The organism is Nonomuraea sp. NPDC023979, from assembly GCF_040639085.1.
Lineage (GTDB): Bacteria > Actinomycetota > Actinomycetes > Streptosporangiales > Streptosporangiaceae > Nonomuraea > Nonomuraea ceibae.
This window is the reverse complement of sequence record NZ_JBEZZG010000016.1, coordinates 1-107,297: the sequence shown is the minus strand read 5'-3', so window position 1 is coordinate 107,297 and position 107,297 is coordinate 1. Positions and strand designations below refer to the sequence as shown.

Genomic DNA, 107,297 nt, shown 5'->3' with positions numbered 1-107,297 from the left:
CTGCGCTGCACCGCCTGCGCCGCGCTGGTGAGCGGCCGCGTCTTCCAGCCACGCACCTTCTCCAGCCGGTCGTAGAACTTCCCGGCGGCCACGCGGGCGTTGGTAGCGGTCGCCCGCGTTCCCCACCCGCTGACGGGCCGCTGCTGGAAGATCCCGAACGCGGTACCGTTGTCGCCGACGGCTCCGGTGCGCAGCCGGGACTCCTGCAGCGTGGTGGCAATCCCGATCACGGCTGCACGGCGGGGGAGCCCACGCCCGGCGGCCACCTCGATCACCGCGCGGGCGTTCGCGGCCTGGTGGGAGTCGAGGCCGAGCTTGCCTGACGGCCTGCTGTCGGGCGCGTAGTCACACATGGAGACGACCTGGCCGGCCGAGCCGCCCGCGTTCGGCGGCGCGCACCCCTTCGCAGCTGGGGCCACGACCATGGCCAGGCCGGCCGCGTACGCCACGTACTTGACGCCGGCGTTCATGCTGCGGACTCCGTGGCCGGGCCGGACAGCAGCGCGTCCAGTTCGTTGCGGAGGTTCTGCTGGAACATGTCCAGCACGGCCTCGTCGGTGGCGGGCTTGTCGTCGGGGTCGATCCGGTCAACGACGAGCAGCCGCAGGTTGGCGTCGTCAAGGTCATCAACGGCCGCACACAGGTCCTCGAAGGAGTCGAGGACCCAGGCGAGCCAGCGGGCGGTGCGCTCGTCGGGGATGCCGGAGCGGGCATGCTCACCGAGGATGGTGCCGGTGTGGGGGAGGGTCGCCAGCGCCAGCGCGAGCACCTCGCTGGGACGGACGTCGCCGGCGAGGTTGGCGCGGGCGGCCAGCTCGATCCACATCCGGCGGTAGAGGAGGAGGCCGTCAGCCGCCATGCGGTCGGCTGGGTTCTCAGAGGAAGGGGCAGGCGTGTACGCCAGGACGGACATGGGGGAATCTCCTGTCTGCCCGGGTTCGCAGCCGGGCTATCCATCGAACGTAACGGTGCTTACGTATACCGTCAAGGGGCATCTGCGGAACAGGTCAGCCACAGCTGCGGACCAGGTACGGTGCGAGACAAGCACGGCCACCGTGCCATTTCATGCTGGCGAGGCAGGCCGACGCACCACTCGGCGGTCATAGCGTCCGCGCTGGCTAACTTCACCGGCTCGGCCTGCCTCGCGTGGAGCTAGCGGGCTGCTCCCGCCGTCCCGGTCGCTGAACAGCAACCAATCGGTCAGTGGCGGTAGCGGTCTACTCCTCGGCCAGGCCCGAACGGGTGCCGCGGGGAGCGCCGCGTGAGCGGCGTCCTCGGCGCTCCAGGCGGTGCGCACCTGGGCCAGCAGCGCGCCGTTGCGGTCAAACCCCGCCTCCGCCAGCCCCGCCATCTCACGGCGCAAGGCGCGGCCGACACGGTCGTAGATGGCACTAGCCTCATCACAAGCTTGACGGGTACTGGCGATCCGGGCCGGATCGCCAGCGCCTGTTGCGGCGGCCAGCTCGGATTCCGCCTGCTCGTACTGCTCGTGTAGCATCTGGTGCTCGTCGACGAGGTCGGCTACCCGGGCGCGGGAGACGATGCTCTCTCGGCTTGGTTGATGGTCACGATCTCGTTCACCGCTTGATGCGCAGCGTCAGCCCGGTCGAGGAGCGCGTCAACGTCGGGTTGCCCGGTCCGGCGCCGTTCTGGATCCGGCATCGCTGACTTGCTCCCAATGATCCATTGAGTTCGCCCCAGCCCAGCATCCCGCATCTGGCGGCATCCTTCGCTGAACCTCGCGCTTTTCTGCCACTGGACAATTCGGCTTATCCACTGAGCTGCCGCCGTGGTCCGCTACCGCTTATGGCCGATTGGTTGCCGCTCCGAAGTCATCGCGCAGAAGTATGAACAGGTCATCGCCGCTCAGACGGCGGGCGGCCTCTGGTGGTCGGGGGAGTCCGGCACGTCGGCGTACGGGACGGCCAGCTTGTACGCCGGGTGGCTGTCGTCGAGGTCGCCGAGCAGCGCCTCCAGCGATCCGAGCTCTGCGGCGGCCTGACCGAGCGCGTACGACACCAGGTCGCCACCATCGGCGCTTCCCTGGTGCCCCATTGTGGTCAGCAGCTTAGAGAGCTCGCGCGCGAGGTCCTCCCGGCGCGGCGGCCGGCCGCCGGTGCCGGCGAGTTCCTGAACGCAGGCGGCTTCCCACGAGCCGGGGCGGCCGGCGGTGAGCTGCCACGGCTTGGGCATCTTGGAGGCGACGGCGTGCAGGCAGTAGCCGACCAGGTTGGCGACGTCCTCGTCGTCGCGCCGGGCGGCCACGATCACCCCGGCCATGCCATCAGCCAGCCGACGCAGCGCGGTCTGCTGCTGGCGCAGGTGTGTGACCCGTGCCAGGTCGATGCTTAGCTCGCGCACATGCGCCTCGGACAACTGCACCTCGAATGCCTCGCCATCGGGATCGCGCAGCACCAGCATGTACGACCCGTTGGGCGGGCCGTCGAGGATGGTGCGGCACCAGCGCTCCAGCTCGTACTCGAAGCGGGCGCCCAGCCCGTGCGGGGGAAGTCTCGTCATGAAATCAGTGTGGCGTGCCGCTTGCGGATCTGCTGCACGAGCTTCTCCGTGAGCCCGTACGGGATGACCTTCACCTACTACTCACCCCAGGCGCGCACCACGCTCACCGCAGCGGCTCGCCGTACGTGGCGACGCCACTCCGCAGCCGCTGACGCAGGTCGGCGATGACGTCCTCGTGCACGATCGGCCCCGCCCCGGGCAAGGGCTGCTTGTGGGGGCGGGGCCGATCCATCATGAATGCTCAATGGGTCAGACGGATGTGCTTGGCTCGGTCTGCAGGGGGATCACCGTGCGCGTCTTGGTGACGACCGTGTTGATCTCCAGGCTCAGCGCGATTCCGTGGGCCTGGGCAGCCATCGCCGCGCTGCTGCGCAGCAGCGCGGCGAAATCCGCTGCGATCTGCTCGACGTCCTCTTCACTGAGGTGGTCGGAGCGCACGGTGACGTGGGCGGTGATGGCGCAGGGGGCGGGCGTGGGCTCGGAGTGTGCCTGGCGCGACCACCTAGTGTCGCGGGCTGACCGGCTCATCGGCTGCTCGGCTGGGCATACAGGTACGCCTGGGTGTCGTGCTCGGCGTCGGCAAGGCGGGCCAGGCGGGGGAAGCGGCGCCGCAGCTCTGCCTTGATGTCGGTGATGCACTGGCTCGGAGCGGCCCCGAGCATGTGGCCGCTGCCGGGGATGAAGCCGCCGCGCGTCATCGGGGCCGGGTCCTGGCCGCAGTGCGGGCAGGAGGCGGGAACAGGCGGCAGGGGATTGTCGAGGTGGGTACGTCGCCACTCCACCGTCTCCTGATCGTCGCTGGCGTACAACTCGACCCGGATCTGACCGCCGTCGGCGATGCCAATAATGGTCTGCTTGCAGCCGGTGCACCGGTCCCAGTAGCCGAGCCGGATCTCACCCACGACGGCAGCGCTGCGGCTGGCCCAGGTGATGGTGGGGGGAGGAGCGGTATCCATGGCACGGACATAGGCGGGGCTGGTGCCGGGCACGGTGCGCACCGCCGTGGCGGTCCACCGGTCGCTCCCGTAGTACGGCTGCGACTTGTAGCCGACGTAGACGACGCCCTCGCCGCCGGTCTTGAGCAGCCGGACCGCCTCCTGCCATGCGGGCCGGTCGAGCGACTGGCGGTCGTTGCGCATCGAGGTCAGAGCGCAGTACTGGTTGTCCCGGCATCCCCAGGGCAGGACGGTCAGGTCGCCCGGCACCACGGCAATCAGCCAGTCCCCCGGGAGCATCGCCCGATACTCACGGACGCCGACGTCGGGATGGTGAACGCGCAGAACCGACCCAGGGGGCAGCAGCGCCGCGACAACCTCGGTGCCGGTCGGGTGCGCCTCGAATATGGCCATGCATCTCTCCTGTCGGGCCCTGGGGGTCGCATCCCAGGTGGTGAGTGATGGGAGGAGTGTAGGGGCGTGAACGTCAGATGATGTGTCCGGCGCGCAGTCGCCGCTTCAGCTGGACGGCCTCGTCGTAGGAGATGTTCCGGTCGCTCATCAGCCAGCGCAGCGTGGAACGGCAGCGACCGCAGGTGGTGCGGCCGGTGTCGGCGGTGGTGCTCAGATCGCTGCCTTTAGACATGCACACGGGTGGCGTGCCGTAGTGGATGGTCTCGCTCACGGCGCTTTGGTCCTCCTGCCGGTGTGGGGGCCGCGTCCCAACACACCTAGCGTAAGCACACCTACATTCGAGCGCAAGGGCCGGACACTTCCGTATCGGTCACTGGCGGCGCCCCGCGAGCCCAGCGCCTACCGTGCGGTTCCCCCGCAGCGTGTGTTGCACTCGACCAACCTGCTGGCCAGCTGTCCGGGCGATCGCAGGCTAACAACCGAGCACCCTTAAGCGCTCGGCCTGCGTCCCTGGCGAAGCGCAGGCGCGGATACAGAACAGAAAGACCCTTCTGTCCTGTATCCGCCTTAACGTACGGATTCGGTGCGGTGGCACAGCGCTCCGCCACCGCCCCCCGCCGGGAGGAATGCCGTACCGTGGAAACGCAGCAAGACGCGACCCTTGCCCACACGACAGAACAGGAGCGGGCATGCGCAAACCCAACGTCGCCACCGGCGGGCTCACCCCCATCCAGGCCGGCCAGATCCTCCCGGCCGACCCCGACGCCAAGCCGACGGTCCTTGAGACGGAGACCGAGGAACAGGACCGCAACACCGGCCCCGTCACCGTCCAGAACATCAGGAGCGGCAACGCCTACGTCGGCCTCCAGGCCGACACCATCCAGGGGGAGATCCGCATCCCATGAGGACCTACACGCACCCCGACGTGCTCGCCGCCGCCCAGCGCGGAGAGAGCTGGGCCGACCCCATCACCGACCCAACCCAGATCGACTGGAAGCCGCGCCAGGCCGCCGCCGCCATCCCCTTTGAGGTGGTCGACGGCCGCCCCCTCAACCCGGCAGCGCCGACCGGCATCAGATATGGCCGCAACGAGCTCGGCCACTGGGGAGAGCAGTTGTGCGGCGACGCGGCCGTCACCGTCACCGACGAGAACGGCAAGCTCTGGCTGGCCGTGATCGAGCGGGGCGACGGCCACGGCTGGGCCCTTCCCGGCGGCACAGCAGAACCCGGCGAGAGCGGGGAGGACACGGCGATCCGCGAGTTCGCCGAGGAGACAACGGCCCGGGTGCCGAGCGACGCTCCGCGCACGGTGTGGCCCGCCCGGGTCGTGCCGGATCCACGCGCGAGCGACGAGGCGTGGATGACCACCGTGCTCGTCCACGTCTATCTGGGCACCATGCGCCGCGCCGACTTCCCGAGTCTGGAGGGCGCCGACGACGCTCGCCGCGCCCAGTGGGTCCTGGCCGACAACTACTCGGTCTTGACCTCCTACCTGGCCGACGCGTACCACGGCAAGGTGTTCCCAGCCCACGAGGGCGTGCTGGCCGAGCTCCTCGGATAGGAAGAACAGGCATGCACATTGACTACCTGGGCATGCTGCCGGCCTCCCCCGTGTGCGAGCACAACGGGGCAGATTGGGTGGCCACGCCGGCCGAGGACCTCTCGGCCATACCCGACAACACCCGGACGGTCGAGGTGTCCGAGGGGACGCCCCACGCACGGTCCATCGCCGTCACGGTGACGTGCAAAAGCTGCCCCGCCAGAGCGGAGAAGACCTTCTACTACGTGCGGACCAGCGACAGCTGACACAAAGAGACGACCGGGGCACCTTAGGCCGGGGCGCCCCGGCCGTGGATCGCGCCGCGCTCCACCACACCTGACACCACAACCATGAGAGACAGAAACCAGCGCCATGACCACGCACAACAGCCAGACAGACAAGAAGGCAGAGTGGAATGAGGGCATCGCCGAGTTCGCGGCGAACCTCAAAGACCTCTACGCCAAGTGGCCCCCCGATCACCGGTTCCACGAACTCATCCCCGGCGTGATCATTCCTGTCATCCTGTTGGAAGCTGCCAAGCCTCCAACCGACGACGAGATCCGCCAGGTCATCATCGCTGCCTACGCCAAGGCCGACATGCCTGACCACCGGCACGTCGCGACGGTCTGCGAAGCGACGATCGACTTCAAGGATCTCGTCGAGTACTGAACATCTCGTCTCATCGCCCTCTACCGGATCGACCTGGTTTGGGTGCCACCAGAGATGGCCGCTCCAAGTCTCCTGGGCGCGGCCATCTTTCGTTTGCGTCGCCCACCGCAGCGGGCGCTCGAGGGACTACGGAATCTTCTCGCGGAAAGCGATGAGGCCATGTCTACTGGCAAGCGAAGCCAAGGAGTAAGAAGAGGTCGATCATGAAGGGTGCTCTGAGCCACGAAATGCTTCCGGCCCGTCGCATCGGTGGCATTTATGCCGACCGGCCCGCATGCCTCTATGTCCTGCATCATGTCCAACTGGGCGCGGTCAAGGTAGGGATCGCAGGCGCGGGGTCGTCACGAATAGAAACCTTCCAGCGATCCGGATGGAGGCTCGTAGGGGCGCTACCTATCTCGTCCGGCGGCCAAGCCTGGGAGCTTGAGCAAGCGGTTCTCCGACATCTAAGGAGACGGCTTCGTCTGGTGCCCTTCCTTGCACGTGCTCAGGTGCCAAGCGGCCGGACGGAGACGTTCGATGCTGACCAGATGTCGCCCATGCGCCTTTGGAAGCTCGTGCAAGAAGCACCAACGTGGCTCGAAGACAAGGCCGCGAGGGAAGCTGAACGGCGTCAGCTCGCTCTGGCCGCGCTGGACGAGCTGGTTGACGTCGCCGCGGGCGAGGCGCATGCGGCACCGCCACCAGCCGTAGGGGAGGACCTGACTCGCGGGCAGATGTTCGCGCTGTTTGGTCGCGCGGGGGTGACGTGGTGGCGTGCTGGCGTAACTGCTCGCTTCGCCAACGGCGACGTACGACTCCGCAACGGCCCCATCATGCTCGGTGCCATCGCTGTGGACCCGGCCTCCTCGACCGTCACGGGGCCGTTCCGGGTGTTTCTGTGGCGGAACCCGCTCGGCGATGCGTACGTAGAGATCCCGCTTGCCCGCGGAGTGCTCCCCGTCGACCCGATCCAGGAACGTCGTCGCCGTCTTCCTGCTCGCGGGCCACGGGCTGTGCATTAGCTGGCCTGGCCCACATCCCGGCCATTCTCGATGGGATTCGGAATTGACACAGGATTGGTTTCCGGCAAGTCAACCAAGCGGCCCAGAGTTGTAGCAGCCGCGATGACACCGGGGATCCACACGACGGCCAAAGCTGCACCGGCCTGTGCTGGCAGAGGCTCTAGCCGATTCCGGCCTGGTTGGTTACCACGGCTCCAAGCACCTCGATGAAGAGGTCTTTCCCCGCCGTGCCGAGGAAGGCCGCCGTCTGCCTCAGCTTCCCCTTCTTCTCCGGGTCCGGCTCGGCCTCGGCCGCCGCCTGCAGCCGGGCGATGAGGTCCTCGGCCATCTGCTCGGGTGAAGGCCACTGCCCGGCCGCACGCCGGCCCGCCGGATAGATCTTCTCAACCATCGCGTGGGGAAGGCCGCCGCCAGTGAGGCTGGTCTTGATGTACTCGCCGTTCAGCCTCAGCAGGGCCTTGCCGACCTCCTCAGCGTCCAGGCCGAGCTGCTCGGCGAGGTCGTACGCCTGCGGGAGGTATTGGTAGTTGCGTTCCTCGATGTACCTGATCGCGGCGGCCAGGACCGGCCGGTCGTAGCGGTCCCAGGTCGACTCGACAGTCGGCTCCATAGCCGGGACTCTATGAGATGCCCGGGTATCGTGGGCGGTAACGCGAGACGCGAACCTCGCACCGGCAACAGGAGACCCCTTGCAAACTGTCCAGCCCGTGGAACAGCAGCTCCTCGACATCGAGCGTTCCGCCCTCCAGGCCGAGCACGCACGACTCCGCCAGGCGGACCACCTGCTCAGCCAAGTGGATGCCGGCCTGGCCCGCATGCAGGCCATCCTCGACGAGATGGGCGGCCGGTGAGCCACTCCAGCTACATCGAGGAGCTCATCAAGGGCGGGTTCGTCGTCGAGGCCATCGTCTTCCCGGACGGGATCATCATCGACCCACCCCGGCGGATCAATCCAGCAGTAGAGTCGAAACCATCGCGGGATGCGAGCCCCCGCGCCGACGAGAGGAAGAACCGCATGAAGGTCAACAACTTCGGTCCGATCGGACGCCAGGTCAACATCGGCGTGAAGCTGGAGGATGTCGTCACGTACGACGTTGAGCGGGTGGACCCCGACAGCGAGGACACGGACACGCGGGAACTGACAAAGGACTGATTCCCGGCAAGACGCTCAAGCGGCCCGGCACTGTAGCGCCGGGCCGCTTGCGTTTCGGGCCGCGCAGTAGACTCGGCTCCATCGCGGGAAGCGAACCCCGCACCGACACGAGGAGACACATGGCTCTCAACCTGACCGGCATCGTCCTCAGCAAGGGCACCCACGCGACGCGCGAACAGGGCGTCTCGGTCATGGAGGCCGCCGCCTGGCTCGCTGGCGAGCAGCACACCCACGAGCCCGAATCGGTCTGCCCGGTCCTGGTCTGGTATTGCCTGCGGCTCAACGACGCGCTGCCCGACGACAAGCGGCAGCGGCTCATCCCCCTCCTGCCGCGCCTGATCCGTACCGCAGGCGACCGCAAGAAACTGGCCCGCCAGTACCTCGCCGTGGACTGGCTGATCCGCGTCCACACCCCTGCCTGGCTGGACGCGGTCAACCTCAAGAAGGAGGCGAAGGCGCTCCGGGAGCTGCGGCAGATCGTCAACCCGGGCACCCTCCAGGCCGCCATGCCCGCCGCAAAGGCGGCCCAGGACGCGGCCTGGGCCAACGGGCAGGCCAACAGGAACCTCTCCAACCGCGCCGTCGAGCAGGCCGCTAGGGAGGTGGAGGAACAGACGATGGTGAACGCCGTCTGGAACGCCGCGTTCCGGACCAATGACGACGTCGACCGGATGCCCCCTATGGGTCTCCCGGACGGGGACACCCGCGCCTCGTCTGAGGCCGCGTCCAAGGCCCGGTCTGCGGGCTGGGCGGCAATCCTGATCGCCATGAACGGCCCCGCCATGCGGCCGACGGTCAACCGGCTGCAGGACGCGGGCGTCGACCTGTACCAGAGGATGATCAGCCTGTAGCAAGACGCGCAAACGGCCCGGTGCTACAACACCGGGCCGTTTGCGTTGCATCCCTGCCCAGAGACACCCAATAGTCACAAAGATGCCCAGAGTGGACGGCGGGCGGCAAGGGGAACAGACGGGTCCGAACGACGCTGAACGGACGTGAACGCCGCCCGGTCATCCGATGAGAGGATCATCCTTGGAATCGGGCAAAACACCCCCGAATCTAACTTCACGGAAGGCCACTTCCCGGAAGCTATCGGCGCTATGATGGTGCCTCACCCCCTCGCGGGACGCGAACCTCGCAGACGGAACGGAGCACTATGAACACACACGACCAGGACGAGACCGTCACAACATTCCTCTACAACGACACCTGGTACGACATCGACCATCTCGGCATCTGCAGCCCCAACCAGGCCGGAACCTACGCGCTTTACTGCAATGACATCCAGATCGCCGAATTCGACCACGAACCGTACCCCGAGGACGCAGACCTCACCTTCGACACCAACCTGGTCGCGGCAGCCGTCCGCGCACTGAACGAGGCGTAACCGTGAGCAAGCCGACACGGGCCCTCACTCCCGATATCGGGGACACGTTCACCCGCGACGGTCGCAGCTACCGAGTGACCGGATGGCTCAAGCGGTCGGAGCGCACCGGCGCGCTCGCGCGCAGGCTCGGCCCCGACAGTTGCCCGCTGCAGTTCTGTGCACGCGATGAGGCTCAGTACGTATCGGGCTACGGCATCTGCGGCGTGATCGTCCGCGTAGGCGACGTCGTCGTCACCGGCCGCGTGCCCTGGACAGAGGACGCCCTGGCATCCGACCGCGCGCTGGCCGCCCGGCTGGCCGGCCAGCGCGTGTACTGAGGAGTCACCCACTGATGGACCACGCATATTCCGAGCCGTTCGGGCCACTGTACGAGCGGCCCGCGAATCCCGTCTGCCCGAACTGTGACTGCTGCACGGCGGTGCTCTGCGAGCAGGGCCGCACCAGCGTATGGGGATGTCTCATCGCCCATGACACCGATCCCGAGCTAAGGAAGCGCCTCGGTGAGTGCCCTTGCTCCAACGGGCCCGCCAGCTTCAACGGCGAATGGCAGCCACTAGCCAGCGCCTATAGCCGAGGAGAGATCACCGAGGACGTCTACAAGGAGCGGACCGATGCGCTGCTCGCCAAGTACAAGCGCGAGACACAAACCTCGATGACAGCGGGAGACGGCTCATGAAGTTCGTGCACAGATTCTTGGCGCGCCGGCACCGCCCAGCTGCAGAGGCCGGCAACCGTGACGAGGCGTTCAATCTTGCCCTGGAGCTGGAGAAGGCTGGTCAGCCCGAGCAAGCAGAAGCGTGGTATCGCCGTGCGGCCGAGGCGGGCGATTCCGACGCGGCAAACAACCTCGCGCTGCTCTTGGAGGGCACGGGGCGCCGCGACCAGGCCCTGCCCTTCTATATCCAGGCAGCCGCAGCTGGGGACGGCGAAGCGGCGTGGAACGCGGGCGTCCTCTGCGAAGAGCAGGGAGACGAGGCATCCGCGCTGGGGTGGTACCGAACAGCGGCCAGGCTCGGAGACAAGGACGCGCAACGTGAACTTGCGCGCCGAAGCGAGCGTGGGTCATGAGCCGTTCGGCGGAGGCTCTGCTGGAGAAGTACGGCACCGCGATAGACCTGGAATTCGTACGTGCAGCGTCGACCGGCAAGGTACACATCCTCCCCCCAGTCGACCCCGGACGAGAACGCAAGGAGGTCGCCCCTCTCCCCTGGGCTGACCTTGGGGAGGTTTTCGCGTCGCGGCACCGCATGCTCTGCGGTACGCGCCTACACCTGGAGCAGAGAGGTGGACGCTCCACCCGCGTGGAAGGAGGACGTCGTGATCACTCGAAATGGGGCGCTGACCGCGCCCATCGTCGCGCTCGACAAGCACCTGCGTGACGGGCGCCACCTGGTGCTCACGCTCGTCTCCCGGGGCCGCCAGGAGCTCTGGGGGTTCTGGATGCAGGCGACCCTGAGCGGCGAGGTCGTCGCTGACCGGTTCGAGTCGCCCGTACGGCGCAACGCCTCCCCCGTCGCCGGCCTCCCACACACCATCGACGTCCCGATCGAGCGCGGGTTCAAACCCGTCGGGCTGACGAACGCCGAGGCCGACCAGCTCGACGCCGCCACCCGCGAATGGCGGCAGCGGCCAATCCGGCTCGCTCGGGAAGCCGCGCCGGACGCTCGAACGTGGAAGGTACGGGACCTGCCCGCCGCCGCGCCGCTCGGCACCATCATGCTGCTCGGCGGCGGGCCCGTCGTGGTGCTCAACCACGCCTACCGCGATATCGAGGTCGACGGGCTCAGCTACGGCCTGAGCGACGAGAGCGGGACGCTCGTCACCGTCACCGTGCGCGGCCTCACCAACGAGGAGCTGCAGGAGTGGCGGCAGCTGCGAGAGCAGCAGGCGAACGTCGGCGCCGCCTACAGCGCGCTGTTCCCCCCACGCGGCGAGGCCGCCGGCCTGTTCGGCTGGCCCCGGCACGGGGAACCGATGCCCGCCGACGCCGCCACCTGCGAGCGGTCCGAGGTGCCGGCCAACGGGCGGACCGTGCACGTCATGGGCACGCCGTGGGCGCTCACGCTCGGGGACGGGGTCCTCTACTGCCAGGCCATCACCGGAGAGGCGTACGCGGGCACGATCCGGCATCCGGCCACGCCCGACCGGCTGGCCGTGTTCGAGACGCTCTACCAGGAGACCGGCGGGGCGGGCTTCCTGCACACCGTCGTCTGACCTCACCGGCGCGCACCTATATATAGGTGCGCGCCACAACCCTGCAGCGGGAGAGACCATGCAAGACAATGACGGGCGGGCACGACTCGCCTCCCTGATCGAAGCACTGCGGGATCGGTCGTGAGCCGCCGCATGAAGACGAGAAACGCCGGGGAACTGCCGGAGCCTGCGACTCCCGTCACCGAAGCTCGTGACGCGCTGCTACGTCGACACCCCGATCTCCCCCGGACTGATCCCACCGATACCGATGCTGTTGAGCGGCGCGCCATCTCCGCGATCGCAACGTCTGACAGCGTGGAGGCATGGCGGGACGTGGCGATCCGCTGGGAGGACCCTGCCGCCGAGGAGGACATCACCGACGCGCTCCTGCTGTGCGGCGCCTATCGCAAGCGGCTGGACGCGGACGAGCGGCTGCTCATCGACATGACCCGCCGCCGGGGCATTTCCTGGGCCGAGATCGCGCTACGGCTGGGACTACGGGACGGGAGGGCTGCCGAGGAGCGGCACCACCAGCTCATCGCCGAGCGCGTCGGCGAGTTTCGGATGAGGCTGCTCGATCCCGAGCGAACGGAATCGGCGCCGTGACAGCCGAACTAGCGCCCGTGGTTGTCGAGCGGCTGCCCGCCGTTCCGGCCGCCCCCGTACGGAACCCGTATGACGTCTACCTGGAGTCGCTGACGAGCGACGAGTCCCGGCGGACGATGCGCGGCTGCCTCAACCAGATCGCCCGCCTGGCCGCCGAGGTCGACGATCGGGCGTGGGCGGCGATGCCCGCTCGGGAGCGGCGCGCGTTCGGTGCGCATCTGCGCTGGGAGGACCTCACGTACGCGCACACGAGCCGGATCCGGGCCACGCTGATCGAGCGGGGCTGGTCAGCCGCGCACGTGAACAAGCACCTGGCCGCGCTGCGGCGGGTGCTGAAGGAGGCGTGGCGGCTCGGACTGATGGACGCGGAAGCGTACGCGCGGGCCGTCGACCTGGAGCCGGTGAAGGGGACGCGGGTGCCGGCGGGTACGGACGTCCCTGGCGAGAGCATCGCGGCCGTGCTGGCCGTGTGCGACGCCGACGCCGACAGCGGAGACGACATCGTGGCGGCCATCGGCGCCCGGGACGGCGCCATCCTGGCCGTCATGTACTCCACCGGCTGCCGACGCGCCGAGGTCGTCGCCTTCACACTGGCCGACTACAACCCGGGCGACAGGTCGCTGCGCGTGCACGGCAAGGGCAACAAGGAGCGGTACGTCTACCTCATTCCGGACGCGGTCGCGCGCGTCGAGCGGTGGCTGGCCGTGCGCGGCCGCGCGCCCGGCGCCCTGTTCCCCGGCATGCGGCGCGGCAGTCACCTCCGCACGGACCGCGCCGGCCACCCCGCCCACATGACGCCCCGGGCGCTGGGTGGCATCCTCGACACGCGGTTCACGGCCGCGCGGACTGCCCGCCGGACACCGCACGACTTCCGCCGCACGTACGTGGGCGAGCTCCTCGACGCCGGGGCGGACCTGGCCACGGTGCAGGCGCTGGCAGGGCATGCCTCCCCCGCTACCACCTCCCGCTACGACCGGCGGCCCGAGCGGCGCCGGCGAGAGGCAACGGACAAGCTCCGGCTCCCGGCAGCCAGGGCTAACCGAATCGAGGCGCAGTCATGAGCGGGCGACGTACCGTCGATGGCCTCAAGCAGACGGCGACGCTGTCGCGGCTGCTGGAGGCGCTGTTGAAGGACCTGCCCGACATGAACTTGTGGGAGCTGAGTCGCTCTGTCGGCGCGCCAGCAGTTCGCGTCACGTCCCTGATCGACAAGCTGGAGGATCGGCGGTGGATCACCGGTGAATGGGAGACGGGCGTGCCGGAGGGTGTGGCGCGTCGGCGGTTCTACCGCTTGACGCCCATCGGGCGTACGCATGCGCTGATGCTGCTGCGCCGATATGACGATTTGCCGTGATGATTCGGGTACGTCCCTGTCACTGGGTGATCACCCAGTGACAGGGACGTGGGTTCGAGGACGGCTAATTGCCTTGGCAAGTTGGCGCACTCCAACGACCCGCGGGTGCCGTTCCACCAGTTCGGCGGCGATCAGCCGGATTGATGGCCTGTCGCGTACTTCCGCTGGTGCCTGCTGGTATGCCGTCAGTAGCTCCGCTGCGGTTTGCTCGGGTTTGCCCCACTGCCACCAGGCTCGGGCCAGGTCGGTGTGGAACCGCCCACGCCGCTCAGGCGTTCGATACATCTCCGTACGCAACCCCTTGGCGGCTTCCAGCGCCGTGCCAGCATCACCCAGAGCGTAATGAATATCGACGCGGTACAGCGCGGCGAACGGCATGGCGGTCGGCTTCATTGCCGGGACCCGGGCAGCGGCGTGCTCAGCCTCGATAATGCCTTCCAGTGCCCGTGACCGGTCTCCGGCCCAGGCATGCGTGTACGCCCTGGCACACAGGAGACGCAGGTACATGGCGGCTTGGGCCGTCGTGCGCAGTCCGGTCGCCGCCAGCTGGTCAACACCCTTGGTCATGATGGCTGTGGCAAGGTCGGGACGGCGCTGGGTACGGAGCATCATGCCCAGTGCTCGTGCCGAGGCGGCCTTGGCTACAGAATCGTCGGATCGCTCGGCATAGAGCATCGCCCGGTCCGCCGTGAGGCGGGCGGATGGCTTGTTTCCGATCTTATTGAGGGTGTCGGTGGCGAGGTTGTAGCTAGCTGAGACCAGGGCCCAGCCTGCGGGGGTGTCCACTCTCTGGGCTGTCTCCCGCGCTGAGGCGAGCAGGCCGGGCAAGCTGGCCATCAGGCTAGTCAGCTCGCTGGCATCGAACTGCCGGCGCGCTGCTCGTAGCAGCTGGGCCATTTGCGCCGGTTCGACGGGCCGTTCTGGTTGCGGCGGCACCGCTAGGGCATCGTCGAACCGTTGGAGCAGCGACAGTGGGACGCTCAGCCCGGCCGCCGTGAGCAGTGTGCGACGCCGCATCGGATCGGTCCCCTCGTCGTCATGGCTTCCCGCATGTAATGTAGCCGCGCAGTGGCGTTGCGTAACAGATTTAGGGTGCTGAGGCGATTCGGCGGGTGCCGGGGCCGTAGCCGCGCCGGGGTGAAGCTGCTGTACCGACCTTTGGTAGAGGTGACACAGCATGTGCTCGTAATCGGGGGACATCGTCACGCTGCCGTGCTCCCACCGGCAGAGCATCACGGTGTTGACCGCCGGGGCAGGCCGTCCCTCGGCCTGGTACAGGGCAACGAGTTCGTCCACCGCCCGGCGCCGGGACCAGCCGCGCGCCAGCCGCCAGGCTTCCAACGGAAGAATCTCCGGCAACTGGTGGAGAATGGCCTCGGCCACCTGCTGCGCGCCCATGCCCTGACGCTCGTATGCCAGGCGGATGTCGCGTGCTTGGCGGGCCAAGGCGGCCCGTCGTGCTCGGCTGATGGCGGCCACGGCGTGTCACTCCTCCGATGCAACCAGCGTGGGATCAGCGTAACGTCCGCCAGAGGCCTGGCACATTGCCTGCGCGGCAATACGCATGGATGCCCGGCATTGATGCGACGCGGGCAGGGCGAGACCGTAGGGCACATGGAGATCGAGCATTATCGGCTGCTACATCCTCACGCCGGCGGCGTATCTCCCGCGATTGTCCCTATCGCCACGGCAAGCTGGCGTCCAAGAAGAGGGAGAGGGAGCAGCATGAACCTGCGTGACCTTCTGATCGGATGTGACCATCAGGTCCTGCACGGCGACCCGGCCCGGGCGGACATCAGCAACGGCATCGCCTACGATTCGCGGCGCATGACCAGAGGAAGTCTCTACATCGCCATGCGCGGCACCCGGACAGACGGGCACCGCTTCGTGGCCGACGCCGTAGAGCGGGGAGCGGTTGCGGTGCTGGTCGAGCATCCGCCCACCGTGCCCCTTCCCTCGCACACCTGCGTGGTGCAGGTGGCCGACACTCGTGCGCTGGCCCCGGTGGTGGCCTCCCGCTACTTCGGCGAGCCATCGCGGGAGCTGCAGGTGGTGGCAGTCACCGGCACCAACGGCAAGACATCGGTGTCCTACATGCTGTCGAGCATGTTGCAGGCAGCCGCGCGGGCGCGCGTCGGCGTGATCGGCACCGACGGCTGCCGCATCGGCGATGAGCCGATCAGGATCGACAAGACCACCCCGACCACCCCTGAAGCGGTGGAGCTGCAGCACATCCTGCGTACCATGCGTGATCGGGGCGCGGGCACGGTGGTCATGGAGGCATCCTCGATGGCCCTGTCGCTTCACCGGGTGGACGCCACGCACATCGATGTCGGGGTGTTCACCAATCTGACCCCCGACCACCTGGACAACCACGGCACCATGGAGGCGTACAAGCAGGCCAAGCTGTTGCTGTTCCGCGGGTTGTGCCGGCAGGCTGTCGCCAACGCCGACGACCCGGTCAGCGGCGATGTCATCGCGCTGATGCCGGGCGCGGTGGCGACCTACGGCCTGGACAGCTCTGCCGATTTCCGGGCGGCTGACCTGCGGGTGGATGCGGCCGGCACCTCGTTCGTGCTGCATCACGCCGGTCGCAGCCATGCGGCGCGCGTGCCGATCCCAGGCCGATTCGCGGTCTCCAACGCACTGGCCAGTCTGGCCACCGCTCACCTGCTGGGCTACGACGTGGCCGCCCTCGTCCAGGCGCTGGGCGAACTGCCGGCGATTCCCGGCCGCTTTGAGACCTACCAGACCCCCGCCGGGGTGTCGGTGGTCGTGGACTACGCCCACAGCAGCGACTCGCTGGACAACGTGCTCACCACGATCCGCGAGTTCGCCCAGCGCCGAGTGATCACCGTCTTCGGCTGCGGTGGCGACCGCGACACCAGCAAGCGCGCCCCGATGGGAGAAATCGCCGGCACCCACTCCGACATCGTCATCGTCACCAGCGACAACCCCCGCACAGAGGACCCCGACGCGATCATTGACGAGATCATGCCCGGCGTTAAGGCCACCACCGCCGCCGTGGAACGCATCACCGACCGGCGCCAGGCCATCGCTCGGGCGCTGGAGCTCGCAGAGTCCGGCGACATCGTCCTGGTCGCTGGCAAGGGCGCCGAGCCGTACCAGATCATCGGCGAGCGCAAGCTCCCCTACGACGACATGACCACCGTGCGCGAATTGGCCGTGCCTACCGAGTAACCGGGCGCACGTTCGACCGGCGCCCCCTGCCTGAGCGGCGCCGGTCCGCCCCTCTCTGTCCTTCACGGCTGCGCCCCGCCAGCCGCCCCCCTCATCTCTGGGAGTCGTCATGCTCCTTCACCATGCCCGCATTCTGATCATCGGCCTCGGCGTCAGCGGCGAAGCGGCCGCACTGTGGTGCGCCTCTCGTGGCGCGTCGGTGACCGTCACCGACACCCGTAGCCACGATGACCTCGCCCCGGCGCTGAAGCGGCTCTCCCACCTGCCGATCTCCTACCATCTCGGTACGCCCCCGCCCGCCCCCGAGACCTACACGCTGATTGTCCGCAGCCCGGGAGTTCCCCGCGAGCTGCCCCTCCTGCTGGAGGCCCACCGGCGCGGGGTCCCGGTGTGGAGCGAGATGGAGCTCGGCTGGGCCGCCTGCCCCCGGCCGATCACAGCCGCGGCCATCACCGGGACGAACGGCAAATCGACCACGACTGTCCTGCTCGGCGACCTCATGCGTGCTGCCGGCCGCACCACGCACGTGGCTGGGAACATCGGCCATCCGCTCACCGCCGCCGCACCCGGCATCCAGGCAGGCGACTGTGTCGTCATCGAGGTCAGCAGCGCGCAGTTGGAGGACTGCCACAGTTTCGCGCCGCGCGTCGCGGTGCTGACCAACATCCGGCCCGAGCACATGGACCACTACACCTGGCAGCAGTACGTCGCCGCCAAGGCCCGGATCGTGCGCAACCACACCCCAGCCCACGCCACCATTGCCAACTACGACGACCCGATGTGCCGCCAGATCGCCGAGTCCACCCCTGGCCGCACGATCTTCTTCAGCACCGCCGGGCCCCTTCCGCACGGGGCGGAAGGAGTGTTCTGCGACGGCTCTGACATCGTGGCCCGCTACGACGGCTCCCGGATGGTCGTGTGTGCTCGAGCAGAACTCCGCCTTCCCGGTGTTCTGCCCAACCTCATGGCCATGATGGCGGCCGGGCTCGTCGAGGACATCCCGGCCGAGGTGATCCGCCAGGTCGCGGTCACCTACGCAGGCCGTGAACATGTCATTGAGCACGTCGCCACCGCAGCCGCCGTGGACTACTACAACGACAGCAAGGCCACCAACCCGTGGTCCACTCTGCACGCCGTCGACAGCTTCGCCGACCGGCCCGTCGTGCTGATCACCGGCGGTAAGGACGACAAGGACGCCGACCTCACCGCGCTGGCCGAGGCGCTGCCCGGCCGCGTGCGGCACCTCATCACGATGGGACAGACGGGGCGGCGTACCGCTGAGGCCGCCCGCCGGGCCGGCCTGACCGCCGTCACCGAAGCTGACAGCCTGGCCGAGGCTGTCGACCAGGCCTACCGGGTCGCCCTGCCCGGTGATGTCGTGCTGTTCTCCCCCGGCGCCAACAGCAAGGACATGTTCTCCGACCACCGCGCCCGCGGCCACGCATTCAAGCGGCAGGCGCGCGACCTGCTCGCTCGCGACCGCGCCCTCCACCCCGCGGGCCGGTGACGAACCGTGGAGCGACTGCAGATTCAGCTCGACGAGACGGCGGTGCACGCCAACCTCGCCACGGTGCGCCGTCTGGCCTCACCGACGACCACGATCATGGGAGTGGTCAAGGCGAACGCCTACGGGCACGGCCTGGAGACCGCCTCCAGACTGTTGATCCGGCACGGCGTCCAGGAACTGGCCGTGGCCACCATCGACGAGGGGTGCCGGCTGCGCGAGGCCGGCATCCACGTGCCCGTCACGCTCCTCGCCCCGGTTACCGCGGCCTCCGCGCGTGAGGTGGCCGCGCGCCGGCTGCGCCCCTCCCTATCCTGTCTGGCGGCCGCGCGCGACCTGCACCGCGCCGCCCGCGCCGGGCGCCGCCCGCTGCCCGTCCACATTGAGATCGACACCGGGCTCGGCCGGTACGGCTGGCCGGCCATGCGCACGGCGCTGGCACCGCTGGAGCAGCTGGCCGCGCTGGACGGGCTCGTCGTGGCGAGCGTCTACACACACCTGGGTGGCGCCTGCCGCGCCGCCTTGGCCGACCAACTCCGGCTGTTCGACCATGCGTACGCCCAGGTGGCGGCCGTGCTCGGCCATCGTCCCCGGCGGCATGCGCTGGCGAGCTCGGCGATGTCGGCGGGGCTGTGCCATCCCACCGCCACCCAGCTGGTCCGCCCCGGCGCCCTGCTGTATGGGCTGGCTCCCTGCTACGGCGATATCCCCTCGCCCCGCGGGCTGCGGCCGGTGCTATCGGCGACCTCACACATCGCACACCTGACCGAACTGCCTGCCGGCGCGAGCATCGGCTACGGTGCCGCCCGCCGACTGCCGGAGCCTGCGCGGATCGCCGTGGTGCCGGCGGGATTCGCCGACGGCATCCCCCGGCAGCTCGCCGACCGCGGCCGGGTCCTGATCCGCGGCCGGTATGCCCCGATCGTCGCCACCGTCGGCATGACACACCTGACCATCGACGTCACCGACATCCCGCACGCGTCGACCGGGGACACCGTCACCCTGATCGGTGCCCAAGGCGCTGCCGCCATCGACGTCTCGGAGTGGGCCCGCCTGACCGGCACGATCACCAGCGATGTCCTCACCCGCCTGGCCCCCGCACTTCCACGCGCCGTCACCCTGATGCCGAACGCACAAGGAGCGCTGTCCGCATGACCACCACGACCGGCGCCAGCCCGTTCGTTCTCGGTACCAAAGCCCAGACGCTACAGAAGCTCCGCGGCCGGCTCGCCACCGCCGAGATCGCCGACCAGGTCACCCTCACCGTCGGCCAGTGGCGGCGCGACCGGCCCCACTGCCTGGCCACCGTCGCGGACGCCCTGGCCGCAGAGCCCCTCATCGTGCGCAGCAGCGCCCCCGCAGAAGACCAGGAAGAAGGCTCCTGCGCTGGCCTGTACACGAGCGTCCCGCACGTACCCGACGGATCGCCTCACGCGCTGGGCCAAGCGGTGGACGCCGTCATCACCAGCTACACCCGCCGCCACGGCGACGACGTCGACGACTTCGAGGTCCTCATCCAGCCGATGCTGCAGGGCGTGACGTACGCCGGCGTGGCGCTCACCCGTGACCTCGTCACCCGCGCCCCCTACCTGGTCGTCAACTACGACGATAGCGGCGACACCGACACCGTGACCAGCGGCAGCGGCGCCGTCCCGAAGCTGGTGCGCATCCACCACGACACCCCGGCACAGGCGTTGCCGGCACCGCTCGACCAGGTGGCCGCGACCGTCGCCGAGCTCATCGACCTGCTCGGCCGGTCCGCCCTCGATGTGGAGTGGGCCATCAGCCGTGGCCGCCTGTTCGTGCTTCAGGTCCGTCCGCTGCCCGGCGGCGAACGTGACCATCGCGCCATCGACGCCAGCGTCGCCGACGAGATCACCGGCATCCGGCAGACGCTGCGCGCCCGCCACCCGGCCCGGACCGGCCTGTACGGCAGCCGCACCGTCTACTCCACCATGGCCGACTGGAACCCCGCCGAGATGATCGGCGCTCACCCCCGCCCGCTGGCGCTGAGCCTCTACCAGAGGCTCATCACGCGTGAGGTATGGCGCGAGGCCCGCGCCCGACTCGGGTACTACCACCCCGCGCCGCACCAGCTCATGGCCACCTTCGCTGGACGGCCCTACGTCGACCTGCGGGCCGACTTCAACTCCTACCTGCCCGCCGACCTCGACCCTGAGCTGTGCCACAAGCTCATCGACTGCTTCCTCAACCGGCTGACCGCCGATCCTGAGGCCCACGACAAGGTCGAGTTCTTGATCTGCCCGAGCGCGCTGGCGTTCGATTTCCCCCGCCACGCCGCAGACCTCGCCGCCGGCGGCCTCGCCAAGGGCGAGATCGAGCAGCTGCGCGCCGCCCTGGCCCGGCTGACCACGGCAGTGGTGCTCGACCGAGGCGGTCAGCTCGCTGTCATGCATGAGCGGATCTCCCAGCTGCCTGCGCGCCGGCAGGCGCTCGTGGCCAGTGGCATGGATCGGCTGGCGCTGGTCGACGCGCTGCTGGACGATGCCCGCCACTACGGAACACTGCCGTTCGCGGTGGGAGTGCGGGGCACGTTCATCGCCACCGTGCTGTGGCGCACCCTGTACACGAGCGGGGTCATCACCCGCGACCAGCACGACCGATTCCTCGCCAGAATCCCGACGGTGGCCACCGGCTTTGCCGCCGACCTCACCCGAACGCAGCAGGGGCAGCTGCCTCGCCAGGAGTTCCTGGCCCGCTACGGGCACCTGCGGCCGGGCACCTACGACATCACCGTACCCAGCTACGCCGCGGCCCCGGATCTGTATCTTGCACCCGCCCGCGCCCAGCACATCCGCCCAGCGGCCGACGCGCGAGGCGCGCTGCCCGACCAGACGATGCGGCGCATCGACACCGCCCTGGCCCGCAACGGCCTCGACTTCACCGCGCAGCACCTGCTCGCCTTCACCCGAGAGATGACCATCCGCCGCGAGGCGTACAAGTTCGCGTTCACCGCCAACCTCAGCATCGCCCTGGACCAGATCACCGCGTGGGGCCGGCAGCACGGCCTTGACCCCAGTTGCCTGTCCTACCTCACCGCAGAAGACATCCTCGGCTGTGCGCACGCCAGCGTCACCATCCATGACTCCCGCCGTCTGCGCCGCCTTGCCCAGGACAGGCGGCGTGCGCACACCGCGCAAGCGCCGGTGCACCTGCCCGACGTGATCGCTCGCGAGGCCGACGTCGAGGTGGTAACCAGCCGGAGCCGGCCGAATTACGTCACCGACAAGGCGGTCACCGCCGCCACCGTCGTGATCACCGGGGCTCAGCTCGCCGCCACCTCCGACCTGGCCGGACGCATCGTGTTCACCGAACACGCCGACCCAGGTTTCGAGTTCCTGTTCAGCAAGGGAATCGCCGGGCTCATCACCCGATACGGCGGAGCAGCCTCGCACATGGCCATCCGCTGCACCGAGCTTGGCATTCCCGCAGCGATCGGATGCGGGGATGCGTTCGCGCACCTCGTCCGCGCCGTGGACGGCACCGGCATGCTCACGCTGGACTGCGAGCAAGAGCTGATCGTTCCCGCCGGGGGCACGCCGACCCTCTAACCACCCGCCCCCTGCTCCTGCGCCGGCGAGGTCGCCCCCTTACCCAGTCGTGAGACGCCCGAGGCATACCGAGCCTCTTGCCCAGCATGGGCCCCGACCGCGCCGGCCCGAGCGCAGAGCACGAGGAAACCATGATCCATCCACGCGATTGCGTCACCCGCCTGCTCAATCGAGCGGTTGCCGACCGGGTTTTCCCCGGCGCGGTGTGGGCCGTTGGTAACGCCCGGAACCTGCTCGACGTCGGCACTTGCGGGCTGGCCGACCCCACCGATCCCACCGCGACAATGCGGGCCAGCACCATCTTCGACCTTGCCAGCCTGACCAAGATCGTCGCCGTGTGGGCGGTCATCGGCTCCCTGTGGGAGGAGCAGGTGCTGCCCCTCGACGAGCCCCTGGCCGCGTTCTGGCCGGATGTCGCCACTCACCCCGTGGGCCGCGTCACGTCACGCCACCTGCTCGCCCATACTGCTGGACTACCCTTACGTGCCAACCTGCGACCGTCGTACGGCACCGACCCAGGAGCCATCCGCACCGGCATCCTGCACGCAGCGTTGCGCCGCCCGCCGGGCCAAGCCGTCGAATACACCGACCGTGCCGCTCTCATCCTCGGCTACCTCACCGAACATCTCACCGACACTCCACTGGACCGGCTTGCACGCTCACGGATCTGGCTGCCGCTGGGGATGACCCATACGCGGTTCGGCCCGCTTCCTGCCCCGCTGGCGCAGCGGTGCGCCCCCACCGAGTACGACCCCGGCACCGCAGCCCATCTGAAGGGCAGTGCCCACGACTACTCAGCCCGCGCGCTCGGTGGTGTGTGTGGCAGCGCCGGCGTCTTCTCCGTCGTCTCCGATCTCGCTCGGTTTCAGCAATATCTTCTTGCCCCCGCCGCCAGTCCGATTGGATTCGGGGAGTCATGGGTCGCTGAATCCTTGCGCATCCAAACAGGGAACCTATCCCCATCTCGGGGGCTGTTCTGGCACCTCGTGCCCGACACAGGTTCCCGCAAGGACATCTACGTCCACCACGGTTTCACCGGAACCAGCATGTGGCTGTCCCCGTCACAGGAGCGATGGGCTGTCCTGCTCACCAACAAGATCTATTTCACCCGGTCTAGCGAATCCATGATCGCCATCCGCAAAGCCTACCGTCGGCTGGTATTCGGATCCCCTACGAGATCGCTAGCGTGATCGGTCCCGCATCATCAGCCGAACTAGCTTTCCGCCGGCGACGAGCCCCTCCAGCTCCATCGCGTACCGAAGCAGCCTCGTCCCCTTGTCCTCCTCCACGCTGGCGCCATCCTCACCACCGCAGGCTCGCGCCGGGCGCCGCTTCCTCGACGGCTGCTTGGGCTTGGCCATCGGGTGCGCTCGGGTCAGGCTCTCGTCCACCTCCGGCAGCCCGGTCACCGGAACATCCGGCGCCCACGGCCACACCACCGGCCCCGGATCCTCCTCGAGCGCGGCCGTCAGGCTGGTGCCCGCCACCGCGGCGTTGACCACCGCCGTGGCGGCGGCCGCGTACCGGGCGATCCCCTGCCAGCGCAGCTCCACCAGCTCCGCCGCCTGCTCCTCCAACACGGCCCGGTATCGGTCAGCGGCCTGCGCCACTGCCACGCCGTACGCGGCCGCGGCCTTGTTCCTCCTGGCGGCGATCCGCGCCAGCCCGCCCCGGTCCGCCGGCACCTCCACCATCTGCCCGCCCGGCTGCTCGTCGAGGCGGGCCAGCTCGGCGCGGGTCTCCTTCAACAGCGCCGTGGCCGGCCACGGCGCCTCACGCAGCCGCCGCAGCTCGCGGTCGATCTCGACGGGCCACACCAGGGCGCCGTCCGGATCAGGCGCGTTCACGCCCGGGTAGAGCCGCGCGTACCCCCGCCAGTTCGCCGCGTAGTGGGCGCGGCCGGCGTCGGTGAGCCGTAGCAGCCACGGCCCAAATTCGCCGCCGTCGGCTGGCGTCTCGGCCACGAACGGGTCCGGCGCCCGCCCGAGCAGCCGCTCCCACGGCCCGTTCGCCCACTTGACGCGCAGCCCCTCCGGCCCGGCGGCGTGCACGTCGACGAGCATCGCCCACAACGCCTCCGACAGCAGCCCACGCCGCGGCGCCAGCGCCCGATCGGGGTCCAGCCCACCCGCCCGGCACGCGGCCCGGCCCAGCGTGGTCAGCTTCACCTCGAGCCGGTAGCCGCCCAGCAGGGCGGGCTTCTCCCGGGTCTCGATCAGCCCCCGCCCCTGCAACGCCTCCAGCGTGGATCCGGCGCCCGGGTCACGCACACCACGGCGCTGCAGCGCGCTCTGGAGCTTGCCCAACTGCGCGAGGCCGCCCACGTTGCCGTACTCCAGCCACCGCCACTCACTCGCCGGGGGCGGAGTCTCGCCCCGCCCCCACGCGCCCTTCCAGAGCTTCTCGGCCGCCTGGTCGTGCTCGTAGATGACCCGCATGTACTCGCGCTGCCGCTCGTTCAGACCGTCCCACACCGCCACGGCGCGTTTCGAGGGGGGCATGACCGCGACGCTACCAACCCGGGGACGGCGTCACACGATCATCCGGCATCCGCCGCCGTGCCGTCATCGACCTCGCGCAGCTCCGTGAGCGGCACCACCTGCTCCAGCTCGTGCAGCTGGTAGTAGCCGGGCACGTCGACCGCGTGCCCGTCCCGGGTGACCTTGTACCAGATCTCACCCTCCCGGGCGTCAGGCTCTCGCATCCGCGCGAACAGCCAGTGCGCGCTGCCCCGGGTCAACCTCACCGGCTCCACGCGCAACCCATCCGGCCCCACCAGATAGCGCACCCTCCCAACGATACGCGCGGGCCTCACCTGACACAGCAGCCTGAGGCCAACACCTGTCCGGCTTTCGCTGTCAGGCGTGGTGCAGCGCTGGCACGGGGCAGGAGTCAATCCTGGACACGGGAATGTAGTGGTGCTTACAATAAGTGTGGCGGGCAGCGACCTCCGCCCCAGACAGACCGGAGCACCCATGCCAGAAACACCAGCCAAGCCGTCGAGTAAGCCCACGCCGGCCATCACCGAGGCCGAAAAGGCCGGCCGCAAGGTGATGAACCGATATGTCCGCGAGGGGTTGATCAGCCGCTCCGAGGCCAACAGGATCCTGAAGTTCGCCCTGCCCTTCGTGCCGTCCATACTCGCCCAGGCCCGTCTCAACGGCCGCTCTCCTGAGTGGCTCACCAACTACTTCCAGCACAAGCGGGCCGAGGCCACCCGCCCCGCCCATGTCGTCGCCGCCGAGGTCTACCTGGCGATGTGGGCGGGCCTGCAGGTGGACTACGCCAACTACGTCAACGAGACCAGGCCGAGAACATGACGACCGGCGAGCCGGTAGACGTGGGAGCACTGCACGCGCTGCTGGCGGCGCTGCCCCGTGTGAAGGTCACGCCCGCCACCATCAGCCAGGCCATCATTGACCGCTGGTATGCGGCCCGGGAGCGGTACCTCGTCCAGGCCAGTGCGGCCGCGCTGCTCGCGCAGCAGATGGCCGCCCACGCCTACTGCGACAGCCACCCCACCGAGCAGGCACAGGCCGACTGCCCGTTCTGCGCGGACCGGGCAGCGTACGAGGCGTGGCTGGCCGCTGGCGGCCACGACTACCGGCCAGCTCCCCACGCGGGCCAGTCGGTGTCGCTGGATGAGCTGAGGCGCGAGCATGAAGGGGATGGATCATCGTGACTGGCGTCTGCCCGAACTGCCGAGAGACCTACTCGGTGCCGTCCCGTCGGGGGTCCAAGGTGGGCAACTACTCTTGCCCCCAGTGCCAGGTGCCGCTACAGGGCCGGGGTGCGGGACGGAAGCGAGAGAAGTACTGCGACGTGCTGCGCGGCGGCCTGTTCGTCTACGCCGACGGCGACGGCGATACCAGCGTCCACTACATGCGGCTCACCAGGCCGATGGTGCTGGCGCCGTGGGAGCCGTGGGCGGGCACGCCCTGGATCACCGAGCCGACCGAGTATGACCAGCGGATCATCCGCCGGTGCGAGGGTAAGGTGTTCGGGCCCGGCGTCGTCGTCTCCCGCCGGGAGGTGACGGGAGACATGCCCGCGCAGTACGGGGGCCGCTGGCCGTACCTGATCCCCGCACCCGACGGGTCCGCCCCGGCCGCGCTCGTGATCTCCAACGGGCCGGTCAAGCAGGTGAAGTGCAAGGCGTGCGGTGACCTGCTCACCGAGCCGTTCCCGCGCCCCAGCACGGCCTGGGAGCCCGTACGGGGCGACTACCGGCCGTCCCGCCGGCGCGGCAGGATGCCGACCAAGCCCGGCCCGCACCCGGCCGGATCCCCCGCCTGCGTCCGCTGCTACCCGGCCGCGTGGCCGGAGGCCGTCCAGGCCGAGCACCGAGCAGATGTGGACATCTGGTGACGCTCATCGAGAAGGCCGAGAAGCTCGCGCTCAACAGCGCGCACGTGACCGCGTTCGATACCGCCCTGCAGGCGGCCGTCACGGCCGACGGCCATCTGCGGATCGCGTTCCCGTCCAGCCGAAACGGCGCCTGGGTGGATCACGGCGACGGCCACGACGGCTACCGCGTGATGGTCGGCCTGACCCGCTGGCACTTCCCGCCGGAGCTGTGGCGCTCGTACGTGGCCGTCGACTACGTCACCGATCACACACCTGAGGTCAGCGGCACCGTCCTTTACACGGAGGTCGCGCCGCGCTTGGCACGCAACATCGACCACCTGGTGGAGCTCGCGCTCACCGCGATCCGCGAGCACCACGCCAACCGCGATCGAGAGGACACGATGTGACCACGCACACCGGAGAACTGCCCCGCCTGCACGAGGAGGCCGCCGCCTACTCGGCGTTCCGCGCGGTCACGCCTCACAAGGGTCGCCAGTACACCATCTCCGAACCCGTGTCTGGGGGCCGCGAGACCATGAACCGCCTCTTCCGTCAGGCCGCCGCCGTGGGCTACGTCCATCCGGCCAACTGCGACGCCGGCAGCGGCTGCTACGCCGTGCTGGACGTGCTCGACGGAGACGACGAACCGGTTCAGGAATACTGCATCCCCACCGCCGCCGCTTTCGCGTGGTGGTACCGCAAGCTGGGCCTGCGGGTCGCTCACACCGACGGCGACCCGCTCCCCGGCCGAGAGGACCAGGCATGACGGCTTCGCAGCACGAGTGCACCGCTGAGGAAGTGGACGGCTACCTGGACCCGGGCACATGCGAGGGCTGCGAGGGCTGCGTGGGCGCGGTCTATGACCAGATCGAGCATGGCGTGGAGATGGGGAACCTTACGGAGGAAGAGGCTCACGACCAGCAGGTGCGGTTCGGCCAGTTCGGAATCTTGCCGTGACTCCCCCGATGATGGACCCCTACTTCTGGCCGCGCGGTTCGGTGCCAGAGTTCAAGCCGACCGCGAAGTGTCGCCACTGCGGCACCGGAATCAAGCAGCTGCCCAGCGGCGCTTGGAACGACGCCGACGGCTTCACGGCTTGCGTCAAAGCACCCGCGGACACCGTGCCCCAGCCCGGCTTCCACGGTGTCACTCACGAGCCGATGCCCGCCGGGCTGGATGGCGCACCGGCGCCCCGGGCGACAGAATAGAGAACAGGCCACAGCGGCCTTCGAGACGCGACCCTCGACACGACAAGGAAGGATCTCTTCATGACCGCTAGCGAGCTCACGAGCGTCAGGGGACGCCACTATCCGGCGCCTCCGCCCGGCCTCGACGGCGAGACTGACGCCGGATACACCAACCGGCTGCTCTCCACCGACGGGCCGTACAACCACCACCGGTTCCGGGAGTGCGCGCTTGGCTTCCACCGCACCTGCTCGTGCAACGGCAACAAGAACGGCGGCTGCGGCTGCCCGCACCACAGCGAGCCGCTCCTGGCCGGCCCGATGCACGCCGGCGCGGCCACGCTGGCCGAGCTGTGGTACCTGCCGGACGCGACCGCCGACCGCGTGATGCGCATCGCGGCCCCGCTCGTCGAGGCGGGCAGCGAGGGCGCCGTGGCGTGGGTACGCGAGCAGGTGAGCGCCGCCTACCAGTCCGACATCGGGGACTCGCTGGCCACCGACGTGGTCAGCATCCTGCTGGACGTCCGCAGCAGGGACGCCGCCGCCCGGGACGGGCTGCGCCAGGCCGGGCCGGAGGACGTGCGGTGAATCTGTTCGGTCGTAATCGCAAAGGCCGCGAGGCGCAGCGGCGGCAGATTCCGCTAACGGAAGAGAACCGGCCAGAGATTCAGAAGGTGGCACTGGCGGCGATCAAGTCGGTGCACTGCACCGGCGAGTACGGGCTGGACGTCACCCAGACTCCCAGCGGCGTCATCCTGGAGATCCACATGCTCTACCCGTGGCGAAACGACGCAACGCGCGCGGTTTGCACCGCGCTGGAAACCTTCGGCTACGTCGGACGGCAGACCGGCGACGGCCTCATCATCATCACTGGCCGCGAGGTCACGGGTGCTCAGCCGGACACGGTCGAGGGGGTCGACCAGCAGATCGACGCACTGCTGGAAGTTCGCGACAACCTGATGCGTAACAGATGAGCGAAACGATGGACGCGGTCCGCTGGCAGGTGACCATCACCTGTCGGTGGCCCCCGCGCGTCTCCGGCTACGAGGACGACACGTTCCACTTCAGGCCCGACCGGCTGCGTGACTTCTACCTGTCGATGCAGCCGCTCGACGACTTCGAGCTCACGTTCACCACAGGGCAGGTGCGGTTGCGGTTCACCTACCTGGCCAGCACCAAGGCCAGCCGGTGGTACGTCGAGGGGCCGCTACGCAACTCCCTGCTCAAAGTCCACGAGCAGGCCGCGTACGCGACGACGGTGCTGGCCACGGTGCTCGGCAACGCCTACTTCGAGATCGAAGGCTGGCGAGGCTCCGCCGGGCCGGACACGAGGCTGCCCGGCCCGGTGCGGGTGCAGGTCGTCGAGCTATCGGAGAGGAGATCCCGGTGAGCACCGAGCAGGACACGGTGGCCGAGGTGGCCTGCCAGCTGCGCCGGTACTTCGGATCCGGCGCCAACCTCGACTTCGAGGGCGCCGCCCGTGATGTGATCGTCAGGTTCGGGCCGTCCCCGCGCATTGGCATCGGCATCAGCGCGCAGTTGGATGCCATCGCCGGACGGCACACCCTTCCCGAGTCCCTGTCCCCTCCGGACCGGCCGGAGCGGCCGTGCTGGGAGGACGGGTGCCGCCATGACCACTGATGGCGGTGCTCGAATGGAGGACCGGGAGGAGCTGACCCAGCGGCTACAGGAATCGCTGGAGTCGTTCGACTCCGTGGTGGCCGCGCGGGCCGAGGAGATCGCGCGGGCCGCCGCGTCCCACTTCAGGCCCGATCGGAAGTAGGCTCAGGCCCGGGTGGTCCGGACAGACAGGATGATCAAGAACCGGTGCTAGCTCCCTGGTCTGGTTGGGGGAGTTTTGGTGCCTATGACACCGGTCGCCACCTAAGAAAGCCCCCAGCTTTCGCGGGCCGGGGGCTTTCGTTTTGCCCAGGTCAGACGCCCAGAGGCCCGGCCGGCGGCTCCCAGAACCAGATCACGGGGAGCGCCAGGGCGAACGCCGGGCCTGGTGGAGCTGCATGCACAGGACACCCCGCCGACCGGGTAACAGCAGGACCAGGCGCCCCTCGCTCGAAGCGGGGGCGCCTTGCCGTTTCGTTTGAAAGGATGGGCGGAGCCCCCCCGTTCGACCGTCCGGAGGATGATCAGGATGAGCGAGACGCCGGCGCGACTGCCGAGGGGTGCGCGCCGGAACGCGCCGCCGGGGCACGTGGAGCGGGAGATGATGCGGCTGTTCCGGTCGCGTGAGCGGAATGGTGTCCCGCAGTGGGATCTACCGCACCTGTTCGTGCCGCTGCGCTGGGACGGCAGCCGCATGTCGGCGGGGCCGGCGCACCAGATCGAGGTGACGACGCGGCCGAACGCCTACCCGGACCTGCTGGCGGGCCTGGCCAGCGACGACGCTCACGAGCAGGCGCGGCTGGCGCGGGAGGGCGAGGAACCGACCCTGTACGGCTACATGCTGCTGCAGGAGATGTACAGCGTCGAGCACAGCCCGGCCACGGCGACGCCGTTGGAGGAGCGCCGCTGGAAGCGGGACAGCGCCGAGCGGCGCTACCACGAGCGTCCGGACGCCCGGGAGTCCTGCATGGTGCTTGCTGCCGACATCGACGGCCGATACTGGCAAGCGATCCGGTTCCGGCACACCCCCAAGCAGGTGCGGCGCATGTTCTGGCAGAGCGTCGACTCGCCGTGCATCTCCAAGAGCCGTGAGCACCGTGGCGCCAGGTTCCCGGGCGGCATCTCCACGATGACGATGATGCGGATCGCTAAGGCGCTGGCGATGGTGCTGTACGGCGACCAGGTGCGAGCGCCGGCCGATGCTGAGGTGGTGTCTCTGCGCGGCTGAGGAGAGCAGCTGTGCGGAGTCAGGTCATCGTGCGGATGCGGCTGCGCGGGGGCGGCTTGAAGTCGACGCGCATCTGCCAGTGTCCGGGCGGGGTGAGCGTCTCCCCGCTGGGGCGGCCGCATGGGCATGACCAGAGTGAGACGGCGTCACCGGGGAGTGGCGGCCACAGGTCGAACAGCAGGTGCTGGATACGCGGTTCGGTCTGGTCTTGCGTCCACGACTCGATGCAGAGGTTGTGCGCGACGCCGCCGTCCAGCACGCCCGGCAGGGTGAGGTCGGTCCAGCTGGTGTCGCTGTAGCAGCCGCGTCCCCTGACGCGGTAGGAGCGCGGCAGCGTCAGGTACACGAACAGGCCGCGCTGGCCGGCGAAGTTGACGGTGCCGAAGTTGGCTTGCAGGACGCCGGGGTGGACGGGGGCCAGCTGATCGTGGCGGGCTTCTCTCTCGTCGGCGAGACGCTCGGCGTCCTGGGCGCGCAGCGCGGCGGCCTCGTCGGCGGAGCGGCGGGCCGAGCGTGCGGCCCAGGACGCCACGCCGAGGGCCAGGATGCCGCTGGCGGCGCCGATGATGCCGGTCACGTCTCCGACAGCCACGTCAGCCTCGCACGACCGGGACGATGCCCAGAGCGCCGCCGGCCTTCCACACGCTGCTGATGACCTCGTGCACGGAGACGGTGCTGATCCAGTTGTGGGGAGGGCCGACCAGGAGCCAGCACTCCCCCGCCTTCAACGCGGCCCGGGTCCAGCCCGGGGTGGTCATGCCGCCGCCGTAGGCGAGCGGCCGGGAGAAGGGCCATGTGACGGTGAACGCCTTGCCGGGGCCGATGACGACCTGCCAGCCGGGGGCGGCGGGTTCGACCATGAGCGTGGCGGCGTTCTCGGGGCCGTCCACGCGCAGTTGCGGCAGGCCGTACCGTTTCACGATCGGGATCATGTAGTCGCGGGAGCGGTCGTCGTCGCCGTACACGTACAGCAGCGGCACGGGCAGGGTGTCGCTGAGCATGCCGTGGTAGGCGATGTCAGCGTCGGCGTGGAGGTCGCTCACGATGCGATGACCTTCGTGCTCATGACGCCGATCAGGATGTCCAGGGCGTAGTCCAGCGCCTCCTGTCGGCTGGCCCGATCCAGGGCGGCGGCGGCGTGTTCCCACGTGGTGGAGTCGGTACTGGTGGCGGTGTCGACGGCGGTAGCGATCGGCCGGACGGCCGGCGGGAGCTCCTCGATGCGGCGGGCGACGCCGACGTACTGCTCACAGAAGCTGCGTTCGAGCGTCCAGGCCATGGCCGCAGCGTGGGCGATGACGCGGTGGTCGCCGAGCAGGTCACCGATGTGGGCGCGCTGACACGTCTGGCAGCCTTCGAGCGCGGCGCCGAGCAGCCGGCCGAATCCGACCATGTCGGCCTGCTGCGGGCTGCCAGGGTGGATGGCCGGGAGCGGCACGTCGCTGTGGGTGTGCATCAGCGCTGCAGTCGAGACTCGGGGACCCGGGCGGTCCTCCGGGCGGCGATCATGTCCTGGAACAGCTGGAAATGGGCGTCGTCGAGGAACGGCAGGCGGCTCATGTCGGCCGTCGTCCGTCGCCCCCACAGGCCCGCCGCGACGCGCAGCAGGAACTCCTCGGAGGATGACCAGGGCTCGTCGAGCAGGGGATCCCAGTCGACGCCTGAGGCGTCCGCGTGGCGGACGAACCTGTCGGTGTGAACGATCGGGTCGGCGAGCAGGACCGCGAGGGCGGCGTGCTCGCCGCTGCCGGCCTGGGCGGACCGGACGCATTCCTCGTACAGGGGGGCTACGACCAGGGGGAGTCTGACGGTGGTCATGAGGGCGACGATACTTGGCAGGGCTGACAGGTGGCGGCGGTTTGCGCGGGAGGGGTCGCCGGTTGCGCGTGCGGCGCGGCCGGCGGGCCCGTGCGTTCGGCAACGCGCGCGCCAAACTCCCGAACCGTGCGTTCGGCTTCCGTTACGCTGCGCTCATGTTAAAAGATCAGGGGGACGCGCTGTGGATCGTCTCCACGCGTGACCCGACAACACTCCTGTATGCCAGCTGACATGGGGCCCGCTGGAGTGGTACGCCAGCGTGGCCGACGTCCGTGAGACGGCGTTGGACCTGCTGCAGTGCGCGCTCTACGCCGAGCTGGCGTTGACGCTCGTCACGAAGGTCGGCCTGCCGCCTGAGGTTGTGTCCCGGGTGACCAGCGACATTCTCACCCTGGCGGAGTCGGGCAGAGGTAAGCGCCACTTCGGGTGCAAGTCGACCATCACCCTGGTCCCGGCCGGGTCCTCAACCCGGCGTGAGGCGATGGTGATCCTGCAGCGCGGCTCTCAGAAGGCGACGGTGTCGGCGGCGGAGGCCCGCGAGATGGCTCGTGTGTGGCTGACGGCGGCCGAGGCGACCGAGTCGGACCAGATGGTCACGGAGGCGCTCACCAACGTCGGCCAGATGGGCGCGGGATGGGTGGAGAACTTCTTCTCCTACCTGCGGCAGGTGCGCGGAGGGTCGGCCATGGTGGATCGGATGGCGGACGAACTGCTGCGCGACGCCGAGGCCGAGCAGGGGCCTGGTGCGGCGCCGGGCCAGGCCGGTTAGGCGCTGACGGGCATCACGGCGGCGGCCGCTTCGTAGGCGAGGGTGCCGATCACCATGTCGCCGGCGAGGCGGCCGCCGCCGTTCTGCCACAGCGCGCGCATGCACTGCACGCCGACCACGGCGGCCTGCCGCCATTCCTCGCTGGTGCGGCTGCTCACCTCCAGGTCGGCGGTGAGCGTTTGGAGCTGCCGTAGTAGCGGCTTGCCGGGCCCCTGGTGGGTGTACCAGCCTCGGCCGCGCGCATCGCACACGATGGCCCAAGCGGCCTGCTCCTCGATGCTGCGGGCGTGGGGGCCGTCCTCGACGTTGGCCGTGAACGGGTCGGAGACCCGCTCGACGCCGATGATGGAGCGGGTGACGGGAGACCAGCCGAGCACCGTCGCGAACGCGAGGTGCAGCGCGTTGTGCCAGCGGTAGCCGTCGTGGCGGCCGTGGTCGCTGAGCGGGCGGCCGACGGGCCGCAGGTTGATGCTCATCTGCACGAGCTGGCCGTGCGGGCTGGGGTAGGTGACGAACTGGGCGTCCACGGTGCGCGGCAGCTGCTCGCGCGGCTCGCTGGAGTCGTCGAGAAATCCCGTCACGAGAGTCTCCTTCGGGGTGGTGGCGGGGATCTGCCAGGGCGGGCCGTACTGGCGGCGCACCCGGCTGGAGCCGCCGCGCTGGGCCCGGGTCTCCTCCTGGGCGTGGAACAGCGCCTCAGCGTGGGCGATCTGCTCCGCAGTGGCGCCCCCGGCGCGGAGGTTGTTGATGTGTCGGCGGTGCTCCCGACTTCGCAGGGCACGCACGCGGCGGTTCTCGATCTGGATGCCAGTCCGTTTCACAATCCATAGGCTCACGCCGTGTTGCGCATAAGTCAAGCATAATCAAGAAAATGCGCCGCATCGGCTACGCTGGAAGTGCCAGGTCTCGCACCCAGTAAGTGATCCCCGCTCCTGATGCGCATCAGGAGCGGGGATTGTTTGCAATCGTGCTCGCATCTTGCGAGCATGAGAGCGGTGATGCGAGACCACAGACGGAAGGATCACCATGCGGATCAAGTTCCTCTGGAAAGACCAGGACTCCGGCGCCGGCGGCTGCCCCGCGCTCTACGAGGCGCCCGGCGGCTACGTCGTGCAGGGCAAGGTCCTCGACGAGGCGACCCGAGCCCAGCTGCGTGACCTGGCCGGCGACGAGGACGCTATCTTCGTCCCCGCGAACGTCATCGACCGCGTGCGAGGCACGGTGTGACCACTCGTCGTACCCTCACCGCCAACGAATTCGGGGAGGTCCTGCACGAGTTCGAGCACACGGCGTTCCGCCTCGAACTGCAGGACGCCTACCAGGAGCCGACGGAGACTGAGCTGTTCGCGGCATTCCTGCGCCAGCAGCCAGTGCCACCGACGTCGGTCCCCGAGTTCCGGCAGTGGTACGACCGGATCGCTGACCACGTCCGGCACGGAAAACGTGTTGAGCGCGTCCGCGTTCAGCAGGAGCCTCCCACCGACTACCAGCGGTTTGAGCGGTGGCTGGACACCTGGAACATCGGCGCGGGCGAGATCATGCGCTATCTGCCCCGGCCAGCAGCATTCGAGATCGGCCTGCTCCCGAGCGCGGGCCGCGACGACTGGTGGCTGCTCGACTCGGCAAGACTGATCGTTATGCAGTTCGATGACGCGGGACGGCGTATCCGGACCGAGCTCGTGGAAGACGCCGACACCGTGCTTCAGGCGTGCATGTGGCGGGACCTGGCAGTCCACCACAGCGTCCAGGCCCACCTGGCCGCGCCCGCCTAACAGAAGGAATGCAAGTGGATTCGATTCAGGAGTGGCTGACTCAGCCGGAGGGGATAGCGACCCGCCTGCGCATCATGCGCGCGCAGGCGGATCTCTCCGGCAAGGATCTGGCCGACGCGCACGGCTGGGCACAGTCCAAGGTGTCACGCATCGAGACCGGCAAGCAGCTGCCCTCCCCCGAGGACATCCGCGCGTGGGTCGAGACGTGCGGCGGCACGGCCGAGACCCTCGCCGAGCTGGTCACCATGCGCGAGGAAGCCCAGGTGGTTCACGCCACGTTCAAGGCCCGAGTGCGCCACGGTCAGAAGGAGGTGCAGGAGAGCTACAACGACTTGGTCCGCCACTCGCGCCTTGTCCAGCACTTTGAGACCATCTTCATTCCCGGCCTGCTGCAGGTGCCGGCCTACGCCAAGCGTGTCCTGGCCGAGATGAAGTGGCTCCACGGAATGGAGATTGACGACGTTGACGCGGCCGTCGCGGCGCGCATGCAGCGCCAGCAGATGATCTATGACGAGGGGAAGGAGTTCGAGTTCCTGATTGCCGAGTCGGCGCTGCACACGCTGGTCTGCTCACCTGCGGTGATGCGGAGTCAGCTCGACCGGCTCCAGACCGTCATCGGGCTGAACCAGGTTCGATTCGGCATTCTGCCCATGCACGTCGAGCTGGACATCATCCCGCAGAACAGCTTCCAGATTTACGTCCGCGAGGACGGGCCGGTAGCGATCGTGGAGAGCTTCCTCAGCGAGCACCGCTACTTTGATGAGAAGGCCGAGACCTACAGCCGCGTCCTGGAGAGGCTGTGGGCCAACGCGATCACCGGTGACGACGCTCGCGATCTTCTCCTCGCGGCCGCCGTCGCACTGCCCACCTGACATCAGGCATCACCGCTGGCGGGACGCGACCCCCACCACGACAGATGGAGGCATCACCATGCCGCAGACGGAACGTGCGCACGTCCTCGGCCCTGTGACGAAGTAACACACCCGCCCGACTACGAGCACGACTACGGCCTGCCAGGTTGCTTCTGGCAGGCCGTAGTCGTCGCAGTACGGACACGGCATGCTGGCCTGGTGACCGCTGAACATCAAGATCCCCCGGCGCAGACCGGCCCAGCGCTGGAGGCGCTGCAGCAGGAGATTGAACGGATCCGGCAGATCGCTGATCCCGACCTGCGTGGCCGTGAGGTTGGGCGACTCCAGAGCTACCTGCAGGAGGCCGTGACCGACCTGTCGGGCATTCGGCGCGGCGCCATCGACGACCTGAAGGCCCAGGGCGTGATCCCCGCAGAGATGGCGCGCAGCTGGGGAATCAGCAGGGCGCGGCTGAGCACGCTCGCCGGCCACGGGCCTGGCCCCGAGCGTGGCCTCTTCGTGTCGACGCCGCGCCCCGGCGCCACCCTGACGATCGCAACCGTCCGCAGGCGGGCCGCCAGGTCTCAGCCGGCCGCGCCGATGCTGGCACGCGACGCCGTCGCGAAGATTGATCGCCTGCTGTCTGGGATGGGCATGACCACGGCAAAGGAAGTGATCACCGCGACGGGCTGGCTCGATCTGAACCGCGACGTTGCCGTGCTGGCCTCCCCGCGAGCGTCTCCGCTGATCGCTCAGGCGGTCACGGCCGATCCGGCGATCAAGTGGCGGCGCGACGGCGACGGGCGGTGGATTCTGGTCGACGTCACCAGCGGCGAGGAGTTCCGATCGGGGTTCGACGATGAGCCGCACAGTGCGTCCGCCTCGCGGGTCTGCTACGCGCATCTCGGCCGGATCCGCCGGCCCGACGGCGCGGGCGGCTGGCTCTACGTCGGCGGCATGCACGAGCCGGGCACGGCCGGCGCCGTCGACTTCCTGGTCGGCCATGTGGAGCTGCTCTGGGAGAAGACCCGCCGGCACCAGTGGTCAACGATCGTGCGGGTGGAGACTTCCACCGACGGCGCAGCCATCCTGAGTGCCGAGCTGGCCGTTCCCATCCACATCTACGGAAGACGCTGACGGTACTGAACGGGGCGATCCCTACCAGCCAGCCTGGTGGGGATCGCCCCGGTAGCGTCGATCCCCACGGACCTTCTCACCCCTTCAACTGCCGGGGCAACGGCGCGCGCTACCGCCGCGGACGGGAACCTACCACGGGACGTCGCGCGCGTCCCTGGATACGCGTATGGCCCGCCAGAGACGCCTCTGGCGGGCCATACGCATGCCGAAGGGACTACGTCATGGGGTGGGGCAGCAGGCCCTCAACCTCGCTCTGGGGCGGATCGGTCTCGACGTAGAGCGAGGCGATCGCGCCCGGGTAGTCGGCGCGCAGCTTCTCCTCCCGGGCCTGAGCGAACGCCTCAGCCTCGGCGCGGGTCGCGTTGGGGTCGTACCACTCCAGCAGGATGCGGACGCGGCTGCTCATGAGCTCTCTCCTGTCTGCCGGGGGTCGCGACCCGGCCGGTCGGTGGTCATCGGGGAAGGGCGAACAGGACACGGGCGGTGGTCGGTGTGATGGACAGTCGGGCCGGGTCGACGTCGCTGTCGAGGTCGAAGGCTCGGCGGACATCCTCGGCGGTTCGGCCACCGTAGAAGCCGCGCAGAGTGCCGCCGGGGTTACGGACGGTCCAGTGGTTGGGGATGACGTCGTCGGGCTGCAGGCCGCCACCGTAGCCGGGCACGTCCTTGACGCAGCCGCCGCAGGTGAGGGTAAACAGGCGGCCGTTCGCGTACACCTCGAACTCGACCGGGAACTGGTCGTGGCACAGCGTCAGACCGATGCTGCTGCCAGGCCGGATCGGCTCGGTGGTGATGACGATCTCGCTCACGCCCCCTCCTCCGTCTCGGCGCGCTCCAGGGCGGCCTCCAGCGCCTCCGGGGAGGCGTACTGCCAGACCCGGCGCCGGTCGTGCGCGCTGCGGAACGCGGTCCGCACCTTAGTCCGGCGGCCCTGCTCCAGGATGTGCTTCAGCGTCGCTCTGACGTCGGAAGCATCCGGCGCGGTGAGCAGGTCGGCGCCCTCGTCGATGCACAGCACCACCGGCACGTCGGTCTGGCCGGGGAGGTGCTTGCCGTCGTTGCCGGCCATCAGCTTGGTGCGCGCCTCGATGACGCTGTGCAGCGTGCGCAGCATCTTCGCCACCTCGGCCGTGGTGGTGGCGGCGTAGTCGACGCCGTCGGGGATGCGCGGCGGCATGGCGCCGCTGATGAGCCACCGCACCTCCCCCCGGCAGGCGGGGCGGTCGGGGCGGCGGGCCTTGAGGTCGACCAGCTCGAAGGTGCGGCTGCGGGCGATCTCCGCCATGACGGCACTCACGACGTTGGATTTGCCGGGTGGTCTGATGTGTTCGGTCATGGAGACGCTCCTTAGAAGATTCGGGCGACGTGGCCCTGGTTGGCCAGCCGGTTGATGAGCGCGCACTGGCCGCACGAGCGGTCGGCGAGCCCGACGGGGTCGATCCGGACGTTGCGGCCCTGCTGGCGGGAGATGAGCTTGGACGCGAGCTCGGCGGCGGCCCGCTCCAGGCTGGCGTTGACCGGGGCGTGGCCCTGTTTGAGGTGCCGGTGGGCGTCCTTGACCGTCTGCTCGCGCGAAGAGGGGGTGCTGACCCAGCCACTGTCGGCGCCCTCGTGGCACACGGTGCAGTGCCAGGTGATGACGCCCTCGGGGCCGGACACCTTCTCGTAGCCGGGCGAGGAGGGGTGGCTGGAGCCCTCGTAGACGACGACGCCTTCCACCGTGAAGATCACCCCTTCCAGGGTGTCCCGCCACCAGCCGCCCTTGGGCCGGATCCTCTCCCACGGGCCGGTGAAGGGCCAGCCGAGGTAGAGGGCGCCGTCCGCGCGGTCCAGGTCGAGGGTTGCCTGGCCGCGACCGTAGCGGGTGACGGCGGCGGCGGTGTCGACGTAGACGGCGCCGTACAGCGGCGACTCGAAGTGGATGAGGCCGAGGTCGCCGCTGGGCCGGTGCTTGGACTGAAAGGTGGTGGCGATCTCGGCGTAGTCGGCGTGGTCGACAGGGATGACGTTGTAGGTGCTGATGCGCCAGGTCTGGTCGATGTGGTTGTCGGGGGGCAGATTCATGGTGGTCCTTTCGGGTGGGTTAGTAGCGGCCCGCCGCCGATAGCGGCAGCGGCTGACGCAGGGAGTGGTTGGGCAGGAACCGGTCGCGGTTGAACGGGGGCGGGTTCTCGACGTAGTCGCCGCTGCCGGCGCAGGCCGGGCACGTCACCCAGCGGTCGCCCACGGTGGCCTCTCCGGCGGGGTGGACGTCCTCCTCGCCGCCGCAGAAGGTGCAGATGCGGGCGTTACGCCAGTGCTCGACGATCTCCTGTCCGGTGCGGATCGCGCCGCACGCGCACACGTAGCGGACGTGGCTGGGAGTCGACTCGTCGTAGTAGCGGGTGACGCGGTGCCGCTCGCGGGCCTCGTACCGGCCGTAGGTGGCCACCTTGCCCTTGTTGGGGCCGTCGGGGATCTCGTACTCGATGTGCGCGAACGACGACACCAGGATCCGGCCGGGCCGGTCGCGCATGCGCTCGCTGTCGTGGTCGAGGACGCGCCGCATGGCGTCGAGCTCGGCGGCCGTCCCGGTCTGGTGCTCCTCTGCGGGCTGGATGCCGAGGCCGCCGAGGTAGACGCGGACGCGGAAGACGGTGGCGCGCTGGTAGGCGTAGACGCCGTCGGCCGGGGGCGGTTCTCCGCCGTCACGGTGATTGGTCATGCTGGCTCCCTTTCGGATCAGAGGATCTGGGTGCTGGGGATGCGCTGGACCACGCGCTCCAGGTGGGCGTTGAAAAAGGACTGCGGGCCGTGGGGGTGCTCGAAGGCGGCCAGCATGGTGGCGGCGGCCTGCGCCAGGTCGTGGAGGGCCTGCACCGTCTGCTGTGGGGTGTGGGTGACGCCCTTGCGGGGGTTGCGGCCGATCATGCCGGACAGGGCTGCCGAGGCGCGGCCGGCGGCGGAGACGATGTCCAGCAGGTAGCCGCCGCCGTCTCGGGTGAACTCATAGGGGTGCTCGATCGGGCGGGGCAGGGTGTCGGGGTCGATGCTGAACGCGGCGACCTCCGCCGTGAGGATGACGTCGCACAGCTCGTGCCGCGTCGCCGTCATGTCGCTGGCGCGGTACGCCTCGACGACCTCGCCGATCTCCTCGCTGATTTTGGCGATCCGCCAGGGAATGGTGTTCGGCGAGCCGGGGGCGTCGCCGGCGCTGTCGGTCAGCCACTGTGTGATGGCGGCGATGGGCGGACGGTGAATGATCATGCGATGCTCCGTTCCGAGGTGGGGGTGGGGGGCGTTTCCGGTAACTGGCCGACGCCCCAGCCGTCGCAGTCGATGCAGGCGCCGTACCGGGTCGGCAGGACGTACTTGAAGACGGTGCCGCAGTCCGAGCAGGTCTTGCGCGCCTCCAGCGCCTTGGCAATGGCGGCACGCTTGGCCGGCGTCATCGGCCTGATCGGAGCGGCGAGGTCGATCCGGTAGAGGTAGGCGACCCGGTAGCCGGCCTTCTCCTTCTTGCAGCCCCACATGATCTGCGCCTGGACGCCCTGGCCGTTGGGGCGCAGCCCGAGCTTGCGCAGCTGCCGGTAGGTGGCCATCCCTTCCGGAGCCATCTCCCATGGGTAGGTTGGGAAGCCCCACTTCTTGCCTTCGGGGTCGTAGTAGGGCATCCGCGCCCGGCTCACCTGCGGCCTCCTCTCGAGCGGCGAGCCGGAATGCGGCCCGCCGCTCGTAGAAGGCGCTGGTGTCGACGTTCCTGAAGCTGACGTTGGTCTGGCGGCTGTTGACCCGGTAGGCGGGGCAGTCGATGAGTGTTGCCCGGCCTCGGTGGGCCGGGCAGGCTTGTGACGCGTTCGTGCATGAGCGCGGTGCCTTCGCAGACGAGGCACAGCCAGGCCATGCCGGGCTGGGCGGGGGCCTCGCTGGTGCTCCAGCGAGCGGTGCGGGCACACGAGCAGATCAGGTTCGATGCGGGATCGCACGCGTTGATCAGCGCGAAGTGGTGGACGACGTCTGGACCACACCAGGCGATGCCCTTGGCTAAGGCGCCCGCCTGGATGCGCTCGACGGCGACGATCTCATCCGGCTTGGCGCGGATCTTCTGGTCGTCGGTGTGGTAGGTGGCCACGTAGGTCCTTCCAGGTCGAGGGCTGGTCGCGTAGCCCTGAGGATTAAGCGGCTTGGGCGACCGGAACCTTCGAGCCCCGCACGCTGACGCCGAGGGTGGCGAGCATCGCGACTGCATCCTGTTCGTCTGCAGGCATCCCTCGTAGCTCGGCGATCGCCTCGGCAAACCGCTGAGCGCGTTCCTTGTCGACGGGACCGACCTCAACTGAGAGGACCTTGCGGGTGCCGCTCTCCACCTGACGGCTGATCACCTGGAACGTCAGACCGGCGAGGGCGCGGTAGCGGTTGACGTCACGCTTGGTGAGGCCCATGATGTGCGCCACCGTCTCCGCCGGCTTCCCTGCAAGGCTGAGCTCGATGACGCGGACGATGCTGTCGGCCATGTCGTGGCGCTTGGATGCCCGGCGGGTGCGGACGTCGGTGAAGTCCTGCAGGAATGAGTGGGTCCGGCCGCCTCGGACGATGCCGTTGTCATCGTCGTAACAGGCCAGCGGGTACCAGCCGCACTCCTCGGCGTACTCAGCGTCGGCCAGGTTGCCGCCCCAGATGCTCTCCCCCCGCTGCGGCCCCCAGAACATGACGTCGCGGGCGTACGCACGGACAGCGGCCTCATCAGCGGGGGTGACGAGGTTGATGGCGCCGAGGCAGACGGCGTTGACCCAGGAGGCGCTGCGCTGGTAAGCGCGGGCCTGGCGCTCACAGTCGTGGCCTTGCGCGCGTAGGCCCCGCAGTCGCACCGCGGTCAGATGGGCGTCCATGGCCCTCTGCACGATCAGGGGAGTAACCCACTCGATGGTGCTTAGCATCTCCTCCGTGATGTGGACACGCTCGTCGGTGTATCTGCCAAGGTCGAATCCCGGGTCCAGCATGGAGAGGATGAGGGCCTTGGCGGGGCCAGGCAGAGCCCGGATGCGGCGGGCGGTGGCGGTGGCGGTGGCGCGGCGACTCACCTCACGACGCAGGACGGTCGGGGCGGTCGCGACGGCGATCTGCTCGATGACTTCGATCGGCAGCATGACGGACGTCTTGGCGTTGATCAGAGCGCTGATGCGCCGAATGGGGATGCCGGTCAGCTCGCTCAGCAGCTTGTTCGTGACACCGGGCAGCTGGCGGGCGTCACGGAGGAACGCAACGGCCTGAGCCGAGCTCGGCCGGCGCCGCCGTACGGGCGTGGGCGGAGCAGCAGTAATGGTCATGGAATCTCTTCCGTGCTGTCGGGCGGCCGGTTCGCGTCGGCCTGTACGTCAGCTGATTGTATTGGTGCTTACGTCATGGCGGAAGAGGGTTGCTTCAACGATCTACAGCGCACTGCTAGGCGCCTGTCGATGATCCCAGGTCTCGCACCCCTTCCCGGGGAGCCACCCAGGAAGATCGCAGTTGCAGAAAATCTTGCGACACGCCCACAGAACCTGGATTCCGGGTTCGTGATTACGCCATGATTGGCGACCATGAGCGGAAGCAGACCTGGACCGCCGAAGACCGTGGTCGCCAAGCACCCACTGTCGTGGACCGACGCGGAGCTGTACGACAAGGTGACAAAGCTCCAGCAGGAGTCTGGCCGGCCTCTGGCCCGGCTCATTGAGGACTTGGTCGCTCAGGCCCTCAACCACACGCCGGCGCGGCCAATGCAGCAGCAGCGGCTTCCCCTGGATGACGAGATGGCCGCCGCCTGACGGCACGGCCCACCCCGCAGCATGGAGGAGAACCCCTAACAACAAGAAAAGCCCCGCAGCGCGGGGCGTTTCCTGGTCCTGACGAGCGATCCACTACCCCGTTCAGCTCCCACATGGTTTCGCAGGCCCTGTGAGCTGAGCGACAAGGAGGATCGTCCGGCTGTATTTACCGACCTGGCGCCTGGTGGGCGCCGCGTCGGCCCTTGTGTTGCCTCCTGGTGACCAGAACGGCGATCACAGAAAGGCAATCGCCATTATGGCATCCGAACGTGGGGCCATGCCAGCATGCCCCGAATCAGGAACTGTGGCGTGTCCGACACGCGCCCCCAAAACGCCCAACCACCAGCGCCGTCCGGGTGTCCACTGGACGGCACTCATCGGCGTGTCGGACCTGCATTGGCCATCGTCGCGGGCGCTCATCGCCGCCGCGGTGCCGCGCGGCATGCGCCGGGCCGGCTCGCAGAAGGAGTGGCTGCGCACCCTCAAGGAAGACCCGGAGGTCCTGGAGCTCCGCTCGGACGGCTACTCCAACCTGATGCGCGTCGCCAACCTCATCGTGTGGGGCGCCGACTGGAACACGATGTGCTCGCGCCCGACGATCGGCCGGATCGTGGACGTGACCGGCCTGGCCAAGGGCACCGTCAAGCGGTGGGTGCGCTGGCTGCGGCACCGGGGCTGGCTCGGCACGGTGGAGCAGGGCTCCACCTGCCGGTACCGGAAGGGCACGCAGGCCGGGCTCCTCGATGACGGGCTCGGCAACCGTGCCGCCGTCTGGGTGCTGGCCGTGCCTCGTCACGCCTTCACACAACCAGCAAACGATCAGGTCGTTGACCAGCATGAATGCGTAAGTGGACCCCCTTCTGTCTCTCTCCCTGAGAGAGACAGAAGAGATCCCATGCGCACGCGCGAGGCACACCGCCGCCACCGTGATCATTCCCGCATTTCGCCGACATGGAGCATGCACGCCACGCCCCGGACCAAACGAGATCGACTTGCGGCGTGCGAGCGGCTTCGCCAGGAGCGGCCCTTGCTGCGGCAGATGACGGCCTGGTACCTGCGATGGCTGCTCAAGCCGTTCTTCGACGCCGGGGCGACCGTCGCCGACGTGCTGCACGCGCTGGACGTGCGCGCCGACGACAGCCGGTGGACATACACGTGGACGAGCGTGGCGGAGATCCGGCACGCGCCGGGCTGGGTGCGGAACCGGCTGGCGGCGTGGCTGGGCGCCGATGGGCGGGTGCTGCCGCTGCGGTCGCAGCGGCGGGCGGCGGCCGACGCGCGGCGGCGCGCTGAGCAGGAGGCGCGGCGTCAGGAGTACGCCGAGATGGCGGCGGCGGCCGGGGTGGAGCTGCCCGCGCCACGCTCGGCTCCGGAGCCCGTCTCGGCGCCGAGCGCCGAGCCCGCGCGGTCGCCGGCGGACGGGCCGAACTCGGAGTTCCAGCGGGTGCGGGCCGAGCTGGAGCGCCGCCGCCGGGAGCGGGAGGCCGCCGACGCGGCGGCCGAGGCCGCGTGGCTGGCCCGAAGGTCATCGTGACGGACGCGAACGCGTGGGCGGATCTGGCCAGGGAGTGGCTGAGGTTGTCCTCGCCGCGGGCCGCGCGGGCGATGCAGGAACAGGACCAAGAGGCGGCGCGGCGGCGCCGGGAGTGGCGGTCGAAGGAGAGCTGGCGGGGTGCGCGGGCCGACCGGGAGGCGGAGGCGTACCTGGAGCGGACCGAGTGGGCGATGGAGCCCGAACCGGTGACCCCGCGCGAGCAGGAGATCGCGGCGGCGCGAGAGGCGCTGGAGCGGGAGATCGCCCTGGCGAAGGCTCGTGCTCGTGCTCGGGCCGAGAGGGAGCGAGGGGCTCAAGACCGACGAGGATATCCGCGGTGAACCTCCCCAATGTTGCTTACCGCCATTGGTTCGCTTCAGCGCCTCGTGCCAAGGGATCCTAGGTGCGACTGGAGGAGTCCAGTCTGACTGAGAGGGGCGCTTGCTGGTGTGCCTGTCGAGGCGTACCAGGTCAGCAGAAGCCAGCGGCATAACCCTGAGGATCTCGCGCACGAAGTACCCGCCTAGGTGTTCCCGGCTCTCATGTCGCGCTGACCACCCGTTTCGACCGAGGCGTTGGGCTGGAGCCTGGTGGCGCCCGTTCCCCGGGCCGGCCGACTTTGCGCCGCCTTAGCTTGGGGCCGCAAACCGGGCTCTCGCCCTCGTTCGAGACTTGCCGGTGGGTGGGCTCGTGCGTGCCGCAGCAGAGATCTTTTGCTGGCGCAAAACATCTTGCTGCCGCACGCACCGCCCGGTTTGCATCCCCTGCGCGCAGCGGCGCTGTGTCTGCCGTACCCGGGGGCGGGCTCACCACAGACCAGCCCGCTACACCCCGGCGATGCAGATCAGATCAGCGTCTGTGCCTGGGTGCCGGCGCCAGTGAACGAAGGGCTCCTTGCTATGGATATACAGGTCAGTGTTACCGGCAGGATCATCTACGAGCCTCACTTCTTTCCCGCCACCCACAGCAAGCCGGCCATGTGGTCAGCCACACTCGATGTCAATGGTCCTCCCACGCCGGACCGTGACGGAGCCGCTTACATTCCGACGCGACTCGTCGAGGTCGTGCTCTATGGGCTGGCCGCCAGCCGGGCGAGCGAGTCCTACCGCAAGGGCCACGTGATCGTGGTTCAAGGCTGTGATCTCATCGCGCGCAGCTATGAGACCAAGGACCGCTCCAACCGACCTCTGGTGCGCAGCGTCGTTCGAGTAACCGCAACTGCCATTGGTTTGTGCTCGCGCTACAACGTCGTGGCCGAGGCCGCGACGTCCTGGCCGCCGGCTGGGTATTCCGATTCCCCGCGCATGGTGCAGGGCGCTTCGACGCGGAGCACGGAAGTGCCTGCGGCCGCCTAAGCCCTGGTTCCTGCGGGCCGTCTGCGTCCGCCGTCGGCGGCCCGCAGGGTGTTCCGCCCCGCGGACAGCATCCGCATCCTGACGCGATGCCTGGTCCGGGGACATACGGGCGAGGGCGCGCGCGGCGGATTTTGTTCACTTCTTCGATTTGGGAGCCATCATCGCTATGTCCGTCACCTCGACCGACGTCCACTCCGATTCCGCTTCCGGTGGCGAGCCGGCGGTGGGCAGTGACACCTACCTCGATCTCGACGTACCAGAGGACTACCGCCTGGCTCGGATCGAGGTACGCCATCTCGGCCACTCCCCCTATAACGTGCGGGAGGACCTCCACATCACCCAGAGCTTCTGCGCGTCGCTCAAAACCGAGCTGCAGGTTCCGCTGACCGTTGTCCCCATTCCGGACAACTACCAGCGGGGGGAAGGCGAAGAGGAGCACCGCTGGTGGGTCGTCAAGGGCAATCGCCGCCTGGAGGGTGCACGAGCGATCAAGCTGGAGAAGATGCTCTGCCTGATCGACCTGACCAAGAACGGCGACCTGACGAGCATGCTCGTCGACCAGGTTGTGGAGAACGACGACGAGTATCGCCGCGGGCTCACTCCGTTCGAGCAGTCCCGGGCACTGTTCCTGGCCCACCGAAGCGGCGCCACCCGAGCCGAGATCCGTAAGAAGACCGGCCGTACCCGGCAGGAGATCGCCGACGCTCTCGCCGCAGGGAAGCTTTCCGAGCACACACGATCCAACGCCCAGTCCGTGGACTATGCGTGGACCCTGGATGAGCTGGCGCTGCTGGACGAGTTCGATGGCGACACGGAAGCGCTCGACACGATCAACTACCTGATCTCGGAGCGGGGACACAGTGGCCGGCACGCCATCGAGGCCGTCCGCGCGGAGCGGCAGGAAGCCGCTGCCCACGCTCAGGCTCTGGCGGACCTCGCTGCTGCCGGCATTCCAGTAGCCGCGGAATGGCCGGTCGGAGCCCTCCTGCTCACGCAGCTGGCCGCTCGCGTGGAGGGCTTCGATCCTGATCAGCATGGCGAATGCCCTGGCCGTGGAGCCTTCTTCTACTCATGGCGCCCGGAGCGGGCCGAGCTGTACTGCAGCACGCCCGAGCAGCACGGCTATACCGCGCCCGAGCACATCGCGTTTCCTTCGGCTGCCAAGCCGAAGGACGATGGCCCACCGCGCAAGGTCGTCGTGGAGGGAAACCGGGCCTGGATGGCGGCGGCCACCGTCCGGCAGGAATGGCTCGCGGGCTTCTTCGCCCGCAAGAGCGCACCCAAGCCGGTCACCCGATTCATCACCCGAGTTCTCAACGACATGCCGTCGCCGGTGCGTGACCGGCTCGGCTCGGCACCGCGCTCTGAGCTGTACCGCAAGCTCGGCGGTCCGGCTGACCTGGAGGCCGCACTGGCTACCGCCACGCCCGGCCGGCTGGCGATCCTCCAGCTCCTGCCGATCGCAGTGGCCTGGGAGTACCAGATGAGCGAGGTCTCTGCCGAGGTCAAGAACACCTGGCGGGAAGGGCGCCACAGCCCCTGTCCCACCGCTGACGCGGCTCAGTGGCTGAGATTCGTGGTGAACGAGCTCGGGCCGGAGCTCGGTGACAAGGCTTACGTGCCGGCTCCGATAGAGCAGGCATTGATCGACGGGACTCCATACCAGGGGAGTTCCACCGACGCCGTCAGCGACAGCCCTGCGACACCGGAGAGTGAGGAAGCAGGCCAGGAGATTCACACCGACACCGTCGACGACATCGAGGCCGCAGCCACCGTCCATGATGCTGGAATCGCCGAGGCCCAGCCTACCGAGACCGATACCCAGGATGATGCCTCCCTGGGTGAGGACCGGCCCCCGGCCGACCCATCAGACGTCGAGCGCAACCTGACCGGCGTCTCTGCCGAGGTGCTGGACACGACAGTTCCCGCATCGGCCGAACTCACTTCCGACGCCCAGGACGAAGCCGAAACGCAGGACGATCTGCGGGCTGCCTGATCTCAGACCGTCAGGTCAGTCGACCTGACGTACCACTGGCGCCTGAAGAGGCATCACCGCCTGCTCAGTCCGGCTGCACCAGGCAGTTATCCAGCCCATTGGAGCGGATAGCCCCCTCGCCGGGACGCGCTACTCCCGCAAACGACTGCGTGCGCCTCTACGCCTAAGGCGTGGCGGCACCGGATTGCCTCATCGCAAGGCGATGCACCGCTCCCGGCGCATACATCAGCGCCCTGTCCCCACCTCAGTGGCCTCACGACCACTTCCGATCCCATCGAGAGGACTCACCCACATGACCCATGAAGCCGAGCCCCTGTTGACCCCGGCTGAGGTCGCGACGATGTTCCGCGTCGACCCCAAGACCGTCACCCGCTGGGCGAAGTCCGGCAAGCTTTCCTCCATCCGGACCTTGGGTGGACACCGGCGCTACCGCGAGACGGAAGTCCGCGCACTGCTGGCACGCCCCGACTCGGCGAGCCAGTGACATGGCAACGCGCGGATTCGTCGGCTTCGTAGTCGACCAACAGGAGAAGATCACCTACAACCACCACGACTCGTTTCCAGCCGGGGTTGGCCTGGACATCCTGACGTGGCTACGCGCTGCCGTCCGCACTCTGGACGAGATGCGGCAGCGAGTCGCCGCTCTGCGGGTCGTCAGCGACTCCACCAAGCCCACCGTCGATGACATCGAGCGGCTCAGAAGGTACGCCGACACCTGCACAGATCCCACGCAGATCGAGGATTGGTGGCAGCTGCTCTGGCAGACCTACGGCAATCCTGCGGCCATCTTGGACGCGGGCGTGATCTGGGACGCGTCCTACTTCCCGGCCACATCCACTCATTGCGAGTGGGGGTACATGATCGACCTCGACGTCAAGGTGTTCGAGGTGTACCGCGGCCAGCAGAGCGAGCCGCACCAGCGCGGCCGGTTCGCACCGGTTCCCGAGCCCAGCCAGGCCTACCCGGCAGCTTTGGTCATGGGATGGCCACTGGGCCAGTTGCCGAGCGATGACGAGTTCCTGGCTGCCCTGACTCTCACTGAGTAGCTCCTGGGCGATGTGGCGTACCGACGCGTGAGCCGCTCTGTCGCCGCTCGCATCCCCCTGGTCCATCCGCGGGCCTGGCCGCTCAGGCCGGGCCCGTCGCATGCATGCCCTCACGATCCATCCTCTAAGGAGCACATCGCTGGTGACTTCCACGTCCGCCCTCGCCCTGACCACACGCGACATCGACCTGAAGAATTTCGTGGACCTGCTGCGGCACCAGCAGGCGCACAAGGTCGACGTGGTCGTGCACAGTGAGCAGATCCGCGCCGTAGGCACGCGGTTGCAGCTCACCGGCACTTCGCCGCTCCTGTCGCCCAGCGGCGTCACTGCCACCTCCGGCCTCTACACGCCCACCCGGGTGTGCGATCAGGGCCTGGCCAGCAAGCTCGGCATTCCGCAGCAGTATCTGCGCCGCCTGCGCGCCGAGAAGCCTCAGCTGTACGACGCCAACGTCAACGGCTGGCTCAAGAGCGCCGATCGTCGCTTTCTCCTGCGTGGCCTGCACAGCGAACGCGGCGGCCACGGCATCGCGCGCGCCTTCCTGTCCGACAGCTACCGGATCATCGACAACCTCGACGTGCTGACGGCCGCTCTTGAAGGAGTGCGCCAGGCCGGCGTCCAGGTCCAGATCGACGGCTGCGACCTCACCGAGCGCAGGATGTACGTGCGCGTGATCTGTCCCCAGGTCGGCGCGCTTGCACCGGACCTGCTGCGCAACTACCGCAGCCCGTTCACCGGCGCCACCGGCGCCGAGAACCCGCTGGTGTTCGCCGGCTTCGTCATCGCCAACAGTGAGACCGGCTGTGGCGCGTTCACTCTCATACCGCGCCTGGTATTCCAGGTGTGCCGCAACGGTATGACGATCACCACGGACGCTCCCCGGCACGTCCATCTTGGCGCTCGCATGGATGAGGGCATCGTTCGTTGGTCGGCCGACACCTCACAGAAGAATCTGGCCCTAGTCACTGCCCAGACCAGAGATGCCGTCGCCACCTATCTGGACGTCGACTACGTCCGCGCCAAGCTGAACGAGCTCAGTGGCCTGGCCCACACCGTGGTTGATGACCCAGCTCGGACGATTGAGTCAGTGGCCAAAAAGCTCTCGTTCACCGAGGAGCAGCAGGAACTGATCCTCGGCCACTTCATCAAGGGGGCCGACCTCAGCGCTGGCGGCGTGATGCACGCCGTCACCAGCGTTGCCCGGACCATACCTGACGCCGACATCTCGCACGAGATGGAGAACTCCGCGCTTCGAGCGCTACACCTTGCCGCTGGCCGTCGCTGAGCTTCTCCCCAGACGTGCCGCATCCGCCATTGCTGATCCCAAGAAGGCGCCGTGGTGTGCCTGTCCGACATCCCCTATCCCCCGCCTCGGCCGCGTCGAGAAACCGCGTGTCAGGTGGCTGCCCGAGACATTCGGGCGCTTGAAGCGATCCATCAGCGGCTTCTCGCCGACGATGACTGGAATGCCGACACCCTGCAGGCCATCGAGCAGATCATTCTCGACACCGGCCGGGTCACGATTGCCGAAAACGTCAGGGCCGACATGATCGAAGATCATCGGGGGCGGCCGGTCGCACGGGTGGACTCCGATCAGATGGTCGGCTTCTTCTACCAAGCGGCCCACGGCGGCATCCGAGTCGAGCTGTTCACGCGCGATGCCGAGGCAGCCGGCCGCCTGCACGTCGAGCTCGACGGACAACCACTGCACGCCAGCGGCGCGCGCGACCCCGGCTCAGGGGCGCGCCCAGCCCCGTGCGATGTGATCCACAGCACCACGTAGGGCCGGGCCTATGTCCCCTCCGGCCTGCGCAGAGTCCAGCAACTGAGGAACCCATGATTACTGACACCGCTCCGCAGCTTCGCCACGTTGAGATGGCGTGGCGCGGCTACGACAAGATCGCCGTCGCCAATTCCCAGCCGAAACCTGCATTGCGCTGGTACCAGGAGGAGTACCGCAGCACCTGCGGGACGGGCTGCTGCTACGCCGGGCACCTTGCCCTCGCGGCAGGCAGCCACTGGCTGGTCAAGATTCACAACAATCAGATGACCATCGACGGTACCCCCGTCACCAAGACCGACCGCCGTTGCGTTGAGCACTCCATCCACCAGTACATGCTCGCCACCGAGGATGACCCTCTCCCCCTTATCCGGCTGGTCCGGGGCAAGCGGGTCATTCATGTCCGCCACCAGGCCGCCCATCTCATCGGGCTGAACCCCTACGCCGACAACCACGACGACGGCGGCCTCTTCGCGCCTGGCAACTCACGCGAAGATCTGGCCCGGCTCATCACCGAGCAGATCGGCCCCCGCCCATAGCCCACCTCTCCTCGGCCGGCTCCCGCAGTTTCCGAGCCGGCCCTCCTCTCACGGACGGAGACTGACATGAATCGCCAGGCAGAGCCGCAGGAGGCATCACCCGTCGCGGGCAGCCTGCGGCCGGTGGCACGAGAGCCGAACGTGGTGATTCGCAACAACAGCCTCTTGTGCCCATACCGCGACTGTGGTGCGGCCAACGAGATCGTCGAACTGGAAGTCGCGACCCGCAGGAACGAGCTGGAGATCACAGCGAACGGAACGCTCACAGTGCTGGTCGGCAATCACAGATTCGTGTCCGACGGGTACGAGTGCGGCGTTTGCAGCCGCCCAGTACGCATACCCGACGGCCATTCCATCGCATCCCGTGACGATGAGTACGACGCCTCGGCGGCGCCACCGGCGCAGCCCCGCTGAGATAGCCCATTTCAGACATCGGTCGAGCGAACTCCCCACGAGCTGCACTCGATTGTGCGTGCAGCGCTGCCCCAGCACCGGCCTCGTGGCCAGTGTGGCGCCGCCACAGCCCAAGAGATGCCGGCCCAGAGTGCACGCCCGGCAGGACCCAGGCTGAGCGGTTCGAGAGCTTGGAGATTCCTGACGCCGATCTTGACCTGTGATCAGGAAGGACTTTGATGGACAAGCTGGTCGCGACCGGCAACCGAGACTTGGACGCCTATCTGCGCGCGTCACGTGCTGTCCTGCCGCTCCAGCGGGGACTGGACGACGCCGAGAAGCGGCTCGCATTCGCGGTTTGGGACCGCAGCGTGTGGTGGGCACCGAACTGGGACCCGGACGAGGATCGAGCCGGCCACCCACCGTATGAGGATGCTGAGGCCATCGCCGCCAGCGCCCCCGGCCTAATCGAACAGGCGATGGACAGGGCCGAGGTGTTCTACAAGACCGGGGCCGCAGCTGCTCCGCGCCTGGCGAAGGTCGCCGCCGACCAGATCGTCGCCATGTGGGAGTCGTATGACCCCCGATACCGGGAGGTCTGATGCCGGCGTGGATTCGCGATGAGCTCGTGAACCTGGTCGCCGCTATCAGCTCCGTCCTGGACGTCAATGGCGAGCGGGCCTTCACGTTGTCGGATGCCCACGAGGACCTGCCCCACATCCTCCCCGAGGACGAGGGCAACCGGTGACGCAGCTCGAGCCGCTGCCGCGGGGAGCGGTAGTCACCTACCACGGCTCCCTGCAGGCAGAACACGGCACATGGACTGTGGCCGGGCCATGTGCCTGCGGCGGCTGCATGACGGTCTTCCACCACGTGTGGGACCAGATCTATTGGTCCCTACCGCTCCACGAACGACCCAACATCGACAAGCACTACGAGCCTTACAACCGCTACGAGCTGGAGCGCGAAGACGGCGATCGGCTGCTGTGCGTCCGCCGCTCCAGCATCACCCCCGCAACTCAGGACAGCCGATCATGACTCACTGCCAAGACGCCGCAGATCTCGCCGCCCAAATCACCGGACTCGGATTTGCCGTCGACATAGGCGACGAGCCCACCCCCGGCCTGTGCCGACTCACGATCACCGGATCAGGATCATGGACCGCAACCGTGGACGTGCCCCTCGCAGGTGGCCGCAAGGTGCTCACCATCCATGCAGCCGACCCTGAGCAGGCCGCCGAATTCGCCCAGGTGGCTCGTTTCCTCGGCTGTGAAAGCAGCCACGAAGGGGGGACGTGAGCCACAAGCCAGCCGTCCTCATCATGCACGCGCGGCTGGCTCGTTGGGAGGTCGCCCGTGCCGGTAGCCGCTCCCATCAGGTGATCACGCTCACGCGCGACGCGTTGACCATCCAAGTCACCTTCGCGAGCGGCGAGCCAACCACTACGGAGATGCTGGCACCAGGCGCCGCCTCATTCGTCGGCATCGACAGGGCCGCAGTCGGCCTCTGGATGAGGACGAGCCGCGCCGAGATGGCACTGCACACGGTAGGCAACCGGGTCACAGTCGCCGGCAGAGCAGGAACCGTCATCGGGTTCGAGCTGGTGAAACGGCGTCCAGCTGCCGGCCCGTGGAGGTTCCGAGTCCAAGTCGTCTACGACGACGGCTCGGAGGGCACCCCGTTCCCGACCATCGCGGCGCCGCTCGCTCCCGCCCCGGCTCCGGCCAGCTGCGCAGGTTGGCAGTGCGAAGAGCTCGGCACTCAGATGTGCCTGGTCCGCGGGTACGGGCCCGCCCTTGGGCCGCTTGAGCGCACGACACTGTGCCCATTTCACGCGCAGTTCGGTGACCGGCGGCTGACCGTTGCCCGCGTCCTGCACCAGATTCCTACCCCTGCCGCCATACCGGCAGCAGACGATCGGAGAGCAGCATGACCATGCCCCCTGTCCTTCCCGAACTGCCCAGCACGGGCGGCTGCCGCACCACGAGGCATGTTCCGCCCGAGGTGCTGAACAGCCCGCCGTACATCCGGCCGGGCGCCCTGCACACCTATCCGACGGTGGTCACCACCGTAATCCGGCCCTGGCGTACAGAGCTCCTGCGCGTCACGATCACTGCCGTGCACGTCGAAGGCTGCCCGGTGCTCGCGCAGACGCCTGCCGGCCAGCACGGCGAGTGGACTGGGACCGGCGAGGACATGCACTCCGCGATCCGGTTCGGACCTACGGAGGAATTCACCTGGTGCGACGCGTGCATGTCGCACCGTCTCGGCCATGTGGTGCTGCCGTCCGGGGAGCGCCGCTATCGTCCGGTCGGCTCTGTGGGGGTCACCCATCAAGGTGAACCGGCTAGTGCGCGGTTCGCGGTCGCCGCGGTCGCCGAGGTGTCTGGCGGGTGGTGTGTCGTCACCTGGACTGTGGCGCTGGCGGAGGCCGAGTTCATCGCGCGGGGATGGCCGACGACGGCCGTCGTGCTCGATCCGAGCGAATGGCCCAGCGAGGAGGCATCATGACCCCGGCCGACGTGATCCGAGATGCCGTCGCGCTGATGCGCTGCCACTGGCGGGTGCGCGGGGACTTTGTCGTCGGCTGGTCGACCATCCGGTTCGGCGTGTGTCCGGTCGCCGCGTTCAGCGTCGTCGCCGGGGATGTGTTTGTGCGCGGGGCGCCGCTCGGCCAGGTCCCCATCGTGCAGGAGACGATCGCATGGCTGGTCGACCACCACCGGCTGCCCCGTTCCCGCCGCGAGGCCGAGCTCGGAGTCGATGACCCGGCGCTCGCGTACCTGCGAGTTGCTGAGTGGGCCGACAGTTTCCCGGAAGACCAGGACGACAGACTGTTCCGCCTCATGGAGACCGCCGCCAAGGCCTGGCGGCCGGAGCCTTATCCCAAGGAGACGCTTATGACCGCTCCGTCTGCCGGCTCTGACCAGCCCCAGCTCCATCGCGAGCGAGCCTAGCGGGCGTACGATCTGGCCGCCGACGAGGAACGCGACGGTCCCAAATGGGATCAGGGTGAGTTCCGCACCTCCTGCGGCACCGGTTGCTGCTACGCCGGGCTGCTCGTCCATGACGAAGGCCGCCAGTGGTCCGACTCGCTCATCACGGAGGCGCCGGCCCGCATGGACGAGACCAAGCACCTGCGCTGGGGGGACTTCTTCCACGAGTACCTGATAGCTGCTCCCGGCGACCCAGAGCAGTACGTCGAACAGTTCCGGGGGACTCCGGTCATCCATGTCCTGTACGCCGCCGCCGCGCTGCTTGGCTTGGGCTTGGACCCGGCCTCTGTCTCGGAGCTCACCGACGACGGTGGCTTGTTCGCCGGAGGCAACGCCCTCGAAGACCTGGAGCGAATCATCGCCGGCCGGTTCGGTCCACGTCCTGCGCTTGTGGGCGGAGTCGACCGCCGACAAGCCGACAACCGCGGCGAGTTGTAGCAGCGCGAGCCCGCGCCTATCGGGCTCGCGCCATTTCGATCGTACGGCTCCCGCCCACCGGCGGGCGGGAGCATCCTTGAACCGAGAGGGGATTGACCATGAGGCTCGCAGCACTCGCCGCAGCGACGGCACTCGTCATCGCCCCTCCCGCCGGCTGCGGCGCGAAGGGCACCACGACCGACCCGTACAAGCCGGGCGCGCTCGGGTGCGAGCGGTACGTGCACGTCGAGGCCGTCCAACTCGGATCGGCTGAGCCCCGCGTCCGGGTCCTGGTCAACGAGGAGTGCACCGACCCGTCCGGGATCGCCACCCAGCTGCTCGCGATCGACCTGGAGTACCGCGAGACGGTCACGGCGCCCTGGCTGGCCGTCACCAGCGCGCGGTTCCCGAGCGTGGCCCCTGACCACCGGTATGTGCTGACGCACTACCCGTGCCTGTCCGGCCGCTACCGCGCCAAGGTCGGCGTCGCCGGGACGTTCGACACCGGCAAGGAATACCGCGCCACGGTTGAGGAGTCCGCGCGGATCAACTGCGACAAGCCGCGCCGCATCTCCTAGCAGGGCCTCCACCAGCGGCGGCGGCGAGCCGCCCGGGCGCGGAACCGCGCCTCCCCGCCCGGATCGCCGGCGTACGGGCAGCGCACCTGCAACCTCGGGTGCGGCGGCACGACACCAACCGCCCACGCTGACGCGGCCTCCGCCGCCGCGCGCGTGATGTTCCTGGTCGCGTACGCGGGCGGCCGAGTGTGATCCGGCGCCTCGCCTGGCCACACTCCCCACCCGTCGCCCCACCAGGCGACCGTCCACACCTGCACCGATTCCACGGTTTCCACATTCCGATCGTACGGCTCCGCCCTGCGGCGGGGGCCATCACCTGCAGAACCCGCACCACCGCAGAAAGAGATCGACGTGACTCGTCGCCCAGGACAATCGATAGATCCTCCGCAGTACCAAGACCTGACCGCCGGGCAGGTCATTCGACCCGAGCCCGGCCGACCACGCATGCTCGACGCCGACCCGCGCCCCAGCGACAACGGGGACCGGCTGGTCACGTTCACTGATGGCACGTGGATGCAAGTCGATCCCACGTCGCGCCCCTTCGATGTCGTCCCGCTGTTCGACTACGAGTTCCAGGCGTACTCACCGGGCCAGCTCGGTGCCCCTTCGCATCGCGACCGGCCAACGCCGATCGTGTGCTGGGCGCACGCTGACGACGTTGACGAGAAGGCCGCGCGCCTGCACGCCGACGGTTACACCGACATTCGCTGGTGGCTGCGCGCAGTGTGCGAGGAGACCTACCGCGTGTGCTATGGCAACCGCCCGCCCCAGGGGAGGCGCGCTGATGGCTAACGTGGCGATCCCCATCCACCTTGCGAACGCCCCCGCGCACAACGGAATGGTCATTCCGTACATCAGCCTGCGGCACGCGGACGGCACTCCAGAACTCGGCCGCGTCGAACCCGCCCGCGTCACCGAATGCCTCACCGGGCAGCTCTGCCAGCTCTGCTCCCGGCGGCTCGATGGTGCCGCGGTGTTGATGGCACGACCGCAGGACTTCGGGCACGGTTACGTCAGTGAGCCCGCCCAGCACCCGGAGTGCGCGGCCTACGCCATCAAGGCATGTCCGATGCTGGCGGGCCGGCTGCCGCGTCTCCGCGACCGGACCCGGCCACAGCGCCGCTGCTGCTCTCGCGCCGACTTCTGCTGGTGCGGCCTGGACGAGCCGCCCAGCGTAGACGCCATCATCCGGTCCGGTCGGGCGGCCACCCCGTGGTACTCGGTCCGCTTTCACATGGACGAGTACGAGGTGGTGGAGTCGGCCCGGAAAGGGCTGCGTGGCATCTCCCTCCATGCCCTCACCCGCCGGAAGGTCCGGCTGGTGTCGTGGGGCAACCCCGACGTGTACGAGCTCGGGCGCATCGTCATGAATGGCCTGCCACTGCCTGGTGGCGGCTGATGTACGGCGTCGTCTCCTATGGCATGGGCGCCGACTCCACGGCGCTCCTGGTGGAGTGGCTGGAGCGCCCGGCTTCGCGCCCACCCGAGCTACTGCCAGACCTGTCCAACCTGATCGTCATCACAGCGCAGGTCGGTCCGGCAGGCCGAACATGGCGTTCCTCAAGGTTACGCTGCCCGCCGACGAGCTGGACGACGCCGAGCGCATCGGCCAGTACGCCATCAAAATTGCCCGGCACCTGGTGCAGGTCATTCCGAACGCGAACGACCGTCCGGCATGGGACAGCTTGAAGGAGCTGCTGTCCTCAGACGGGCCGATGGGCGGCACCTCGCGTCAGGCATGGCTCCGCATCCTTGAATGGCTGCCAGCCGCCCGCAGTGCCGGGGATATGCTCAACATGCCCAGCGTGAGCATCTGACTCACGCTCTGCTCCCCGCGCATGCGGGGTTTCCCCGCGCTCGCGGGGACGTGACCCGGCCATCAAGGGCCGGCGATACGTCACGCCCCAAGGAGCGACACATGACCAGCCACAACCGGTACCCCGCCGTGTGCGAACTGTGCAACCACAACATCCCCGCCGGCGAGGGCGTGAAGCGCCGGGAACTGGGCGTACGGGAACGAGGCTGGACCTACCTCCACGCCGATTGCGCACCCGCCTACGACGAGATAGCCCGATGGCTGGCGGCAGCCGCTCGCGCCGAGATGACCGCCAAAGGCCGTAACCCTGACCGGCTGGACGATGAAGGTCTCGTCGAGGCGGCGCGCATCAGCACCGTAATCGACATGATGCACCTCTTCCCAGGCGATGGGCACCGGCGGCACGTTCACAAGTTCCCGGTCTGGGACCTGGATTCCCTGCCGTCGCAGGGCTGGGAGGAGTACCCGGCACCGGGCCTCTCCCGCGTGTTCATTCACCCGGAGAAGGGCGTGGCAACCGTCCACCCGGTGGCGTCGTATACCGCGCTCAACATCCCCGAGTGGCACATACCGAGGTCGAACACGACTGATGGCGAGCACGTCGTCATCTGCCGCATCGGTGAGAAGTCCGTCCAGCTCGCTGCCACGATCCTGGCGGGCGCTGCCTCGGTTGTCCAGGAGCAGAACCGATGAGTAACACGATGATGACGTGCCCCGGCCCGAATGTGGATCACTGCGTGTGCTGTGGTCGCCGCTCCCCCAGGCAGAGAGATGGCGAGTGGTGGAGCGCATCCGGGCAGCTCGTATGCGGCGTGGAGTGTTACGACCACGTCGAATCGGGCGACCCGGAATCTCACCGGCACGACGAGGTGTGCGAACTCCTGTAAATTCACCGGCATAGCGAGCCTGCTCCCCGCATAGGCGCGGAGTTTCCTCACAACTGTGGGGGTGTCCCAGGGGCCTGACCACGCCCTACTAAACGATCAAGGGAGACCCCCATGTCCTGGCTACCTGGCGGGGAGCGCTACACCCGCCTGCCCATCGAGGCCATCCACGAGCTACTGGAGAAGTGGCACCCGCGCGGCGTCCGCTCGATGGACCCGGACGACACGTTCGTCACGATCACCTCCGCAACGCGGTGCTCGGAGTCAGCCGAGCCGTGCGACCCACCGTGCGGTCTGTGGTGGGTCGAGTTCAGAGCAGGCGATCCGGATGAGGGCAACGTCTACGGCAAGCATCTGCGGGACGACGACTGGCTGCCCGTGCCCGTGCAACGCCTACCCTCGGCCGTCGCTCAGCGGTCAGTCGGGGACCACGGGTACTGGCAGTAGGACGACCGCCCGGTGCGCGCTGATTCTTCGGCTGGCGGGAGTCTCAGATGCGGTTGATCGTCGTGCGGGCCACCCCGCTCAGCCGGTGGATCTCGCTGTCGGACAGCCCGGCGGCGATAGCCTCCTTTACCAGCGGATCGCGGTCGTCTTTGCGCTCGCGCCAGGCGATCAGGTCATGGCGAGCCAGCTCGTACCGGGCGTTCCGTGGCGGATAGAGCAGATCGAAGCTGATCACGTCGATGTCGGCGATCTGGGCGCGGTCGCCGAGGGTGCGGGCTCGCTCGACCGTGACGGCGCGCAGGGTGCGAAGTTGCTGAAGAACCTGTTCGGCCTGGTCGCGTATGTACGTGTCGGGCATGCCGCCACGGAGCAGCTCGTTGCCTTCGGCCTCTGAGGTGAGGGCGCGGTGCTTGATCTCCAGCGTGTCCAGCTCGCCCAGGGCTGCGAGGACACGCTGCCAGCGGTCGAGGCGGTTGATGGCGTCTTGCACCTGGGCGTCGTCGAGATCGGCGTAGATCCAGATGCGGCCTGCCTGCGCGCCGTCGAGGTGGAGGGTGACGAGGGTGACCCACGCGGTTTCGGCAGTGCGGGCGGTCTTGTCCACGACGTGCAGGCCATAGATGGCCGTGATCTGGTCGCCGGTGGGGGTGCTTCGCGGTGGTGTGGCTCCGCTGCGGACGCGGACGACTCGGATTGAGGTCATACGCCTACCATAACGCTCACCTGTAGCGTACGCTACAGGTGAATAGGATTTGCCGTAGCGCACGCTACAAGATCGAAGTGCGCGGAAGGGAAGCACCATGTACTCCTGCATCGCGCTCCACCCGAGCGCGAACCCCTCAGACATCCCCGTCGCGACCTTAGGAATCGAGGTCACCATCCCCCACCTCGCCGAGGCGTGCAGCCTCGGCAACATCGACCCCCAGCACCTCGGCGGCGACGCCACTACCGCCGCCATCGAGGCGGCGATGACGTGGCCACCGCCGCCGCCGGGAACCACCCTCGCCACCGTCCGCGCCGACGCGGACAGCGTCGGCGCGATGGCCGTCCTCACGCTGCGAGCCACCAACCTGCACCCCAGCGTGGCCCGCATGCAGATCATCGCGGACGCGGACAAGGAGGCGTCCGGCCCGTGGCCCGGCCCTCGGCCAGCCCCCGCGCCCGAGGGCCTGGTCGGCCCCGCCACGCCGGTCATGCACCTGGCATCGGACTACACCCGCTCGCTCCCGGACCGGGTCGAACTCCTCGCCCTCTGGCTCATGGACGCCGGCGAGGGCGACGACGAGCTCGGCGAGTACGCGGCTCGCGCCCTGGACGAGGCACGGGAAGCGCTGGCCGACCTCCAGATCAGCCTGCACGGCCACGTGGCCGTGGTGGTGGGCAGTCACCGGCTGGCCTTCGCGCTCGGCTACCGGCATGCCCCCGTCGTCGTGGCCACCAACCCCGGCTTCTCCTTCGCCGGCGGGCCGCCGCACCGCAAGCACACCGTCGCGCGCTGGAACAGCGCCACCCCGGCCGTGGACTGGCATGGCCTGGTGGACAAGCTCAACGCGGAGGACCCCGCCGTCACGGAGTCGGCACGCTGGGGAGGCTCCGCGTCTATCGTGGGCTCGCCGCAGGGCATCAGCTCGGGGCTGGCCACCGAGGATGTCGCCGTCATCGTCCAGCACTTCGTGGAATGAGGGACACCATGCTCAATGTCGTGATCTTCGGGTCGGCGGCGGCCCCGGCCGGTCGCACCGTCCATGACGTGGATGTCGCCTACGCCGGCGATCGGGCGGAAGCCGTCGCCCTCGCAGTCCAGTGGGCCACCACTCACGGGTTCGCCGACCTACCGCTCGACCTGCACGAAAGCCAGGTGATGAACGGAGGGCTGGTCATCCCGTCGCCGTGTGGCCTCGCGGTGCCCGCCATCGCGTTAACACCGGACACAGCCGTGCGCGTGTGGGCGTATCACACCCTCGCCTCGTACGTCCGCGCCTACGGCGAGGACCTGGGGCGCTTGGCGGAGGAACTACCTGACCTGGTGAAGCTCTCCGTCGTCGCCGCGCCCGGCTGGGAAGACGTTCCGGACTGGAAGGCGTACGTCGGCGGCCTACGGGCACTACGGGCCGCGGTCGCCAAAACGTCCAACCCCGAGGCGACGGCCGCTACGCTGGCTCGCGCCTACGGACCCGTGATCGGCAGGCTGCTGAGGGAAGACCCCATCGCCAGCCGCGACGTGATCGAACGGCTGGAGCTCAACACGTCACGGCCGAACCTGGCGGGTGCCGTTGGCGTCCTCACCCGCACGCCAAGTGATCAAAACCTGGAGAATCTTCTCTACGGCGGCTGACACGCCAGCCCGTGTCGACCCCCCGTTGTACGCTTCGGCTGCACGGGGCTTCGGCCTCGACCGCACACTCATCATCCCTGGTGGGATCACAACATCAAGATTGTCGCCCCGGTCTGAAGGGGCTTGCCCCCGCGTTCATCATCCCTGGTGGGATCGCCAACAGGTCAACTCTGCCCCCAGGAGGAATCATGATCAACCTACTCCAGAACCCGGCCGCCGAGCACGAGGTCTACATCCAGGACGACGACGGAACGGTGTGGCGGCTCGCGATGGAACCACCCCCTGAGGCGTCCAGCGTCCTCTTCACGGTAACGCCAACACCTCGCCGCAAGCCGCTGAGCCGCTGGCGCTTCGGGCTCATCGCCAGCCAGCTCCGCTTCAAGGCGCTCAAGCCCAGCCCTGACGAGGGAGACGAGATCGTGCCTCGTGAAGGGTTGGAACTCGTCGCCACGTTCTCGGACGACAATGACATGGCCGTGGTCATGGACCAGGCGCTCATCAGACCCGCAGCACTGACCTGCATCGGCGAGGAGTGGTTCGAGCAGCGTGAACGGGAGACGGTCTTCCCGTACTCGGCCGCCATCAAGGAACTGATCGCCAACCGGACCGGGATGGCGTGCGAGGAATGGCTGAACGGATCACAGTCGCTCCAGCCCCGGTTCATGGTCTCGGCAGACCCGGGGCGAGTGATCGTCACTGCCGAGACTCCTGCCGCGTTCGCCCGCGCCGTAGCCGAAGTGCGCAACGCCGGCTACGAGGTGCGTGTCGAGCCGGGGCTACTGCCCAGCGGGCTGGAGGTCCAGCTCCACGAGATCGCCCAGGCCAAGGGGTGGACAGTGCCCGAGGCTGTGACAGCGGAGTACGAGCGGGCGATCATCCCGGTGGAGGCGTAAGGTCGGCACCCGCTGACGCGAGACGCGAAGAAGGCCCCACCCGAGCGGGTGGGGCCTTCTCTGTCTGAGCAGCCGCAGTTTACGGCAACTTCTCCTCAATGACGGCGATCGGTGCAACCGGGCCGGACCTCGGCGACGCCCGAACCACGCGTGACCAGGCCGAGCAGTTTCCGTCCGCAGGCCGAGCAGGTTGTCGATGTGTCACCGCCACGGACTGGCCGGCAACTCCGTTCACCATCGAGGCGGGTGGGGTCGTGGCGAGCACCAGCGTTGGCCCTCGACGCTATGGACTGCCGGGCACCGCAAGACTGAGCCACGATCGGTGTCTCAAGCCAGAGGCTAGGGGAGAGCGCGTTGCGGCCCCAGCCCGCGCCGCAACCCAGCGCAACCGTGTCAGTAGCTGAGCACGCCCAACGTCGGCGTCCGACGACTGGGATCGGTCCGGTCGGGCCTTTCCCCTCCCGGCTTCGCAGCCTGCGTCACGGGGGCGCTACCTACGCAACCCCCCTCTCGCCCCCGCAGCGCGGGGCTCAAAAGGGGGGGCGAGGTCTGCCCACCCCAAGATCTTTTGCTGGCGCAAAACATCTTGGGGTGGGCAGACACGGGTGATTGCGCGGCAGCTTCCCGCGCCGCTGACGGCCGCCGCCGGAAGGGGAGGCCCCGCCGTCGCGGTTCCCGCCACACCTGGCCCTCCTCATTCGGCAGCCCCGTCACTCACACGCTCAGGAGCTGCCATGACCGCGCTCAGCCACCCGCACAACGCCCTGCACGCTGACGCCCTGCCTGTGGCCGACGAGCAGCCCGCCATTGCGATCGTTGGCGCGTCGATCACCGGCCCCACTCTGGCCCTGTTACTTCACCAGGCCGGCCTCACCAACGTCACCGTGCTGGACGCCTCACCTGAACTGCACGCGCAGGCCGGCGGCGTCATCGGCCTGGAGCACACTTCCCTGGCCGCGCTCGACACCATCGGCGTCCCGCAGCACGAGTTCGTCCCCTTCACCAGCGAGCGCGTGATCGCCGTCAAGGTCGCTGACCGCAAAGAGGCCAGCCGCGCGCACACCTACTACCCGGGCCGCTCCACCGCCTGGCATCTCATCAACCGCGCCCTGCTGGAGCGGTTGCCGGAGAGCTGGCTGCACCTGGGACGCCGCGTCCAGGACCTCACCGTCGATAACGATGGGCGTGCGCAACTGCAGATCGCCGACGCCGACCCGGTCAACGCTGACCTGGTCGTCTTCGCCGACGGGCGCCGCTCGACCGGTCGCCGCCTGCTCGACCCCGAGCGCAACCTCAGCTACAGCGGCTACGTCGCCTGGCGGGGCCAGGCCCCGAGCACCTCACCGGACCTGCTCGACTACACCCGCATCGAACCGCCCGGCGCAGGCCTGCACCTCTTCCCCGTCATGCAGCGGGACGGCAGTGTCGTCACCGACTGGACCTTCTACCTCAACCACTCCGACGAGGAATTCCGCGACCTGCTCGGCGCCGACCCCACCCGACGCACCTACGTCCTGCCGCACCAGATCACCACACAAGCCCGGCGGCACGTCACCAGCCAGGCCCAGCACCTGCTGCCGCGCCCGGCAGCTGAGGTGATCGAAGCTACACCCACCTGGAGCGCAGCCCCCATCGTTGACATCGCTCCACCTGAGCGGATGGTCTATCCCATCGGACGCAGCGCCCACGCTGTCCTGCTCGGCGATGCGCTGGCTCCCGTCCGGCCCAACACCGCCCGGGGCGCCAACAACGGTATCGAGCAGGCCGCCTCCTTGACCGCCGTGCTGGTCCAGCATCTGCGCTACGGCGCCGACTTGCCCGTGGCGCTCGAAGGCTGGCAGCGACGCTCCCTTCCCCAGGTGCATACCGCTCTGGAGCTCGGCCCGAAGCTCGGTGCCGCGCTCGGGCTCGGCAGACATCCGGAGGTGGCATGACCAGCGCTTATCGGCCAGCCCGCGCCATTGAGCCGGGCTGGCACGTCCGTCTCGCGACCGATTCCAGCATGGCCGACGTCGAGTGGATGCCCGTCCTCGCCCGCGTCGACACCGTCACTGACACCGGGCAGCACCGGATCTGGATCCTCAGTGGCCATCGGGCGGCGGTGGTCGACGCCAACGCTCTGGTCTTCAGCCGGCCGCCGCAGGACTCTGCGGCGGACTTGGACCAGTCCCCGCGCCAGCCCAGGAAGGGCGCACGGTAACGATGAACCGGCGCGCCGGCTGAATCCCCAGGTCTGGCCGTTGCCAGACCTGGGCTCCGGCTCCGTCCACAGAGCCGGAGCAGATCACCAGCAAGCGCGCCAATCCCCGCGCGAGCACCGCTTGCGGAGCCTGGGGCGTCCAGATCTCAGCCGGCGGTCATTGCCGGAGGCTTGGCCCTTCCCGACCACTGAGCCGCAGGCTAGATCCCCGCCAGGCGCGAGAGCACCAGGGGCGCTATCAGGGCTGACGTCCGCAGCTACGGCGAACTCATCAAGCGGCCCAACCCGCACGATCGGCGGCGACGGGCGCCGCCTGTACTGCACGAGCAGGGGCAGATGGCATCCGTGTAGCGGGAGATGGTCCGGGCCAGCCGGCGGACCGGCTGGCTCAGGGCGCGGGCTCCGGCTTCCGTGATCACATACTCGCCCACCCCCTCCAGGGCAGCACGGACCGATATGGCCGCAGCGCTTCTACAATCGCCCCGCCCCTCGTCCTACAGTCGAACGCAAACCCAACCTGGAGAACGCCGTTCGAACCAAGGGGGCGACGTGCTACGCACTCTGATCGCGATCGCACTCAACCGGCGGTTGAACGGCGACCCGCAGTTCCTGAGGTGCGACCAGTGCGGGATCATCGCCGGTCAGCCCGATACACCAATCCGTTTCCGGCATGTCTGGTCAGTCAGCCGCCGACACGGTCACGAGACCCTGCCTGTGGAGTGGATCTGCCCCGGATGCGGCGCCATTGCCCCGCTCGCCACCACTGACGAACTGGTCAGCGACACGGTGGCGACATGCCGGCGGACCGTGCTGTGCCGCTATCGGTGGGCAGTGCCCAGCAGCCTTCGCGAGATCACCTGCCCACGTTGCTACACCACTCAACCGGGCCCGGCCATGGACGGCAGACGAGAGACCTGACCCGTCAGGGTTCACGGATCGTCCCAGAGCGGCGCCGCGCCAAGCACGAGGGGACGCCGCCGGCTCATCTCGCTCCGGGTCGGATGGGGCGGGCGCCGTTCGAGGTGGAGCGAACCTGCCCGCCCTCGCCGGCCCGCCCCCTCCGGCGGGGGTGCCGGGAACGCCACCCGCGGACAGTGCCGTGCGCTGCCGCGTTCCGCGCTGGCGCCCGGACACGTGGCCGAGCCCCCTGACCGGTGCGGAGTCGGCGCGCTGATCGCGCCTGGGCCCTGTGAGGGTGCGGCGTACCGCAGGGTGAGAGGGAGGTTCACGGCGAGCCGCCTGCCGTATGTCCCTGCTGGTCACCCGCCTCGTATTTCGGATCAGTCAGCCTCGCAGGCACGTTCCTCCAGGCAACCCAGGCTTTCGCTGCGCTCACCCCGCCCATCCAAGATCTTTTGGCGCAAACCCAACCCCGGGCGCCAAAACATCTTGGACAGCCGGGGCCGCCTGGGTTGCCTTCCGTCTCTTTCGCCTACGTGTCCTCCCTCACCGAAACACGGACGGGCGCCCGGCAGGGCGCCGCACGGAAGGGAGCCACCATGAACCTCCGACTCGGCCTCGCTCTTTACGCCACCGACGTCACCGCCTGCAGCCGCTGCACCAACAGCTTCGAGCTGCAGCACATGTTCAGGACTCTCGACGGCACGCACATCTGCCTGCGGTGCATAGACGAGGCGGTCGAGGCGCACCGGCTGGGCATGGCCGCCGGTCGCGACATCGCCGACCACGAGATCCCCTTCTAGCCCGCGCGGCGGGGGCTGCGGCCCCCGCTCATCCGCTCCCGTTTCGGACCGTTCCGCACATCCAACTCTCTCTTTCCAGGAGGAAAGATCATGGCCGCTGGCGACACCACCATCACCCTCATCGGCAACCTCGTCGACGACCCCGAACTCCGCTTCACCCCGACCGGGCAGGCGGTCACCCGCTTCCGGATCGCCTCCACCCCGCGGTTCATGGACCGCCAGACCAACGAGTGGAAGGACGGCGAAACCCTCTTCCTGACCTGCAACGTGTGGCGGCAGGCGGCGGAGAACGCCGCCGAAAGCCTCCAGCGCGGCATGCGGGTCATCGTTCAGGGGCGCCTCAAGCAGCGCTCGTACAACAACGCCGAGGGCGAGAAGCGCACCGTCTACGAGGTCGAGGTCGACGAGGTGGGCCCGTCCCTGCGCAACGCCACCGCCCAGGTGACCAGGATCCGTAGCAGCCGCCCGGTCAACACCCCGCCGCAGGAGCCGTGGGCTGACGACTCCGCACCCGTCAACGACCAGCAGGCACCGGCCGCGCAGGTGCCCGCGATGGCGGGAAGCACGGCTAACGGCTCCGAGCCGGGCTTCTACTCCGAGCCCAGCTTCTAGGCGAGTCCGCGGCCCCGTCCCGCAAGGGACGGGGCCGCACGGTCCGCGCAGCCGGGCGCCCCTTGCCTCCGGCGGGCCTCCAGCTCCGCTCTGTCCTCGGTCTCTCCCCATGCCTGCTGAGGGCAGAGCGGATCCCTCCTGAAGCCCAATCGCCGCGGCTCTCGTGCGCCGCGCGCGAGCTGAACCCCGACGAGCGGCTTCGCCTACAGTTCGCCCACGGCCTGTAGGCGGCACTTCTCGCGGGCCCGCTCGGTGCCGCACGCCGGGTCAGTCTCGCAGGCCGTCACTCCGGCGCAACCCGCCCATGCAGAGATCTTTTGCTGGCGCAAAACATCTTGCTGGGCAAGTTGCCCCTCCGCTCCTTGCCTGCGCATGCGCCCCCGTGCTGGGACACCCACGGCGGGCCCCGCTCGAAGAAGCGGCTCGCCCTCGCAGAGAGGAACGCATCATGGACGATCTCGGCACGCTGATGGTGACGACCGGAGTAGTTCTCAGCCTTGGCGCTTTCGGCGCCTTCGTCGCCACCGTCGTCAGCATCCGAGGTGATGACCGGCGGCGAGTTCCTGAAGCGTCCCCCGCTTCACCACGTCGGTTCAGACGACGTGTTCTGGGCACTTACACCCGGCATCGCGCGGCGATCATCCGCCGGACGATGAGCAGCCCGGCGCGGCCTGACAGGTGACCATGTGCGCGCGCCAGCGCCCCGGCGGCCGTCCTGCCGTTCGATGAGGCCGGACGGCCGCCAGTTGGCTCATGGCTGACCATCCTGCTCACGGTGTGACCGGAGCTCGATCTGCTTGCGCTCCAGTCGGGAACGAATGGCGCCGCGGCTACGCCCGAAGGTCGTCATCAGCGTCTGGATCGTGGTGTCGGGTTGTGCCGCGAGTTTGGCCAGGCGCTGGTCGTCCTCGGCCGTCCATGGCTGGTGGGAGTTGGCATGCTTGCGCCGCCGCTCCTGGAGCGTTCGCGCCGCTGAGGCGTCGCTGGCCGCGTTTATGCCGGCGGCGAGAAGCTGGGCAATCACTGCCAGGTCGGCCATCGGCAGCGGCATCGCGGTGTGCCATTCGGCCAGGATCTGGCCATGGGCGTCGGCCCCGGTGAGCTCCACGTGGTGGCCGCCGTCGCCGGGAGTCAAGGTCAGCTTGTAGTGGTGGTCGTTCTCAGCGGCCTGCAGCCGAATTTCGGAGACGGACACGGGGGCTCCTGTCTCGATAGAAGCAACAGCGGGTGAGTGGTGGGAGGAACGGCCGCCCGGCCGGGACGGCGGAAGTGCTACTGCGCCTGGTATCCAGCCTTGACGGCATCCTGACGTGCCCACTGCTGGACTTGCGGCCAAGGCAGTCGTAGCGGCCCCTTGGTGGTGGCGATGGCATGCCAGAGCATGCTGCGCTGGGGAGCGTCGTGCTGTTCGTGGCCGGTGAAGGGGATGTCGTTGAGGTTGAACGGTGCGGTGATGGTGCCGTGGACGGCACGGATCAGGGCCTGGTAGAGGGTGTAGGGGCTCCCGCCGCCGTAGCCGTGCCGGAAGCTGGGACCGGTACCCGGATCGAATGGCACCGGCTCAATCCGCTGTTCGCCGCTTTCCTGTGGGGTGATCGCCAGCACCGCGCCGGTGTTCTCGTCGGCGGCGATGACGGTCTGCTCCGTCCACCCGGCCGGCGGAGCGTAGGGCCATTCGGCGATGAAGCTGGGGGGATTGCCAACCAGGTCGGTATCGAAGACGGCGACGTACCGGCCTGCTGTGTCCCGCCAGAGGCCAACCAGGTGGTCCAGGTCGCCATGATCGGCCAGCCGCTTGCCCCGGCGGGTTGCCGTCAGCACCGCCGCCGCGCCGTCGACAGAGGTCATGCTCTGCCGCCACAGCTCCACGATCGGGCCGTCCCATTCGCCGGCGTAGTACTCGACGTCGTCCACAGCCAGTTCCGGAAGGGCCACACGCAGGCGAGCGCGCAGCAGGAGCATGGCCCGCTCGTAGATGGCGCCCTCAGCCGCGCTGGCGGGTAGGTCCGGCTCGATGCTACGCAGGCGGCGGAAGTCGTCGGCGGCCTGTTTCAAGCTCAGCTGTCCGGCGGTGCGCAGGAACTGCTCAGCGCTCCACGGCAGCTCCGGCAGTGCAGGCTGAGCGGCCAGGTACCAGCCGGTGCCGCGCGCCGGCCGGTCGGCTCGCTCGCGGCGGGCCCGCTCCAGCGTGTCGCGCAGGTCGGTGGCGAGCACGGTGAAGGCGGCCGGGAACTCCTCGGCCAGCCCATGCTTGACCGCAGCTTCCAGCTGATCCTGCTCGGCCTGCCAGCCGTCGGCCGTGCTGGGCACGATCAGGGTGTGTGCGGCGGGGCGGGCGGCCTGGGCGCGCCGGATGGCCGAGGCGGTGCAGGTGCCCGACGGCCAGACCGGGACCGGAGCGCCGATCACGCGGGCCAGATCTTCAGCGGTGACCATTCCGTGGAAACGTGCCGTCGGCTGTACCAGCGTGGCGGCATCAAGGGACGGGTGCTCGGAGCGGCCCCCGAGCAGCGCGTTGCGTGTCTCTTCATGAGGCGCGGCCGCATTCCGGTCGTGGGCGGGTTCCAGGCTGAACACCTGCATCTGGATCTCGTCGTCGGCGCCGTACTCGGCGCCCAGCTGCAACGCGACGATTGCATCCGGCCAGAAGACCGGCGCGATCAGGGTGGCCGCGGCCAGCGGCTGCCGGTCGATGTCCGGTGCCGGCTCGTCGGCTAGTGGGGTGAGTGCGACCACGTGGCCGTGTGGAGTGTCCCAGAGCACGGCGTGCACGCCGTAGCGCTTTCCCTCCTGCTTGATCTCGGTGATGCCGTGGAAGAGCACCGGGGCTGGCCTGGAGGCTTCGGCCTCCGGCCGCCACAGCCACAGTGCGTCATCGGCGGGCACCCGCCCGGTGCGACGGCACCAGGCGTCGATGGTGGTGGCGGCCCACAGCGGCCGCTTGTCCGCATCGCGGCCGTCGGGCGGCGGCAGCTTGCCGTCGCTGTACCAGGCCCGGGCGCGGGACTCGGAGACGCGTACCCGGCGAGCAAGCTGGGCGGTCGTATAGAACTCGGAGCGAAACCGCGCCATCGAAGACCACCCCTTCTAGTAACCGAGCTACATCATACCCCGCCCGAGCGGAACCGCTCGGGCGGCGAGCGATTCCGCTCGGCCTTCCGAGTTCTCGGGACGGCGCGGCGGTATCTGCTCCGGTCATCACGGGCTGGTGCAGCGGCGCCCGGGGGGGCCAGCTGTACGACCGGCCAGGCAGAGGTGTCGAGGCCCACGGCCGCGGGCGCCGCTGTGGCACTGCGGCCCGCGCCGGGCCCGATCCGGACGCCTCCGCCGTCGCGCGAACGCTCGGCCGAGCGCACCGATGCAGCTTGCGGGCGATCTGGCCAGGGTCGGTGACGGTGGCCCAGCGGCCTGGAGGTCGTCTCCACCGCCAGACGCGGCCAGCCTGCTGTCCGTAGGACGCGCATCCGGCAGCGGGCAGCCCCCTCTGGCCACGCTCCGGCCCGGGAGATGCCTGGGCATCCCCAGCACGGACGAATACCGGCGCCGCGGTGCTCTCGGGCCTTGCGTCCGCTTCCGGTCGCGCATTGCCTGCAACCTCGCCGGCACGGTGCCGCTCTCCGCTTCCTGTCAGCCGCCGACGTGGCGGCCCCATGGAAGTTGAGGGGACAGCACTCAGGCCAATGCGGTGTCCCCCTTTCCGGCTTTTCAGCCTGCGGCACGGCGGCGTGCCCTCACAACCGCCCTCTCGCCCCCGCTCCGCGGGGTCAAAAGGGGGGCGAGTTCTGCTTGGTTCAAGATCTTTTGCTGGCGCAAAACATCTTGAACCAAGCAGAAACGGGCGGTTGTGGGTCACTTCGCCGTGCCGCTGACGGCTCAGCGCCGGAAAGGGAAGCCCGCCGCCTCGGCCCGGGCTTACCACCTTCAACCTCCTTCCGGCAGCCCGCATCAGCACAGCACAGGAAAGGGAGAGTCCCCATGCTGCCAGAGGTCCAGGCGTACTACGACGCCATCAGCAGCCGCGAGTACCGCATCGAGACCGACCGCGTGTACCGCGCCCATCCGGTTCCGGAGTGGAACCCCACCATGACCCCCGAGCAGGTCACGGCCTACTTCGAGGCGGACGACGCCCGCAAGGCGGCGTTGCACGACCTGGAGAAGACCTTCAAGCGCAAGCAGGCCGAGGCCTACCAGAAGCTGGTGACGTCCGCGGACCCGCTGGTGCGCTTCCTCGTCACCGACCCGGAGGTGCAGGCCTACCCCGATCACGCGAGGATCGCGCTCCAGGCCCTGCCGATGAGCCGTGAGGAGATGGAGGAGTTCGGCGATCGCCAGGATTGGTGCCGGGAGTTCCAGCGCCTGCTGCGGCGCGCCGAGGAGGCGGGCGTCCTGCCGCCGCCGATGCCCGATCTGGCGGACATCGACGACCTGGTGCGTGAGCTCGCGAACTCATCCGGCATGGAGCAGCGCCGCCTGCGAGCGATCGTCAAGAAGCACGTCCCGGACATCCTCGCCAGCGCCAAGGCCAAGGCCGCGGACGCGCAGGCCGAGGAAGGCGTGCCGGTCACCGTGTAGCCGCACCCCGGGGCGGTGTGGCGGACGTGCACGCGTCCGCCACACCGCCCCGCCCTCACCGAGCCTCGCTGATCCGATGTGGCCCCGCCAGGACAGCCGGATCAGCCGGGTGCGTTCGCACCAGCCCGCAGTTCTGCCGAGCCCGGCATCCCCCGACCGCCCACGGCGTCTCAAGGAGGCATCCATGACATCCGCCCGCCGCCCTTGGCATCCGCTTGCCACCATCCGGCACACCGTCATCCACTGGCGGCGCCGACTGGCCTCTACAGCCTTGCACCGACGGCGCCACCGGCTCTCGCGGCACGGGGAGCCACGTACGCTCGGAGCGGCTCTATCCGCCTCCGACCAGCTGGCGTTGGCCCTTGGCCGCTTGCTTTACCTCTACCAGGTCCGTCCGGACGATCCCGAGGACGGGAGGCTGTTGCTCACCAGCCAGCCCGGCGGCGAGCACCGGTACATTCTGCCGCTGGACACGACGCAGGCCACCCACCTACGGAACCTGGTCAGCCGGGAGGTGGCCAACATCAGCAACACCCAGCCTGGCGGCAGCAATAAATGCGCGCACTGCGGCGGCTCCGGTACCGCCCTGCCGTACTGAAGCCCCCCGCCCCGTGTCCGCGTCTCGGGCACGGGGCGTGGGCTACACCTCCAGTCCACGCCCTGTCGGCCGGGGAAACCTCGCGAGGCGCCGGCTGGCCGCCGTGTGAAGGCCAGCGTCGGGTGTGTGTCGTCTCTACTGGCCGTCCGGGACCTACCTCGCACAGCCGGGAGGCGAAGGCTCTCACCGACGGAACCACTGAACGCGACGACAGCCGATCACGGGGTATCGGCTGGCCTCTGGCGCGGGGTGGCTGGGGGCTCCGCCGCCCCCAGACCCCCGCGCGGCGGGCGTGCCAACCGCCCACCGGGCGCGCCGCGACTCTGATCAGAACGGCGGTCGGCACGCCCGCACCGGCTGGTGCCGCGCCTCTCATGCCTCACCGCTCTTGTGGGGCGCCGGGCAGCTCTATGGCTGGGGCGCTATCCCGCCGCACTAGCTTCCCGGCGAAGCTCGGCGACGACAGCGGGGGTGAGGGGGGATGCTTACCTGGCCGCCGTAGGCATGAAGGACGTGCAACAGCCGCGCCGGTGCCTGCTGGTGCCTGGCAGTGGGTTGTGATCCTGACAGGAGCCAGGATCACAACCCACTAGCGGGGATCAGGAGTCAGGATCGGTAAGCCGGTGCTCCACCATGGACGCAATCATCGAGATGCGGGTGAGCGTCGCGAACAGCGCGTAGAGCCGGTGATCATCGGCGCTCACCGATGCCGCCAGGGCCATCTGATCTTGCGCGGTCAGCCATTCCAGCAGAAGCGTGTGGAACATGGACTTGGTTTCCGGATCGAAGGGAAGATCCAGGAGTGCGAGCCGCGCCCGCTCCAGAGCTTGAGCCGCCTCGCGCCCACCGCCTTCCCTTTCCGGCATCGGGGGGAGACCGATGGGGATGGGGAGGTCGCCGAGCAGTTTGCCGATGAGGTTGTAAGCCCCGACCAGAGTTTCTGCCAGCTCCCCCAGCGACGGGAAGTCGTTGTCGTGCTCTGCCATTGAGCCTGTCCTCTCTTGAGTTTTCAACCTGCTGCCGCCGGGCTGGGGTTCCGATCCCCCGGCCCGACAAGAAAACTATACCACAGTTTTGCCCCGATTGGCGGTATCCTGGGGTCCCGCTCAAGATTCTTTTGGAGAATCCGTGCCGTGCGGGCCACCTCCGCCACGGGGCTGGAGTGTGGTATAGTTTGATGGGGAAGGCTCACCCCACCAGCAGCTTTCCGCCTCACGCACCCATCCGGACGTCGATGGGCGGAGGTCGGCCGGGAGAGGCATCGAGCCTCTCCCGGCCGATACTGCGCCCCTGACCGTCCAGCACGTAGCTGGCCGCTGGATAACCCCGCCCCGCGGAGCACTCGCCTCTGCCGGCCGAAGGAGGAGCATGATCCCGCATGGTCGGCAGGCGGTGGACGCCCAACAGGCCGCCGCAATCCTGGGCATCTCCTACAAGACCTGGCGCAACAGCGGTGGCGCAGCCCGCTACGGCCTCACGCCCTTCGCTCCCGGGCGACGCAAGCCGCTCTATGACCGCGCCCAGGTCGAGGCCGCACGCGACGGCACCCCCCTGCCTTCCTGGGACGCCCTCACGCCACACCCGGGCGACCTACTGGACGAGCAGGACGCCGCCGCAGAGCTCGGCGTTGAGTACGTCACCATTCGCAAAGACCGTTCAACCGGGCGCCTGACCGGATGGAAACTCATCTGCGGCCAGCCGCACATCAAGCGATCCGTGCTCGCCCAGAACATCGCCTCACGCCCCGGCCGGGGCGTGGGCGGCGGCCGCCCGCGCAAGACGTCTACCGCCTGACCGCACTGAGCCGCTTTCGGTACCCGCGCCGCCCGTCCGCCCGCCACTCCATACGCCCCCAAGGGGAAGACATGACCGCAACTGTTCGCGTCCTGCTCACGATCGGCGAGCACGCCGAGCTTGTCACGCCACTGCATCCGGCCACGGCCCCTCTGCGCGTGCCCGCCGCCCGCATCGCCGACCAAGCCCGCATCCCCGCCAGCGAACTACCCGGCCGCCACTTCACCGCCGCCACCGTCAGCGCCACCGACGCAGACGGCTTCACCCTCCTCAGCGATCCGAGGCAGTGAAACTCCCTCAGCTCAGATGTGAGGCCGGGCTACGGCCTTAGAATGGAAGTGCTCCCTCTGGGAGTTTTCAACCTGCTGGGACCGGCGAAGGTTCCGACCTTGGAACTCCCCGGAGTTCTCCCTTCGCCGGTCCCATCTTGCGTCCCGCCCTGATGCGGGCTCACGCGGCGCGGTTCATCGCGCAGAGGTCAAGCAGCCATCCTGACCCGCCCGTGGTAGCCCAGGGCGGGAAGGCCCCGCGCGGGCCGCGCGTGGCCGGCCACGCGCACCTCCCCTAGCTCCCACACCCCCGCCGTCTCAACACAGCGATGTTGACTTTCCGCGTTAACTCTGTCGCGGAGTGTGGCAAGCGCAGCGTCCGCCGCGCTTGCCTATGCCTAGGTGTGAAGCCCGATCATCGGGCTTCACACACCTAGGCATCATTGACTGATCTTGCTAAATTTCCGTGTTAGGCGATCTTTCGCCCGATCCACCCTCGGCCCCGTTCCCATCCGTCTCCGCGCCCGTGGCTCGCGAGGAGGTGACCGGCTCCCGATGCTGAGCATCGGCTTAGGGTACGACCCCGGGTATCTGACCCGGCAGGTAGGCAAGGGCGCCGAGAACTACTATCTGTCATCAATCGATGACGCCGAGCGTGGAGAGCCGCCGGGCGTCTGGAGTGGGCGAGCCTGCGCCGAGCTGGGCTTCACCCCGGGGGAGCCGGTCAACCCGGAGGCGTTCGAGCGGCTGTACCGGACCTTCGCCGACCCGCGCGATCCTGCCTTCAACGACCCGGCAGTGCCGGAAGATGACAAGCCGCGCCTCGGGCACCGGCCCACCCAGTACCGGCAAGACAGCGGCCGCAAGCCCGTCTACTTCCTGGACCTGACCTTCAGCCCGCCCAAGACCGTCACCCTGCTGCACGCCGGCCTGCTCGCGCGCGCGGCGACCGAGCGGCACGCGGGACATGAGGCCCGCGCCCGCACTCTGGAGTCCCAAGCCGAGCAGGTATGGGACGCCGTGATGGCCGGCAACGCCGCGATGCTGGAGTACTACCAGGACGTGTGCGGAGTCAGCCGGGCCGGGCGGCACGGCCCGAAGGTGGAAGGCCGCACCACCGGACGATGGGTAGACGCCCCCCGCTGGGTCGTGGCCAGCTTCCGCCAGCACACCTCCCGCAACGGCGACCCCCAGCTGCACGTGCACAACCCCGTCCTGAACCGGGTCCCCTGCGATATCGACGGCAAGTGGCGGACCCTGGACAGCCGGGCCATCCACGCGGTGCGGCCCGCGGCCGGCGCCCTGGCCGAGCGGGTGATGTGGGAGCACCTGGTGAGCCGTCTGCCGATCCGGACCCGGATCCGCCAAGACGGCCACGGTCTCGAGGTCGAGGGCATCGCCGACGACCTGATCGACCAGTTCTCCTCCCGGCGCGTCGAAGTATCAGGGCTGCTGGACCAGCTTCGCGGCGAGTACCTGCAGCGGCACGGACGCGAACCGTCGGCCAGAGCTCTGTTCTCCATGGCCCAGTACGCCACCAGGGCGACCAAGCGACGCAAGAGCAAGGCGGTGGCGCCGACACACGCCGCCGAACTGGACCAGTGGCTCGCCCAATCCCGCCACCTCGAATCCGGCACGCTCAGCACCGTCCCGGATCACGCCCTGAACCCCAGCCGTGATGAGGCGCAGGAACGCCAGGACGCGCGCGCTGCCCAGCTCGCCCAGCGCGTGCTCACTCCCCCGGCCCCCGTCCAGACAGACCCGGCCGGGCAGGCCGGCTGGGACGTCGACGAGCAGATCGAACACATCCTGACGAACGCGATCCGTGATGCCCAACGAGCCAAAGCCGTCTTCTCCCGCTTCGAGGTGATGCGGGCGATCAACCGGCACCTGCCCGGCGCGCTGGGCGGCCTGGAGCCGGTCGCCGTACGCCGGCTCCTGGAGGAGCTGACCGATCAGGCCCTTCGCGACAAGTTCGGCGTGCGGCTGCTCAACCTCCCTGACCTGGTCGAGGTGCCCGCCGAGCTGCGGCGTGCCGACGGATCCAGCATGTACGAGGCGCCTTGCGCGCAGCGCTTCACCACCGACCAGCAACTGGCCACCGAAGAGGCCCTGCTGGCCGCGGCCAAGCAGCGTACCGCCCCGGCGATCCCCGCCGAGCAGGTCGAGGACTGGCTCGCACCTCGCCGCCGGGCCCCGTCCGGCGGGCGCGGACTGCGCGAGGACCAGGCCGCCGCCATCGCGGGCATCGCCTCCAGCGGGCGCGCCGTCGACGTGTTCGAAGGACCTGCCGGGTCCGGAAAATCCTTCGTCCTGGCCCAGTTGACCAGCCTGTGGCGGGCCACCCAAGGAGCCGGCTCAATCGGGCTGACCCTGTCCAGCAACGCCAGCTACGTGCTGGCCGGAGAAGGCTTCCAGCAAGCCTTCAACATCCGCCGGTTCCTCACCCTGATCGAGGCCGGCAAATTCGACGTGGAACCGGGAACGCTGATCGTCGTCGACGAGGCGTCCATGGTCTCCACCGCGGACCTGGCCGCCATCCAGAAGATCGCGGCCAAAGCCAGGGCCAAGGTCGTGTGGGCCGGCGACACCCGCCAGCTGTCGTCGATCGAAGCGGGCGGCCTGATGCGGGTCCTGGCCGCCGACGCCGGCTCGCACGTGCTCACCGTGGTCGAACGCATGCGGACGCAGTGGGAGCGCGCCGCATCACTGAAGCTGCGCGCCGCCGACGTGGCGGCATTGCACGACTACGACGAGCACAACCGCATCATCGAAGGCGATCGGGAGCAGGTCACCAGCCAGCTGGTGACCGACTACCTCGGCGACCGCGCCGCCGGACGGCGGGCTCTGCTGCTGGCCCCCTCCAACGCCGACGCCGCCGAACTGTCGGCCCGGGTGCGCGCCGAACGCGTCCGCCAAGGTCAGGTCACCGCCCACGGGCTCACCCTGCACGACGGCAACGTCGCCGGCATCGGCGACCTGGTCACCGCCCGCGCCAACACGAAGATCCGGATCGGCGTCAGCCGGCGCACCCTGTCCAACCGTGACGAGCTCGTCGTCCAAGAGATCCACGCAGACGGGTCACTCGTCGCCCACCTGGCCAGCCGCCGCCATCCCGGCGGCGACCCGGCCCGGCCCGTCTACCTGCCCGCGGGCTACGTCGCCAAGCACGTCGAACTCGGCTACGCCTCCACCGTGCACGCCGCCCAGGGCCGCACCGTCGACGCGGCCCGTGCCCTGATCGACAGCCGAGTCTCTCTGCAGATGCTGTACGTGATGATGACGCGCGGGCGCCGCGCCAACCTCGCCTACGTCGACGTCGGCGTGCGCACCGCCGCCGATCTGCGCGACGGCAGCCGCTCCGCCGAACAGCTGGCCGGCCCCGACCCGGCGCCCGGCGCCCCGACACGGACCGCGCTCACCGTGCTGGCCGACATCCTCGAACGTGACGACGCCACCCCCGCGGCCATCGAAGCGCTGCGCGGGGAAAGTGATCGCGTCAGCCACATGGCCCACCTGCTGGCGATGTGGACGGACGCCATCTCTGCAGCCACCCGCCGCCGCTACGAGCAGGTGCTGGCCGCCGAACTCGGGCCGGACCTGCACGCCCGCCTGCGACAGGACCCAGCCCAAGGGTCTCTGTACGCTCTGCTGCACCAAGCCGATCTGGGCGATCACGACAGCGCCGAGCTGGTCCGCAAGGCGGTCCGCTCGCGGAGCTTCGACGGTGTCGACTCCATCGCCCAGGTCCTCCGTCACCGTCTCCGGCGGCTCATGACCACCGAGACTGAGCAGCTCTCGGCGCGTGCCTCCCGCGCTCAGGCCGATGAAGGGCCGTTGCAGTGGCGCTGGAGCGAACGCACGCCCCGCCTGGATGAGCCGGAGCTGCACCGCTTCGCCACTGAGCTGGCGGAGCAGATGGACCAGCGCATCGAGGACCTTGGGCAGCGCGCCGCCCAGGACCCGCCGACCTGGGCCCTTGACCGGCTCGGCGAGGTCCCCGCTGATCCTCTGCTGCGGCATGAATGGGTCGTACGAGCCGGCGTGGCAGCCTCCTACGGTGAGGCGTTCGGCGTTCCGGTTCCGCCCGCGCAACCGCCGGCGTGGCTGGCCGCGGAGAGCGTGGCCGCATGGCGCTCAGCCCACCACGCCCTGACCGGGCTGGGCCGCGGACTCGCACCGCCAGCACCCATCCGCGACGGCGATACCGCATCGCCGGCCATCGAGAACCTCGCGGCCGCACCCGGCCGATCCCCCGCCCCGGCGCGGCAGCACGGCCCTGACCGTGACGCCAGCACCCAGGCGCGCGACGCGGTGCGCCGCGCCAGCGCCAAACTGGCGCTGGCGCGGACCCGCTACGGGGTCGGCCTGCTGGCGGAGGCCGAACTCGACGCACGCCTGCACGAGCTCGCCGAGCAGCTCACCGCCGCCGCCGACCGGCTGCAGGCCGCCGAACAAGAGCGCGACCGCTACGCCCGGGGCGGCGGCGGGCCCGCCGAGCGGGAACTCCTGGCCACACGTGACCGGCTCGCCGAGCAGATACGCCGCATCGACGCCGCCACCGTTGCCGTGGAACTGCAACAGCGCGCGCAACGGGCGGTGACTCAGACCGCCGAGCGGCTCAACGAGCTACGCCAACGCGAGCAGACCATCACGGCCGAACTCGATGCGCTGCGGCCCTGGCAGCGAGCGCGCAACCGCGAGCTAGCCGCCGAGCTGTCCGAACTTCGTCAGCGGCAGGCCCACCTGGACGAGGTTTTGCCTCAAGCGCGCCAGCAGGCCACCGAGGTGCAACGGGAAGCGCGGCAGGCGGTCGAGCAGGCGGCGGCACCAGTCACCTGGCCGCTGGTAAGGCAGCGCTATGACGCGTTGACCCTCGACTTCGACTCCGCTCAGCGCCAGGCCCGCCTTCGTGACACCACCACCGCGGCGCAGCAGATCGAGGCCGCCCGTCACGCCCACGCCGAGGTGCGTGAAGAGCTTGTGGCAGTTCAGGCGGAGAGAGATCGACGTGCCGCGCTTCCCGCGGATCGCCGGGAAGTTGAGCAGGCCGTCCGGGCGGCGCACGCAGACCGGACGGCGCGCGCTCTCAGCGAGCCCGGGATCACCCACCCGGATAGCGGCCGTCACCGGGCGGAGAACGCTCGGGCCCGAGGCCTCGATCAGGACGTGCGTGACCGCGATGGGGCCGACAGGGAGCGCACCGCGGACTGATCCCCATCGACGTCGACGCGCGGGCCCTGATCGCATCCCGGGGCGGGCCCGAGGGCGGGTGAGGGCCTGAAGGCGTCACTGACCAGCGGGGAAATGCCGGTCCAGGACGTCGGCCCACTCCGGCAGGATGACGAACCCGCCGTGACCGTAGAACCGGCGCGCCTGCAGGGCGACCAGCTCGGCCAGCGCCGCGGCGAACGGGCCGGCCTCATCGGTGGGCAACGCCTGCAACGCGGTCCGGAACCGGGCGTGCGCCTCGGGGAACAGCTCCCGGGCCCGTTCCTCGGCCAGGCGTGCCCGCTCGGCGCCCTCCATCAGCCGCGCATGCTGGGCGAGATAGTCCGCGCAGTCCGCGGCGTGGAACTGCTCGATAGTCACCCCGTTCTCGGTCCACAGGGTGCCCACCGTGTCGTCGGTCACCAAGCCGGTGGCCCGGCAGGTCGGGCACACCCGGGTCACGGTCGCCGATTCGCTCGTGGTCATGCTCCCACCCCCCAGGCTGAGCAGCGCGCAGGCACGGGCGCGCCATCCTGGGGCTTCGCGCGGCTGGCCGCAGTCTGGGTCAGCCGCTCCGCTTCGTCGTGCAGGGCCTCGATGAGGAGCAACGCCATCATCACGTCCTCCTCCAAGCCGTCGTTCAGAACTTTCACAAACGCCTCCTGAAGAACAGACGCCCCAAAAGCTCCAAACGTTGACAACGGGCGCACCGCGAATCCGGTTACCCGCCGCGGTGCACGCTGCCCGGCGGGAAACGGCGGAAGAAGAAGCGCTCGTCGGCACCAGGCAGGATGCTGGAATGCACGCCGAAGACCATCCACATGTCCATTGGCGCGCCGGCCTCCATCACGTCGAAGCCCTGGCGGCGGTAGAAGGCGCCGAGCCCGGGCGTGGGCGGCATCGCGCCGTACAGTAGCAGGTAGCCGCAGTGCACGTAGATCTGCCGGCAGCGCCTGAGCAGCGCCGCACCGATCCCGCGGCGGCGTTCGCTCTCGGCCACCGCCACCGCCTTGATCTTCGCCAGGCCAATCGCGCCGAGCATCACCACCCGCCGCTGCGCTTCGCGCCGAGCATCCGCGCCAGCCGGAAGGACCCGCAGGTGATCGTCGGCCACGTTGATGGGCGGGTAGGCGATCAGCGTGCCGACGATCCCCCGGCCCGGATGCTCGGCGACCAGCACCAGCGCGGCATGCAGATAGGCCTGCAGCGGATCGTCGAAGTGGCGCGCGAACTGCTCGGCCAGATGCCGGTGGAAGGCGCCGGCACCGCCGCGCAACCCGCTGCGCAGGGCGGCGCCCGCGACGTCGGCCGTCACCGCCTCGCGTAGCACTTCCTCGATCCGGACGCCGGCCAGCGGCACCAGTTCGGCCAGTGCCGGCAGATCGCCGGCCCGGGCCTGCCGGATCCGCACACCGGCGGCGTCGGACCAGCCGTTGATCAGATTCTGCTCGCTCAACGCCTCGGGCTTCTTGCGTGCCCTCAACCGGCTGCCCTTGCTCACCGCACCACTCCTTCAGACGTCTGCTGCCGCAACCCCTGGAATGGGCCCGGAAGGTCCCGGGTCGTTCTACGCGCCTGGAGCGAGATCCGGCAGGGTGTAGACGGGCAGGTCGATCCCGGTCGCGCCGAACCGCTCGGCCCACATGGCGACGTCCCCGGTGTCGTCGCCGAGATCGGGGTCGGGGTCGCCGGCCACCCGCTGCGCCTCCTCCCCGCCGCTGCGCAGCGCGTCAGCGAGGTCGCGCAGCGCGGCCACGCAGTTGTAGGGGTTGCGGGCGGCCGGAGTGCCCTCGCCCGGTTTGGTGGCCTTGACCGCATCCCACATCGCGTCGGCATACAGCCACAGCGCCTGCCGGGCCCGCACCTGCCGGGCCCGGTCCACCGGATCGAGCTTCGCCAGCAGCGCCGCGTCCAGCTCGGCCAGATCATCGACCAGATCGATCATGTTGTCTTGATGGCGGGTGTCCCACTCGCCGCTGTCAGCTGCCACGCCGGCGACGCTACGCCTTGCGCAAGCTTCCCGTCTTCCGCTCTAACCAGGCGCTATGTGTCGCGGACAATGGCTCTCCCCAAATCTCCTTGGCAGCGGCTGAGCCCCACGCTGAGCAGGGCCAACGCCCCCGTTTGGGGCGCATGACACGTTTCTCACCGGCACCCCTAATCGGATTCAACGTACGGCGGAAAGGCGTTCGATGCCGCCGCGGCCAGCACCGCCGTCTCGTCCTGTCGGCCTCCTCGTGCACGGCCAGCGATCCAACGACGCAGCCGAGATGCCCGCATCACCGGCACGCCACGGACGGTGATCACACGCCAGCGGGGCAGGCGGGCGCCATGCACCGCAACTACGGGCACGGCATCTATCGGCCGGCCAAGAGCTCGCGTCAGTTCCCGGCTGACCTGGCGAGCTTCCGCTATCACCGGGCGCACCACGTGCTCGAGCGGAATCTTGCCGGCCCACAGGGTTCCCGCCGCAGCTCGAATCGTCGTGCGGCGATGCCACTTCTTCGAGTCGATGACGAACACCCCAGCCGGCCCGATCACCAGGTGATCCACGTTGGCGCGGGAGTGGGGCAGTGCGCGGTCGTGAAGCACGATGTAGCCGGCCAGCTCCAGCGCTCGGAGCCGGCGGGCGGTGGCCCGCTCGCCGGCCGCGCCCTTGCGCCAGGCCGCCGCCGGAGAGTGCGCCCGCCGATGACGCACCAGGTCGCCCAGGACAGCCAGGCCCGCGGCGATCAGCCCAGCCCATTCAGTCCAGAGCCACCCCACCGCCACGGCGGCGACGACCGCGATCGCCAGCCGAGTCAGCCAGCGGCGAGCACGCCCTGCCGCCCGCAAGGATCGGTAGCGGCGTTTGGCCGACGTGCCGGCCGATGACTTGGGCAAGGCCATGACGACCTCCTCCGTCATTCTGCGCCTGTTCGCTCAGCATGACGTTCGCCGAAACTCTCGTAAAGCAGGCCGCACCTGGGCGGATACAACCCCGTCACGAGAGCTGGGCCAGCACCTTGAGCGAAAGACCAGCTGCCCATCCCCGTACGATCATCGCGGGATGGATGAATCGCCTATGATGTGACGCGCGGGGGCCACCTCCTCGTGTGACGACAACAAGGTGTTCATGACCTGGTGACCGTCTGGAGCGCCCCTTTCCAGGGCCGCTCGGGGCGCCGCGCCTCTCTGTCGGGACGGTCTTAACGGGGCAACCCGCCGGGACATGAATGCGCGAGTGGTCGGTGAGAGGTACGTCGCATTGCCGTAGACCCACCTGCGTCACCGAGAGGACGTCGTGCATCGCGGCCGCTGCTCGGCTAGGGGTGGTCCTCGCCCTGAGTGTCTGGCCCGCCATAGCGGCGGGCCAGACGCTTTTCAATGATGTTCAAGGCCTCCTGCGGGCGCATCCCCTCCGCCAGCAACGCTGCGAGTTCGTTGCGCTGCTCGCGCAGCAGCCGGCCGAGCAGCTGGGCGGCACGATCGCGGTACTTGTAGCGAGGCAGTCCATCCTCATCGGCCAGCGCCTCCTGGAGCCGGCGCTCGGCTTCTTCGGCGCCGACTCCCTCCGCCTTGAGGTTCTCCAGGAACTTCAGCTCCTTGAAGTGAACCTTGCCAAGGATGCGCTCGCTCCAGCGGCGTGAACTGCTCTCGGCCACCCGCATGCGGGCAGCCTTGACACGGCTGCTGGTCGCACGCAGTTCCGCAGCGGCGGTCTCGACCATGGCGGTGGCTGCCGCCCGGGCGCGCGGGTTATCGGCCACGGCGACCTGCTGCTGAGCGTCGGTCATGATCCGGGTGACGGCCTCGTGGGTGTACTCCACCAGGTCGATGTCGCGGAAGATGCGCCGGGCAGAGGGGTCGGGCTTACGCGCCATCTCGCGCAAGTAGAGCAGCACATCGCGCAGGAAGCCTGGACCGTCGACCTCCGCCATCTCGATCAGGGCGTCGCGCTGGTGCCGCTCGTTGTCGGTGAGCTCGCGCGGCGGCCGACCTGCCATGATAAGCACCTTCCTGTCATGCCCGGGGGGTCGCTGCCCCTTGTGGTGGCCTCCAGTGTAGAGGCAGGTGCCAGGATGGCGTGATCCACTACCCTCCCCTATGCTGTAAGCACGGCTACAAACGTCGGGGGTGGTGTGATCCCCTCGACGTCGCACCACCACGAGCCCAACGCGACCTGGGCCGGACAGGAGCACGATGAGTGATCCCACGACATGGCCGATTCCCGATCTCAACGCTGCACGAGGCCGGCTTCACCCGGCTCAGGTCCGAGCGTTGCTCAGACCGATCGACCCGGGCCGAGTCATTGAGGTAGACGGGCATCCAGCCACCGCAGGCCAGGACATCAAGGCGCACCTGACAAGGATCTTCGGCTTCGGCGGATGGGACTACTACTCCCACGCTGTGCTGGACTATTGCGAACCATCCCGGATGGACGGAGGTGCTACGGGGCACTTCGACGCCGTCGCCACCGGGCACGTGCGGCTCGTGATCAGGAACTGGGATGGCCTGCTGGTCGCGGTGGTCGATGAGGAGAACGTGGCTGAGGCCGCAGCCGAGCGCGGCCGGGCCCGAGCCATCCGGCTGGCCAAGACGTCGGCGATCACCCTGGCTCTCAAGCGGGCGGCGGCGGCACTGGGTGATCAGTTCGGGTTGAGCCTGTACAACGGCGGCGATCTGCGGCCGATCGTCCGTAAGACCCTGGAGACGGAGCTCGCCAGACACGACGGCGGCGGCGCCGAAGACGGGCCGGAGACGGATCTACTGGAGGGGACGCCGCCGCAACTGGCCGATGAGATGCCCGGTGCGGACCCTGACGACCCATCCGAGATTGCCCGGCTGCGCGCCTTCGTTGCCGCGCAGAGTTCCCGTGACGAGGCAGAACCCGGCGCCACCGAGCACGTCGAGCGGAGCGAGGATGAGCAGCGCACCCTCCTGCTGGCCGAACTGGAATGGATGGGGCGGCAGGCGCCCCGGCTGCCGGTGGCCATACGGACCCGGCTGGAGGGTGCGGAACCGGCTGAGGTCCCTGTGCGGGATCTGGCGGACCTGCTGATCCCGATGCGGCACATGGTGGTCCTGCAACTGCGGCTGCGTGGCCATCATGTCGCCGCCGACCGCTATCAGGCCCGAAGCGACGTTGCCCCGCTGGAGGAGCTGCTGGCTTGCGATCCGGATTCGTTGATCGAATGATGTAGCAGCAGGAACGCCGTCGCGCTGGTGGAGACGCTGGCGGGCCCACGCCGAACAGGGCCCGCCGGCATCGCACCGGGCCGGATGGAGCTCGCGGCGGCCCAAAAGTTGAGGACCGCTCGGCCTCTGGCGAGAGGGGGTTGTCATAGAGTGTTGTCGACCTGCACTCTAGTCACACAGCTTCATCCAACGCCGTAAGTACCACTACAAACACATATCGGGGCGCTGCCGTCCCCTGTCCCAGCCGTTGTGGACGAAGGATTCAGCAGCAGGCCCCACCCTGCAGATCGGCCCGCCTTGCGACCCGGGCCAGACAGGAAATGCGTATGCGACCTCCTCGTGGCAGACGCCACGCCGCCATTCACAATGCTGCCCGCGACCTGCTGCAGTCAGGATGGCGCGGCGACAGCGTCCTGTGCCGGTGCGGCGTGGCTCAAGCGGCCCATTCGGGCGATCGGCATACCGGCGGACATCAGCCGACCGGGTGCAGCCGCTTCGCACGGGACCCGGCCGAGCAGGCTGCAGAGCAGATGCTCGCGGCCGCATCCTCCAACCCGATACACGACCTGGCCACGGTCTATGCGTTGTCCAGCCCAGCTCGCAAGGCCCTGCACGCCTCCGACGCAGGAGCCTGCCCGCGCTCGATCTGGTACCGCATCAACCCGCCGCCCGGCTTCGTTCCGGCACCCACGACCGAGGACGAGGCCACGCTTGGCTCCGCCCTGCACGCCGAGATTGCCGCCGCCCGCGCTCACCTGTACCCGTGGCGCGAGTACGAGCAGCCGGTCACCATTCCCGGTATCGCTGAGGAACCCTCCCGAATCGACCAGTACGACGAGCCGCTCGGACGCATCACCGACTGCAAGAGCTGCGGTAGCTGGAAATGGGACATGGTCGAGGCCCAGCCGTGGCGAGGCGACGTCGACCAGCTGCTGGCCTATGGCTACGCCAAGACCTGCGAGGGCAAGTTGGTCGCCGAGCTGGAGCTGGAGTACATCCACCGGGAGACCGGCCAGGTACGCCGCTACCTGATCCCCTACGATCACGCCGCAGCGTCCGCTGTGGTCGGCAGATTGCGCGCCATGGCCGCCGCCCTGGATGCCGGATTGGAGCTGCCGCGCGGTGAGGACTACACCGGCCCGGCGACCAACGGCATCTGCCGTGAGCGCTGCCGTGGGCGGCTGCACTGCTGGAACGTCGAGGCGGCCGAAGCCGCTGGCCGCTCGCCGGAGTCTTACACGATCTGCGGCGCGGACCCCGCCGCACCCGCTAATCAGCCGATCACCGCGTGGGCGCTGGCCCGCTACCGGGAAGTCGACGACGCCCGCAAGGCCACGCGCCGGGACTATGACCGGTTCCGCGAGCTGCTGCGCGGCATCCCCGACGGCCATTACAGGGCCGCCGACGGCACCGTGTGGTCCTACACCGATGCCTCCCGCCCCTCGCGCAACACCACAAGGTGGCAAGCGGCGATCAGCCGCGTATGGCTGGACTGGCTGGAGTCCCCCGACCGGGATCCTGCCGTGCTCGTCGAGCGCCTGTTGCGCGTGCGGGTGGGCCGCAAGTACGAGTTCCGGCCCACCGTCACTCCCGTCGCCCCAGCCGCTCCCCGCCCGATCGCCGTTCTGGTGAAAGTCCCGGCGGCATGACCACTCGGAGTGGGACACCCGCGATGAAGCCCGGCCCCACGAAGGACGCCGCGCTGGCGGTGCCAAGCCCGTATGCGGACGACAGCTCCGCGTCCCGGGTGGCCAGCCAGACGGACCTGTTGACCCGCGTCACCGGGGCGAACCTTGTCCACCCTAGGCGCGGCAGGTGCTCATGGTTTCTCCTCCGCCAACCATCTGGTGGCCACCTGGGCGCGATGTCTGATGTGCAGGGTCTGCGCCGTCTGCACACTCTGGTGCGGGTTGCGTGCAAACCGGCGCGCCGTCCATCACCTGGACCTCAGGGCCGCTGTGGTGCCAGCCACACCAATGAAAATGAGGAAGGGTGGCGGCAGGTCAACCGCCGAGCGCCAACTCGGTTGTCAACCAACTGCCACCACCCCGCGATTCCTCGCTGGCGGTCACCGCCGAGGCTTCACCCCCCGAGCGGCCACCCGACCCCCACCAGACTCTCTCGACAAGGACTACGCGAAATGTCTGATCTGATGAGAGGTGTGTTCAGCGTACCCGGAAACGGCCGCGCTCCACACCCCGACATGCCGGAATCCCCCGTTTGTCCCCGTACGGACGCACCTGTTCGGGCCGCCACCCACCGTCAGCCGGCGCGGCTTCCGCACGAGCTCAGAACGTGCCCGCTCATGCTGCGGGCGCCGCACACCAGCAGATCCACGGCCGCCGACCTGACCGACCACATCGGCACTGACGCCACGAGGCAGACCCTCCGGATGGCATCGACCCTGGCCGATGCCATCAAGACCGACCTTATCGCGGCGGTGACGCCATGACCTCCAAGCGCGATTTCAGCGAGGGCGGCCGAATCGAGGTCGACGGGCCTGACGGCTTCCGGATGATCCCGGACACCATGCTGTTCAACCCCAGCATCCAGCCCCTCGACATCCGGATCTACGGCATCTTGCTGTGGTTCGCCTTCCGCGTCGACCGCAGCGAGCGCAAGTTTCCGGGCCGTCGCAGGCTCGCCGAGATACTCGAGATCAAGAGCGTCCGCACGATCGACAGTGCGCTTGAGCGGCTTCAGGCCGAGGGCTATCTGACGATCACGCCGCAGTTCGCGCCCGACGGCTCGCAGGACAACAACCGGTACAAACTCCACTTCAACCCGCTACCTCCGGGCGAGCGCCAATACCGACCAAAGAAGAACAAGCCGGACGCGACCAAGGCATCCGCGGAGGGGGCGCAACAGATTGCACCGGGGGCCGAGGGGGCCGGAACCGAGAGGGTGCAGTCAGATGCACCGCCCAGGGAGGGCGCAACAGATTGCACCCCTAGGGGCGCAACAGATTGCACGGGGGCGGTGCAACCAGAAGCTCACCTAAAGAGAAACCACTTCCAGAAAGGGTTGAAAGGTTCGGACTCCTTCGCTAACGCTCAGGAGTCCGCCGCGCAGCCCGATGGCCAGCAGGTCATCGATGGCATACCCGAGCCGCAGGCCGCCGCGGACGAGCACGAGTCACCCAACGACGCCAAGACCGGCAAGGAGCTGCCGCCGCTGACAACCCCGCCCACCAGCCGAGACGAGGCCCTGCCGTACGCGAAATGGCTGGCCTCGTGGTGGCTCCAAAAACTCGCCGACAACAACATCACCGTCATTGACCGATCACGCAAAGCCACATCCGGATCCAAGCGCACGCCGTTCTGGGTGCTCACCGACGGCCTGTTCGTGCCCGCCCTGATCTCCAAGGCAACGCCCAAGCAGATCCAGGCCGCGATCCAGACCGCGTTCCACAGCTCCAAGAACACGGTCCCGACCTGGGGAGCGTTCGAGCGCGCCTTGCACCAAGTACAGGGCACTGTCCCCGACGACCGCTACAGCCGGTACGGCCGCCAAGCCCCCCGCGTCCACATCGACGACGTCGACCAGGCCGAGCGCGACCGGATCGCCGCCGCGTTCGGCGAGCCCCCCACGACGGCTGGAGGCAGCCGATGACCGCCCCCGCGCGCCAGTCCCGCCACGTCCCCGTCAACCAGATCGAATCGACCACGACGAGCACCGCGGACGTGGCGCCGCTGATCGGCCGCATGCCCGAGCACGTCCGCGCGCTGGCCCTCGGCCGACGCAAGCCGACACCCGACGAGATCCAGAGAACCGATGTCAGCGGGAAGCGCGCCGACCAGGAAGAGTTCGACGACGCCCAGCGGCGACGCGAGGCCGGCCGCGCCCGGCTATGGCACCGGCGCTGCCCGCCGAAGTACCGGGACGCGTCCCTGGACAGGCTGCATCCCCAGCAGGACCCGACCGGGACGCACATCACCAGCCGGACCAAGGTCGAGAACGCCATCACCAGCTGGCTGGACGGCCCCCACCTCCAGCTGCTCATGCGCGGCCCCAGCCGCCACGGCAAGAGCTACAGCGCGTACGCGATCGGCAACGCTGCCCGAGCCCGCGGCCTGTACGTCAGCGCCTGGTCCATGCCGGTGCTCAACAAGGCGCTGCGCGGTACGTTCGGCGAGAAGGAGGAGCAGGCCGCATGGGACGAGGTCCGGGACGCCGACATCCTGCTCGTCGACGATGTCGGCCAGGAAAGCATCACTGAATGGACCAAGGAACAGCTCTATGTGATCGCCGAGCACCGGCTGGCCAACGAAGGCCGCCTGGTCACCACCACGAACTACACCTACAGCAAGCTGGTCGAACTCTACGGCGACCCGCTCGTGGAGCGGCTCATTGAGGACGCGGTCATCGCCGTCATCGAGGGACAGAAGCTCGCACAGTTCGACGTCGACCCGTTCTAGATCCGCCCGCTACACTCGCCGGACGCGATCCCGGCCACGACAGGAAGAGATCACCATGCGGAACACCCCCGTGCTGCTGACCATCAACGGCGCACAGCAGGCCGTCGTCTACAACCCCGAGCGGGCCGAGGATGACGCCTGGATGTACGGCGGCATGTGCACTGGCGTCGCCAAGTCACGCAAGGCCCGCTGCGGCAACATCGTCTGGGACCAGGGCCAGGTCGCCGGCTACGGCACCATCTACGTCGGGGACCTGGTGGTGCCCGTCATGGGCCCGCTGCCCGAGCCCGCCAACCGGCGCCACATCGAGCAGCGGTGCCGCGTCCACGACACCCCCGACGCGGCCGCCTACTGCGACCCCGAGTGGGAGCTGTTCAACCCCGACCGGCACGCCGCTTTCGGCCACACCCCCACCATGCATGACGTGTTCGGATACACCCACGACCTCCGCCCGAACCTGCCGCCCCTCAACATTCTCGCCACCGCGCTGCGCGGCCACTTCACCAAGCCCGAACTGGAGCAACTCGCCCGCCTGCTCACCGACTGAAAACCACGCCCGAACAGGGCAAACACGTAGAATAGAAGACGAGCCGGACGCGAACCCGGCCAGCGACAGAAAGCAGACCAGCATGCTGCGGCACTACCTCGCCACCACCGACGGCGCCGTCGTCGGCCTCACCCCCGGAGCGACCGTCGGCGCCCTGCGCGCCCCCCAGCACCCCGACATCGTCCGGGCCTGGGCCGACGACACCTACCCCGGCGCCCTGCTCATCATCGGGCCGCCCAAGTCCGGCCGCACCTTCACCGCCCACGCCGCAATCCGGCACTACCTCGACCGGCTCAACATGCCCGGCATCCTCACCGTCGAGGGCCGCACCGAAGCCAGCTGGGCCAGCGGCCTCGTCAACTCGTGCCGCCACACCAGCAGGACCATCGCCGGCGCGTCCGTCGTCGTCGTCGAGGACCTCCTCAGCACCTACACCCCGAGCTCGCCCGCCGCCGGCTGGCTCCGCCTCCGCCTCGGCGAGGCACTCGCCGGCCAGCACGGCCGCCTCGTCGTCACCATGACCGTCCACGCGCCGCTGATCCCCCACTGGGAGCGGCAGCTCGACACCTTCATCGACGCCACCTGGGGCGACCGGATCGCCACGCTGCTCGGCCACCGCACCGTCATCCCGATCCACTGACCAGCGCCCGCGGCGACACAAGCCCCCCGGCCACTACAACCGAAGCAGCCCCGGACGCGAACCCGGGCACACGACAGGAGATCACGTGACCACACTCGAACGCCCATGCTGGGTCCTGCACTACCCCAGCGGCCACACCAGCGAAAACCACTGGCCCACCCGCGAGGCGGCCGCCACCCACTGCCACGACGGCTGCACCCCCGCCGGCACCACCATCGGCCAACGCGCCCAGCCGTGCCTCATCATCACCTGCGCCACCCCCGGCTGCAGCTCCTACATCGACCACGACTACGGCTCGGCCTACCACCACACCAACATGGCCGACGCGCGCATCTGCGCCACCATCCACAACTGGACCGCCGACCCCAGCGACCACTTCTACTGCCTGACCTGCAGCCGCCGCCGCTACCCGATCGGCACCGCACTGCAGGCCGAACCGCCCACCACCGGCGGCCCCGGCGACCGCCACGCCGTCCTGCTCGCCCCGCCCGCGTACGGCGAAGAGCTGCAGAGCCTGTGCGGCGCCCTCGTCCACCCGCCCGGCCGGCCCTGCGACGTCGACACCGTCACCTGCCCCGCCTGCCATCTCATCCTCGCCGACAGCGACCCCGGCCAGCGCCTCGAAACCGCTGCCGCCCCCCGATCCCTGAAGACCGGAATCCGTGCGTTCACCGACGCCATCCGGGGCCGCTTCCCCGTCGAGTGCGGCGCCTGCGAAGGCCGGAGCTGCGCCGACTGCCACGACGGCGTCATCCTCACCGGCTTCGCCTGGACCCGCCCCCTGTGGGACAAGGACAGCCGCCGTGCCTAACCACAACGCGCGGCCAACCGGCCTACCCGGCGCCACCCGCGGTGTCATGCCCATCGGCACGATCTACAAAGTACAGGGGGCGGCAACGCACAACCTAGCGGGGGACCGGCTTCGCCGGCCGCTCCCCCGCTACCCCCTGTACCGGACACTGACGCAGATCCCTGGACATCGATGCAGGAAACGCTCGCCACTGAGGTGCCGCAGAGTGATTGAAGCTGAAGACTCGTACCGATGCAGCCACCTGTACTTTGTAGATTCATGCCTGACCTCGAAGCCAGGCTCCGCCCGCCGGCTCCCGTCCGCACAGTATGCCGACCCCGCCTACCCGGACACGCTCGCCCGTCCACCCGCGAGCCTGGGGACTCCGTTCGCGACGGAGCGGGACATGCACATGCCTGCACCGCCCAGCTCCCCCGATAACCTGGCCCAGGTCGTGCTCGCACTCCCCTCCCGACGGCAGGTGCTGCTCACCGCCGACAGCGGCTACGCGCCGCCCGATGGGCGGAGGTGGGCGTGATGGCCGGCGGGTCGCTGTGGGATCTCATCTCCAAGCTGGAAGACCGTCCGGACGCCACGGTCACCCTCGATCACCTGGTGATCGAGGTACCCATCCACAAGGTCAGCCGCCTCACCCGCGCGGCGGAGACAGCACGCCGGGACGGCGCGGTCATCTACCTGGAGGAGTCCAGGTCTCGATACCTGCAGCGCGACATCCTGGTATGCGCTACCGGGGAAGCTCGAGTGATGTTGCCGCTGATCAAACTCCTTGCGGAGCTGGGCGGCAGCACCGGGGCTAAGTGGCGGGAGGGCAAATGACTCACCCGAAAGTCGGCGCGGTCATGTCCGGCTGCAGACGATACCGCTACCAGCTGGTGCGCCGATGGTCGGATGCACCGCTCGCAGCGTGGGTGCTGCTGAACCCGTCCACGGCTGACGCGCTCACCGACGATCCGACCGTACGGCGGTGCGCCGGGTTCGCCCGCGCGTGGGGGTGGGGCGGCATCGAGCTCGTCAACCTCTACGCCTGGCGGACCGCCGACCCGGGCCAGCTGAGGGAGGTCGCTGACCCGGTCGGGCCGATCAACGACGAGTTCTTGGCCTCGGCGGCCGCGCGGGCCGCCGAGGCTGGAGCGCCGCTCGTGGCCGGGTGGGGCGTCCGCGCTGAGTCGTGGCGCGTCGAGCAGGTGCTCGCTCTGCCCGGCATGGATCGGCTCTGCGCGCTGGCGCTGTCCAAGGACGGCCGACCTCGGCACCCGCTGTACCTGCTGAAAGGGCTGCGGCCGCAGCCGTACGGGCCAGATCGTTCACGCGGCTGACATCGGATGCCTCTGGAGCCCTCGGGAGTTTCCCGAGGGCTCCCCGCGTTCACGTCCCTGAGGCAGGCCCTCGTCGATCGCATGCGCGGACGGCGAACATGTTTCCGTACTGGGACGTGCGGTCCACGATCACGCAGCCATCCGGCTTGCTCCAGCCCTTCTTTCGCTCGCGGCGGATGCGCTTCGGCTCTCGGGTCTCAGGCACGGGGTCAGACCTCCTCGGGCAGGCGCTCGACAGCGCGACGGGTGAGTTGATCAGTGGCAGACAGCGCCCGCAGCGCGAGGTCAGCCACGTCGCCTGCGTGAGCACCGTCGATGTCGCCGCCGAGCGGGACGATGCCGCTGACCCAGATCGCGGTCCGGATCGTCTTTTCTGCCGCTTCAGCACCTGCCACCGTCCGGTCGCGCAGGTAGGAGGCTGCCTTCAGGTCGGCGGCCATGGCGGGGGCGATTGCTTCCCATGGGGCCGAGGCGATGCCGCACACGCGTTGGAACGCCGCGCGGGCGATCGTGTGAGGCGAGGGTTTCGGCTTCTGGTGTGCCACAGGTCAGCCCTCCTCGGAGAGGGAGGCGCCCAGCTCGGTCGCCTTGTCGAACTCGGCGAGACGGTTGTCCACAGGCGTCCACAACCCGTAGTCCACGGTCTTGGTTCGCTCGGCGATCCGCCCGCCCCTATCTCTGGCCTTGATCTCGGCGAGGCGACGCGAGAACGGGCCCTCCACGTACCGCTCGCCTCGGTGCCAGTAGAGGACCGCGAACTCCACGGTCATCTCCTCAGCGCTGGGCAGTTGCTCGGACAGCGCCTCGTACTCGTCTTCGGTGAAGTCGTTGAGGTCCACGGATCTCTCCTTGTCGGTGATGGTCTTGGGTAGCGCCCTCTCCCGCGAGCAATTGTCAAATCCTGTGGATCGCGGGTGATTGAATCACGGGGCTCGAAGCCATTGATCGAGGACTGCGAAGTCTTCGTCGACGAGTCCTCGGAATGGCTCCACGTGGTGAAGGAGTGCCCGACCGCTGTGGTGTGTGGAGACCCAGTTGCGATCGGCGTCGGTGATCTCGTCGTCGACCCAGGCGAACGGGCGTCCAGCCGCCCAGGTCACCAGGGTCCGGGTCTTCCAGCAGAGCCTGAACCATTGATCCTCGCGTTCATGCTCGCCGGATGGCTCCGGCCAGATCACGACTGGCAGGCGTGGCAGCCCAATTCGGGATGCTATGACGGCGTTCGCCTCCTCTTCCCAGGTGGTGGCCCAGACGAGATCGCAGGGCAGCGCCGCCAGCCGACGCCCCACCTCGGCGGTGAGCCGCGCCAAGTGCGATTCGGGTGTAATGGCCAGCGGTTCACCATGAGGGTCCTCACCGAACGGGAGAAGCGGTCCGTCGACGTCGAGGAAGAGCAGCGGGCGTTCGGTGTGGCTGGTCATGCCGCGGTGACCTCGTCGCGCTCGACGAGGACGCCGCGTTCGAAGCGGGCTCCAGCACGCACCAGCGCAACCAGGTGGGGCGCGTTGACCGAGCGCCAGCGTTGTTGGGCGGGCCTTCCAATGCGGCTCTCGCTCATCGGTCGGGTTCTCCGTTCAGAGGTTGGGCGGTCAGTTGTCTGCGAGACGCCGGTCGGCGGCGTCAGCGCCGTCGTCGGGAGGCTGTTGGTCGAACTCCTCGTACAGACCCCACCGCCCGCGCTCCCAGCTATGGACCACGGCCCGGGCACCAGACGGCAGGTGTTCGCGGACGAACTCATAAGCCTTGTTCTCGGAGCGGAAGCCCTTGGGCTCCGCGTCTCCGACCTTGACCCGCCACTTGTTCGTGGGCGGCTTGTCCATGTCGTTGCTCCTGTAGGTGAGGGGGCTCCGGGAAGGGAGTCCCGGAGCCAGGGGTCAGACGTAGTCGGCGCACTCGATCACGAGGCCATGCTGTTCAGGGTCGTACTCGCCGAACGCGGCGTAGAACTTGTCGAGGGGCTGCCACTCGTCGGCATCAGCAGTCCACTTGTCTACCGAGCCCCAGCCGCATTCCCGCGCAGTGAACGCCGGGGCGATTCCATGCGCCTTCTCCAGCGCCTCGTCCTCGTTGTCTGCCTCGACGTTGGCGGTCAGCCAGGTGACGCGGGCCATCTGGACTCTGTACTTCGGCATCTCGGGCTCCTTGCTCGTTGAGGGGTTGAGGGTTGGTGACCCCGGTCCGGTAGAGGACCGGGACCAGGAAGGCGGCGCTGGTCAGATCGCGTACCAGTCGCTGACGGTCACGGTGCGGGCGAGGAGTACCGCGTCCGGGGTGAGGCCGGCGCTCTGCTGCCGCTTCCGCTCATCCTTGGCGCGCTGCTCGTTCCAGGCGCGGTCGGTCAGGCGGCCGGGATCCGCCTCGACGACGACCTTGCGGCGGCCGTGGCGGAGCTGTGTGGACTGGACGGCGTACTCGGTGCGGGTCTCGGCCATGTGAGGCTCCTCGGGTCGAAGGGTCTTGTCTGTGGCGCCCGTCCCGGGTCTCGCACTCCGGGCGACTGCTGGTCGGGCTGGGGCCCCCGGGAGGAGTTCCTCCCGGGGGACGGAGAGGGTCAGGCGGTGGGCTCGGGCGGGAAGTGCGTGTCGCTCATCTGGCATAGGCCGCAGCAGCGTTCGCTGAACGCCTCCCGTGCGTTCGAGCAATCAGTGAGCGGCGTCCCACAGGACCCGCAGTTGTCGTCCGCGGCCGAAGGGTTCGGGGAGGCGGCACGCGCGCCAGGTATGGGCTCGATCTCGTCGAGGGCCACCTGCAGCTCACGGATAAGGCTCCGAGCGGCAGATGGACGGATCACGCTGCCGATGCTGTGGCATGGCGTGGTCTCCACCTCGAAGCGGAGGGCGGCGACGTCGTCGGTACCTGCGATGGGCGGGACGATCTGGACGTGAGCGGGCGGGTCGTCCCGCTCCGGCTCAGGGTCAACGTCGCGGTAGTTCTCGTGGCTGAAGGCCATGCCGGCTCCTCGGGCATCGTCGAGGGGTTGGGTGTTGGTGGCCCAGTGGCGAGCTGGGGCTTGAGGGGGGAAGGTCAGCGCGTTTCGGCGAGCAAGGTGTGAAGCCGCTCAATGTCGCGCAGCAAGGCGGGCACGTGTTGGAGCACCTCCCGGGTGTACAAGCCGTCCGGCTGGCTCTCCGTGAGCGAGGCTTCGTAGGCGGCGGCGATGTGATCGCGCTGGTCTTCGGTCAGGAATTCGTTCATCAGGTGCTTCTCCAGAGGGTGAGGCATTGACCCCGGCTCCCCGGGGCCAGAGGCGGGCTACAGGCTGGCGTGGTGGTCGAGCAGCCACACGTCACAGATGCCGCCGATCGTGGTCTCGGGGCACTCACGGGCGATGCGGGCGACCAGGGCGCACAGCTGGTAAGGGCTGTAGTCGGCGATCCGATTCTCGGAGCGAGCGTCCATCCGGCCAGAGACCATGCACTTGCGCAGGGCGTAGGCGACGGTGCGCATCCGGAAGGTGAGGTCGGGAGAGATGTCGCTGTTGCTCAGGGCGGCGAGGACATCGGTGTAGCGGCGGGCACCGGTGCGGATGGGGAGCCCGTACTCGTCACGGAGGACGAACTTGCGGGTGCGGGTGCCGACTCGGATGGCCTTGGCGATCTCGCGGGCGGTCATCGTCTCGCTGGTCTCGATCGTGGCGGTCATCGGGTGGGTTCTCCGTTCAGAGGTAGGAGCGGGCCGGACAAGCGCTTCCCGTAATCGCTCATTGTCGGTTCTCCGCTATTTCTCGGGAGAAGGGGGACTGGCTGCGTTTCTCTTAGGAGGGGTTCTCCGATGAATGATGCTGCCCGGGCGCTTCATCAGGCTTGTGCCACCGCCCGCGGGCGGTGGCACAAGCCTGATGAGTTAGCTGTGTGAGGTGCCGTTGACGCTTGCACTCAGCGGCGGCAGGCCGGCGCGGGCTCGCAAGGTGTCACGGATCTCAACAGCCCCATCGTGGCCGACTCCCACCCCTGCCGCCTTCAGGGTCTCCCTCATGGTGTTGATGCCGGGGATGGTGTCCCCGAACGTGCCTCGGAGGATGCGGATCCTCTCCTCCAGTTGCTCGCTCTTGGTCATGTCCTCGAACGGCTTTCGCTTGGGGTCCCCCGACCTCGTCGCGCCATCGGTGTGGGAGGGTCCCCGAGACGTGTCACCAGACCGGCTGGTGCCTCCCTTGCCGGAGGCCCCCGACGGGTCCTTGCCACCGGCCCCCGATGATCCGTTCCCGGTGGTCCTCGGGCGGTCCCCGCCAGGGTCCCCGGACGGCTTCCGGTCGGGGGTCCCCGACGGGTCCCCGACCGGCTTGCGGTCGGGGGTCCCCGATAGCCTCATGGCCTCCACCCGGGCCACGGAGGCGGGCAGGTTTCGGCCACGGAGGAGATCGTAGACGAGGTCGGCCGGCGCCTTTTTGCGCCAAGCCCGAAAACCGGGGTAGGCGACCTTCAGGAGGGCGATGGCACGGCGGCGTGTGGCCTCGAAGTCGAGCGCCTCCACCCGGCTGCCGATCTTGTTGAGCTTCATGCGGCGCCAGATCAGGAACGTCGGCCACGGCTGCAGGAACCAGGTGGCTACGGGGATCTTGTCGGTGAGCTCGTATCCGTCCAGGCGCGAGATCAGCAGATGGCGGCCGGCCTCGACCAGGACCAGGAAGAGGAACGGCGCGAAGATGTGCAGCGTCACCGACTGCACGTTCTCCCAGGTGGACACCCCTGCCTTCCAGCCGGCCATGCCGTTGACCACGACCGTGCCGACGGTGAACAGCCGGGCTGCCGACCGCAGCCAGCCGATCGGCTTGCCAATCGATGTGGCGAACAGGTCGAGGACGACCACGCCGACCAGGCCGCCGTCGATGCCCAGCGGCACCAGGTCTGGCAGGGGTACCTTGTGTCGCTTGGCCAAGTCGACGATGGAGTTGTAGGAGCCGGCGAAGCTGTAGCTTGCCAGTCCCATGGTGATCAGGGCGACGATCGCGCCCAGCAGCTTCTGCCCGGTGGACAGCGCTCGCCGAGCCTTGGCCGGCGTGCCTGCCGCGACGGGTGTGGCGGGGGTGGCCGGCAGTTGGGTCTCAACGCTCATAATGTCACGCTCCGTAGTCGATTTGAGGTTTGGTGGGGCGTCCGCGAGGTGTCCGCACAGCGTCCACGGACGGCGAGGGGTGGGGGCCTATAGGGGGCGGTTTTCGGCGTCCGCAGAGCGTCCGGGGACGGTCTGCGGACGCTCTGCGGCCCGCTACCCTCTGTGCCTGTACCTTGTACGGTTGGCGGTGGTCAGGACGCCCTGTCCGCCGCCTCCCGGCCGGCCCGCCGGGTGTCGCGGATCTGATCCGAGAACCGCCGGAGCGCGCTGAGCATCTCCTCCCTGGTCACCCCCTGGGTCGGGGCATACAGGCCGTCGATGTCGCGCGGCCGGTAGCACAGCTCGGCCGCGCACAGCGCGTTCGCCCTCGGCGACAGCCACGTCTTGCGGCGGCCGGTCGCGTCTTCCAGTTGCTTGCGGGTGATGCCGTTCGGCCCGGCGCCGAGAATGGCGTCGACCATGAGGCCCTCGGCGTCGGCGTTGGCGGCATCCAGATTCAGCGATTGGCCGGACATTCGGGCAGCCGCAACCGCCTCTGCCGTCACATCGCCCCCCGGGCCGGAAGCCCAGATTCGGTCCAGCCGTTCCCGGGCGGTCTCCGCAGTGTCACCGCCGGGACCCATCGGGGACCCCGCCGGGAGGCCCGCCGCCGTAGCGACTCCGGGACCCGCCGGGGACCCCGCCGGGGCACCCCACGGGTAGCCGCCGCCGCCGACTTCCGGGACCCCGCCAGGACCCCCCTGCCAACCCGCCCCGGGGACCCCCGCAGGAGACCCCTGGAGCGCGGCCGGTGAGACCTGCTGAGGGACCCACGTGAACCCCTCGGCCGCAGGAAGCGCGGGCTGCTCGAAGGACCCTCCGACGGGGATCCCCTGCGGTGCCGGATCACTGAGCCACTTGCGCATCAGCTTGGCCGGGATGCGGGTGCGCCGCGAGGCGTACTCAGCCACGCACACGCTGGCCGAACCCGCGTCCAGGGATGGCGCCACCTTCGCGCCTTCCCGCGCCAGGGATGCGACCAGGTCGTTGCTGTCCCCCGGCGCCATGTGCGGAGTGCGGGCCGGCAGCGGCGCCGTCATGCCGACGTTCCGCTTGTAGTACATGCCGGGCTTGCTCAGCATGGACACGTCGAGCTTGCTCCAGGCGTCGTCCCCGAGCAGGAAGCTCGCGGCCAGCTTGGACGTGGTCGACAGCAGGAACTGCACCCGGAACTGCTGCCGGAACGTCGGCGACGTGAACGCCTCCAGCGAGCAGTACTGGGTGGCGAAGATGACCTGCACCGCGACCGCCCGCCCCAGACTGTTGATCGACTCCAGGCGCTTGGCGAACTCCGCGCCCCGACCGGCCTTGTTCCGCGCTCCGGTGACCTCGGCGCCCTCGTCGATGATGTAGACGATCGCCGGGCACTTTTCCGAGGGGGCGAGCTTGTCGCTGTCCAGGTCGATGTTGGCCGACCGGTAGTCGATGATCTGCTCCAGCGACCGGAGCTGCAGGTCGATCTCCTCCAGGCTGGTGGCCAGCCAGTCGATGCGCGGCAGCCACGGCCCCAGGGCGCGGCCGCCCTTCATGTCCGCGCCCCAGATCAGCGCGTCCGCGCACAAGTGCAGGTTGGCCAGCACGGTGTGAATGAAGTTGCTCTTGCCGCCGCCGGTGTCGGCGCCGAACACCCAGTGGTAGTAGAGCAGCAGCTGCGTGTCCCACTCCTTGTCCTCGCGCATGCCCAGGATGAGCGGCTGCGTGATGGAGCGCGGCAGGTGCGGGCGGACCATGTCGAAGCTGATCGCCTCGGCCAGCGGGTTGCCCTGCCGGATGTGCACGTAGACCACCGTGGAGTCATCCTCGTCCGGAAGGATCTGCACCGCGCCCGGCCGCAGGTGCGCCCCGTCCTGGGTGAGCAGGCCTGTCTCGATGTTGCGGGCGCAGCCGGCCACGCTGGTGGCCAGCTGGGTAATGGGCACCAGCTGCACACGCAGAATCCGGTGGTCGGGGCCCAGCTCGGTCAGCTCCGTCAGCCGTGACCCCTTGCACGCCGACAGCTGGTCGGCCACCCGCGCCCACTCCTCGCTCCAATGCTTCAGCGCCAAAGTGGCCGCGTCCGGCTCAGGGGCGGGAGCGGGAGCGGGCATGGGGCTGGGCTGCGGCGTCTCCTCATAGACCATCTCGGCCGCAGGCGGGTTCTCAACAGCGGCGACGGCCCGCCGGCGGCGCAGCGCCTCCTGCCACCGCCAAGCGCCCACCAGGCTGCCCGCGGCCAGCGAGCCCGCCGTCCACAGGTTCATCGGGCCGACCATCTCCGCGATGGTCAGCCACACCCCGGAGCTGACCACTCCGGCCGCCGCCCACGTCTTGTCCACCACGTGGCGCAGCTTCACCGTGGCCCACGTGGCCGCGCCGAGCAGACTCACCGCCGCGACGTGCTTGGCGTTCACCGGGTCGGCCAGGTACGCGGCCGCCCCGGCAGTGAACAGGCTTGCCGAGCACACCCACGGCGCGCAGTCGTCCCAGTTGTCACGCACCGCCCAGTAGGCGCGCGCCGGGGCGCTCTCGCCCCGGTACGCGGCCGGGGGCGCGGCGGGCGCGGGGCCGCGCCGCACCTCCTGGCACTGGCCGGCGACCGCAGGGCGGCCGGCCTGCAGCTCACGGCGGGCCTCACGGCGGGCGCGCCGGGCCGCGGTCTTGGCGAGCTCGCGCTCGATGTTGCGCTGCCGCCGGGCCAGCGACAGCTCCTTGCTGGTCGGGGCGGCGTCGTCGCGCCCGGGGTGGGACTGGCTCATCGTCGCCGTCCTTTCGCAGGTGGGGTGGATTGGGGTTACTGGTCGTCGTTCGGGAGGCTGGCCGGGACGGACATGGGCGGGGCGCCCTGCTGGGTCGCCACCAGGTTGTCCCGGTTGATCATCCGGCCATTGGCCTGCGCCGCCTCGATCCACGGCGCGTACAGGACCCGGCCGCCCTCGGTGGCCTCAGCGAGAGCCAGGGCCATCCCGTTGACTCCGTCGCGGCCCTGGGCGATGAGCTCGACGATCTGCGGCATCATCCACACCTCGTCGTGCAGCCGCATGCTGATCGTGTTGAGCAGGCCGGTCATCTGGTGCAGGCCCTCGGTCAGCGTGTCCAACGTCCGGAACTGGTCCTGCAAGGACATCTCCCCGAACGGCTGGGAACGCAGGTTGGCCATGGCCTGGGCCAGGGACATCGTCATGGTCGGTTCTCCTTAGCTGGACGCGGTGGCGTTGAGGACGGCCTGGGACGGGACGCGGGTGCCCTGGCTGACCAAGACGACCCACCGCTGGTAGGCGGCGTCGGCGGCCAGCGCCGCCGAGTGCATCTGGCCGGCGGCCTGCTGGCCGACCTGGGCGGCGCCGTAGATGGAGTCAACGATGGTCCGGTCGAGCATCGCCTCCTCGTCCATGCGGGCGGCGATGGTGCGGCCGATCTGCGCGGTCATGTGCACCGCCTCGGCGGTGTAGTCGATCGCCTGGATCAGCGCCGGGATCGACATCAGCGTCATGTTCGCGGCGGCGAACGCCTCGACGGCCATCAGGTAGTTCTGCGGGGCCTCGGCCGGGCTGGTGCCCTGGCGCTGTGGCTTGGGCTGCGGCGCGGCGACCCCCCACTCGGCCAGGAATGCGTTGACGTCGGGAGTGGCGTTGTAGAAGTTGGCGACGAACTCGGCGTGGATTCGCGCCCGCTCGGCCGGGTCCTTGAGCGCGACGAGCTTGTGCGCGTGGTTGTACAGCGCCGTGTCCATCGCGTGGGAGTTCCAGTGGTCGCGAAACTCCTGCTGCGCCTGCTGCGCCTGTTCCGGCGTCGCGGTGGCCAGTTGCTCCTGCAGACGCCCGTACGCCTGCTGCTGGGCGAGCTGCAGTTCCTCGAAGCTCACGAACGTTGGCGTGCGCGAGGCCGAGGAGGTGTCGGCCGGCTGCGTCTGCGTGGCCTGCGCCTGCACGCGCTGCACCTGCGGGGCCTCCTGCTGGGCGGCGGCGGTCGCCCGCGCCGTCTCAGCGGTCGCGTCCTGGACGGCCTGCCGCTGTTCGTCGCGCTCCTGCTCGGCTAGATTGGCCCGCGCGCGCTCCTCGTCAGCTCGTTGAGCCTGCGCCTCGGCTGCATCCCAGGCGCGATTGAACGCCGCGTACATGGCCTTGTTGGTGGCGTCGTCGACGGTGACGATCCGCTCGGTCATCCACCGGGAGAAGGTCATCTCGGCGAGGCTGCGGTAGCGGTGGGCTTCGTCGAGGGCGGTGAAGTCCCCGTTGGGCGGGAACACGGCCAGGCCGCGCAGGTAGGCGGCCGGAAGGACTTCGCTGGGGATGCTCAAACTCATGGGTGCGGTCCCTTCGGGATCGTCGGTTGGGGTGACGGGCTTGGCGGGCTCGGTGTTGGGCTCGACAGACTCGGTGTCGGGCTCGGTGATCGGCTCGGTCACGATGGGGTTGGCGATGATGGGCTCTGTGGGGGCGTCCTCGACGGTCGTCGCCTGCCGGGCGTCGCCCGCCTTGTTCGGCCCGGCTGCCTCCGAACCGGGCGGGCCGGGAGCGTTGGCGGGCTGGGCGGTGTCCGGTCCGGCTGCCGTCTGGGGAGCGTGCTCGGGCTTGCGCAGCCCCAGCCCTTCACTGATGTCGGTAGCGGCGTCACGGACCATCTGCCACAGGCTGCGCTGAGCGTGCGGGGTGGCCAGGAACTCCTCCTGCCCGGACGGGCGGCGGGCGCTGTGAGCGGGCATGGGCCCCGTGTAGGGCTTGCCCAGGGGCTTGATCTTGGCTTCCTCCTGCGCCTTTTGCTCTGCGGCCTCGCGCGCCTTGAGCGCGGATTCCTTGGCTGCCTTGACGGTCATATCCAGGGCACCCTGGAACAGGCCGGGCTTCTCCTGGCCAGCCTTGACCGCCTGCTGCTGGCCGACTTTGCCGAGCACGCCCCCGGCGACGAGGAGCGCCAGGAGCAGCGCGCTCACGGGTTCCATGGTCAGCAACCTCCAGATTTGGGAGAGGACAGGTAGCGCACCCACACCCACACGGCGCCGTACACCAGCTGGCGCAGGCCGGCGGTGAGGACCATCACGGCCGCCCCCAGGGGGAGCGCCACCACGAGCACCACCGCCAGGAGCGGTAGCAGGAGGGGGTGCACCGCCAGAAGTGCCTGGCGGTGCACGGCCCCCAGATGGCGGGCCACCTCGAAGGCGATGTCGGTCATCAGCTGAGGACCTGGCCGACCCCGGTGAAGATGGAGAAGATCGCGCCGCTGATGCCGTTGATGAGGCCGCCGCCCCACGGCGTGGCGGCCAGGACGACCACGAACGCCCCGCCGAGCACCATCTGCGGCCAGTCGTAGCCCTTGTGCTTCTTGCAGTACCAGACCAGGGCGCCCAGAGCGATCACAGCCAAGATCGAGGTTCCGATCGCGCCGGACGGCACCTGCTGCTGAGCCAAGACGTGCGCCGCCTCAGCCGTCTTCAGGGAATGCATTGGCTATTCCTTCCTGTCTTGTGCGGTTCGCGTCGCACTAGCAAGGCTACTATAACTCCTATACTCTAGCTTGTGAAGCGAGAAGGGCGCCGACTTGACAACCATCGCCGTCGCTCCGCCACGAAGGGGAGCCACCAACAGCACAGGAGCTATCGACGTCATGGACACGCGGAACCGAGGCGGCACCTCCCAGGCGGATCGCCTGCTCAGCCACCTGCGCGCCCTGGCCGAGGAGGCCGAGCCGGGTACGGCCCTGCCGTCCCAGGCAGAGTTGTCGGAGCAGTTCGGCGTCACTCATGTCACCGTCGCCCGCGCCTACGCGGAACTGCGCAACGAAGGACTTGTGGTGGCCGTGCGGTACAAGGGCTATTACCGCCGGGGCATCTCTCATCTGGTGATGCGGCGCACCCGCCCGGTTGCCGATTCGCCGGACGACGTCCCTGAAGACGCGCCGGAGGTACCGCGCCAACCGCATCCTGATGTGCTGGTCGACGTGGCCACAGCCGCCCGGACCATTGGCTCCCACACCCTGGCCGACCTGCTCGACGTGCCGTCAGACACGGTCCTCAACATGATTCAGCAAACCACCTATGGCGCCGACGGGCACCAGGTCGACGCGCTGGCCATCAGCTACCAGCACCGCGATCACACCTCAACCGAAGACTGGCCCACCCGCTACCACGAGACGGTCCTCCCCCGGCTCGCGAACCGGGCCGAGATGACCCAGATGCAGCTTCCCGCCCCCACCGCGGTGCTGGAGGTGATCCGCATCGGCTACCACGAGGACCTGCCGGTGAACGTGCAGCACATCATCACGACTGGTCGCCTCGACTACCAGCTGGCCGCGCCGGAGGTCCCCTACGACGCCTGGGGGTGAAGAGTCGACACCGGCACCGATGGAGTGCTCACCTCGGCGCCCAGGACGTGAGCAGCACACTCGGAGCAACACGTCGATACGGCTGGATCGAACCACAGCGGCTCCCCGCCGATGCCGGAGGCGGTATAACGACCGTGCAGCAGCAGCGCCACCCGCAGCGAGCAGACCGACACCTGCCAGCCGCGGACCTCGCTGCCGTTGACAGGCACCGCGTGCTGGACCCGCTCGTGTGCCGGCACGTGCGGGTCGACGCCAAGCCAGTAGTCGCGGACCTCGGCCAAGTCTTCGCCTCCTCAGATGCTGTACAGCGGATCGTAAACCCGTCGAGGCGATGACGCCCACCGGCGCCGGGACTCGGCCGAGGAACAGCCACGGCCCGTCACCTCCGAAGGAAGCAAGGAAGCAACGGGCCGCGCCTGCGTCCGCGTCTCAGGTCGCCATCAGGGCCTGGCACGCCTTCGCGACCTCCAGCCGGAACCGGATCTGAATGTCGTACGGTGTGCAGCCGTAGTGATGAGCGAGCGCCTCGCCCAGTTGCCGGACCGCCTGGCGGTGACGAGGCTCCGACCCGCCGCGCAGGTCGTCACGCCGGATCTGAGCCCGCAGCTGGATGTAGCGGGCCTTGGCGTCGGCCAGGGTGAGTACCCGCTCGCCCAGGATGACGAGGGGCCGCCCGTGCGGGCCGACGAACAGCGGCTCACCCATCACGACACCTCCACCCCGGTCATCGAGGCGATCGCGTAGTAGGCCGTCCATCTCGACCGGCCAGGCAGGGTGCGGAAGTAGGCGTACATGCGGTTGTCCGGGCCGACCGCGTAGTCGCTCAGGATGTGGATGGCGTGATGGTCGCGGCTGCGGTAGCCGTCGGGGTAGTCGACGCCGCCGGGCGTCTCGACATGTACCGTCTGGCCGATACTGGCCTTGATCAGGGCCACAATCTCGTCGGGGCTGGTTGCCGTCGTGGGCATGGGCCGGTCCTCTCGTCTGGCCGGGGTCGCGTCCGGCCGGGGGTGTAGCGCCTTAGCGGCAGGCTACCGCCGGCGCGCCTGCTGATGCTTGGCGTTGAACGGGTCGATCTGCGCGCAGACCTTGTGCGCGCGATCCAGTCTCGTCGCGTAGCTGGGTCTGGCCGGCTCGCCGGTAGATGCATGCGGCCGAGCGTGAGCTCCCATGCGGGGACTTCTTGTGGGCCCACGACAGCTCGTAGCCGGGTACGTAGCCGTCGGGAAGGACGGGATGCGCCACCGAGCGCCCCCTTCTGACCTGTCGGGCCACCCCGGGGTCGCATCCGGGGTGCGGAACATCCCCAGAGTACGGCCCCCAGGAGTCACGCCTTCTTGACGCCGTACGTAAGCATGCCTACATTCGGAGGTGCGCGGACGCGACCCCGCGCGTGGACAGCCGAAAGGAACCGCCGAGATGGCACCTACCACCACCACACCCAACGAGTTCACCATCGCCTGCCTCACGCTGGCCGAGCACGTCGCCAGCAACGATGAACCGGTAGGGGGGCCCTGCTACCAAGCGCTGGTCGACGTGCTCGCAAACAGTCTCATGCACGGCCCCATCGAGGCACGCCCCGACAGCATCACCGAGGCCCGGCGCCGCGCCGCCTGGGAGACCGCCCGCCTCGTCGACTGGGCCCGCGCCCACCCCTACCTGCCCGACGCTCTGCTGTTCACCGAGAACTACCCGGTCGTCGCCCCGTGAGCGCGCCCACCGGCCCGCGAGCCGCCATCTACCTGGAGCCGACCGGCGCCCCCGACGAGTGGAACGTCCTCCTCGACCGGGACGCCGTCAACAGCCTGACCATCGGCCGCATCATGCTCCGCCACGACCACACCTGGCAGATCCTCGACGGCCACCAGGCCAAGCTCGGCCGGGTCGCCGGCGGCAGCCACGGCCAGGAGCGCGCCATGATGGCCTGCGCCGCCGCCTTCTTCCAAGACATCGCTCCGATGGGGCCGAACGCCGCATGACCACGCCTGCGAACGTCGGCCGGTGGGGCAAGCCCGGCCCCCACCGGCCGAACTGCTGCCGCTACTGTGGCCGGTTCGGACGCGACTGCCAGCGCGCTGTCTGCCTCGCCTGCGACACCCCGCAGTGCTGGGACTCCGCCTGCGCCGTCTGCCTGGTCGGACTGTTCACCACCCGCAACTTCCTCGGCCCTGCAGAGGATCTTGTCTGCGGCTACCGGTGCACCAACCTCGCGGTGGCCAGGGTCCCCCGAGTCGGATACGCCTGCCGCACCTGCCTGCCCCGCCCAGCCCGCCGCTGGAACGGCGAGAGCCTTCGTCTCGCCGACGAGATCGCTCAGCGGGTCGCAGAACTTGGCCAGACCCGCGACATTCCCGGCTGGAGGCGTTTTCAGTGGTACGACACATGACCGCCAGAGGCCGCTCGCGCGGCATGCTCAGCGTGGTCAGCGCCCTTGTCAACGCCCCCCAATTCACCTTCGAAGAGAGCGGTGCGTCATGACCACCATGCCCGTCCTGGAGTGGATCCTCGACAAGCACACCCCCATCCCCATCGACCGGTTCGGCGCCGACCACTGGTCAACGTTCGCCTACGTCGAGACCCGCGCCGTCGACCGGAAGGGCTACCTCGGCCACGACCACATGCGCTGCTCGGCCCGCCTGCACCCAGAGCTGTACGCCCTCAAGAACCCGTACAGTTCCAGCGATGGCGGCCGCTACCCGACCAAGATCAAGGCCGCGCGGAACGACGACGGCTCCTGGGGAGCCGAAGCGCTCCAGGCCCATGACGATTACTCCTGCCTGTCCGACTGCATCGCCGCCGGCCTCCTGGTCGCCGACATGCCCATCGCGGCGGGGCAGACGTGGCAGACCGCCACCGGCGACTACATCACGCCCAAGATGGTCGGCTCGGGCGCCGTGTCCGACCCGGACCGCATCACCCCGCGCGACCGCAAGCGGCTCATGGGCGCGGCCCGCTGGCGGCTCACACCCCTCGGCGTGGCGGTGGCCTCCCAACTGCGCCAGCACCACGCTGAGGGCGGCGCCTGGCACGACTTCGTGCCCGACATGGCCAAGGCCCGCCGCGACGCCGCCTGACACGCCACCACCAACTGATCCCGCATCACGAATGCCGCATCCGCTTGCACGGGTGCGGCGTTTCGCGTGTCGTGGAGATGCGGCGCCGATGATCGGCCCGATACCGTACGGGACGCCCGCCCCTGGAGATTTCACCGGCCTCCGTGGGCGGGCGGAGCTACCCGCAACGAGAGAGAGGCTACAGTGCCAAATCTTCCCGCAAACATGCCCGACAGGGTGATCGCGGTGAGTGGGCTCAAGGGCGGCATCGGTAAGTCGACCCTGGCCATGTTCATCGCGTTCGTGTGGGCCGTCCTTCGCGGCAAGCGCGTTCTGTACGTGGATGCTGACCCGTCCAGCCAGACGGGCTGGGACTGGTGGAAGCTCGCCCGCGACCGGGACACGCCGCTGCCGTTCGACATCGAGACGTGGCCGCACGCCCAGGTCGGCGACATGGTCGCGGACCGTACTCCTGGCAAGTACGACGTGGTGGTCATCGACTGCGGCGGCGACTCCGACGCCATCCTCCGCTCGGCCGTCGAGGTCTGCACCTACGCGCTCGTCGTCACGACGCCCAACAAGGCCGACATCCGCCGACTCTCCGCGACGTTCGCCTCAGCGCTCAAGGCGGCCAAGGACGCTGGTCGCACCAGCGAGATCGACGCGGCCGTGGTCTTCACGAAGGTGGACAACCGCCGGCAGGCCGCCAACAAGGAGATGCGCCGGCAGATCGAGGCGAAGCTGCCGATGCTGCAGCGGGAATTGTCGCTGAAGCCGGCCGTCTACGCCGATGCGATGGGCACCAACGTCACGTCCCACGCTGATCTCGAAGAGGCCAAGGAACTGGTTGAGGAGATGGAGGCGGCAGCGTGATGGCGAAGCTGGACGAGTTCGACGTGTTCGACGGAGCGACTCCGCCCGTGGCCGACGCAGCCGACGCCGCTTCTCGCGGCTCGGGGGGCGCTTCCCGGGACCAGGAGACCCCAGAGGGGGAGAACGGCGCTCAGGATCAAGCTGAGGGCCGCGCAGGCGGTACGACGGCGACCCGGTCACCCGCCAAGAACGGCCAGAGCGGCCGAGCGTCGGTCGCGCGCCCGTCGGCACGAGCCGGGGGACGCCGCCAGGCGGCCGCTCCCGCTGAGCCGGGCATGGACGCCGATACCGAGCGGCGCTGGCTCGCCTGGCTCGGCGCGGACGCGGGCAAGGCCGCGGCCTCCCTCCGGCGGGCCGACGAGGACGTAGCCGCGTTCGAGCGCACCGTGCAGGCAGCCCGCGCGGCTGGCATGAGCGAACGCAAGATCCTGGGCGCGGTCGCCCGCTACGACGTGGACATCCCCGATCCCGATGGTCAAGCTCACACCCTGGCCGGCGTCTTCGCCCTCTACACCGGAAGTCACCAGTACCTGCGCCGAGC

The 107,297-nt window shown here is 68.9% G+C and carries 149 protein-coding genes (1 of these 149 running past the window's edge); 94 read left to right on the top strand and 55 right to left on the bottom strand.

All coding sequences use genetic code 11. From position 1 onward, the window contains the following. The 7 genes from AB0G11_RS26590 to AB0G11_RS26560 form a co-directional block, all read right to left on the bottom strand. Positions 1-470 carry the 5' portion of a hypothetical protein gene (locus tag AB0G11_RS26590; RefSeq protein ID WP_357588974.1) on the bottom strand. Its footprint begins 82 nt before the window's first position, so the window shows 470 of its 552 coding nt (coding positions 1-470); it begins with the start codon at positions 468-470; its stop codon lies off the left edge, out of view. Further along, positions 467-859 (bottom strand): hypothetical protein, encoded by a 393-nt coding sequence (locus AB0G11_RS26585; RefSeq protein ID WP_357588972.1) that lies wholly within the window; start codon positions 857-859, stop codon positions 467-469. The genes AB0G11_RS26590 and AB0G11_RS26585 overlap by 4 nt, the downstream gene beginning before the upstream one ends. A gap of 1,007 nt (positions 860-1,866) precedes the next feature. Continuing rightward, complete coding sequence (locus tag AB0G11_RS26580) at positions 1,867-2,520, bottom strand: hypothetical protein (RefSeq protein WP_357588970.1); 654 nt, start codon at positions 2,518-2,520, stop codon at positions 1,867-1,869. A 103-nt stretch (positions 2,521-2,623) separates the two neighbouring features. Continuing rightward, complete coding sequence (locus AB0G11_RS26575) at positions 2,624-2,755, bottom strand: hypothetical protein (RefSeq protein WP_357588968.1); 132 nt, start codon at positions 2,753-2,755, stop codon at positions 2,624-2,626. 14 nt (positions 2,756-2,769) lie between these two features. Continuing rightward, a complete protein-coding gene (locus tag AB0G11_RS26570; protein ID WP_357588966.1) occupies positions 2,770-2,958 on the bottom strand; it encodes a hypothetical protein in 189 nt (62 codons plus the stop codon). 86 nt (positions 2,959-3,044) lie between these two features. After that, complete coding sequence (locus tag AB0G11_RS26565; RefSeq protein ID WP_357588964.1) at positions 3,045-3,869, bottom strand: hypothetical protein; 825 nt, start codon at positions 3,867-3,869, stop codon at positions 3,045-3,047. Between the two features lie 73 nt (positions 3,870-3,942). Continuing rightward, the gene (locus AB0G11_RS26560) at positions 3,943-4,140 is read right to left on the bottom strand and encodes a hypothetical protein (RefSeq protein WP_357588962.1); all 198 of its coding nucleotides are present in this window, start codon (positions 4,138-4,140) and stop codon (positions 3,943-3,945) included. 418 nt (positions 4,141-4,558) lie between these two features. Between AB0G11_RS26560 and AB0G11_RS26555 the strand changes: the two genes are divergently transcribed. From AB0G11_RS26555 to AB0G11_RS26535, 5 genes are all read left to right on the top strand, one after another. After that, positions 4,559-4,774, top strand: a complete 216-nt coding sequence (locus tag AB0G11_RS26555) for a hypothetical protein (protein WP_357588960.1) — start codon at positions 4,559-4,561, stop codon at positions 4,772-4,774. Further along, positions 4,771-5,430, top strand: a complete 660-nt coding sequence (locus AB0G11_RS26550) for an NUDIX domain-containing protein (RefSeq protein WP_357588958.1) — start codon at positions 4,771-4,773, stop codon at positions 5,428-5,430. Before AB0G11_RS26555 ends, AB0G11_RS26550 begins: the two co-directional genes overlap by 4 nt. Positions 5,431-5,441: 11 nt before the next feature. Next, the gene (locus AB0G11_RS26545) at positions 5,442-5,675 is read left to right on the top strand and encodes a hypothetical protein (RefSeq protein ID WP_357588956.1); all 234 of its coding nucleotides are present in this window, start codon (positions 5,442-5,444) and stop codon (positions 5,673-5,675) included. A gap of 106 nt (positions 5,676-5,781) precedes the next feature. Next, on the top strand, positions 5,782-6,078 hold the full coding sequence (locus AB0G11_RS26540; protein WP_357588954.1) for a hypothetical protein: 297 nt from the start codon (positions 5,782-5,784) through the stop codon (positions 6,076-6,078). A gap of 530 nt (positions 6,079-6,608) precedes the next feature. Then, positions 6,609-7,082 (top strand): hypothetical protein, encoded by a 474-nt coding sequence (locus tag AB0G11_RS26535; protein WP_357588953.1) that lies wholly within the window; start codon positions 6,609-6,611, stop codon positions 7,080-7,082. 160 nt (positions 7,083-7,242) lie between these two features. On the opposite strand, the gene AB0G11_RS26530 is transcribed toward AB0G11_RS26535, so the two are convergent. Beyond that, positions 7,243-7,692, bottom strand: coding sequence for a hypothetical protein (locus AB0G11_RS26530; RefSeq protein ID WP_357588951.1), 450 nt, complete (start codon positions 7,690-7,692; stop codon positions 7,243-7,245). Between the two features lie 97 nt (positions 7,693-7,789). Between AB0G11_RS26530 and AB0G11_RS26525 the strand changes: the two genes are divergently transcribed. The 11 genes from AB0G11_RS26525 to AB0G11_RS26475 all read left to right on the top strand — a co-directional run bounded on the left by AB0G11_RS26525 (position 7,790) and on the right by AB0G11_RS26475 (position 13,775). Further along, positions 7,790-7,933 (top strand): hypothetical protein, encoded by a 144-nt coding sequence (locus AB0G11_RS26525; protein ID WP_357588949.1) that lies wholly within the window; start codon positions 7,790-7,792, stop codon positions 7,931-7,933. Further along, positions 7,930-8,235, top strand: a complete 306-nt coding sequence (locus AB0G11_RS26520) for a hypothetical protein (RefSeq protein WP_357588947.1) — start codon at positions 7,930-7,932, stop codon at positions 8,233-8,235. The genes AB0G11_RS26525 and AB0G11_RS26520 overlap by 4 nt, the downstream gene beginning before the upstream one ends. 119 nt (positions 8,236-8,354) lie before the next feature. Next, complete coding sequence (locus AB0G11_RS26515; protein ID WP_357588945.1) at positions 8,355-9,086, top strand: hypothetical protein; 732 nt, start codon at positions 8,355-8,357, stop codon at positions 9,084-9,086. A gap of 305 nt (positions 9,087-9,391) precedes the next feature. Further along, on the top strand, positions 9,392-9,622 hold the full coding sequence (locus tag AB0G11_RS26510) for a hypothetical protein (RefSeq protein WP_357588943.1): 231 nt from the start codon (positions 9,392-9,394) through the stop codon (positions 9,620-9,622). A gap of 2 nt (positions 9,623-9,624) precedes the next feature. After that, positions 9,625-9,939, top strand: coding sequence for a hypothetical protein (locus AB0G11_RS26505; RefSeq protein WP_357588941.1), 315 nt, complete (start codon positions 9,625-9,627; stop codon positions 9,937-9,939). Between the two features lie 14 nt (positions 9,940-9,953). After that, positions 9,954-10,298 (top strand): hypothetical protein, encoded by a 345-nt coding sequence (locus tag AB0G11_RS26500; RefSeq protein WP_357588939.1) that lies wholly within the window; start codon positions 9,954-9,956, stop codon positions 10,296-10,298. Further along, the gene (locus AB0G11_RS26495; protein ID WP_357588937.1) at positions 10,295-10,690 is read left to right on the top strand and encodes a hypothetical protein; all 396 of its coding nucleotides are present in this window, start codon (positions 10,295-10,297) and stop codon (positions 10,688-10,690) included. The genes AB0G11_RS26500 and AB0G11_RS26495 overlap by 4 nt, the downstream gene beginning before the upstream one ends. A 249-nt stretch (positions 10,691-10,939) precedes the next feature. Then, on the top strand, positions 10,940-11,836 hold the full coding sequence (locus AB0G11_RS26490; protein ID WP_357588935.1) for a hypothetical protein: 897 nt from the start codon (positions 10,940-10,942) through the stop codon (positions 11,834-11,836). A gap of 120 nt (positions 11,837-11,956) precedes the next feature. Then, positions 11,957-12,421, top strand: a complete 465-nt coding sequence (locus AB0G11_RS26485) for a hypothetical protein (RefSeq protein WP_357588933.1) — start codon at positions 11,957-11,959, stop codon at positions 12,419-12,421. Beyond that, positions 12,418-13,482, top strand: coding sequence for a tyrosine-type recombinase/integrase (locus AB0G11_RS26480; protein WP_357588931.1), 1,065 nt, complete (start codon positions 12,418-12,420; stop codon positions 13,480-13,482). Before AB0G11_RS26485 ends, AB0G11_RS26480 begins: the two co-directional genes overlap by 4 nt. Then, the gene (locus AB0G11_RS26475) at positions 13,479-13,775 is read left to right on the top strand and encodes a hypothetical protein (RefSeq protein WP_357588929.1); all 297 of its coding nucleotides are present in this window, start codon (positions 13,479-13,481) and stop codon (positions 13,773-13,775) included. Before AB0G11_RS26480 ends, AB0G11_RS26475 begins: the two co-directional genes overlap by 4 nt. Before the next feature lie 30 nt (positions 13,776-13,805). Here AB0G11_RS26475 and AB0G11_RS26470 read toward each other — a convergent pair whose 3' ends face one another. Further along, entirely contained in the window at positions 13,806-15,254 is a 1,449-nt protein-coding gene (locus AB0G11_RS26470) for a hypothetical protein (protein ID WP_357588927.1), read from the bottom strand. 246 nt (positions 15,255-15,500) lie between these two features. Here AB0G11_RS26470 and AB0G11_RS26465 point away from each other — a divergent pair, with 246 nt between their 5' ends. From AB0G11_RS26465 to AB0G11_RS26445, 5 genes are all read left to right on the top strand, one after another. Further along, the gene (locus tag AB0G11_RS26465) at positions 15,501-16,976 is read left to right on the top strand and encodes a UDP-N-acetylmuramoyl-L-alanyl-D-glutamate--2,6-diaminopimelate ligase (RefSeq protein ID WP_357588925.1); all 1,476 of its coding nucleotides are present in this window, start codon (positions 15,501-15,503) and stop codon (positions 16,974-16,976) included. 109 nt (positions 16,977-17,085) lie between these two features. Next, entirely contained in the window at positions 17,086-18,483 is a 1,398-nt protein-coding gene (gene murD / locus AB0G11_RS26460; protein WP_357588923.1) for a UDP-N-acetylmuramoyl-L-alanine--D-glutamate ligase, read from the top strand. Positions 18,484-18,489: 6 nt separating this feature from the next. Then, on the top strand, positions 18,490-19,635 hold the full coding sequence (alr, locus tag AB0G11_RS26455; protein ID WP_357588921.1) for an alanine racemase: 1,146 nt from the start codon (positions 18,490-18,492) through the stop codon (positions 19,633-19,635). Then, on the top strand, positions 19,632-22,052 hold the full coding sequence (locus tag AB0G11_RS26450; protein WP_357588920.1) for a PEP-utilizing enzyme: 2,421 nt from the start codon (positions 19,632-19,634) through the stop codon (positions 22,050-22,052). The genes alr and AB0G11_RS26450 overlap by 4 nt, the downstream gene beginning before the upstream one ends. An 86-nt stretch (positions 22,053-22,138) precedes the next feature. Continuing rightward, complete coding sequence (locus AB0G11_RS26445; RefSeq protein ID WP_357588919.1) at positions 22,139-23,242, top strand: serine hydrolase domain-containing protein; 1,104 nt, start codon at positions 22,139-22,141, stop codon at positions 23,240-23,242. Here AB0G11_RS26445 and AB0G11_RS26440 read toward each other — a convergent pair. Further along, on the bottom strand, positions 23,234-24,553 hold the full coding sequence (locus AB0G11_RS26440; RefSeq protein WP_357588917.1) for a hypothetical protein: 1,320 nt from the start codon (positions 24,551-24,553) through the stop codon (positions 23,234-23,236). The two genes, AB0G11_RS26445 and AB0G11_RS26440, sit on opposite strands and share 9 nt — an antisense overlap. A gap of 38 nt (positions 24,554-24,591) precedes the next feature. After that, a complete protein-coding gene (locus tag AB0G11_RS26435; RefSeq protein ID WP_357588915.1) occupies positions 24,592-24,840 on the bottom strand; it encodes a hypothetical protein in 249 nt (82 codons plus the stop codon). Between the two features lie 187 nt (positions 24,841-25,027). Between AB0G11_RS26435 and AB0G11_RS26430 the strand changes: the two genes are divergently transcribed. The 12 genes from AB0G11_RS26430 (at position 25,028) to AB0G11_RS26375 (ending at position 30,431) form a co-directional block, all read left to right on the top strand. Beyond that, positions 25,028-25,372: a hypothetical protein gene (locus tag AB0G11_RS26430; RefSeq protein WP_357588913.1), complete on the top strand. Its 345-nt coding sequence runs from the start codon at positions 25,028-25,030 to the stop codon at positions 25,370-25,372. Between the two features lie 20 nt (positions 25,373-25,392). Further along, positions 25,393-25,734, top strand: coding sequence for a hypothetical protein (locus AB0G11_RS26425; protein WP_357588912.1), 342 nt, complete (start codon positions 25,393-25,395; stop codon positions 25,732-25,734). A gap of 140 nt (positions 25,735-25,874) precedes the next feature. After that, entirely contained in the window at positions 25,875-26,420 is a 546-nt protein-coding gene (locus AB0G11_RS26420) for a hypothetical protein (RefSeq protein WP_357588910.1), read from the top strand. Then, positions 26,417-26,806 (top strand): hypothetical protein, encoded by a 390-nt coding sequence (locus tag AB0G11_RS26415; protein ID WP_357588908.1) that lies wholly within the window; start codon positions 26,417-26,419, stop codon positions 26,804-26,806. The genes AB0G11_RS26420 and AB0G11_RS26415 overlap by 4 nt, the downstream gene beginning before the upstream one ends. Next, a complete protein-coding gene (locus AB0G11_RS26410; RefSeq protein ID WP_357588906.1) occupies positions 26,803-27,165 on the top strand; it encodes a hypothetical protein in 363 nt (120 codons plus the stop codon). Before AB0G11_RS26415 ends, AB0G11_RS26410 begins: the two co-directional genes overlap by 4 nt. Then, complete coding sequence (locus AB0G11_RS26405; RefSeq protein WP_357588904.1) at positions 27,162-27,356, top strand: hypothetical protein; 195 nt, start codon at positions 27,162-27,164, stop codon at positions 27,354-27,356. The genes AB0G11_RS26410 and AB0G11_RS26405 overlap by 4 nt, the downstream gene beginning before the upstream one ends. A gap of 311 nt (positions 27,357-27,667) precedes the next feature. Further along, a complete protein-coding gene (locus AB0G11_RS26400) occupies positions 27,668-28,171 on the top strand; it encodes a hypothetical protein (protein WP_357588902.1) in 504 nt (167 codons plus the stop codon). Beyond that, positions 28,168-28,557 (top strand): hypothetical protein, encoded by a 390-nt coding sequence (locus tag AB0G11_RS26395; RefSeq protein ID WP_357588901.1) that lies wholly within the window; start codon positions 28,168-28,170, stop codon positions 28,555-28,557. Before AB0G11_RS26400 ends, AB0G11_RS26395 begins: the two co-directional genes overlap by 4 nt. Continuing rightward, entirely contained in the window at positions 28,554-28,973 is a 420-nt protein-coding gene (locus tag AB0G11_RS26390) for a hypothetical protein (RefSeq protein WP_357588899.1), read from the top strand. The genes AB0G11_RS26395 and AB0G11_RS26390 overlap by 4 nt, the downstream gene beginning before the upstream one ends. Next, the gene (locus AB0G11_RS26385) at positions 28,970-29,224 is read left to right on the top strand and encodes a hypothetical protein (RefSeq protein ID WP_357588897.1); all 255 of its coding nucleotides are present in this window, start codon (positions 28,970-28,972) and stop codon (positions 29,222-29,224) included. Before AB0G11_RS26390 ends, AB0G11_RS26385 begins: the two co-directional genes overlap by 4 nt. Further along, on the top strand, positions 29,214-29,366 hold the full coding sequence (locus AB0G11_RS26380) for a hypothetical protein (protein ID WP_357588895.1): 153 nt from the start codon (positions 29,214-29,216) through the stop codon (positions 29,364-29,366). The genes AB0G11_RS26385 and AB0G11_RS26380 overlap by 11 nt, the downstream gene beginning before the upstream one ends. A 366-nt stretch (positions 29,367-29,732) precedes the next feature. Next, positions 29,733-30,431 (top strand): hypothetical protein, encoded by a 699-nt coding sequence (locus AB0G11_RS26375; protein ID WP_357588893.1) that lies wholly within the window; start codon positions 29,733-29,735, stop codon positions 30,429-30,431. Between the two features lie 19 nt (positions 30,432-30,450). Here AB0G11_RS26375 and AB0G11_RS26370 read toward each other — a convergent pair whose 3' ends face one another. From AB0G11_RS26370 to AB0G11_RS26355, 4 genes are read right to left on the bottom strand one after another with little or no spacing between them, the layout of a single operon-like run. Next, on the bottom strand, positions 30,451-31,023 hold the full coding sequence (locus AB0G11_RS26370) for a hypothetical protein (protein WP_357588891.1): 573 nt from the start codon (positions 31,021-31,023) through the stop codon (positions 30,451-30,453). A 1-nt stretch (position 31,024) separates the two neighbouring features. Beyond that, positions 31,025-31,474, bottom strand: coding sequence for a hypothetical protein (locus AB0G11_RS26365; RefSeq protein ID WP_357588889.1), 450 nt, complete (start codon positions 31,472-31,474; stop codon positions 31,025-31,027). Next, complete coding sequence (locus AB0G11_RS26360; RefSeq protein ID WP_357588887.1) at positions 31,471-31,887, bottom strand: hypothetical protein; 417 nt, start codon at positions 31,885-31,887, stop codon at positions 31,471-31,473. The genes AB0G11_RS26365 and AB0G11_RS26360 overlap by 4 nt, the downstream gene beginning before the upstream one ends. Then, on the bottom strand, positions 31,887-32,249 hold the full coding sequence (locus tag AB0G11_RS26355; protein ID WP_357588885.1) for a hypothetical protein: 363 nt from the start codon (positions 32,247-32,249) through the stop codon (positions 31,887-31,889). The genes AB0G11_RS26360 and AB0G11_RS26355 overlap by 1 nt, the downstream gene beginning before the upstream one ends. A gap of 259 nt (positions 32,250-32,508) precedes the next feature. Between AB0G11_RS26355 and AB0G11_RS26350 the strand changes: the two genes are divergently transcribed. Further along, a complete protein-coding gene (locus AB0G11_RS26350) occupies positions 32,509-33,018 on the top strand; it encodes a hypothetical protein (RefSeq protein WP_357588883.1) in 510 nt (169 codons plus the stop codon). Here AB0G11_RS26350 and AB0G11_RS26345 read toward each other — a convergent pair. Continuing rightward, complete coding sequence (locus tag AB0G11_RS26345; RefSeq protein ID WP_357588881.1) at positions 33,015-33,839, bottom strand: hypothetical protein; 825 nt, start codon at positions 33,837-33,839, stop codon at positions 33,015-33,017. The genes AB0G11_RS26350 and AB0G11_RS26345 overlap by 4 nt on opposite strands. A gap of 205 nt (positions 33,840-34,044) precedes the next feature. On the opposite strand from AB0G11_RS26345, the gene AB0G11_RS26340 reads away from it, so the two are divergent. From AB0G11_RS26340 to AB0G11_RS26325, 4 genes are all read left to right on the top strand, one after another. Beyond that, positions 34,045-34,245 carry a hypothetical protein gene (locus AB0G11_RS26340; protein ID WP_357588879.1) on the top strand — a complete coding sequence of 67 codons (201 nt, stop codon included), beginning with the start codon at positions 34,045-34,047 and terminating at the stop codon, positions 34,243-34,245. Continuing rightward, positions 34,242-34,790, top strand: a complete 549-nt coding sequence (locus AB0G11_RS26335) for a DUF6879 family protein (protein ID WP_357588877.1) — start codon at positions 34,242-34,244, stop codon at positions 34,788-34,790. The genes AB0G11_RS26340 and AB0G11_RS26335 overlap by 4 nt, the downstream gene beginning before the upstream one ends. 14 nt (positions 34,791-34,804) lie before the next feature. Further along, positions 34,805-35,662: a helix-turn-helix transcriptional regulator gene (locus tag AB0G11_RS26330; RefSeq protein WP_357588875.1), complete on the top strand. Its 858-nt coding sequence runs from the start codon at positions 34,805-34,807 to the stop codon at positions 35,660-35,662. Positions 35,663-35,860: 198 nt separating this feature from the next. Continuing rightward, the gene (locus AB0G11_RS26325) at positions 35,861-36,778 is read left to right on the top strand and encodes a hypothetical protein (RefSeq protein WP_357588873.1); all 918 of its coding nucleotides are present in this window, start codon (positions 35,861-35,863) and stop codon (positions 36,776-36,778) included. A 214-nt stretch (positions 36,779-36,992) separates the two neighbouring features. Here AB0G11_RS26325 and AB0G11_RS26320 read toward each other — a convergent pair whose 3' ends face one another. Genes AB0G11_RS26320 through AB0G11_RS26280 form a run of 9 tightly spaced genes read right to left on the bottom strand, consistent with a single transcriptional unit; the run spans position 36,993 to position 42,084 of the window. After that, entirely contained in the window at positions 36,993-37,184 is a 192-nt protein-coding gene (locus tag AB0G11_RS26320; protein ID WP_357588871.1) for a hypothetical protein, read from the bottom strand. A 46-nt stretch (positions 37,185-37,230) separates the two neighbouring features. Continuing rightward, the gene (locus AB0G11_RS26315; RefSeq protein WP_357588869.1) at positions 37,231-37,587 is read right to left on the bottom strand and encodes a hypothetical protein; all 357 of its coding nucleotides are present in this window, start codon (positions 37,585-37,587) and stop codon (positions 37,231-37,233) included. Continuing rightward, positions 37,584-38,114: a hypothetical protein gene (locus AB0G11_RS26310; protein ID WP_357588867.1), complete on the bottom strand. Its 531-nt coding sequence runs from the start codon at positions 38,112-38,114 to the stop codon at positions 37,584-37,586. Before AB0G11_RS26310 ends, AB0G11_RS26315 begins: the two co-directional genes overlap by 4 nt. An 11-nt stretch (positions 38,115-38,125) precedes the next feature. Beyond that, positions 38,126-38,842: a hypothetical protein gene (locus AB0G11_RS26305; RefSeq protein ID WP_357588865.1), complete on the bottom strand. Its 717-nt coding sequence runs from the start codon at positions 38,840-38,842 to the stop codon at positions 38,126-38,128. Between the two features lie 19 nt (positions 38,843-38,861). After that, complete coding sequence (locus tag AB0G11_RS26300; protein WP_357588863.1) at positions 38,862-39,482, bottom strand: hypothetical protein; 621 nt, start codon at positions 39,480-39,482, stop codon at positions 38,862-38,864. 17 nt (positions 39,483-39,499) lie between these two features. Then, positions 39,500-40,024: a MazG-like family protein gene (locus AB0G11_RS26295; RefSeq protein ID WP_357588861.1), complete on the bottom strand. Its 525-nt coding sequence runs from the start codon at positions 40,022-40,024 to the stop codon at positions 39,500-39,502. Then, positions 40,021-40,446 carry an RRQRL motif-containing zinc-binding protein gene (locus AB0G11_RS26290; RefSeq protein WP_357588859.1) on the bottom strand — a complete coding sequence of 142 codons (426 nt, stop codon included), beginning with the start codon at positions 40,444-40,446 and terminating at the stop codon, positions 40,021-40,023. Before AB0G11_RS26290 ends, AB0G11_RS26295 begins: the two co-directional genes overlap by 4 nt. Beyond that, positions 40,443-40,889, bottom strand: a complete 447-nt coding sequence (locus AB0G11_RS26285; protein WP_357588857.1) for a hypothetical protein — start codon at positions 40,887-40,889, stop codon at positions 40,443-40,445. Before AB0G11_RS26285 ends, AB0G11_RS26290 begins: the two co-directional genes overlap by 4 nt. Positions 40,890-40,932: 43 nt before the next feature. Beyond that, positions 40,933-42,084: a hypothetical protein gene (locus AB0G11_RS26280; RefSeq protein WP_357588855.1), complete on the bottom strand. Its 1,152-nt coding sequence runs from the start codon at positions 42,082-42,084 to the stop codon at positions 40,933-40,935. Between the two features lie 252 nt (positions 42,085-42,336). On the opposite strand from AB0G11_RS26280, the gene AB0G11_RS26275 reads away from it, so the two are divergent. The 19 genes from AB0G11_RS26275 to AB0G11_RS26185 all read left to right on the top strand — a co-directional run bounded on the left by AB0G11_RS26275 (position 42,337) and on the right by AB0G11_RS26185 (position 55,195). Beyond that, on the top strand, positions 42,337-42,561 hold the full coding sequence (locus tag AB0G11_RS26275; RefSeq protein ID WP_357588853.1) for a hypothetical protein: 225 nt from the start codon (positions 42,337-42,339) through the stop codon (positions 42,559-42,561). A gap of 382 nt (positions 42,562-42,943) precedes the next feature. Then, on the top strand, positions 42,944-44,095 hold the full coding sequence (locus AB0G11_RS26270) for a hypothetical protein (protein WP_357588851.1): 1,152 nt from the start codon (positions 42,944-42,946) through the stop codon (positions 44,093-44,095). Further along, the gene (locus AB0G11_RS26265; protein WP_357588849.1) at positions 44,092-44,436 is read left to right on the top strand and encodes a hypothetical protein; all 345 of its coding nucleotides are present in this window, start codon (positions 44,092-44,094) and stop codon (positions 44,434-44,436) included. Before AB0G11_RS26270 ends, AB0G11_RS26265 begins: the two co-directional genes overlap by 4 nt. A 537-nt stretch (positions 44,437-44,973) precedes the next feature. Then, a complete protein-coding gene (locus AB0G11_RS26260) occupies positions 44,974-45,450 on the top strand; it encodes a single-stranded DNA-binding protein (RefSeq protein WP_357588847.1) in 477 nt (158 codons plus the stop codon). A gap of 166 nt (positions 45,451-45,616) precedes the next feature. Next, positions 45,617-47,446, top strand: coding sequence for a hypothetical protein (locus AB0G11_RS26255; RefSeq protein WP_357588845.1), 1,830 nt, complete (start codon positions 45,617-45,619; stop codon positions 47,444-47,446). Positions 47,447-47,738: 292 nt separating this feature from the next. Then, a complete protein-coding gene (locus AB0G11_RS26250) occupies positions 47,739-47,930 on the top strand; it encodes a BldC family transcriptional regulator (protein WP_357588843.1) in 192 nt (63 codons plus the stop codon). 1 nt (position 47,931) lies between these two features. Then, positions 47,932-48,492, top strand: a complete 561-nt coding sequence (locus AB0G11_RS26245) for a hypothetical protein (RefSeq protein ID WP_357588841.1) — start codon at positions 47,932-47,934, stop codon at positions 48,490-48,492. 142 nt (positions 48,493-48,634) lie between these two features. Beyond that, positions 48,635-49,777: a DUF932 domain-containing protein gene (locus AB0G11_RS26240; protein WP_357588840.1), complete on the top strand. Its 1,143-nt coding sequence runs from the start codon at positions 48,635-48,637 to the stop codon at positions 49,775-49,777. Between the two features lie 114 nt (positions 49,778-49,891). Continuing rightward, positions 49,892-50,275, top strand: coding sequence for a hypothetical protein (locus tag AB0G11_RS26235; RefSeq protein WP_357588838.1), 384 nt, complete (start codon positions 49,892-49,894; stop codon positions 50,273-50,275). A 53-nt stretch (positions 50,276-50,328) separates the two neighbouring features. Then, positions 50,329-50,811 carry a hypothetical protein gene (locus AB0G11_RS26230; RefSeq protein ID WP_357588836.1) on the top strand — a complete coding sequence of 161 codons (483 nt, stop codon included), beginning with the start codon at positions 50,329-50,331 and terminating at the stop codon, positions 50,809-50,811. 66 nt (positions 50,812-50,877) lie between these two features. Next, positions 50,878-51,225, top strand: a complete 348-nt coding sequence (locus AB0G11_RS26225; RefSeq protein ID WP_357588834.1) for a hypothetical protein — start codon at positions 50,878-50,880, stop codon at positions 51,223-51,225. Positions 51,226-51,443: 218 nt separating this feature from the next. After that, the gene (locus tag AB0G11_RS26220) at positions 51,444-51,806 is read left to right on the top strand and encodes a hypothetical protein (protein ID WP_357588832.1); all 363 of its coding nucleotides are present in this window, start codon (positions 51,444-51,446) and stop codon (positions 51,804-51,806) included. Next, the gene (locus tag AB0G11_RS26215) at positions 51,806-51,952 is read left to right on the top strand and encodes a hypothetical protein (RefSeq protein WP_357588831.1); all 147 of its coding nucleotides are present in this window, start codon (positions 51,806-51,808) and stop codon (positions 51,950-51,952) included. The genes AB0G11_RS26220 and AB0G11_RS26215 overlap by 1 nt, the downstream gene beginning before the upstream one ends. After that, a complete protein-coding gene (locus tag AB0G11_RS26210) occupies positions 51,949-52,242 on the top strand; it encodes a hypothetical protein (RefSeq protein ID WP_357588830.1) in 294 nt (97 codons plus the stop codon). Before AB0G11_RS26215 ends, AB0G11_RS26210 begins: the two co-directional genes overlap by 4 nt. Continuing rightward, complete coding sequence (locus AB0G11_RS26205) at positions 52,239-52,502, top strand: hypothetical protein (RefSeq protein ID WP_357588828.1); 264 nt, start codon at positions 52,239-52,241, stop codon at positions 52,500-52,502. Before AB0G11_RS26210 ends, AB0G11_RS26205 begins: the two co-directional genes overlap by 4 nt. Before the next feature lie 631 nt (positions 52,503-53,133). Then, positions 53,134-53,715: a hypothetical protein gene (locus AB0G11_RS26200; RefSeq protein WP_357588826.1), complete on the top strand. Its 582-nt coding sequence runs from the start codon at positions 53,134-53,136 to the stop codon at positions 53,713-53,715. Then, entirely contained in the window at positions 53,712-54,161 is a 450-nt protein-coding gene (locus AB0G11_RS26195) for a hypothetical protein (RefSeq protein WP_357588824.1), read from the top strand. Before AB0G11_RS26200 ends, AB0G11_RS26195 begins: the two co-directional genes overlap by 4 nt. A 162-nt stretch (positions 54,162-54,323) precedes the next feature. Next, entirely contained in the window at positions 54,324-54,638 is a 315-nt protein-coding gene (locus AB0G11_RS26190; RefSeq protein WP_357588822.1) for a hypothetical protein, read from the top strand. 98 nt (positions 54,639-54,736) lie between these two features. Then, positions 54,737-55,195 (top strand): hypothetical protein, encoded by a 459-nt coding sequence (locus AB0G11_RS26185; protein WP_357588821.1) that lies wholly within the window; start codon positions 54,737-54,739, stop codon positions 55,193-55,195. Here AB0G11_RS26185 and AB0G11_RS26180 read toward each other — a convergent pair. Further along, positions 55,192-55,470, bottom strand: coding sequence for a hypothetical protein (locus AB0G11_RS26180; protein WP_357588819.1), 279 nt, complete (start codon positions 55,468-55,470; stop codon positions 55,192-55,194). The two genes, AB0G11_RS26185 and AB0G11_RS26180, sit on opposite strands and share 4 nt — an antisense overlap. Before the next feature lie 169 nt (positions 55,471-55,639). Here AB0G11_RS26180 and AB0G11_RS26175 point away from each other — a divergent pair, with 169 nt between their 5' ends. From AB0G11_RS26175 to AB0G11_RS26155, 5 genes are all read left to right on the top strand, one after another. Further along, positions 55,640-55,987, top strand: a complete 348-nt coding sequence (locus tag AB0G11_RS26175; RefSeq protein ID WP_357588817.1) for a hypothetical protein — start codon at positions 55,640-55,642, stop codon at positions 55,985-55,987. Next, complete coding sequence (locus AB0G11_RS26170) at positions 55,980-56,594, top strand: hypothetical protein (RefSeq protein WP_357588815.1); 615 nt, start codon at positions 55,980-55,982, stop codon at positions 56,592-56,594. Before AB0G11_RS26175 ends, AB0G11_RS26170 begins: the two co-directional genes overlap by 8 nt. 151 nt (positions 56,595-56,745) lie before the next feature. Beyond that, positions 56,746-57,012 carry a hypothetical protein gene (locus tag AB0G11_RS26165; RefSeq protein WP_357588813.1) on the top strand — a complete coding sequence of 89 codons (267 nt, stop codon included), beginning with the start codon at positions 56,746-56,748 and terminating at the stop codon, positions 57,010-57,012. 101 nt (positions 57,013-57,113) lie between these two features. Beyond that, positions 57,114-57,704, top strand: a complete 591-nt coding sequence (locus AB0G11_RS26160; RefSeq protein WP_357588811.1) for a hypothetical protein — start codon at positions 57,114-57,116, stop codon at positions 57,702-57,704. A gap of 305 nt (positions 57,705-58,009) precedes the next feature. Further along, the gene (locus tag AB0G11_RS26155; protein WP_357588809.1) at positions 58,010-58,342 is read left to right on the top strand and encodes a hypothetical protein; all 333 of its coding nucleotides are present in this window, start codon (positions 58,010-58,012) and stop codon (positions 58,340-58,342) included. Positions 58,343-58,385: 43 nt separating this feature from the next. Here the strand turns inward: AB0G11_RS26155 and AB0G11_RS26150 are convergent, their stop codons facing one another. Then, positions 58,386-58,946: a hypothetical protein gene (locus tag AB0G11_RS26150; RefSeq protein ID WP_357588807.1), complete on the bottom strand. Its 561-nt coding sequence runs from the start codon at positions 58,944-58,946 to the stop codon at positions 58,386-58,388. Positions 58,947-59,142: 196 nt separating this feature from the next. On the opposite strand from AB0G11_RS26150, the gene AB0G11_RS26145 reads away from it, so the two are divergent. The 9 genes from AB0G11_RS26145 (at position 59,143) to AB0G11_RS26105 (ending at position 66,767) form a co-directional block, all read left to right on the top strand. Then, positions 59,143-60,024 carry a hypothetical protein gene (locus AB0G11_RS26145; protein ID WP_357588805.1) on the top strand — a complete coding sequence of 294 codons (882 nt, stop codon included), beginning with the start codon at positions 59,143-59,145 and terminating at the stop codon, positions 60,022-60,024. A gap of 8 nt (positions 60,025-60,032) precedes the next feature. Next, a complete protein-coding gene (locus AB0G11_RS26140; RefSeq protein ID WP_357588803.1) occupies positions 60,033-60,677 on the top strand; it encodes a hypothetical protein in 645 nt (214 codons plus the stop codon). Positions 60,678-60,865: 188 nt separating this feature from the next. Then, positions 60,866-61,570: a hypothetical protein gene (locus AB0G11_RS26135; protein WP_357588801.1), complete on the top strand. Its 705-nt coding sequence runs from the start codon at positions 60,866-60,868 to the stop codon at positions 61,568-61,570. A 734-nt stretch (positions 61,571-62,304) separates the two neighbouring features. Then, complete coding sequence (locus tag AB0G11_RS26130) at positions 62,305-63,504, top strand: FAD-dependent monooxygenase (RefSeq protein WP_357588799.1); 1,200 nt, start codon at positions 62,305-62,307, stop codon at positions 63,502-63,504. After that, entirely contained in the window at positions 63,501-63,770 is a 270-nt protein-coding gene (locus AB0G11_RS26125; RefSeq protein WP_357588797.1) for a hypothetical protein, read from the top strand. The genes AB0G11_RS26130 and AB0G11_RS26125 overlap by 4 nt, the downstream gene beginning before the upstream one ends. Positions 63,771-64,319: 549 nt before the next feature. Continuing rightward, positions 64,320-64,688, top strand: a complete 369-nt coding sequence (locus AB0G11_RS26120) for a hypothetical protein (RefSeq protein WP_357588795.1) — start codon at positions 64,320-64,322, stop codon at positions 64,686-64,688. Between the two features lie 581 nt (positions 64,689-65,269). Continuing rightward, positions 65,270-65,473 (top strand): hypothetical protein, encoded by a 204-nt coding sequence (locus AB0G11_RS26115; RefSeq protein ID WP_357588794.1) that lies wholly within the window; start codon positions 65,270-65,272, stop codon positions 65,471-65,473. A 90-nt stretch (positions 65,474-65,563) separates the two neighbouring features. Next, on the top strand, positions 65,564-66,085 hold the full coding sequence (locus AB0G11_RS26110; RefSeq protein ID WP_357588792.1) for a single-stranded DNA-binding protein: 522 nt from the start codon (positions 65,564-65,566) through the stop codon (positions 66,083-66,085). A 448-nt stretch (positions 66,086-66,533) separates the two neighbouring features. Next, complete coding sequence (locus AB0G11_RS26105; RefSeq protein WP_357588790.1) at positions 66,534-66,767, top strand: hypothetical protein; 234 nt, start codon at positions 66,534-66,536, stop codon at positions 66,765-66,767. A gap of 69 nt (positions 66,768-66,836) precedes the next feature. Here AB0G11_RS26105 and AB0G11_RS26100 read toward each other — a convergent pair whose 3' ends face one another. Beyond that, entirely contained in the window at positions 66,837-67,280 is a 444-nt protein-coding gene (locus AB0G11_RS26100; protein WP_357588788.1) for a hypothetical protein, read from the bottom strand. A 77-nt stretch (positions 67,281-67,357) separates the two neighbouring features. Continuing rightward, positions 67,358-69,157: a hypothetical protein gene (locus tag AB0G11_RS26095; RefSeq protein WP_357588786.1), complete on the bottom strand. Its 1,800-nt coding sequence runs from the start codon at positions 69,155-69,157 to the stop codon at positions 67,358-67,360. 903 nt (positions 69,158-70,060) lie between these two features. Here AB0G11_RS26095 and AB0G11_RS26090 point away from each other — a divergent pair. Both AB0G11_RS26090 and AB0G11_RS26085 read left to right on the top strand, forming a co-directional pair. Next, a complete protein-coding gene (locus AB0G11_RS26090; RefSeq protein ID WP_357588785.1) occupies positions 70,061-70,657 on the top strand; it encodes a hypothetical protein in 597 nt (198 codons plus the stop codon). Between the two features lie 184 nt (positions 70,658-70,841). Further along, a complete protein-coding gene (locus AB0G11_RS26085) occupies positions 70,842-71,255 on the top strand; it encodes a hypothetical protein (RefSeq protein WP_357588783.1) in 414 nt (137 codons plus the stop codon). A 599-nt stretch (positions 71,256-71,854) separates the two neighbouring features. Here the strand turns inward: AB0G11_RS26085 and AB0G11_RS26080 are convergent. Next, entirely contained in the window at positions 71,855-72,241 is a 387-nt protein-coding gene (locus AB0G11_RS26080; RefSeq protein WP_357588781.1) for a hypothetical protein, read from the bottom strand. 382 nt (positions 72,242-72,623) lie between these two features. Here AB0G11_RS26080 and AB0G11_RS26075 point away from each other — a divergent pair, with 382 nt between their 5' ends. From AB0G11_RS26075 to mobF, 3 genes are all read left to right on the top strand, one after another. Beyond that, positions 72,624-73,049, top strand: a complete 426-nt coding sequence (locus AB0G11_RS26075; protein WP_357588779.1) for a hypothetical protein — start codon at positions 72,624-72,626, stop codon at positions 73,047-73,049. Positions 73,050-73,120: 71 nt separating this feature from the next. Beyond that, positions 73,121-73,339, top strand: coding sequence for a hypothetical protein (locus tag AB0G11_RS26070; protein WP_357588777.1), 219 nt, complete (start codon positions 73,121-73,123; stop codon positions 73,337-73,339). A 534-nt stretch (positions 73,340-73,873) separates the two neighbouring features. Then, a complete protein-coding gene (gene mobF / locus AB0G11_RS26065; RefSeq protein WP_357588775.1) occupies positions 73,874-78,532 on the top strand; it encodes a MobF family relaxase in 4,659 nt (1,552 codons plus the stop codon). A 75-nt stretch (positions 78,533-78,607) separates the two neighbouring features. Here the strand turns inward: mobF and AB0G11_RS26060 are convergent, their stop codons facing one another. From AB0G11_RS26060 to AB0G11_RS26035, 6 genes are all read right to left on the bottom strand, one after another. Then, positions 78,608-79,015, bottom strand: coding sequence for a hypothetical protein (locus tag AB0G11_RS26060; RefSeq protein ID WP_357588774.1), 408 nt, complete (start codon positions 79,013-79,015; stop codon positions 78,608-78,610). Beyond that, positions 79,012-79,182: a hypothetical protein gene (locus AB0G11_RS26055; RefSeq protein WP_357588772.1), complete on the bottom strand. Its 171-nt coding sequence runs from the start codon at positions 79,180-79,182 to the stop codon at positions 79,012-79,014. Before AB0G11_RS26055 ends, AB0G11_RS26060 begins: the two co-directional genes overlap by 4 nt. A gap of 68 nt (positions 79,183-79,250) precedes the next feature. Next, on the bottom strand, positions 79,251-80,030 hold the full coding sequence (locus tag AB0G11_RS26050; protein WP_357588770.1) for a GNAT family N-acetyltransferase: 780 nt from the start codon (positions 80,028-80,030) through the stop codon (positions 79,251-79,253). A 66-nt stretch (positions 80,031-80,096) separates the two neighbouring features. After that, positions 80,097-80,519: a hypothetical protein gene (locus AB0G11_RS26045; protein WP_357588768.1), complete on the bottom strand. Its 423-nt coding sequence runs from the start codon at positions 80,517-80,519 to the stop codon at positions 80,097-80,099. A gap of 167 nt (positions 80,520-80,686) precedes the next feature. Continuing rightward, a complete protein-coding gene (locus AB0G11_RS26040) occupies positions 80,687-81,418 on the bottom strand; it encodes a nuclease-related domain-containing protein (protein ID WP_357588766.1) in 732 nt (243 codons plus the stop codon). A 416-nt stretch (positions 81,419-81,834) separates the two neighbouring features. Further along, positions 81,835-82,515, bottom strand: coding sequence for a hypothetical protein (locus tag AB0G11_RS26035; RefSeq protein WP_357588764.1), 681 nt, complete (start codon positions 82,513-82,515; stop codon positions 81,835-81,837). Positions 82,516-82,711: 196 nt separating this feature from the next. Between AB0G11_RS26035 and AB0G11_RS26030 the strand changes: the two genes are divergently transcribed. The 11 genes from AB0G11_RS26030 (at position 82,712) to AB0G11_RS25980 (ending at position 91,439) form a co-directional block, all read left to right on the top strand. Further along, positions 82,712-83,707, top strand: a complete 996-nt coding sequence (locus AB0G11_RS26030) for a Rad52/Rad22 family DNA repair protein (RefSeq protein WP_357588762.1) — start codon at positions 82,712-82,714, stop codon at positions 83,705-83,707. Positions 83,708-84,135: 428 nt separating this feature from the next. Then, positions 84,136-85,356 (top strand): hypothetical protein, encoded by a 1,221-nt coding sequence (locus AB0G11_RS26025; protein WP_357588760.1) that lies wholly within the window; start codon positions 84,136-84,138, stop codon positions 85,354-85,356. A gap of 656 nt (positions 85,357-86,012) precedes the next feature. Beyond that, entirely contained in the window at positions 86,013-86,159 is a 147-nt protein-coding gene (locus tag AB0G11_RS26020; protein WP_357588758.1) for a hypothetical protein, read from the top strand. Further along, positions 86,156-87,319, top strand: a complete 1,164-nt coding sequence (locus AB0G11_RS26015) for a hypothetical protein (RefSeq protein WP_357588756.1) — start codon at positions 86,156-86,158, stop codon at positions 87,317-87,319. The genes AB0G11_RS26020 and AB0G11_RS26015 overlap by 4 nt, the downstream gene beginning before the upstream one ends. After that, positions 87,316-88,125: an ATP-binding protein gene (locus AB0G11_RS26010; RefSeq protein ID WP_357588754.1), complete on the top strand. Its 810-nt coding sequence runs from the start codon at positions 87,316-87,318 to the stop codon at positions 88,123-88,125. Before AB0G11_RS26015 ends, AB0G11_RS26010 begins: the two co-directional genes overlap by 4 nt. 55 nt (positions 88,126-88,180) lie before the next feature. After that, positions 88,181-88,672, top strand: a complete 492-nt coding sequence (locus tag AB0G11_RS26005) for a hypothetical protein (RefSeq protein WP_357588752.1) — start codon at positions 88,181-88,183, stop codon at positions 88,670-88,672. Between the two features lie 82 nt (positions 88,673-88,754). Further along, a complete protein-coding gene (locus tag AB0G11_RS26000; protein WP_357588750.1) occupies positions 88,755-89,312 on the top strand; it encodes a hypothetical protein in 558 nt (185 codons plus the stop codon). Positions 89,313-89,397: 85 nt separating this feature from the next. Beyond that, positions 89,398-90,123 (top strand): hypothetical protein, encoded by a 726-nt coding sequence (locus AB0G11_RS25995; protein WP_357588748.1) that lies wholly within the window; start codon positions 89,398-89,400, stop codon positions 90,121-90,123. Positions 90,124-90,508: 385 nt separating this feature from the next. Further along, positions 90,509-90,640 (top strand): hypothetical protein, encoded by a 132-nt coding sequence (locus AB0G11_RS25990; RefSeq protein WP_357588747.1) that lies wholly within the window; start codon positions 90,509-90,511, stop codon positions 90,638-90,640. After that, positions 90,640-90,939: a hypothetical protein gene (locus tag AB0G11_RS25985; protein WP_357588745.1), complete on the top strand. Its 300-nt coding sequence runs from the start codon at positions 90,640-90,642 to the stop codon at positions 90,937-90,939. Before AB0G11_RS25990 ends, AB0G11_RS25985 begins: the two co-directional genes overlap by 1 nt. Then, on the top strand, positions 90,936-91,439 hold the full coding sequence (locus AB0G11_RS25980; RefSeq protein WP_357588743.1) for a DUF1643 domain-containing protein: 504 nt from the start codon (positions 90,936-90,938) through the stop codon (positions 91,437-91,439). Before AB0G11_RS25985 ends, AB0G11_RS25980 begins: the two co-directional genes overlap by 4 nt. Before the next feature lie 209 nt (positions 91,440-91,648). Here the strand turns inward: AB0G11_RS25980 and AB0G11_RS25975 are convergent, their stop codons facing one another. From AB0G11_RS25975 to AB0G11_RS25900, 16 genes are all read right to left on the bottom strand, one after another. Continuing rightward, complete coding sequence (locus AB0G11_RS25975; protein WP_357588742.1) at positions 91,649-91,984, bottom strand: hypothetical protein; 336 nt, start codon at positions 91,982-91,984, stop codon at positions 91,649-91,651. A 3-nt stretch (positions 91,985-91,987) separates the two neighbouring features. After that, a complete protein-coding gene (locus AB0G11_RS25970) occupies positions 91,988-92,278 on the bottom strand; it encodes a hypothetical protein (protein WP_357588740.1) in 291 nt (96 codons plus the stop codon). Between the two features lie 84 nt (positions 92,279-92,362). Further along, positions 92,363-92,860 carry an HAD domain-containing protein gene (locus tag AB0G11_RS25965; RefSeq protein WP_357588738.1) on the bottom strand — a complete coding sequence of 166 codons (498 nt, stop codon included), beginning with the start codon at positions 92,858-92,860 and terminating at the stop codon, positions 92,363-92,365. After that, complete coding sequence (locus AB0G11_RS25960) at positions 92,857-92,997, bottom strand: hypothetical protein (protein WP_357589153.1); 141 nt, start codon at positions 92,995-92,997, stop codon at positions 92,857-92,859. Before AB0G11_RS25960 ends, AB0G11_RS25965 begins: the two co-directional genes overlap by 4 nt. A gap of 31 nt (positions 92,998-93,028) precedes the next feature. Further along, entirely contained in the window at positions 93,029-93,259 is a 231-nt protein-coding gene (locus AB0G11_RS25955; protein ID WP_357588736.1) for a hypothetical protein, read from the bottom strand. A 54-nt stretch (positions 93,260-93,313) separates the two neighbouring features. Continuing rightward, positions 93,314-93,571 carry a hypothetical protein gene (locus AB0G11_RS25950; RefSeq protein WP_357588734.1) on the bottom strand — a complete coding sequence of 86 codons (258 nt, stop codon included), beginning with the start codon at positions 93,569-93,571 and terminating at the stop codon, positions 93,314-93,316. Between the two features lie 81 nt (positions 93,572-93,652). Beyond that, the gene (locus tag AB0G11_RS25945; RefSeq protein WP_357588732.1) at positions 93,653-93,871 is read right to left on the bottom strand and encodes a hypothetical protein; all 219 of its coding nucleotides are present in this window, start codon (positions 93,869-93,871) and stop codon (positions 93,653-93,655) included. Positions 93,872-93,990: 119 nt separating this feature from the next. Further along, entirely contained in the window at positions 93,991-94,389 is a 399-nt protein-coding gene (locus AB0G11_RS25940) for a hypothetical protein (protein WP_357588731.1), read from the bottom strand. 74 nt (positions 94,390-94,463) lie between these two features. Continuing rightward, positions 94,464-94,634 (bottom strand): hypothetical protein, encoded by a 171-nt coding sequence (locus tag AB0G11_RS25935; RefSeq protein ID WP_357588729.1) that lies wholly within the window; start codon positions 94,632-94,634, stop codon positions 94,464-94,466. Between the two features lie 57 nt (positions 94,635-94,691). Then, positions 94,692-95,081 carry a hypothetical protein gene (locus AB0G11_RS25930; protein WP_357588727.1) on the bottom strand — a complete coding sequence of 130 codons (390 nt, stop codon included), beginning with the start codon at positions 95,079-95,081 and terminating at the stop codon, positions 94,692-94,694. A 201-nt stretch (positions 95,082-95,282) separates the two neighbouring features. Next, a complete protein-coding gene (locus tag AB0G11_RS25925) occupies positions 95,283-96,494 on the bottom strand; it encodes a DUF2637 domain-containing protein (protein WP_357588725.1) in 1,212 nt (403 codons plus the stop codon). Between the two features lie 191 nt (positions 96,495-96,685). After that, entirely contained in the window at positions 96,686-99,268 is a 2,583-nt protein-coding gene (locus AB0G11_RS25920) for a hypothetical protein (RefSeq protein ID WP_357588723.1), read from the bottom strand. Positions 99,269-99,303: 35 nt separating this feature from the next. Next, positions 99,304-99,693 (bottom strand): hypothetical protein, encoded by a 390-nt coding sequence (locus AB0G11_RS25915; RefSeq protein WP_357588721.1) that lies wholly within the window; start codon positions 99,691-99,693, stop codon positions 99,304-99,306. Between the two features lie 12 nt (positions 99,694-99,705). Beyond that, positions 99,706-101,442: a hypothetical protein gene (locus AB0G11_RS25910; protein WP_357588720.1), complete on the bottom strand. Its 1,737-nt coding sequence runs from the start codon at positions 101,440-101,442 to the stop codon at positions 99,706-99,708. 11 nt (positions 101,443-101,453) lie between these two features. Continuing rightward, the gene (locus AB0G11_RS25905; protein ID WP_357588718.1) at positions 101,454-101,681 is read right to left on the bottom strand and encodes a hypothetical protein; all 228 of its coding nucleotides are present in this window, start codon (positions 101,679-101,681) and stop codon (positions 101,454-101,456) included. Next, the gene (locus tag AB0G11_RS25900) at positions 101,681-101,953 is read right to left on the bottom strand and encodes a hypothetical protein (protein ID WP_357588716.1); all 273 of its coding nucleotides are present in this window, start codon (positions 101,951-101,953) and stop codon (positions 101,681-101,683) included. The genes AB0G11_RS25905 and AB0G11_RS25900 overlap by 1 nt, the downstream gene beginning before the upstream one ends. Before the next feature lie 160 nt (positions 101,954-102,113). On the opposite strand from AB0G11_RS25900, the gene AB0G11_RS25895 reads away from it, so the two are divergent. Further along, entirely contained in the window at positions 102,114-102,830 is a 717-nt protein-coding gene (locus AB0G11_RS25895; protein WP_357588714.1) for a GntR family transcriptional regulator, read from the top strand. Here the strand turns inward: AB0G11_RS25895 and AB0G11_RS25890 are convergent. The 3 genes from AB0G11_RS25890 to AB0G11_RS25880 form a co-directional block, all read right to left on the bottom strand. Further along, the gene (locus AB0G11_RS25890; RefSeq protein WP_357588712.1) at positions 102,812-103,111 is read right to left on the bottom strand and encodes a hypothetical protein; all 300 of its coding nucleotides are present in this window, start codon (positions 103,109-103,111) and stop codon (positions 102,812-102,814) included. The two genes, AB0G11_RS25895 and AB0G11_RS25890, sit on opposite strands and share 19 nt — an antisense overlap. 148 nt (positions 103,112-103,259) lie before the next feature. Then, complete coding sequence (locus tag AB0G11_RS25885; RefSeq protein WP_357588710.1) at positions 103,260-103,535, bottom strand: hypothetical protein; 276 nt, start codon at positions 103,533-103,535, stop codon at positions 103,260-103,262. Continuing rightward, entirely contained in the window at positions 103,535-103,798 is a 264-nt protein-coding gene (locus AB0G11_RS25880) for a hypothetical protein (protein ID WP_357588708.1), read from the bottom strand. The genes AB0G11_RS25885 and AB0G11_RS25880 overlap by 1 nt, the downstream gene beginning before the upstream one ends. Positions 103,799-104,249: 451 nt before the next feature. On the opposite strand from AB0G11_RS25880, the gene AB0G11_RS25875 reads away from it, so the two are divergent. From AB0G11_RS25875 to AB0G11_RS25850, 6 genes are all read left to right on the top strand, one after another. Beyond that, entirely contained in the window at positions 104,250-104,540 is a 291-nt protein-coding gene (locus AB0G11_RS25875) for a hypothetical protein (protein WP_357588707.1), read from the top strand. Beyond that, positions 104,537-104,809 (top strand): hypothetical protein, encoded by a 273-nt coding sequence (locus AB0G11_RS25870; protein ID WP_357588705.1) that lies wholly within the window; start codon positions 104,537-104,539, stop codon positions 104,807-104,809. Before AB0G11_RS25875 ends, AB0G11_RS25870 begins: the two co-directional genes overlap by 4 nt. Then, positions 104,806-105,216 carry a hypothetical protein gene (locus AB0G11_RS25865; protein WP_357588703.1) on the top strand — a complete coding sequence of 137 codons (411 nt, stop codon included), beginning with the start codon at positions 104,806-104,808 and terminating at the stop codon, positions 105,214-105,216. The genes AB0G11_RS25870 and AB0G11_RS25865 overlap by 4 nt, the downstream gene beginning before the upstream one ends. A gap of 88 nt (positions 105,217-105,304) precedes the next feature. Next, complete coding sequence (locus tag AB0G11_RS25860; RefSeq protein ID WP_357588701.1) at positions 105,305-105,904, top strand: hypothetical protein; 600 nt, start codon at positions 105,305-105,307, stop codon at positions 105,902-105,904. 204 nt (positions 105,905-106,108) lie between these two features. After that, a complete protein-coding gene (locus AB0G11_RS25855) occupies positions 106,109-106,756 on the top strand; it encodes a ParA family protein (protein WP_357588699.1) in 648 nt (215 codons plus the stop codon). A 275-nt stretch (positions 106,757-107,031) separates the two neighbouring features. Beyond that, on the top strand, positions 107,032-107,297 hold a 266-nt coding region (locus AB0G11_RS25850), incomplete at its 3' end, for a hypothetical protein (RefSeq protein WP_357588697.1).

Coding starts and splice junctions, on each gene's coding strand:
- AB0G11_RS26080 (WP_357588781.1), bottom strand. CDS start 72,241: ATGGCAGAGCACGACAACGACTTCCCGTCGCTGGGGGAGCTGGCAGAA.
- AB0G11_RS25885 (WP_357588710.1), bottom strand. CDS start 103,535: ATGGGTGAGCCGCTGTTCGTCGGCCCGCACGGGCGGCCCCTCGTCATC.
- AB0G11_RS25960 (WP_357589153.1), bottom strand. CDS start 92,997: ATGAGCGAGAGCCGCATTGGAAGGCCCGCCCAACAACGCTGGCGCTCG.
- AB0G11_RS26250 (WP_357588843.1), top strand. CDS start 47,739: ATGACCCATGAAGCCGAGCCCCTGTTGACCCCGGCTGAGGTCGCGACG.
- AB0G11_RS26355 (WP_357588885.1), bottom strand. CDS start 32,249: ATGACCACCGTCAGACTCCCCCTGGTCGTAGCCCCCCTGTACGAGGAA.
- AB0G11_RS25905 (WP_357588718.1), bottom strand. CDS start 101,681: ATGACCGACATCGCCTTCGAGGTGGCCCGCCATCTGGGGGCCGTGCAC.
- AB0G11_RS26135 (WP_357588801.1), top strand. CDS start 60,866: ATGATCAACCTACTCCAGAACCCGGCCGCCGAGCACGAGGTCTACATC.
- AB0G11_RS26040 (WP_357588766.1), bottom strand. CDS start 81,418: ATGGCCTTGCCCAAGTCATCGGCCGGCACGTCGGCCAAACGCCGCTAC.
- AB0G11_RS26275 (WP_357588853.1), top strand. CDS start 42,337: ATGAGCGGAAGCAGACCTGGACCGCCGAAGACCGTGGTCGCCAAGCAC.
- AB0G11_RS25880 (WP_357588708.1), bottom strand. CDS start 103,798: ATGCCCACGACGGCAACCAGCCCCGACGAGATTGTGGCCCTGATCAAG.
- AB0G11_RS25940 (WP_357588731.1), bottom strand. CDS start 94,389: ATGGCCTTCAGCCACGAGAACTACCGCGACGTTGACCCTGAGCCGGAG.
- AB0G11_RS26030 (WP_357588762.1), top strand. CDS start 82,712: ATGAGTGATCCCACGACATGGCCGATTCCCGATCTCAACGCTGCACGA.
- AB0G11_RS26205 (WP_357588828.1), top strand. CDS start 52,239: ATGACTCACTGCCAAGACGCCGCAGATCTCGCCGCCCAAATCACCGGA.
- AB0G11_RS26585 (WP_357588972.1), bottom strand. CDS start 859: ATGGCGGCTGACGGCCTCCTCCTCTACCGCCGGATGTGGATCGAGCTG.
- AB0G11_RS25955 (WP_357588736.1), bottom strand. CDS start 93,259: ATGGACAAGCCGCCCACGAACAAGTGGCGGGTCAAGGTCGGAGACGCG.
- AB0G11_RS26375 (WP_357588893.1), top strand. CDS start 29,733: ATGAGCGAGACGCCGGCGCGACTGCCGAGGGGTGCGCGCCGGAACGCG.
- AB0G11_RS26095 (WP_357588786.1), bottom strand. CDS start 69,157: ATGGCGCGGTTTCGCTCCGAGTTCTATACGACCGCCCAGCTTGCTCGC.
- AB0G11_RS26035 (WP_357588764.1), bottom strand. CDS start 82,515: ATGGCAGGTCGGCCGCCGCGCGAGCTCACCGACAACGAGCGGCACCAG.
- murD (WP_357588923.1), top strand. CDS start 17,086: ATGCTCCTTCACCATGCCCGCATTCTGATCATCGGCCTCGGCGTCAGC.
- AB0G11_RS26405 (WP_357588904.1), top strand. CDS start 27,162: ATGACGGCTTCGCAGCACGAGTGCACCGCTGAGGAAGTGGACGGCTAC.
- AB0G11_RS26200 (WP_357588826.1), top strand. CDS start 53,134: ATGACCATGCCCCCTGTCCTTCCCGAACTGCCCAGCACGGGCGGCTGC.
- AB0G11_RS26060 (WP_357588774.1), bottom strand. CDS start 79,015: ATGACCACGAGCGAATCGGCGACCGTGACCCGGGTGTGCCCGACCTGC.
- AB0G11_RS25920 (WP_357588723.1), bottom strand. CDS start 99,268: ATGAGCCAGTCCCACCCCGGGCGCGACGACGCCGCCCCGACCAGCAAG.
- AB0G11_RS26555 (WP_357588960.1), top strand. CDS start 4,559: ATGCGCAAACCCAACGTCGCCACCGGCGGGCTCACCCCCATCCAGGCC.
- AB0G11_RS26005 (WP_357588752.1), top strand. CDS start 88,181: ATGCGGAACACCCCCGTGCTGCTGACCATCAACGGCGCACAGCAGGCC.
- AB0G11_RS26360 (WP_357588887.1), bottom strand. CDS start 31,887: ATGCACACCCACAGCGACGTGCCGCTCCCGGCCATCCACCCTGGCAGC.
- AB0G11_RS25855 (WP_357588699.1), top strand. CDS start 106,109: ATGCCCGACAGGGTGATCGCGGTGAGTGGGCTCAAGGGCGGCATCGGT.
- AB0G11_RS25990 (WP_357588747.1), top strand. CDS start 90,509: ATGCACATGCCTGCACCGCCCAGCTCCCCCGATAACCTGGCCCAGGTC.
- AB0G11_RS26185 (WP_357588821.1), top strand. CDS start 54,737: ATGAGGCTCGCAGCACTCGCCGCAGCGACGGCACTCGTCATCGCCCCT.
- AB0G11_RS26545 (WP_357588956.1), top strand. CDS start 5,442: ATGCACATTGACTACCTGGGCATGCTGCCGGCCTCCCCCGTGTGCGAG.
- AB0G11_RS26530 (WP_357588951.1), bottom strand. CDS start 7,692: ATGGAGCCGACTGTCGAGTCGACCTGGGACCGCTACGACCGGCCGGTC.
- AB0G11_RS26115 (WP_357588794.1), top strand. CDS start 65,270: ATGAACCTCCGACTCGGCCTCGCTCTTTACGCCACCGACGTCACCGCC.
- AB0G11_RS26400 (WP_357588902.1), top strand. CDS start 27,668: ATGACCGCTAGCGAGCTCACGAGCGTCAGGGGACGCCACTATCCGGCG.
- AB0G11_RS26020 (WP_357588758.1), top strand. CDS start 86,013: ATGCTGCGGGCGCCGCACACCAGCAGATCCACGGCCGCCGACCTGACC.
- AB0G11_RS26175 (WP_357588817.1), top strand. CDS start 55,640: ATGCTCGACGCCGACCCGCGCCCCAGCGACAACGGGGACCGGCTGGTC.
- AB0G11_RS26550 (WP_357588958.1), top strand. CDS start 4,771: ATGAGGACCTACACGCACCCCGACGTGCTCGCCGCCGCCCAGCGCGGA.
- AB0G11_RS25915 (WP_357588721.1), bottom strand. CDS start 99,693: ATGACGATGTCCCTGGCCCAGGCCATGGCCAACCTGCGTTCCCAGCCG.
- AB0G11_RS26515 (WP_357588945.1), top strand. CDS start 8,355: ATGGCTCTCAACCTGACCGGCATCGTCCTCAGCAAGGGCACCCACGCG.
- AB0G11_RS26155 (WP_357588809.1), top strand. CDS start 58,010: ATGTCCTGGCTACCTGGCGGGGAGCGCTACACCCGCCTGCCCATCGAG.
- AB0G11_RS26090 (WP_357588785.1), top strand. CDS start 70,061: ATGCTGCCAGAGGTCCAGGCGTACTACGACGCCATCAGCAGCCGCGAG.
- AB0G11_RS25980 (WP_357588743.1), top strand. CDS start 90,936: ATGACTCACCCGAAAGTCGGCGCGGTCATGTCCGGCTGCAGACGATAC.
- AB0G11_RS26510 (WP_357588943.1), top strand. CDS start 9,392: ATGAACACACACGACCAGGACGAGACCGTCACAACATTCCTCTACAAC.
- AB0G11_RS26305 (WP_357588865.1), bottom strand. CDS start 38,842: ATGAATCTGCCCCCCGACAACCACATCGACCAGACCTGGCGCATCAGC.
- AB0G11_RS26160 (WP_357588811.1), top strand. CDS start 57,114: ATGACCAGCCACAACCGGTACCCCGCCGTGTGCGAACTGTGCAACCAC.
- AB0G11_RS26475 (WP_357588929.1), top strand. CDS start 13,479: ATGAGCGGGCGACGTACCGTCGATGGCCTCAAGCAGACGGCGACGCTG.
- AB0G11_RS25985 (WP_357588745.1), top strand. CDS start 90,640: ATGGCCGGCGGGTCGCTGTGGGATCTCATCTCCAAGCTGGAAGACCGT.
- AB0G11_RS26070 (WP_357588777.1), top strand. CDS start 73,121: ATGACCGCAACTGTTCGCGTCCTGCTCACGATCGGCGAGCACGCCGAG.
- AB0G11_RS25875 (WP_357588707.1), top strand. CDS start 104,250: ATGGCACCTACCACCACCACACCCAACGAGTTCACCATCGCCTGCCTC.
- AB0G11_RS25895 (WP_357588714.1), top strand. CDS start 102,114: ATGGACACGCGGAACCGAGGCGGCACCTCCCAGGCGGATCGCCTGCTC.
- AB0G11_RS26535 (WP_357588953.1), top strand. CDS start 6,609: ATGTCGCCCATGCGCCTTTGGAAGCTCGTGCAAGAAGCACCAACGTGG.
- AB0G11_RS26445 (WP_357588919.1), top strand. CDS start 22,139: ATGGGCCCCGACCGCGCCGGCCCGAGCGCAGAGCACGAGGAAACCATG.
- AB0G11_RS25950 (WP_357588734.1), bottom strand. CDS start 93,571: ATGCCGAAGTACAGAGTCCAGATGGCCCGCGTCACCTGGCTGACCGCC.
- AB0G11_RS26230 (WP_357588836.1), top strand. CDS start 50,329: ATGATTACTGACACCGCTCCGCAGCTTCGCCACGTTGAGATGGCGTGG.
- AB0G11_RS26215 (WP_357588831.1), top strand. CDS start 51,806: ATGCCGGCGTGGATTCGCGATGAGCTCGTGAACCTGGTCGCCGCTATC.
- AB0G11_RS26245 (WP_357588841.1), top strand. CDS start 47,932: ATGGCAACGCGCGGATTCGTCGGCTTCGTAGTCGACCAACAGGAGAAG.
- AB0G11_RS25860 (WP_357588701.1), top strand. CDS start 105,305: ATGACCACCATGCCCGTCCTGGAGTGGATCCTCGACAAGCACACCCCC.
- AB0G11_RS25930 (WP_357588727.1), bottom strand. CDS start 95,081: ATGACCGCCACGATCGAGACCAGCGAGACGATGACCGCCCGCGAGATC.
- AB0G11_RS26430 (WP_357588913.1), top strand. CDS start 25,028: ATGCCAGAAACACCAGCCAAGCCGTCGAGTAAGCCCACGCCGGCCATC.
- AB0G11_RS26580 (WP_357588970.1), bottom strand. CDS start 2,520: ATGACGAGACTTCCCCCGCACGGGCTGGGCGCCCGCTTCGAGTACGAG.
- AB0G11_RS26015 (WP_357588756.1), top strand. CDS start 86,156: ATGACCTCCAAGCGCGATTTCAGCGAGGGCGGCCGAATCGAGGTCGAC.
- AB0G11_RS26145 (WP_357588805.1), top strand. CDS start 59,143: ATGTACTCCTGCATCGCGCTCCACCCGAGCGCGAACCCCTCAGACATC.
- AB0G11_RS26170 (WP_357588815.1), top strand. CDS start 55,980: ATGGCTAACGTGGCGATCCCCATCCACCTTGCGAACGCCCCCGCGCAC.
- AB0G11_RS26320 (WP_357588871.1), bottom strand. CDS start 37,184: ATGAGCAGCCGCGTCCGCATCCTGCTGGAGTGGTACGACCCCAACGCG.
- AB0G11_RS26195 (WP_357588824.1), top strand. CDS start 53,712: ATGACCCCGGCCGACGTGATCCGAGATGCCGTCGCGCTGATGCGCTGC.
- AB0G11_RS26340 (WP_357588879.1), top strand. CDS start 34,045: ATGCGGATCAAGTTCCTCTGGAAAGACCAGGACTCCGGCGCCGGCGGC.
- AB0G11_RS25865 (WP_357588703.1), top strand. CDS start 104,806: ATGACCACGCCTGCGAACGTCGGCCGGTGGGGCAAGCCCGGCCCCCAC.
- AB0G11_RS25900 (WP_357588716.1), bottom strand. CDS start 101,953: ATGCATTCCCTGAAGACGGCTGAGGCGGCGCACGTCTTGGCTCAGCAG.
- AB0G11_RS26465 (WP_357588925.1), top strand. CDS start 15,501: ATGAACCTGCGTGACCTTCTGATCGGATGTGACCATCAGGTCCTGCAC.
- AB0G11_RS26390 (WP_357588899.1), top strand. CDS start 28,554: ATGAGCGAAACGATGGACGCGGTCCGCTGGCAGGTGACCATCACCTGT.
- AB0G11_RS26495 (WP_357588937.1), top strand. CDS start 10,295: ATGAAGTTCGTGCACAGATTCTTGGCGCGCCGGCACCGCCCAGCTGCA.
- AB0G11_RS26255 (WP_357588845.1), top strand. CDS start 45,617: ATGTCCGTCACCTCGACCGACGTCCACTCCGATTCCGCTTCCGGTGGC.
- AB0G11_RS26190 (WP_357588822.1), top strand. CDS start 54,324: ATGGACGAGACCAAGCACCTGCGCTGGGGGGACTTCTTCCACGAGTAC.
- AB0G11_RS25945 (WP_357588732.1), bottom strand. CDS start 93,871: ATGGCCGAGACCCGCACCGAGTACGCCGTCCAGTCCACACAGCTCCGC.
- AB0G11_RS26125 (WP_357588797.1), top strand. CDS start 63,501: ATGACCAGCGCTTATCGGCCAGCCCGCGCCATTGAGCCGGGCTGGCAC.
- AB0G11_RS25925 (WP_357588725.1), bottom strand. CDS start 96,494: ATGAGCGTTGAGACCCAACTGCCGGCCACCCCCGCCACACCCGTCGCG.
- AB0G11_RS26380 (WP_357588895.1), top strand. CDS start 29,214: ATGACCACTGATGGCGGTGCTCGAATGGAGGACCGGGAGGAGCTGACC.
- AB0G11_RS26110 (WP_357588792.1), top strand. CDS start 65,564: ATGGCCGCTGGCGACACCACCATCACCCTCATCGGCAACCTCGTCGAC.
- AB0G11_RS26130 (WP_357588799.1), top strand. CDS start 62,305: ATGACCGCGCTCAGCCACCCGCACAACGCCCTGCACGCTGACGCCCTG.
- AB0G11_RS26105 (WP_357588790.1), top strand. CDS start 66,534: ATGGACGATCTCGGCACGCTGATGGTGACGACCGGAGTAGTTCTCAGC.
- AB0G11_RS26450 (WP_357588920.1), top strand. CDS start 19,632: ATGACCACCACGACCGGCGCCAGCCCGTTCGTTCTCGGTACCAAAGCC.
- AB0G11_RS26220 (WP_357588832.1), top strand. CDS start 51,444: ATGGACAAGCTGGTCGCGACCGGCAACCGAGACTTGGACGCCTATCTG.
- AB0G11_RS26440 (WP_357588917.1), bottom strand. CDS start 24,553: ATGCCCCCCTCGAAACGCGCCGTGGCGGTGTGGGACGGTCTGAACGAG.
- AB0G11_RS26575 (WP_357588968.1), bottom strand. CDS start 2,755: ATGATGGATCGGCCCCGCCCCCACAAGCAGCCCTTGCCCGGGGCGGGG.
- AB0G11_RS26280 (WP_357588855.1), bottom strand. CDS start 42,084: ATGACCATTACTGCTGCTCCGCCCACGCCCGTACGGCGGCGCCGGCCG.
- AB0G11_RS26300 (WP_357588863.1), bottom strand. CDS start 39,482: ATGACCAATCACCGTGACGGCGGAGAACCGCCCCCGGCCGACGGCGTC.
- AB0G11_RS26540 (WP_357588954.1), top strand. CDS start 5,782: ATGACCACGCACAACAGCCAGACAGACAAGAAGGCAGAGTGGAATGAG.
- mobF (WP_357588775.1), top strand. CDS start 73,874: ATGCTGAGCATCGGCTTAGGGTACGACCCCGGGTATCTGACCCGGCAG.
- AB0G11_RS26000 (WP_357588750.1), top strand. CDS start 88,755: ATGCTGCGGCACTACCTCGCCACCACCGACGGCGCCGTCGTCGGCCTC.
- AB0G11_RS25935 (WP_357588729.1), bottom strand. CDS start 94,634: ATGAACGAATTCCTGACCGAAGACCAGCGCGATCACATCGCCGCCGCC.
- AB0G11_RS26075 (WP_357588779.1), top strand. CDS start 72,624: ATGATCCCGCATGGTCGGCAGGCGGTGGACGCCCAACAGGCCGCCGCA.
- AB0G11_RS26225 (WP_357588834.1), top strand. CDS start 50,878: ATGAATCGCCAGGCAGAGCCGCAGGAGGCATCACCCGTCGCGGGCAGC.
- AB0G11_RS26140 (WP_357588803.1), top strand. CDS start 60,033: ATGCTCAATGTCGTGATCTTCGGGTCGGCGGCGGCCCCGGCCGGTCGC.
- AB0G11_RS26165 (WP_357588813.1), top strand. CDS start 56,746: ATGGCGTTCCTCAAGGTTACGCTGCCCGCCGACGAGCTGGACGACGCC.
- AB0G11_RS25965 (WP_357588738.1), bottom strand. CDS start 92,860: ATGACCAGCCACACCGAACGCCCGCTGCTCTTCCTCGACGTCGACGGA.
- AB0G11_RS26310 (WP_357588867.1), bottom strand. CDS start 38,114: ATGACCGAACACATCAGACCACCCGGCAAATCCAACGTCGTGAGTGCC.
- AB0G11_RS26565 (WP_357588964.1), bottom strand. CDS start 3,869: ATGGCCATATTCGAGGCGCACCCGACCGGCACCGAGGTTGTCGCGGCG.
- AB0G11_RS26085 (WP_357588783.1), top strand. CDS start 70,842: ATGACATCCGCCCGCCGCCCTTGGCATCCGCTTGCCACCATCCGGCAC.
- AB0G11_RS26010 (WP_357588754.1), top strand. CDS start 87,316: ATGACCGCCCCCGCGCGCCAGTCCCGCCACGTCCCCGTCAACCAGATC.
- AB0G11_RS26500 (WP_357588939.1), top strand. CDS start 9,954: ATGGACCACGCATATTCCGAGCCGTTCGGGCCACTGTACGAGCGGCCC.
- AB0G11_RS26295 (WP_357588861.1), bottom strand. CDS start 40,024: ATGATCATTCACCGTCCGCCCATCGCCGCCATCACACAGTGGCTGACC.